The organism is Samsonia erythrinae (genome assembly GCF_004342665.1).
Lineage (GTDB): Bacteria > Pseudomonadota > Gammaproteobacteria > Enterobacterales > Enterobacteriaceae > Samsonia > Samsonia erythrinae.
Genome location: NZ_SMBY01000001.1, coordinates 346,030 through 461,372 on the forward strand (window position 1 = coordinate 346,030; position 115,343 = coordinate 461,372).

Here is a 115,343-nt window from a genome sequence, read left to right on the forward strand (position 1 = left end):
GGCGATTTCAGTGACCAGAAAACCTTCAGCAAACAGACGCAGCACTTCGCTTTCCTTCGGCGACAGGCGCTTATCGCCATAACCGCTGGCGCTGATTTTTTCCAGCACTTTGGAAACGCTGTCCGGGGTGAATTTTTTCCCTTTTTGCAGGGCGACCAGTGCCTTCGGTAAGTCGGTCGGCGCGCCCTGTTTCAGGACAATGCCTTCGATATCCAAATCCAGCACCGCGCTCAGAATCGCCGGATTATTGTTCATGGTGAGAACGATGATAGAAAGATGAGGAAAATGGCGCTTAATGTATTTAATCAGGGTAATGCCATCGCCGTATTTATCGCCCGGCATGGACAAATCGGTGATTAAAACGTTGGCATCCAGTTTAGGCAGGTTATTGATCAGCGCTGTGGAATCTTCAAATTCACCCACGACATTGACCCACTCAATCTGTTCAAGCGATTTTTTGATGCCAAAAAGGACAATAGGATGATCGTCGGCAATAATTACGTTTAGATTACTCATCGTTTGGGTTACTCATCTTGTTGGCTACCTTGCTGCCCTTTAGGTTCAATTGGGGATAGTAATGCACTCACAAACCTTGTGATGGCCTGAAGGTTGTTTTCTATTTGTACACTATCATGCGCGGTAATATGTTGTTCAAGCTGTTCACATAGCTGTTTGCCTGGATGCAGGTTCAGCATAGCAAACACGCCTTTCAGCCGGTGCGCCGTCTGCGAAAGTGACGAAAAATCGTCTGCTTCCGCTTCAGTATACAGTCTCTTTAAATCACCCGGTACTGTGTCTACGAACAGAGAATAGTAGTCGCTTGACGCCAACTGCGAGGCGTAAAACGCATTGTCGCCCCGTTCCTCTGCCTGTGTGGTATCGGACGATGTTTCCAGTTGTAGCTCAATCAGCTTTAGTAATGCCTCCAGCAAAAGGTGGCTGATATTATAATTCACCCGCAAACGGCGCGGACCCAAAGGAATGAGCGCATCATCGTCATGACTCAGTAACAGCGTGTAGTCTGCATGTTTCTCCGGATCGTCCGTGATAAGGAGATCGATCTCCTGACTAATCTGGCGCTCATCGCTGAGCAGATAGTTCGCGCCCCAGCCGGTTAACAAATGGCTGACGATGTGCCGGACTTCATCCGCTGTCACATCGAGCAGAACCGTCATGCCATCCAGCAGTTTTTCTTCCTCAACGGGAAGCGCTTCCGGCTCCAGTTTTAACGTCAGAATATAATGTGTCCCTAACCCCGATTTACTGTTGATGGTTAATGTTCCGCCCAGTTTATTACAGAGTTGATGACACAAAAATAAGGTCAATCCTGAATTTTGCCCAAAATGATCGGAAGCGGCAGGATGCAGGAAAGGGTGCTGAATATTTTCCTGTTCTTTGCCGGAAACGTTCGAACCTGTATCGCTTATCTGAATAATCAGCGTATCCGGTTCATTATTTTTACTCTTCACCGAAACCGTGATTTTGCCGTAATCCGTATTGGTCGTTGCATAATTCAGCAGCAGCGACAGCGTTTTTTTCAACAAGTCAGGGTCGCCACGATAGGTTTGATTAATATCCAGATTGTAATGATGGAATAGGCTTAACCCTTTTTGATTCACGCGCGGCAATAATTCAAGGAGTACGTCGTCGAGTAAGGCCAGCGGAGAAAAGTGCTCATGCGCGATGATCCATTCCTGCGACTCCAGTTTTTCATGCAGAGCAATATTTTCCAGTAGTTCAATAGCGATATAGGTATCAGCGGTCAGTTGATCCAGCGCTTGCGGCTGTACTGTTGTGGTATCGCTGTGGCGTATGGCGTAAATATGCTGCTGTAACGCGCTCAGCGGCTGTTTAAATTCGCTGAGCAGATTGCGAAATAAGCGTTTTCTGGCGTGAACATTCTTTTCATATTCGCGCTGCGCCAGCTGTAGTTTCCGCTGAACCAGAATTTCTTTGTCCTGTTCACGCAGCAGAAAAAGGCAGTAGTCCGGTGAATACTGGCTGCGGATTTGGCGGATTTCATACATTTCATTATTAATGGTGACCTGGATGATCCCCTGATGCTCATCCGCCATATTGGTGATTTTTTGCAGGCTCAGGTGCGGCAGCAGATGTCCCGCACGCTCATTTTGAATGATCACCCTGTTGCTATTGAAATCATAAACCAGCACCCCCATCGGGATCCTGCCCATCGTCTCACGATAGATATTCAGGTTCTTCTCTAACTGATACGTGCGCTCTTCATCGGGGTATGAATATTTGCGGCGGAACAGATAAAAACCGGTGATGGACAAGAGCAGCAGAACCAGATTCAGCAACAGAGGCCAGATGTTATTACGCAGAGCATCAACCGCCAGCGTTTTAACCGGTACCTGAAAAACGACTTTCACCGGCGCGTTGACCAGCGTGGAAGAGACCTCAAGGTTAGCGCCATGAAGCTGTATATCCGTAGAGTCTGCATTACTATCGCTACTTTCCACACCGCTGAGCAACGGGGTGTCCGGCTTCAGCAGCAGATTTTCTCGCGGAATCTTTTCCGGAATGAGATCGTTAATCGGCAGGTCGAATGCGAGAATCGTGGCCAGATGGCCCGGTTGGTTGAATGTGGTGCGCAGCGTAAAATAATAGTCGTTGTGGAAACGCAATTTGCGCAGCGGGGAAAAGCTTTCACGCTCGTCTAATATATTGGCCTGTTGCAGCATCTCTTTCTGACGCGCTTCGGCAATGACGGTAATATAATTGCCCCGGAATTGTGAAGAGATATCTTTCAGCGTTTGCGTGGAAATCATCGTCAGACTGCTATCTATTCCGTTCAGGTAATACATGGAATAGATATTATTTTCCGCGCCCCAGAGAATATCGAGATAGCGTGATATCTGACGCGCCGATATCAGCGTTTTAGGATCGTGCTGCCCGAAAATCAGCGCGTCTGTTTTCTGCCCGTTTTTTTCTACGTAAAACACATTTGGCATCAGACTAATGGCATTAACATTGGTATCACTCGCGGGCGGTTCGCTGTTCAGGCTGCCGTAAATCTGATACGTGAAAAAGCGATAGGTATCGATACGTTTCTGTATGCCCTGAGCGATATCCGTCAGCGCATATTTTTTGTCCGTCATCCAGTTGCTGATGTAGTTATAGCCGACCATTGCGGTAATCAGCAGCGACAGCAGCGTAAGGAGTGAAAAATAACGCAGGATTATGGCTGGCATCGGTTAACGCTCCTGATTAGCGGATAATGGCGCGCGCGCTGGCGCTGACGCCCAGCAGCAACAGCGCGACAAACCCAAATGCCGTCGACAGGTTGCTGAACTGCGCAATGAAACCGAGGAGCGTCGGGCCGACCAGAATACCCGCGTAACCCACGGTTGTTATCGAGGCGATAGCCAGATTCGGCGGCATACTTTTTTGATTTCCTGCGACACTGAAAAGAATGGGGATCACATTGGATGCGCCAAGCCCTACCATGATGAACCCAAAAAGGGTGGTGAACGGGTTATCGATGCTGATGGTTAATAGCAAGCCCAGCGCGGCGCAGAGGCTGCCGCCCGCCAGAATCGCGTAGCGCCCGAGCGCATACACGATACGATCGCCGTTCAGCCTGCCCAGCGTCATCGCAACGGAAAACGCTGCATAGCCTATTCCCGCCTGTGCGCCGCTCAGGCGGCGTTCAACCGTTAAAAAGAGGGCGCTCCAGTCGAGTATGGCGCCTTCGGCCAGGAACATGATGAAACACAACAAGCCGATGAACATGACCCACCCACGCGGAATGACGAATAGCGGGGCGGTTTTATCCTGACTGATGGTGCGCAGGAGGTGTTTGCTTGCCACCATCATTAACGTCAGCATCAGTGCAACAATCGCCAGTATGGCCATCAGGGGCGAGAGGCCAAACCACAGCAGCGCACTGACGCCCCCGGCGCCAACAATGCCCCCGATACTGAAAAAACCGTGAAAACCGGACATCATCGCCCGGCCGCTGGCGCGTTCCACAATGACGGCCTGAATATTCATCGCGACATCTATCATGCCGATGGAAGCCCCAAAAAAGAACAACGTGATTGCCATCAACGGCAGCGTTCCCGCCTGCGTCAAGGCGGGAAGCACCAGACAAAGCAGCGCGCTTGCCAGCAAAATCACGCGGCGACATCCCAGCTTGCTGGTGAGGAAACCGGTGAGCGGCATGGCTAACAGTGACCCAATGCCCAGAGAAAGCAACAACACGCCCAGAGAAGCGTCTCCGATAGCCAGCCGCGTTTTTACAAACGGCACCAGCGGCGCCCAGGAGGCCATAGCAAAGCCTGCGACAAAGAAGACGATGCGCGTGGCCGCCTGCATCTTTTTGCCCGGCGGATGCGGATTAATGTATAACGGGGCGGAATTTTTTATCGTACTCATCCTGAACAAGGCTATCCGGTAGACGTCATCAGGGCCTCTTTTTACCATAATTAATCATCCGAATGGAAAGAATCCTGGTATCCGGTGAAGAGACAACGATGAGTAAGGGGCTGAGGCGGAGAACGCCAAAAAAAAGCCGATTAGACAATCGGCAAAAAATAGGTCAAATGAAGCAATAATAATGATGATGGAACATGATCTTAGTGCGATGTTTATGTGCCGTTTTACCGTTTGGTGCGGTTTTTGCTTAACATGGGACGGTCAATCCATTCTGGAGTGAGGGCGTGCGGCGATACTCTCCTGTGAACTCTGCTTGATTGTCTTGCACAACCTTCCTCCCACGACCGGTTTTTTCCCGTATAATCCCTTACTTTGTGTTAGGTCTCCGGGGGGACGGTGGAACAACTTTCTGGCTTGCTGCGACAAATGCAGCAGGATTTGCGTGCGCCGCAGCCTGAACACGCGGGTTTCAAACAAATAACGCATTCAGTAACCCTCAGCGAAGCGTCTGAGCTATTACCGTGGTTGGCAACCCAACCGGTGTACCCGCAATTTTATTGGCAGCACCGTCAGGACAGTGAAGAGGCCGCGGTTTGCGGCAAGGTGTGTGGTTTTCATCATCTTCAGGATGCCGAAGCCTTCCTGCTGCGGCAGTCGTGCGATCGCCACGTGCGTATCTGGGGATTGAATGCGTTTAATCCCATAACAGAGCAGGCCGCGTTACCGCCCGGCTATCTGTTTTTGCCCCGAGTGGAATTATTGCGTCAGGCGAATACGCTCACTTTGCGTGTTAATCTGTTCAGTGATACCTCGTTACAACAGGATGCCGACGAAGCCGCGGCGTTTATTACGCTGCTCTTGCCGGCGGCGCGTCAGCCTCTTCTACAGGCGGATGTGCAGTCCGTTGCGCATCACCCGGATCGTCAGGGGTGGATTCATTTGCTCCAGCGAGCGCTGGGTGACATCAAGGCTGGCCTGATGGAGAAAGTTGTGCTGGCGCGTGCGACGACGCTGACGCTGGCGCAACCGCTTCAGGCGACGACATTGATGGCGGCCAGCCGGGCGGCGAATCACCACTGTTTCCATTTTATGTTGGCGCACGATGCCAGACAGGCGTTTCTCGGCTCCAGCCCGGAGCGGCTGTATCGGCGGCGGGACACGGAACTGGAAACCGAAGCGCTGGCAGGGACGGTGGCAAACGCTCGCGAGGCGGATAAGGCTGACGAATTGGCCGACTGGTTAATGAAAGACGTCAAAAACCAATGTGAGAATATGCTGGTGGTGGATGATATCTGCCAGCGGCTACAGCAGTCAGCGTTGTCGCTGGATGTCATGCCGCCGGAAATTGTGCGTCTGCGTAAGGTGCAGCACTTGCGGCGAGGCATTCATGCCACGCTGCGAACCGCTTCTGACAGCGCGTGTCTGGATGCATTACAACCCACGGCGGCGGTGGCGGGGTTGCCGCGGCAGGACGCTCGCCGTTTTATTGCCGCGCATGAGCCGTTCGAGCGCGGATGGTATGCGGGCTCCGCGGGCTATCTTTCTCGTCAGCAGTCCGAATTCAGCGTGGCGCTGCGCTCGGCTGAAATTCGCGATCATGTTTTAACGCTTTATGCCGGCGCCGGTATTGTGGCGGACTCTGATCCGGAACAAGAATGGCAGGAACTGGAAAATAAAGCCGCCGGGCTGAGGTCCCTGTTAGAAGGGGATATGGCATAGTCTTGTTTTGAGTCTGTTGTATCAGGCACTGGTTTATATCAAAGTCGGCGCGGCAAAAAAAATATAATAAGCGCGGTGACGATGTTCGTTGCATGGCGAGCAGGCCATCAACGGTTTGATCATTATTGTTTTTATACCTAATCACTTTCTGTGTGCTGGCAACCAGCTGCGTGAAAGAGGGCAATAACCTGCAACCTGAGTTGTTGAGTACATCATGTCGACAAGTGTATTTAATCGCCGCTGGGCCACATTACTGCTGGAGTCGCTGACGCGCCACGGCGTTCGTCACATCTGCATCGCGCCCGGGTCGCGTTCAACACCGCTGACGCTGTCTGCGGCGGACAACCGCGCGCTGATTTGCCACACGCATTTCGACGAACGCGGTCTGGGGCATCTGGCGCTGGGGATGGCAAAAGCCTTGCGTGAGCCGATCGCGATCGTCGTGACGTCCGGCACTGCCGCCGCGAATCTTTATCCGGCGATCATTGAAGCGGGGCTGACCGGTGAGCGTCTGGTGGTACTGACGGCCGATCGTCCGCCGGAGCTGATTGACTGCGGGGCGAATCAGGCGATTCGTCAGCATGCGCTGTATGCTTCTCACCCTACGCTGGCGCTGGATTTACCGCGCCCTACGCCAGCGATTCCGGCTAGCTGGCTGGTTTCCTCGGTCGATAGCGCAATGGCGCGCTTGACGCACGGGGCGTTGCACATTAATTGTCCTTTTGCTGAACCGCTGTATGGGGACGATGACGGCAACGCTTATCAGGATTGGCTGCTGGCGCTGGGGGATTGGTGGAATACGCGCGATCCCTGGTTACGGGAAATGCAGCAGCGCACGCTGGCGGTGCAGCCGGATTGGGCGCAGTGGCGTCAGAAACGGGGCGTGGTGCTCGCCGGACGCATGACCCCAGAGCAGGGGAAGCAGGTCGCTGCGTGGGCGCATGAACTGGGCTGGCCGTTGATTGGCGATGTGTTGTCGCAAAGCGGGCAGCCCTTGCCCTGCGCGGACATTTGGCTGGCGCATCCTGACGCGGTGAGGTGCTTACAGCAGGCGGAGATCGTCGTACAGTTTGGCGGTAGCCTGACCAGCAAGCGGCTGTTGCAATGGCAAACGCAGTGTCAGCCGCAGGAGTTCTGGTTGGTGGATGAACTGCCGGGGCGGCTGGATCCCGCCCATCACCGCGGACGTCGTTTGGTTGCAGAGATTAGCGAGTGGCTGACGGCGCATCCGGTGTACAGGCAGGCACCGTGGGCAGATCTACTGCTGGACATTGCTGACAAAACGCAGCGGCAGGTCGGCACGCAGCTGGCTTCCCGATTTGGCGAAGCGCAACTGGCGCGGCGTATTCCGGAACTGTTGCCGCCGGGCGGTCAACTGTTTGTCGGCAATAGCCTCGTCGTGCGTTTAATTAACGCGCTGGCCCGGCTTCCTCAAGGGTATCCGGTGTATGGCAATCGCGGCGCCAGCGGTATTGATGGCCTCATCTCGACGCTGGCCGGTGTGCAGCGTGCGACGGCGAAACCGACGTTGGGCATCGTGGGCGATCTCTCCGCACTATACGATCTGAATGCGCTGGCGCTGCTGCGTCAGGCGCCTGCGCCGTTGGTATTGATTGTTGTGAACAACAACGGCGGCCAGATTTTCTCCCTGCTGCCGACCCCGGCTGCGCAGCGGGAAGCGTTTTACTGTATGCCGCAAAACGTGGAATTCGGGCACGCCGCCGCCATGTTTGGTCTGAATTATGTGCGTGCCGAGCACTGGGAGCAGGTGGCGGATGCGGTGAGGGACTGCTGGACACAAGGCGGCGTCACGCTGCTTGAGGTAGTGGTGGATCCCAAAGCCGGGGCGGAAACGCTTAATGCACTGGTCGCGCAGGTGGCGACGTGGGCACGCTGAGCTGCCGGAAAGTGGCGCACGGCGCGGTTGCGCCGACACAGCCGTGGCTGGTGTGTCTGCATGGTTTATTGGGCAGCCATGAAGACTGGCTGCCAGTACTGCCGTTTTGTCGCGACTGGCCCGTGCTGCTGGTGGATTTGCCCGGACACGGCGGGTCGCAAACGGAAAGCGTGGCCGGCTTCGCCGAGATGAGCCAACGGCTCACGGCGACGCTGCTGGCGCAGGGTATCAAACGTTATTGGCTGTTGGGTTATTCGCTTGGCGGACGCATCGCGATGTATCACGCCTGTGAGGGGCAGACTGACGGTATGCAGGGGTTGCTGATCGAAGGCGGGCACCCCGGTCTGGCAACGTCCGCAGAGCGCGACGAACGCGTGGCGCATGACGCGCGCTGGGCTGAGCGTTTTCGTCAGGAGCCGCTGGCGGCGGTGTTGCAGGATTGGTATCAGCAAGCGGTCTTTGCCGATATTGAGCCAGCACAGCGTGAACGACTGATCGCACGCCGTCGCCACAATCACGGCGCGTTTGTGGCGGCGATGCTGGAGGCCACCTCGCTGGGGAGACAGCCTTTTTTGGCGACGCGTCTCAGGCACCTGAACATTCCTTTTGTTTACTTATGCGGCGCCCGTGATACAAAATTTCACGCGCTGGCGACGCAATATTGCCTGCCGTTATTAAGCGTGGCTCAGGCGGGGCACAATGCTCATCAGGCGAATCCCGCGGCGTATGCCGAACGGGTTCGCACTTTTCTTTCGCACCTCGTTAAGGATTGATAACTATGCTTTACCCGAGTGAAGAACTGCTTTACGCACCGATAGAATGGCACGATTGCAGTGGCGATTTCGCCGATATCCTCTATCACAAATCCACCGATGGTATTGCCAAAATTACCATTAACCGTCCTCAGGTGCGTAATGCGTTTCGTCCGCAAACGGTCAAAGAGATGATTCAGGCGCTCGACAATGCCCGTCACGACGACGGAATCGGAACGATTATTTTAACGGGGGCGGGCGACAAGGCATTCTGCTCCGGCGGCGATCAAAAAGTTCGCGGCGACTACGGCGGCTATCAGGATGACAGCGGCGTGCATCACCTGAACGTGCTGGATTTCCAACGCCAGATCCGTACCTGCCCGAAACCGGTCGTGGCGATGGTGGCGGGATATTCTATCGGCGGCGGACACGTTCTGCACATGATGTGCGATCTCACCATTGCGGCGGACAATGCCATCTTCGGTCAGACCGGGCCACGTGTGGGCTCCTTTGACGGGGGATGGGGCGCATCCTACATGGCGCGCATCGTCGGTCAGAAAAAGGCGCGTGAAATCTGGTTCCTGTGCCGTCAGTATGACGCCGCGCAGGCGCTGGAAATGGGGCTGGTGAACACGGTCGTGCCTCTGGCCGAGCTGGAAAAAGAGACGGTGCGCTGGTGTCGCGAAATGCTGCAAAACAGCCCGATGGCGCTGCGCTGCCTGAAAGCGGCGTTGAACGCGGACTGTGATGGTCAGGCGGGGTTGCAGGAACTGGCAGGTAACGCCACCATGCTGTTCTATATGACGGACGAAGGGCAGGAAGGGCGTAACGCTTTCAATGAAAAACGCCAGCCAGACTTCAGCAAATTTAAACGGAATCCATAATGCGCCGGGTTATGCTCTATCGTTATCGTGTGCCAATGGAAGCCGGCGTGGTGCTGCGCAACCAGCGCCTGAAAACCCGCGATGGGCTTATCGTTCGTCTGCAAGAAGATGAGCGGTTGGGCTGGGGGGAGATCGCCCCGCTGCCGGAGTTCAGCGTGGAAACGCTGGCGGAGGCGGAAGCCGTCGCGCTTACCGCGTTGCAGACGTGGGTGACAGGGGGGGCGGTGCCCGATGCGCTGCCGCCGTCTGTCGCGTTTGGCCTGAGCTGTGCGCAGGCCGAGCTGGAGCAGCGCTTGCCAGCGGCGGCGGACTATCGCAAAGCGCCGTTGTGCAGCGGCGATCCCGATGAACTGTTCGCGATGCTGCAAGCGATGCCGGGCGAGAAGGTGGCAAAGATCAAAGTCGGCCTGTACGAGGCGGTGCGTGACGGCATGATCGTTAACGTACTACTGGAAGCGTTGCCGGATTTGAAACTTCGTCTGGATGCCAACCGCAGTTGGACGCGTGCCAAAGCGGACGGCTTCGCCCGCTATGTCCCACCGGCGCTGCGCTCGCGCATTGCCTTTCTTGAAGAACCTTGCAAAACCCGTGAGGAATCCCGGCTGTTTGCGCAGGAAACGGGCATCAACATTGCCTGGGATGAAAGCGTGCGTGAAGCGGATTTTCGCGTGGAAGCCGAACCGGGCGTGAGTGCGATCGTAATCAAACCGACGCTGGTCGGCAGCCTGACGCGCTGTCGGCAATTGGTGCAGGAAGCGCATCAGGCTGGGTTAACGGCGGTGATCAGTTCCAGCATTGAATCCAGTCTGGGGTTAACGCAGCTGGCGCGTTTGGCGCATGAGCTGACGCCGGAGACGATCCCCGGGTTGGATACGCTGGATCTGATGCAGGCGCAGGTGATTCAACGCTGGCCGGACAGTCCGTTACCGCTTCTGACGGCAGAACAACTGGATGTGGTATGGCAATCCTGACCGACTGGCCGTGGCAATACTGGGCCAGCCAAACGCCGGACGCCTTAGCGCTGGTTGAGGATGACACCCACTGGGACTGGCAGGGACTCGCCCGGCGGGTGGATGCGCTGGCGGCCAAGTTTACCCGACAGGGCGTCACCGCCGACGAGACGGTCGCGCTGCGCGGAAAAAACAGCGGACAGATGCTGTGCTGCTATCTGGCGTTGCTACAGTGCGGCGCACGCGTGCTGCCGCTCAATCCACAGTTGCCGGAGGCGCTCACCGCGACGCTTCTCCCCGCACTGGATGTCGCGCATGGTCTGTGTCTTCATGGCGATGCATTACCTGCGGCGCGGCACACACTTTCTTTCACAACGGATCCCGATGCGCCTGTCACGCAGATCCGGCCCGACCGATTGCGCTGGCAGGCCGAGCGGCTGGCGACGCTGACGCTGACATCCGGCTCCAGCGGCACGCCAAAAGCCGCGGCCCACACGTTCGCAGCGCATCTGTCCAGCGCGCAGGGCGTGGTGCAGATGATGGCGTTTTCCGCCGGCGATCGCTGGCTGCTGTCTCTGCCGCTATTTCATGTTTCCGGGCAGGGGATCGTCTGGCGTTGGTTGAGCGCTGGGGCAACGCTGGTTGTCCGTCCGCATCAGCCGTTGGCGGCGGCGCTGCGTGACTGTACGCATGCTTCTCTGGTGCCGACCCAATTGTGGCGACTGCTGTCGGAAAAGACGCTGCCGACGACGTTGAAGGCGGTGTTGCTTGGCGGCGCGACAATCCCGCAGGCGTTGACGCAACAGGCGGAAGCGCTCGGCGTAAGCTGCTGGTGCGGCTATGGTCTGACGGAGCTGGCCTCCACGGTATGCGCCAAGCGCGCCGATGGGCGTCCGGGGGTCGGAGTGCCGCTGCAAGGGCGAGAGATTCGGCTGGCGGGGGACGAGATTCTGCTCCGCGGCAGTACGCTGGCGGCGGGCTACTGGCGCGATGGAAAACTGCATTCACTGATTGATGACGATGGCTGGTTTCATACGCGAGATCGTGGGCAGTTCGCCGCGGGAGAGTGGTCTATTCTCGGGCGTCTGGATAATCAGTTTTTCAGCGGTGGAGAGGGCGTTCAGCCCGAGAATATCGAGGCCGTACTGCTGAGACATCCGGCGATTCAGCAGGCGTGCGTTGTGCCGGTTGAGGACGTGGAATTTGGTCATCGTCCGGTGGCGGTATTGGAAATGACGCAGGCGACGACGCTTGATGAGGTTCGTGACTGGCTTCATCCTCAGCTGGCTGGGTTTCAGCGCCCGGTTGCTTATTACTTACTGCCTGCCGAATTAAAGAATGGCGGGATTAAACTTTCCCGCCAGCAGGTTAAACGTTGGGTCAGTCAGGTCTATCGCCGCAAACCGGCGTAAGACGCTATTTTCCCAGCGCTTTCGCGACGCCTGCGCCATAGGCAGGATCGACGCGGTTAAACAACGCTATTTGCCGATCCTGAATAGCTTCCGGCACTTGCGATAACTCCTCTGCGATGCGCTTGAACATGCGTTGATGCTCTTCAGCGCTGAGCAGATTAAACAACGCGCGTGGTTGCGTGTAATAATCCTCATCCTCGCGGTGGTTCCAATGGTCGGCGCTCCCGGCTAACGTCAGCGGCGGTTCACTGAAGTCGGGCTGTTCCTGAAATACGCCAAAGCTGTTCGGTTCATAAGTCGCGCCATTGCCGCTGTTGCCATCCACGCGCATTGCGCCATCGCGGTGATAATTATGGAACGGGCATTTGGGCGTATTCACCGGTATTTGATGGTGGTTAACCCCCAGGCGGTAGCGAGCGGCATCGCCGTAGGAGAACAGGCGACCTTGCAACATTTTGTCGGGCGAAAAGCCAATACCGGGGACCACATGCGCGGGGTTGAAAGCAACCTGCTCCACTTCAGAGAAGTAGTTCTCCGGGTTGCGGTTCAGTTCAATGTAGCCGACGTCGATCAGGGGGTAGTCCCCGTGCGGCCACACTTTTGTCAGGTCGAACGGGTTGTAGGGAACGGTTGATGCCTCCGCTTCCGGCATGATTTGTACCTTCAGGTTCCAGCGCGGGTAGTCCCCGTTTTCGATGGCGTCAAACAAATCACGCTGTGAACTTTCCCGATCTTTACCCACTAACGCTTCCGCTTCCTCGTCCATCAGGTTTTTAATGCCTTGCTGGCACTGAAAATGGAATTTCACCCAGAACCGTTCATTGGCGTCGTTTATGAAGCTGAACGTGTGACTGCCGAAGCCGTGAATATGGCGATATGACGCGGGCAGGCCGCGATCGCTGAAATCGATGGTCAACTGGTGCAAGGATTCAGGTTGTTGGGAAAAAAAGTCCCATTTGTAGGTGGGATTGCGCAGGTTGGTATGCGGATCGCGCTTAACGACGTGGTTGAGATCCGGAAATTTCAGCGGATCGCGCAGATAAAAGACCGGCGTGTTGTTACCAACCAGATCCCAGTTGCCTTCTTCCGTGTAAAACCTCATCGCGAAACCGCGAATATCACGTTCGGCATCCGCTGCGCCGCGCTCCCCGGCAACGGTAGAGAAGCGGATGAACATGTCGGTTTTCTTTCCTATTGAGGAAAAAACCTTTGCGCGGGTATAACGCGAAATGTCATGGGTGACGGTAAAAGTGCCGTATGCGCCGGAGCCTTTGGCATGCATACGACGCTCAGGAATCACTTCACGGTCAAAATGCGCCAGTTTTTCCAGAAACCAGACATCTTGCAAGAGCATAGGGCCGCGTGGCCCGGCGGTGATTACGTTATTATTATCTACAACGGGCGCACCCGCTACGGTTGTCAGTTTTTTCTTGTCCATCATTGCTTCCTTATCTCTGCTCACGAAATTTCCGTATTAATACTATTGTTCATTACAGGGTTTTTGGTCAAATTGACAGCACTTATTTCTTGTTATTGGTAACCCGTCTTAATGGCTTTGTTTCCCTCATGATATTTCAGGCCGACGCCACTTAAAGAGGGATGTATGGCGCGGTGTGACGCGCTGGCATGGTGTCTTGCCAGACGAACGGTTTAACAAATTTGATTATTAAGGCGAAAATCCCGATATGGGGCGATTTCATGCTGGAGTGATGTGGGGTTTGGAGTAAAATCGGCGGCGATGCCATTTTATCTTTGCATGTGCGTTTAATGACTGTTTGAAGGATATTGAAAATGAAAAAGTTTGTCGTTGCCTGTGCGGGAGTCCTACTGCTTGCCAGTGCTTCTGTACATGCGATTAGTCTTTCCGGGGAAGCGGGTCGTGATTATGCCGGCGCCAATGCGGGTTTCGGTCTGGGCATTCCGGGCCTTTCCGGTAGTGTCAGCTATGCTCACGGCGATAACAGCAATGACGTATACGGTTTGGGTTTGGGCTATACCCTGCCTTTCGGCGTGCTAAAGCTGACGGTCGGAGGCAAGGCGCTGTATTTTAATCAGGATCATGGCGACGATGGTTACGGCGTGGCGCTGGGCGGTGGTGTGCAGTGGCCGCTTAGCCGTCAGTTTTCGCTGTATGGCGAAGGGTATTATTCACCAGATGCCTTCTCCAGCCATGTTGATCATTACATCGAAGGGAAAGCCGGCGTTCGTTGGCAGGTTATTGCGCCGCTGAGCGTGGATGTGGGCTATCGCTACATCAATATGGCGCGAGAAAACGGACCGGATAACAAACTGGCCGATTCTGCCTATGTCGGCGTGGGGTTGAGTTTCTAATCGCTTCTCGTCCTTCAGGCGCAGTGCGCTGACGTTCGGTTGTTTAGGAATGGAAAAAAGAAAAGAGCGTAACCATCATCAGTTACGCTCTTTTTTTGCCAGGTTCCATCGCCAGTTAATTGATTGAAGGCAGCCAGCCCGCCACCATCGCGCACTGAATCAGGATAATGCCTACGCCGCTGGCGAAAACCAGCGCCAGCGCCGCCGCGCCGCCGCGAGCCCCACGTGTTTGCGGATGTTGTTTGTGCACCTGCCAGCTCAGAAGAGCGGGGACGAGCAAAGCCAGCACGGCCAGCGCGATCGCCGCATAGCCCAACGCCATGACAAAGCCTTGCGGATAAAACAGTGCGAACACCAGCGGCGGAATAAAGGTTAACAGGCCCGTCTGCGCACGCCCGACGGCGCTATTCTTACGTTTGAACAGGTCGGCTAAATAATCAAATAGTCCCAGCGCCACGCCGAGAAAAGAGGTCGCCAGCGCCAGATCGGCGAACAGGTGAACGGCCAGTTCAACATGCGGGGAAGCGACCAGCGTGCGAATCGCATGCATCAGCCCGTTTAATCCCGCCTGATCGACCACAATGGCATTAAACGTTGAAGAGCTCAGGCTGCCTAAGGTGGCTAACTGCCAGAAAAGATAGGCAATCAGCGGTATCACGCTGCCGATAATGAATATTCGGCGCAGTTTTTGGCTGTCTCCGCCCATATAGTGCACGATACTGGGGATGCTGCCATGAAAGCCAAATGAGGTCAGCACCACGGGCAGGGCAGAAAGCGCCAGCCCCTGTTGCAGCGGCAGCGTTAAGAGGTTGGTTTGCTCAACGTGCGGGAGCATGACGGTCAGCATGATGATGAGCATAAGCACTTTACCGCTGAACAAAAGACGGTTAAACCAATCGACGGAGGCGGTGCCGATACAGACGACGCCGCCGGCAACCAGCGTGAAGAGCAGGATGCCAGTGGACAACGGAAGGTCGTAGCCACTCCATTGATGGATGCTATTGGCCAGCAGTTCGCCGGCGCCGCTGATATAGGCCGCCGTGAGCGCATACATCAGAAAGAGCATACTGAAACCGGTGATCCATTGCCCCCAGCGGCCAAGGTAAATCTTTGCCAGCGTGCCCAGCCCGGTGTGCGATGGCTGATGTTGATACACGTCAACCAGCAACAAGGCGCTGTAACACATCAGTGCCCACAGACCGATTAATATCATCAGCGTGGTACCAAATCCGACGCCGGCGGTGGCCAGCGGCATCGCCAGCATTCCTGCTCCGATTGTGGTGCCGGCAACGATAAAAACACTGCCAAGAGTACGATTTTTCACCTATTCCTCTATGTATAGTCAGGCTATCCCGATATTTTGGGCAGCAGGGTAGAGGATTCAGTCATGTCTGTCAAAACGCTGTTACGAAAGGTGTAATGATATCTTTACGATTTCGCGAGCGTGTGCCGAGCGCCGGTGTTACCGGGCTGACGGAAAGAAAGATTGTGTTTGTACATCCGACTTTTTAAAGTGGTTTCAGGAACGTTATCAGGAGTGAAAAAATGCTTAGGGTCGAGATGTTATGTACCGGCGATGAAGTGCTGCACGGGCAGATTATTGATACCAATGCTGCCTGGCTGGCAGATTATTTGTTTGGACAAGGGTTACCCATGGCCAGCCGGATGACGGTCGGCGACGACCTCGATGCATTGGTGAGCGCTATTACGCAGCGTAGCCAGATAGCCGATATCCTGATTGTGAATGGCGGCCTGGGACCGACCAGCGACGATCTAAGCGCACTGGCGGCGGCGACGGCGGCAGGTGAAGAGCTGGTGGAGCACGCGGAGTGGCTGGTGCGTATAGAAGCCTTTTTTGCCGAACGTGGTCGCGTGATGGCTCCCAGCAATCGTAAACAGGCGCAAATCCCTGCCAGCGCGGAAATGGTGGACAATCCGGTGGGCACCGCCTGTGGCTTTGCGCTGCAATTGAACCGATGCCTGATGTTTTTTACGCCGGGTGTTCCGTCCGAATTTAAGGTGATGGTGGATCAGCAGATTATGCCGCGTCTGCGTGAGCGTTTTGCGATTGCCGATGCGCCGCTGTGTCTTCGTCTGACCACGTTTGGCCGTTCCGAGAGCGATCTGGCGAGTCAGTTGGATGGGCTGGCGTTACCGCCGGGCGTGGTGCTGGGTTACCGCTCTTCTATGCCGATCATCGAGCTGAAACTGACCGGCCCGTCGGCACAAAAAGACAAGATGGCACAACTGTGGGAAACGGTGCGCGCCGTCGCGGGTGAAAATACCCTCTTTGAAGGAACGGAAGGGCTGCCTGCGCAGTTGGCTCGACGTCTCGCTGAACGTGATATGACACTGGCGGTGGGTGAACACTTCACGGCAGGTTTACTCAACTGGCAGCTCCAGTCGGCCGCAGTGCCGCTGGCTGGCGGCGAATTGCTGGCGCAGATGCACGATGCCACGCTGTCCAAGGTCGCGGAATATGCATACCATTTGGCGGAGCGTCAGGGGGCGTCGTTGGCGCTGGTCGTGGGAAGGCGAAACGATGCTGAACTGTCACTGGCGCTGCATACGCCCGACGGCACTTTTGCGCAAACGATACAGTTCAACGTCGCGCGTTACAGCCTGAAAACTCATCAGGAAGTGGTTGCGATGCTGGCGATGAACATGCTGCGCCGCTGGCTGAATGGGTGGTCAGTATACGGTGGACACGGCTGGATCTCGGTATTGAGAACGTTATAGAGTAAAAATGTAATAATATTAAACTCATAAAAAATTATGTATGTTCTCTGATTTTTCTGTTTTTCATTTTCTGGCGTTAAACGCTGTGCTGAGGTGGGCGTGACCGTCGGATGAGCCGCATGGACGCGGCGAAAGCCAGTGCCGCGTCGGACAAAAACGTCAGAGACGTTTTTGAACAGCACTTGTGCTGGCCCGAAGGGCGAGTCCCATTCATGGGGCGAGTAAACGCGTCACTGGCGGTCCGAATAACGGGCACGAACGCCGAAGGTACCGCGAAGCGGCACAGCGCCCGCCAAAATAGCCAGAGGTCAAGGAGCTGAGGCGACTGAGCGCTCCTTGTCGGGCGAGTGATGAAATGACAGAAAAGTAGGGGGGTTAGCACGCCCGAAACCATCACATCAATCTAGCATAAGCCTATAAGCCGATGGCTATGCTTACCTGCAAATAAGAAGGCCAGAATCAACGTTCTGGCCTTTTTCACAAGAGAATCAATACAGCAACGAGTAGAGCTGTCGGCGGTAGCGGGCGGCAAGGGCGTCGCTGGTGCCAAGCGCGGCCATGATGTCCATCAGCGTCTTACGCGCATTGCCGTTAGCCGCGGTCAGATCTTTTCTGAGGAACCCCATCAGTAGCTCAAGCGCTTCTTCATTTCGACCGACCTGATGCAGTTGCAGCGCCAACTGTACCGCGAGCTCCGCGTTAGTCGGGTCGGCATCCAATTGCTGCTGTAGCTGCTGAATTTCCGGGGTGTTTGCCGCCTGTTTAAGCAGTTCGATCTGGGCGACCAGACTGTGATAACGGGTATCCTGATCTTGCAAAGGCACGGTGGCCAAGACGGCTTCGGCATCTTCACTGCGGTTGAGTTGAATTTGCACTTCCGCAAGCATCAGGCCGATGTCGCTACGCTGTTGGCTCAACTGCCAGGCCTCCTTCAGCAGTTGCATGGCTTCCGGCAGTTTGTCTTCCTGAATCAGCTGTTGCGCTTGAGCAACTTTCAGATCCTCTTCTTTCGGCAGGGCGCGCTTCAACAATTCACGAATCGCGTCCGCCGGCTGCGGACCCTGAAAACCATCCAGCGGCTGTCCGTCTTTAAACAGATAAACGGTTGGAATTGAACGCAGGCCGAACTGCGCGGCGACGCGCTGCTCGGCATCACAATCAACCTTTGCCAGTATAAATTGTCCGGCGTATTCCTGCGCCAACTGATCCAACACCGGTTCCAGTTCCAGACAATGCTGACTGCGCGCCGACCAGAAGTAAAACAGGACCGGCAGTGTTGTCGAATTTTCCAGGACCTGATGCAGGTTGGATTCGTTGACGTCGATGATGGTGGCTTGTTGTTCTAACATGCGTATTCTCTCTTACTTCATGAATTCGGTTGATTCTTAGATGGGGCCTGTTGGTGTTACTTGCAAGCCTCGTTCAGAGACATCAGCTTCTGCCGTTCCGACCGCGTAATACCTTATCCAGCACGCGCCCCGGCAACAGACGGCGCAGCCAGGTGATGGCGTGAGCCAGCAACGTAACGGGATAGCGCAGTTTGGGCCGCGTGCTTTCCAGCGCATGATGGAGCTTCGGCAGGATCGCTTCCGGCGGCAGCGTAAAGCGTTGGGCGATGCCGGGGTTGGTCACGGGGCTATGCGTTTGCGTCTGTGTCACGTTGTCGGTAAAGCGTGTACCGATCGGACCGGGCTCGATGAGGCTAACGTGCAGGCCGCTACCGGCGAGTTCCATACGTAGCGCATCCGACCACGCCTCCAGCGCATATTTGCTGGCCGCATAGGCGCCGCGCCCCGGTGTGGACACCAGCCCCAGCACGGAGCTGGTCTGGATGATGCGACCTTCACCGTGCGGCAACATCGCCGGGAGCAGCAGCTGTGTGAGCTGGTGCGTGCCGAACAGGTTACTGGAAAATTGTTGCTCAAGCTGCTGGCGTGAAATGGTATTCAACGGCCCGTACAGCCCGTACCCGGCATTATTAAACAAGCCATACAGACGGTTACCGGTCAGTCGGATCACCTCTGCGGCGGCCTGCTCCACGCTGGCGCTGTCATCCAGATCGAGCGTGATGGCCTCCAGTCCTTGCGCGGTTAGACGCGCGACATCCTCGGTGCGACGGCAGGCGGCAATCACACGGTAGCCGCGTTGTTGCAGATCCTGCGCGCTGATGAGGCCAATTCCGCTGGAGCAACCGGTAATGAAAACCGTTTTTTGCATAACTTTACCTAATTCAAAAGCCTATTTATCAAGACTCATGGTTAACTAAGGGTTCCAGCTGCTTCGCCATCCAGTCTGCGATAAACGGTTGGGCATCCCGGGTTGGGTGGATGCCATCTTCTCTCATCCATTCCGGCTTAAGATACACCTGCTCCATAAAGAAAGGCAGCAGAGGAAGCGCAAATTGCTCCGCCAGTTTGGGGTAGATATTGCTGAATGATTCGGTGTAGCGGCGGCCATAGTTCGTCGGCAGGTGGATCTGCATCAGCAGCGGCTGTGCGTTTGCCTGTTTGACCAGCGTGATGATTTTCGCCAGATCCTGCTCGATATTCGGCGCAGGGAATCCACGAAGTCCATCATTGCCGCCCAGTTCAATCAATACCCAACGCGGCTGATGTTGCTTCAACAGCGCGGGAAGGCGAGCGAGCCCCTGCGAAGCGGTATCGCCGCTGATACTGGCATTAACGACGGCGATGCCCTTTTTCTGCGTCTGCCATTGTGTGTTCAGAAGCGCCGGCCATGCGTTAGCGGCCGGCATTTGGTAGCCTGCACTGAGGCTATCCCCTAAAACTAATAAGGCGTCAGCAGCAAAAGCGCGCGCGCTGCATAACCCCAGAAGTAAAAGGACAAAAACATGTTTGCGAAGACCCGCCCAGCGAGCGTCGCGCCGGCGAATACGGCGCTCGTAGAAAACATTCTTGAAGTTCATCATCTTAGTAAGCACGTTGGTCAAGGAGAAAATCGGCTTTCCATCCTTACCGGAGTTGAGCTCATTGTCAAACCTGCGCAGACAATTGCCCTGATTGGGGAGTCGGGCTCTGGAAAATCGACCTTACTGGGGATCCTGGCCGGGCTGGATGATGGCACGGAAGGGAACGTCAGCCTGATGGGCGAATCCCTGAGCGCGCTGGATGAGGAAGGCCGGGCAGCGCTGCGCGCGCGGGATGTCGGCTTCGTTTTTCAGTCCTTCATGCTGGTGCCGACGCTGAACGCGTTGGAGAATGTGCAGTTACCGGCATTGCTGCGTGGTGAAAGCGACGGCCACAGCCGTGCACAGGCGGAACTGCTGTTACAGCAGCTGGGACTGGGCGCACGCCTGCATCATCTGCCCGCCCAGCTTTCCGGCGGCGAGCAGCAGCGTGTGGCGCTGGCGCGCGCGTTCAGCGGTCGTCCGAAAGTGCTGTTTGCCGATGAGCCGACCGGGAATCTGGATCGTAAAACCGGCGAGCGCATCGTCGATCTGCTGTTCTCCCTCAATCGGGATTACGCTACCACGCTGATTCTGGTGACGCACGATGAGCAGCTGGCGGCACGCTGCGAGCGGCGCTTGCGGCTGGTCGACGGCAAGCTGCGGGAGGACGCATGATCTGGCGGTGGTTCTGGCGCGAGTGGCGCTCTCCTTCCTTACTGATTGTCTGGCTGGCTTTAACGCTGGCGGTGGCCTGCGTGCTGGCGTTGGGCACCATCAGCGACCGCATGGAGAAAGGACTCAGCCAGCAGAGCCGTGATTTTCTGGCGGGCGACCGCGTGCTGCGTGCGTCGCGGCCTGTGGCGGAAGCCTGGCTTCAGGAAGCCCAGCAGCGCGGGCTGACGCTCAGCCGTCAGATCTCCTTTATGACCATGACGTTCGCGGGCGATACGCCCCAGCTGGCGCAGGTCAAAGCCACCGATCAGCGCTACCCGTTGTACGGTGATTTGCAGACGCGACCGGAAGGGCTGCATGCGGAGCCGGGATCGGTGCTGGTGGCGCCGCGGCTGCTGGCGCTGCTGGGACTGAATGTCGGCGATAGTCTGGACGTCGGCGATACCTCGCTGCGTATCAGCGGCGAGCTGATTCAGGAGCCGGACGCCGGGTTTAATCCGTTTGAAACCGCGCCGCGGATCCTGATGAATCTGGACGATGTTGAAAAAACGGGGGCGATCCAACCGGGGGGCCGCATCACCTGGCGCTACATGTTTTCCGGCAGTGAGAAGCAAATTAGCGATTTCGGCGACTTCATTAAGCCGCAGCTCAAGCCCGATCAGCGTTGGTACGGCATGGAAGATTCTGAAGGCGCGCTGAGCCAGTCGTTGAAGCGATCGCAACAGTTCCTGCTGCTGTCGGCGCTGTTGACGCTGTTGTTGTCCATCGCCGCGGTGGCGGTGGCAATGGGGCACTACTGCCGTACCCGCTACGATTTGGTCGCCATCCTGAAAACGCTGGGGGCGGGCAGGCAAGCGCTGAGACGATTAATCATCGGGCAGTGGCTGTCCGTGATCGCTCTGGCGGCCGTGTGCGGTGGCCTGCTTGGTCTGGGGTTTGAGGCGTTATTGATGAAGATGCTGGCGCCGGTGCTGCCCGTTTCACTGCCTGCTTCCGGGTTATGGCCATGGGGATGGGCGCTGGGGTCGCTGGTACTGATCTCGCTTTTGGTTGGGCTGCGTCCGTATCGATTGCTGCTGGCGACGCAACCGCTGCGCGTTTTACGTCAGGATGTGGTGGCGAATATATGGCCGCTGCAATACTACCTGCCGATTGTTCTGTTGATTGTCGTGGGGTTGCTGGCGGTGTTGTCCGGCGGCGGTGTGCTGTTATGGGCGCTGCTCGGCGGTATGGCGGTGCTGTCGCTGTTGCTGGGCGTCATCGGCTGGGGCGGTCTGCTGTTGCTCCGGCGCCTGACGCTCAAACAGCTGGCGCTGCGACTGGCGATTAATCGCCTGCTGCGTCAGCCGTGGTCGACGCTCAGTCAACTGGCGGCCTTTTCGTTGTCCTTCATGCTGTTGGCGTTGCTGCTGGTGATGCGTGGTGATTTGCTGGAGCGCTGGCAGCAGCAGCTACCGCCGGGCAGTCCGAACTATTTTCTGCTGAATATCACTGCGGAGCAGGTGCCGCAGGTAAAAGACTTCCTTGACCGACATGGAATAAGGCAGGAACAGTTCTATCCGATTATTCGCGCGCGGCTGACGGAGATTAACCAGCAGGTTGCGACAGAAGTCATTCATGAGGACGATCCGGGGAGTAATACGGTGAACCGTGAACTGAACCTGACCTGGATGAACGGTATTCCGCCGCACAATGTGCTGGTGAAAGGCGAAGCGCCGCAGGCGGGCGAAGTCTCGATGGAAGAGAAAGAAGCCAGGGAGATGGGGATCAATATTGGCGACACGCTAACGTTTACTGGCGATACGCAGCCGTTCAGCGCGACGGTGACCAGCTTCCGTCAGGTGGACTGGGAGAGCCTGCGTCCGAATTTCTTCTTCATTTTCCCGGTAGGCGCGCTGGATAACCAGCCGCAATCGTGGCTGACCAGTTTCCGTCACGATGGCGATGAGAAGCTGATTACGCAGTTGAATCGCCAGTTCCCGACGGTGAGCGTGCTGGATATCGGCAGTATTCTGCGTCAGGTTGGGCAGGTTTTGCAGCAGGTGAGTCGTGCGCTGGAAATTATGGTGGTTCTGGTGCTGTTCTGCGGCATCCTGCTGCTGCTGGCTCAGATTCAGGTTGGCATGCGACAGCGGCGGCAGGAATTGATGGTCTATCGCACGCTGGGCGCGGGGCTACGTTTGTTACGTACCACGCTGTGGTGTGAGTTTGCGGCGCTGGGATTAGTGGCGGGAACGGCGGCGGCGATTGGCGCGGAGTCGGCTCTGTGGCTGTTGCAGCGCAAGGTCTTTAACTTTGCCTGGGAACCGAATATCACACTGTGGATAACGCTTCCGCTCATCGCGGCGTTCCTCCTCTCGCTCTGCGGCGGCTGGCTGGGCCTGCGCCTGTTGCGAGGTAAAGCGCTGTTCCGGCAGTTCGCCGGGTAATATTTATTGACTGAGTGAGCCGCCCTGTGTCGGGCGCGTGTTACGAGGTTGCATGAAATAACAGAATTGTTGCGCACGAAACTGCCTCTAAGCCTACATAAAACGAACTTAAGAGGCAGGGCTAAAGGGGAAATAAATCGCTTTAGGCCAGCTTAGCTGGCCTTTTTACCTTACTGACTGAGGGAACTTCCCGACGCTTCGCCGCCGGTTCCCGTCGCGGTTTTGTGCTTTGCCAGATATTGATGCTGGAAAATACACATGCGGATCGTGTTGCGGTATTCGCCGTTGATGAAAAACTCGTGGATCAGTTCGCCTTCTACCTCGAACCCCAGCTTGCCGTAGATGTGGATCGCTTTCTGGTTTTCCTTATCCACAATCAAATACAGCTTGTAGAGGTTCAATACCGAGAAACCGTAATCCATCGCCAGCTTGGCCGCCGCGCTGGCATAGCCGCGGCCTTGATAGGCCGGATCGATGATAATCTGAAATTCTGCGCGGCGGTGGATATGGTTAATCTCCACCAGCTCAACCAGACCGACTTTGGTTTGCTCGTGCTCAATAATAAAGCGCCGTTCACTCTGGTCATGAATATGCTTGTCGTACAGATCGCTGAGTTCGACAAAGGCTTCATAAGGCTCCTCAAACCAATAACGCATCACGCTGGCATTGTTATCCAACTGATGAACAAACGTAAGGTCGTCCCGTTCCAGCGGTCGTAGCCGAACGGAATTGCTCGTACCGGACATAGTGAATCCTTTTGATTACAGGGGCGTTAGCCGTTGTTGTCAGGGTCACGCGCCAATGCGTCTGTCAATGTTAGCCTATCGCCGGGCAGTCGGGGAGCCTGAATACACAATGTAGAATGAAAAGCCCGGTATTGACGACGACGTGGCGATCCCGGCCGCCATATCGCGAACCGGGCAAACGTTTCTGCCCATTTTACCGCAGGGGAAGGGGGGCGATTACGCTTCTTTGGTTCGCCGATCGAAGGTGGCGCGGGCCTGTTCGATGGTATCGAGGTTCTTCTGAGCCCATATCCAAACGCCACAAAATGCGGCTCCCAGTCCCAGACCGAGGTCCGTCAGGCGGTATTCTACTTTCGGCGGGACAACGGGATGCACCGTGCGGATCACCAACCCTTCGCGCTCCATCCCACGCAGGGTCTGAGTCAACATTTTCTGGCTGATGCCCGGTACTTGTTTCGCCAACTGGGTGAAGCGTAATTCTCCTTGTTCGGCCAACACATCAAGGATAATCATCGTCCACTTATCGGCAATCCGGGCAATCACCTCATTGACCAGCGTTTCGACGCGCGGATCCAATTTTTCTGCTTCGGAGAGCTTTTTCTGTATCTCCGTATGGTTAGCGAGATTTATGGGCATTCATCACTCTCTTTTGGGTAAGTATCTTGGCTCTGGTGCCTTTCTTTCCCTTAGTGTGTGCTTCGCGTTGTTGGGGGTCAAGTGGCCTTATCACGGTATGCCATCACTCTCTAATCACTTACTAAAAGGTATGTATAAAACTTTAAAGTGCCTTCTTCCCAAAAGTTTGTAACGTACTTATTCTCTGTTTCTCACTAGACGAAGGAGAGCAGAATCATGCAATTGACAGGCAATACGATCATTATTACCGGCGGCGGTGCCGGCATCGGACGCGAGCTTGCATGGCGTTTCAATGACCTCGGCAACACCGTTATAGTGACGGGCCGCCGGTTGGCTCCTTTACAGGAAACTATCGCTGGCCGGGAAAATATGCACGCGCTGGCGCTGGATATCGATGATCGAACAGCGATCGATACCGCGGTGCAGCAACTTGTCGCCGAGCACCCGAACCTGAATATCCTGATCAATAATGCCGGCATCATGCGCTACGAAGATCTCCGTACTCAGCGTGGATTAGATGATGCAGAGGCACAGATCGTGACCAATCTGCTTGGCCCCATCCGGTTGACGAATGCATTGATCGATCATCTCAGGCGCCGTCCAAACGCGGCGGTGGTCAATGTTTCCTCCGGTCTGGCGTTTGTGCCGCGCGCGGATGCGGCGGTTTACAGTGCGACCAAAGCGGCCATCCATTCTTATACGATATCTTTACGCCATCAGTTGGAGGGGCAGGTCGAAGTCATCGAACTGGTTCCCCCAGCCGTTCAAACCGAGCTTACCCCGGGACAGTCGACTCGCGAGGGCTACATGCCTCTTGATGCATTTATTGACGAAGTGATGGCCTTGTTCCATGAGAAGCCCACGCCAAACGAAATCGTCGTGGAGCGCGCCCAAGTTCAGCGTCTGGCGGAACAGACGTTTCGCTTCGAACAGGTATTCGAGCGTATTAACCCCCGCTCCGCCTGAACGTAACACGTCGCCCCATCGTGTGTGGGAGGTGGAAACCATCATCTCCCGCGGCTAGTTGGCTGGCTGGAGGACGTTTACACATCAGGCGGGGCGGGAGAGTGTGGTCAGGCCCTGCGACAGAGCCTGATGAAGGGGATAAGCGGACAGACTTACTCGGCGGCGTAACCCTGCGGGGGAATACGCACGCTGTCCAGCCAGGCTTGATTATCACGCATGATGAGCCTGCCGTTCAGGAACCAGTTAATGACCATCGGGTAAATCGTGTGCTCCTGCGTTTTCACGCGTTCGCTCAACGTCTCTTCCGTGTCATCACTGAACACCGGCACCTTCGCTTGCAGAATCAAGGGGCCGCCATCCAGTTCATCCGTAACAAAATGCACCGATGTGCCGTGTTCCCGATCGCCATTTTCCAGCGCCTTGCGGTGCGTATGCAAGCCGGGGTAGTTGGGCAACAGGGAAGGGTGAATGTTAAGCATCTTGCCTGTAAACTGCGCGACGAATTCCGGGCTGAGGATCCGCATATAACCGGCTAACACCACCAGCGACGGTTTATACTGTTCAATCTCGTTTGCCAACGCGGCATCAAATGTGGCGCGGTCGGCAAAATCTTCCGGGTTCAGAACGCATGTGGGGATCCCGGCCTCCTGCGCGCGCGTTATCCCGTAGGCTGCCGCATTATTGCTGAATACGGCGGCGATATTCCCTTTAACGCGTCCATTTTTGCAGGCGTCGATCAACGCCTGCAAGTTGCTGCCATGACCTGATATCAGAACAACGATGTTTTTCATCAGTTAATAACCACTGAGTCTCCGGCATCGGTTTGAGTAATGACGCCGATTTTCCATGCACTTTCACCGCTGCGGTTAAGGAGTGCAACGGCCTCGTCTGCCTGTTTGGCGGGCAGTACGATGATCATACCAACACCGCAGTTGAAAGTGCGATACATTTCGTGGCGACTGATATTGCCGGCCTGTTGCAGCCAGTTAAAGACGGCTGGCCATTGCCAGCTGGATTCGTCAATGGTTGCCTGCATGCCTTCCGGCAGCACGCGTGGAATGTTTTCCCAGAAGCCGCCGCCGGTCAGGTGAGAAATCGCGTGCACATCGACTTTTTCAATCAGCGACAGTACCGATTTTACGTAGATTTTGGTCGGCGCCAGCAGGTGATCGGCCAGCGGCTTGCCTTCCAACTGGAACTGTTCCGGATCGGTATTGCTGACGTCAAGCACTTTGCGTACCAGTGAATAACCGTTTGAATGTGGGCCGCTGGAGGCGAGAGCAACCAGAACATCGCCGTGCTGCACGCGACTGCCGTCGATGATGTCTGATTTTTCGACCACGCCGACGCAAAAACCGGCAACGTCGTAGTCTTCGCCGTGGTACATCCCCGGCATCTCAGCGGTTTCGCCGCCGACCAGCGCACAGCCTGATTGTTTACAGCCTTCCGCGATACCGGTAATTACGCTGGCAGCGGTATCGACATCCAGTTTGCCGGTGGCGTAATAGTCGAGGAAGAACAGCGGTTCCGCGCCCTGAACGACCAGGTCGTTCACGCACATCGCAACCAGATCGACGCCAATCGTATCGTGGCGTTTCAGATCCATCGCCAGACGCAGTTTGGTGCCGACGCCATCAGTGCCGGAAACCAGAATCGGTTCGCGGTATTTTTGCGGCAAAGCGCACAAGGCGCCGAAACCACCCAGCCCACCCATAACTTCCGGACGACGAGTCTGTTTCACTACACCTTTGATACGGTCTACTAATGCGTTGCCTGCATCAATATCCACGCCTGCGTCTTTATAGCTGAGAGAGGTTTTGTCGGTCACTGCGGAGTCCCCACGAAGGTTACGGTTTGTATTCAAAACAGACTTTAGATTTCAGAAAACACGCGGCGGTTAACATCGCGCGCGCTGATTCTAACAGTGTAGGCAATCGTTTGCGAGCGATGCGTCGCTGGCTGGCGATTTTTCGCCATTGGCGGCAATTTCCCTTATCGGTTGATCTGGATCAGGCTTAATCATGTGGCGCTAAGTAAAAAAAGCGGTATAATCCGGCGATTTTTTTTACGACGGGCTTCCATGCCCGCCGCCCTGCGGGCCGCCGCAAGCGGTGTTTAAAAAACGCGTTTGGCGTTTTTGTCCGTCCACTAGCCGATGGGGAGATAATGATGAAGATCGTCGAGGTGAAACACCCGCTCGTCAAACATAAACTGGGTTTGATGCGTGAGAACGATATCAGCACCAAGCGTTTTCGTGAACTGGCTTCCGAGGTGGGGAGTTTGTTGACTTATGAAGCCACCGCCGATCTGGCCACCGAGAAAGTCACCATTGATGGTTGGTGTGGTCCGGTTGAAGTCGATCAGATCAAAGGCAAAAAAATTACCGTTGTGCCGATCCTGCGGGCAGGGTTGGGGATGATGGAGGGCGTGCTGGAAAACGTCCCCAGCGCGCGTATCAGCGTCGTTGGTATTTACCGTAACGAAGAGACGCTGGAGCCAGTGCCTTATTTTCAGAAACTGGTTTCCAATATTGAAGAGCGTATGGCGCTGGTGGTTGATCCCATGCTGGCGACCGGCGGTTCAATGATTGCGACGATAGATCTGCTAAAAAAAGCCGGCTGCCACAGTATTAAAGTGCTGGTATTGGTCGCTGCGCCGGAAGGGATTGCCGCGCTGGAAAAAGCGCACCCGGATGTTGAACTGTATACGGCGTCGATTGATAACGGTCTCAACGAACAGGGCTACATCATGCCGGGCCTGGGCGATGCGGGCGATAAAATATTTGGTACCAAATAACCGGTAAGCCGACTTGATAGTCGGCTTTTTTTTGGCGTGAGCCCGTTCCCGTCAGACTCAGGCCGCGTGCGCGTTGGTTGCACAGGGTTCGAATAGAGCGGGATAGCTACAGCCGCGGATTTGCTCCCCGCATTTACCACCGCACGCGGTTTTTAGGATATCCCCGGTCAGACGCTATGGCGTCGTGCATCCGGGTGCCATAACCGGTGCGGGAAGATCAGCACAACAAATAGCAACATTACAGAGGATATGAAGATGACTCGTCGCGCCATCGGCGTCAGTGAACGGCCCCCTTTGCTACAGACCATCCCGTTGAGCTTCCAACATCTGTTCGCGATGTTTGGCGCTACCGTTCTGGTGCCCATCCTGTTCAAGATTAATCCGGCGACCGTACTGTTGTTCAACGGTATCGGCACGCTGCTCTACCTGATTATTTGCAAGGGAAAAATCCCGGCTTATTTAGGGTCGAGCTTTGCGTTTATTTCTCCCGTCTTATTACTGTTGCCTTTGGGCTATGAGGTCGCGCTGGGTGGCTTCATTATGTGCGGCGTGCTGTTTTGTCTGGTCGCGCTGCTCGTGAAAAAAGCAGGGACTGGCTGGCTGAATGTCCTGTTTCCTCCGGCTGCCATGGGGGCGATTGTCGCCGTTATCGGCCTTGAACTGGCAGGCGTGGCGGCGGGTATGGCGGGGTTGCTGCCCGCCGATGGCGCATCTGTCGATACCACGGCGGTAACGATTTCACTGGCGACGCTGGCGGTGACGATTTTGGGTTCCGTGCTGTTTCGCGGGTTTCTGGCGATTATCCCCATTTTGATCGGCGTACTGGCTGGCTATGCGCTGTCGTTTGCGCTGGGCGTGGTGGATCTGACGCCGATTCGCGAGGCGCACTGGTTCGCGTTGCCGACATTTTATACGCCGCGTTTCGAGTGGTTCGCCATTCTGACGATCCTGCCGGCCGCGCTGGTGGTGATTGCGGAACACGTCGGGCATCTGGTGGTGACGGCGAATATTGTCAAGAAAGATCTGATGCGTGAACCGGGTCTGCACCGCTCCATGTTCGCCAATGGCATTTCTACCGTGCTGTCCGGTTTCTTTGGCTCCACGCCGAACACGACCTACGGCGAAAATATCGGCGTACTGGCGATCACCAAAGTGTATAGCACCTGGGTTATCGGCGGCGCGGCGATCCTCGCGATTCTGCTTTCCTGCGTCGGGAAATTGGCGGCGGCGATTCAGGCGGTGCCGGTTCCGGTGATGGGGGGCGTTTCTCTGTTGTTGTACGGCGTGATTGGCGCATCGGGCATCCGCGTGCTGATCGAATCTAAAGTGGATTACAACAAAGCGCAGAACCTGATTCTGACCTCGGTGATCCTGATCATCGGCGTGAGCGGGGCGAAAGTACATCTGGGGGCGACGGAACTGAAAGGGATGGCGCTGGCGACGGTGGTCGGCATCGGCATGAGTCTGGTGTTTAAAGTCATCAGTCTGATGCGCAAAGAGGAAGAAATCCTCGATGCGCCGGAAGAGAACGACGCGCGTTCCTGATGGCACGCCGCCGTTTCCCTGTTGAGGACTGCGGATCGCGCCCTCAACAGGGCCGGGTTTCTGTGATAGACTCAACCTGTTTTCCTGCCCGTTTTGCTTGAGGTGATTCTGAACACGCCGGCACAGCTTTCATTGCCACTCTATTTACCGGATGACGAAACGTTTGCCAGTTTCTATCCGGGTGAAAACGCGTCGCTTCTTGCCGCTATCAATAATGCTTTGTATCAGGAGCATGGCAGCTACATCTATTTTTGGTCACGCGAAGGCGGCGGGCGCAGTCATTTACTGCACGCGGCGTGCGCCGAACTGTCGCGTCAGGAACGGGCGGTCGGCTATGTACCGCTGGATAAACGCGCCTATTTTGTGCCGGACGTGCTGGAAGGCATGGAGCAACTGGCGCTGGTGTGTATCGATAACATCGAATCCATCGCGGGCGACGAAGAGTGGGAAATGGCGGTCTTTAATCTGTATAACCGCATTCAGGAAACGGGGCGCGCCCGTTTGTTGATCACCGGCGATCGTCCTCCACGCCAGTTGAACCTGCACTTGCCCGATCTGGCTTCTCGCCTCGACTGGGGACAAATTTATAAGCTGCAACCCTTGTCGGATGAAGAGAAAGGCGAGGCGCTGCAACTGCGAGCCAGACTACGCGGGTTTGAATTACCGGAAGACGTGAGCCGTTTTCTGCTAAAGCGTCTGGATCGGGAAATGCGCACGCTATTTATGACGCTCGATCAGCTTGACCATGCTTCCATCACCGCACAGCGCAAGCTGACCATCCCGTTCGTGAAAGAGATCCTCGGGCTATAACCGAGGATCGAATCGGCTACAGAATGTCCAGCACCTGTTCCGGCGGACGCCCGATCCTTGCCCGGTCCTTTACCACCACGATGGGACGCTCAATCAGCTTCGGATTTTCGATCATCGCCTGAATCAACTGCGCCTCAGTCAGCGTCGGCTCGGACAGGTTCAACTGCTGATAGATCTCTTCTTTGGTTCGCATCAGCTCGCGCGCGCTGTTAAAGCCAAGTTTTCGGATTAACTGCACCAGCGTGGCGGCATCGGGCGGCGTATCGAGATAAAGCACGACGTCGGGCGTAATGTTATGTTCCTGCAACAGCGCCAGCGTTTCACGGCTCTTGGAACAGCGCGGGTTATGGTAAATCGTCACGGACGGGTGCGCGGAAGACGTTGTCATGGTGATGCTCCTTATCAGGATTTCTGGTATTGGCGGAAACGTTGTTGCAACTGGCGTAGCTGGTCGATGCGGGCGTCGTAGCGCGCCTGTTCCAGACTGCCCAATTTGACCAGCGAGCTGGCGTTGCTCAATAACTGGATCGCCTGATCGAGCTGACCGCTCAGCGCCAGACTCTCTGCGCGTGCGGCCAGTTCTTCCGCTCGCAGCCCACGTGCGGCGGCGGCCTGCGCCAGCAGTTCCCAACCATTGGGATCGTCTGGGTGCGAGTAGGTGTAGCGATACAGGATCTTGCTGGCTTCCGCGGGCTGTTTTCCTTCCACATAGGCATTCGCCAGATTAAGCTGGAGTACCGGGTTAGTCTGTATCCCTGAGACGTTTTGTAGACGGCTAATCGCCTGCGCGGCGCGATTTTGTCCCAGATCGATATCGGTCATCATATCCAGAAACCACGGGTTTGTCGGTGCGCTGGCGAGCAGCGGTTGCAGCCTGTTGCGCGCCTCATCGTACTTTTTCGCCTGATAAAACTGAATAACGCGACCATACTTCGCGGCCAGCTGTTCTCTCACGTTCCCCTTTTCCCATTGCTCCAGCAGATCGTCGCTCAGTGGACGATCCGGCGAACCATACATGCCAAATGTGCGTATTTTGGCGAACAAGAAATCCTGAGAAGACTGAACGGGCGTTGAGCGCATCTGGTTGGCGCGGTTGCGTGCGTCGGACAGGCGGCTTTCCGGTAAGGGGTGAGTCAGCAGCATTTCCGGCGGTTTTGACGCATAGCGCGACTGGTCTGCCAGTTTTTGCAGGAAATTCGGCATCGCCTGCGGATCGAACCCGGCGCGCTGCAACACCTGAATACCGATACGGTCAGCCTCTTGCTCATTTGCCTGGGTAAAGGTAATCATCCCTTGTTGCGCCCCCGCCAGCGTGCCGCTGAGCGCCGCCATCCCCAACTGCGGATTGGCCATCGCCAGCAGGATGGAACCGAGCGCGCCGACCCAGGTGAGCGGGGCGCTGCGCTGCTGTGATTCCATGCTGCGAGCCAGATGTCGCTGGGTAACATGAGAGATTTCATGTGCCAGCACGGAGGCGAGCTCGCTTTCGCTATCGGCATAGCGAAACAGCGCGGAATGCAGTACCACGTTGCCGCCGAAGAAGGCGAAGGCATTAATCTCATCATTACGGATGAGGTAAAAGTGGAACGGCGTACGCACCGAATCAGCCCGTTTGACCAGTCGGTTGCCGAGTTGATTAATGTAATTGGAGAGCAGCGGATCGTTGATAAGCGGCGCGCCGGCCCGCAGTTGACGGACGTAGAAATCGCCCATCGCCAGTTCCTGATTGATACTGAGCGTACTGCCCGCGGTGGTGCCGATGTCCGGCAGCCGATCCTGCGAATCGGCCTGTGCGGGAAGGTTGCCAGCCAGTAACGCCCCAAACAGAACGGACATGACCGTTTTTCTTAACCGAATAGACATAACGGAAGATAACCTTATCAACAGCTAACGAGAAAGGGTTCTTCCACTATCTTAGCCAGCGGCGTCAGACAAAGAAATGCCTGCGTGGGAAAAACGTGGCGAAGAGGGAATATGTCAGAGAAAACCGGCACGTATGATGGTGCCGGTAGACGTTGGAAAAATGCGAATCAGGCGTTTTTTAAATAATCGAGTACGATGTCGTGATGGTTGCTGGTTTTGAAGTCGTCAAAGACCTTTTCCACCTTGCCGTTTTCATCCAGCAGAAAGCTGATGCGATGAATGCCGTCATAGGTTTTCCCCATGAAGGTTTTTTCTCCCCAAACCCCAAAGCCTTCCGCAACTTGATGATCTTCATCAGACAGCAAAGTGAAGTTTAAAAGCTCTTTTTCGGCAAAGCGGGACAGCTTTTCGGGTTTATCCGTGCTGATACCCAGCACTTCAACGCCATATTTTTTCAAATCATCCATGTTATCGCGCAGGCCGCAGGCTTGAACCGTGCACCCTGGCGTCATGGCTTTAGGGTAGAAATACACCAACACTTTCTGTCCCTGGAAGTCGGTTAAATTTATTGGTTCGCCATCCTGGTCGGGCAAACTAAATTTCGGTGCAATATCACCGGCTTTCAGTGTGTTCATCACGACTCTCCGTCTTTTTCTATCATGCTGTGGATATACCCATAATCTGGCAACGTGCGCTACTGGGCATAGTTAACGACGCTAATACTGCCTTGTGCGTGCAATTCTGTACATAGCTGATGAAAGGCTGGCTCAATAATTGAACCATTGAGCAGTACAGGGCTGTGTGCGGTAATCTGAATATACAGCTGCGGCGGTTTATCGCCCTCCGCCGGCTGCGTTTTGGAGACCAGCTCGGCAATATTCAACTGGTGCGAATCAAGCAGGTTAGTAAAGCGTTCAATAATGTGGGGGGAGTCGATGACATCGACCTTCACCCATACTGTCGAAGGCATCGGCTGGCTGGCCTGCGACTCGGTGCGCTTCATCACGATCAGCAAATCCATTTCCGCGCCTTTGAGCGGCAGAGTGGACTCAATCAACGTTATCGCGTTCCAACTGCCGGAAAGCAGCATAATAAAGGTGAACTCTTTGCCCAGGATGGCAAGACGGCTATCTTCGATATTGCAGCCGCAGCTACTCACGTGACGGGTAATCGCGTTGACAATCCCGTGGCGATCGACGCCCAGCGCGGTAATAACCAGATAGTGTTCTTGTGAACTTGGCAACATATGCTTCCTGTCTTTTTTCCCATTAATCACATGGTAAACATAAAAAATTGCCGGGAGCAATTTTTAACGCCGCTTGCGGCGGCCCGCAGGGCGGCGGACAGGGAGAGTCCGCCGTAAAAAGTCGGGAGCAATTTTTAACGCCGCTTGTCGGTTCTTTTTCGCCAAAACCTCAGAAGCATTTTTAATTTCGTCTGGCCCATCATAAAAAAAGCAGCGTCAGGTGGCGACAACGCCCTTGTCCGCTTGCTTTTGCATAGAAGTCAAAAGTACCATGAAGTACTTGTTTGTGGAGGGGATGGCCAATGTTTACGGGAAGTATTGTTGCGCTGGTTACGCCGATGGACGCCAAAGGCGCCGTCGACCGGGCGAGCTTGAAAAAACTGATTGATTATCATGTCGCTAGCGGTACATCGGCGATTGTCTCTGTCGGCACGACGGGGGAATCCGCTACGCTGAGCCATGACGAGCATGGTGATGTCGTCATGCTGACGCTGGAGCTGAGTGACGGACGCATTCCGGTTATCGCGGGTACGGGCGCTAACGCCACGGCGGAAGCCATTTCGCTGACCAAACGTTTCCATAACACGGGCGTCGTTGGCTGTCTGACGGTCACCCCGTACTACAATAAACCGACGCAGGAAGGCTTGTTCCAGCACTTCAACGCGATCGCCGAACATACCGATCTGCCGCAAATCCTGTATAACGTACCTTCCCGTACCGGTTGCGATATGCTGCCGGAAACCGTCGCCCGCTTGTCCGAAGTAAAAAATATTGTTGCGATTAAAGAAGCGACGGGGAACTTAAGTCGGGTAAGTCAGATCCAAGCGTTGGTGAGTGAAGACTTCATTTTGCTGAGCGGCGATGACGCCAGCGGGTTAGACTTCATGCAGCTTGGCGGTAAAGGCGTGATTTCCGTGACGGCGAATATCGCTGCGCGTGAAATGGCGGAGCTTTGCAAGCTGGCGGCGCAGGGCAATTTTGTCGAGGCGCGCCGTCTAAATCAGCGCCTGATGCCGTTGCATCATAAATTATTTGTTGAACCCAATCCTATCCCGGTGAAATGGGCATGTAAGGCATTGGGACTTGTGGCGAACGATACGCTGCGCCTGCCAATGACGCCGTTGACCGATAAGGGTCAGTCGGTCATGACGCAGGCATTAAAGCAAGCGGGTTTGCTGTAATCGTTAGGGAGATTGAATGACGTATTCATTACAGAAGTCGATGGTGGCAAAGGTCGTTGGCATGTCATTAGTGATGGTGTTGGCGGCGTGCTCCAGCGATCAGCGCTATAAGCGTCAGGTCAGTGGTGATGAATCTTATCTGGAAACACCGGCACCGCATGCGCTGAATACGCCTGCCGGCATGATTTTACCGGTACAGAATGGTAATTATGATATTCCTCCTGCAACCTCGAATGGACCTGTTGGCAAAGCGCTGGATATTCGCCCTCCGGTGCAGCCGTTGTCGCTGTTGAATGGTTCCCGTACCCAGATCGCCGGGAATACGGCAACGCTGCTGTTAGAAAACAGCGCACAGAACAGCCAGCTTTGGCCTCAGATTATCCGCGTCTTGCAAGATAAATCGTTCGCTATCGCCAGCCGGCAGGATGCCAGCCAAACGCTGACGACTGATTGGATCTCATGGCCGCGTGAAGATGAGGAAGTGCCGTATCAGGGGCGTTATCAGGTTTCAGTACAACAGCAGGGCTATCAGATCGCCCTGATCGTGAAGCTGCTGGAGCTACAGTTGAACACGACGCCCGTGACCGATACCGCTCAAACGCAGCGTTATACCGGGCTGATGCTGAATACGCTCAGCGAAGGGTTGGATACGCAGGCCGCCGCACGCGAGAACGCACTGGCTAACCGCACCAGCGGTACGTTGGATGTGCAAAGCGGGGCGGATGATACCGGTCTGCCGCTGCTGATTGTGCGTGGTTCGTATGCTGCGGTGTGGGATCGTTTGCCTGCGGCGTTGGACAAGATCGGCATGAAGGTGAACGATCGCAGCCGTCCGCAGGGATCGATCTCCCTGACGTATAAAGCGCCGGGCAGCGGCACCTGGGAAGACTTAGGTGCGAAAAATCCTGAACTGCCTAACGGTGATTACAAATTGCAGGTCGGGGATTTAGATAACCGTAGCAGCCTGCAATTTATCGATTCCAAAGGGCACACGCTAACGCAGTCGCAAAATGATGCGCTGGTGGCCGTATTCCAGGCGGCGTTCAGCCAATAACGCATAAACCAAGGGTCGGATTATCCGGCCCTTCTTCATTCAATCATTTCTATCCGAATTGACGGACGCCGTTGGCGGCAGTTCGGGAAAGCGTTAAATATACGGGCTGTTTTTTGGGGCCCTCACTGTGTGGAGTAATTAAAGATGCAAAAGCTAGCTGAGTTGTATCGTGGAAAGGCGAAAACCGTCTACACCACCGAAGATCCCGATCTCCTGGTGCTTGAATTTCGCAATGATACGTCAGCAGGAGACGGTGCGCGCATTGAACAGTTCGAGCGTAAGGGAATGGTGAATAACAAGTTCAACCATTTCATTATGAGCAAGCTGGAAGAAGCCGGCATTCCAACGCAAATGGTGAGACTGCTGTCTGACAATGAAGTGCTGGTGAAAAAGCTGGAGATGGTGCCGGTTGAATGTGTCGTGCGTAACCGGGCGGCTGGGTCGCTGGTTAAACGTCTGGGTATTGAAGAGGGAATTGAGCTGAACCCGCCGCTGTTCGATCTGTTCCTGAAAAACGATGCGATGCATGATCCGATGGTGAACGAATCGTATTGCAAGACGTTTGGTTGGGTGAGCGAGGCGCATCTGGCACGCATGAAAGAACTGAGCTACAAGGCGAACGAGGTGCTGAGTAAGCTGTTTGGCGATGCCGGGCTGATTCTGGTTGATTTCAAGCTGGAGTTCGGTCTGTTCAAGGGCGAAGTCGTACTGGGCGATGAATTCTCGCCAGACGGTAGCCGCCTGTGGGACAAGGAAACGCTGAATAAAATGGATAAAGACCGTTTCCGTCAGAGTCTGGGTGGGTTGATTGAAGCGTATGAAGAAGTTGCGCAGCGTATCGGCGTAAAATTAGACTAACTGCGCAATCGTTTACGTTCAGGTCGCGGCTTGCTGACGACTTGAACGTTTTCCAGCTATCGCGCGCGAGCTTTTTATCCCGGTTCTCCCGCCGCATGGCCTGTTGGCCTGCCCCCGACGCTGAATAGTGTTATCATCGCGGTTTTTCAACACTCCTAACCTGATTACTTTCGGCAGACAGATGGCTTATTTCGATCCAACATTGTTAATTCTGCTCGTGCTGGCGGGGCTGGGTATCATCAGCCACAACATGACGGTCACGCTGGCGATACTGGTTCTGCTGGCCGTGCGCATCACGCCGCTGAACAACTACTTCCCGTGGGTGGAAAAATACGGCCTGAGCATCGGCATCGTGATTCTGACGATTGGCGTGATGGCGCCGATTGCCAGCGGAAAAATTACCGCCAGCGAAGTCATGCACTCCTTCCTGCATTGGAAATCCCTGCTGGCGATCCTTATCGGCGTCGTGGTGTCCTGGCTTGGCGGACGCGGCGTGTCGCTGATGAGCCATCAACCTTCTGTCGTCGCAGGGCTGCTGGTGGGTACGGTCATGGGCGTGGCGTTATTTCGTGGCGTCCCCGTTGGGCCGCTGATCGCCGCCGGGCTGCTTTCATTGCTGATTGGCAAAACCTGAATACCACGACAGGTGTAAAGATGTCGCGTGATTTTCTCCACAGCCTGCGCCAGCAACAGCGTTATGGCGTGCGTCGTTTGCTGGTGCTGAGCGGTGAGGCGGACTGGTGTGAAGAACAGGCGCTGGCGCTCAGCCGTTTGTCGGCGGGTGATTGGCTGTGGATCAGCGAGCATGCGCCTGATTTCGCGATCTCGCTGCCTGCCGGTCGCGTGCGAACGCTGCTGGGACGCGAGTTTCAGCATGCGATTTTTGATGCCCGCAGAGGCGTGGATGTCGAGGCGCTGGCGATGCTGTCTGGCACGCTGCGGGCCGGGAGCTGGCTGATCTTACTGGCCCCGCCGTGGCAGACATGGCCGACGTTGCCGGATGAAGACAGCCTGCGATGGTGTGAACATCGGCAGCCGATATCGACTCCGCGTTTTATTGAGCATTTTCAGCGCCATCTGCAGGCAGACGAAGAGGTGGTTATCTGGCGGCAAGGGCGGGAACGGGCGATTCGGCCGCTGGCCGAGAGATCCGACTGGCAGCCCGTTCAGGGTGAGCCTACCGCGCGACAGCAGGGCATTCTGGACGAGCTGGATGCGGCGGCGTCTGGCGTATTTGTGATTACCGCACCGCGCGGAAGGGGGAAGTCGACGCTGGCGGGGATGTTAACGCAGCGTCGCCACGGTGCCTGCTGGATCGTTGCGCCATCCCGTTCTGCGACAGCGGTTCTGCACCAGCACGCGCGTGCCGACGCGCAGTTTTGGGCGCCGGATGCGCTACTGGCGCACTGCCGTCTGCATGGTGCCCCTGATATCGACTGGCTGCTGGTTGATGAGGCGGCGGCACTCCCGTCCTCCTTGCTCACCTCGCTGCTGCCGTATTTTCCCCGGGTTCTGCTGACGACGACGGTACAAGGCTATGAAGGTACGGGGCGGGGGTTCTTGTTGAAGTTCTGCGCCGCGTTGCCGCAGTGTCGCGTCTTTACGCTGGACGATCCTCTGCGCTGGGCGGTTAACGATCCGCTGGAGCGGGTGCTGGATCAGGTGCTGCTGTTTAACGACCCCATCGCGCTATCTTCCCCATCGGATCGCGCGGACGATGAACCGACGCCCGCCGACTGGGACATTCGCACTGAATGTGCCGACGACTGGCTGACATATCCCGAACGTTTAACCTGGTGTTATGCGCTACTGTGCAGCGCACATTACCGTACCTCTCCGCTGGATTTACGTCGCCTGATGGATGCGCCGGGAATGCATCTTGCCAGCGTCCGGATCGCGGGGGAGATACGCGGCGTCGTGTGGCTGGTGGAAGAGGGAGGGCTGCCAGCCTCGTTGGCGCACGAAATCTGGGCCGGGCGTCGGCGCCCGCGCGGTAATCTGGTGGCGCAATCGCTGGCGGCGCATGCCGGGTTGTGGCACGCACCGACGCTGCGCGCTCGCCGTGTGAGTCGTATTGCCATCGCATCATCCTGCCGTCGGCTTGGGATCGGTAAGGCGTTGATCGCCCATCAACGGCAAGAAGCGCAGCAGCAGGCGCTGGATTATCTGTCGGTCAGCTTTGGCTATCAGCCCGATTTGTGGGCATTTTGGCAGTCGTGCGGTTTTCAACTGGTTCGCATCGGTAGTCATCTGGAAGCCAGCAGTGGCTGTTATAGCGCCATGGCGGTATTGCCGCTGAGTGAAGCAGGGCGCCGTCTGGCGGAGCAGGGAAGCCGGCAACTGGCGCGTGACTGGCCTTGGTTGCAACGCCTGATCCCGCTGGCGCTTGCGTTGCCGCAGACGGAAGATGCCGGGCTGGATGATGACGACTGGCGCGCGCTGGCGGGATTTGCCTTTGCGCAGCGCCCGATGGAGGCCAGCTTTGCCGCGCTTTGTCGCTTGCTGGAGCGCCTCCCGTTGCGGCTGCCAGCGTTGCGTCTGCTGGCGGAAAAACCGGATGACATCGAGCGGATAGCCGTCACGCTGGGACTGGCCGGCAAGAAGGCGCTTGTGAAACGCTGGCGGGAGGAAACCGCCGGCGCGCTGTTCGCTCTTGATGCGCAACGGTGTGAGCGCTGGCGCGAGTGGGCACTGCCGGCCTCATCGGTGGGCGAGGTGCCGGACGGCGACTCTTCCGTAACGGCGGATTAGCGCGGAAAACCGGGCGAGATCGTTCCTGTGAGTGCCAATATCACGGTCAGAGATATCCTATCCGACCGCGATGAAGGATGGCGATCAGACGCGTTCGACGATCATGGCGATACCTTGCCCGCCGCCGATGCACAGCGTCGCCAATCCCAGCGTTTTGTTATAGCTGTGCAGCGCATGTATCAGCGTGACGAGAATACGCGCGCCGCTCGCGCCGATAGGGTGGCCTAACGCAATCGCGCCGCCGTTGACGTTCACTTTTTCCGGATCGAGCTGGAGATCGCGCTGGACAGCCAGAAACTGCGCAGCGAAGGCTTCGTTAGCTTCAATCAGGTCGATATCGCCGATCGTGAGCCCGGCTTTGAGCAGCGCCTTCTGCGTTGCCGGAATCGGCCCCAACCCCATGACGTCGCTTGGTACACCGGCTGATGCCCAGCTACGGATGCGCGCCAGCGGTTTGATACCCTGCTTTTTCGCCTCGGATTCGCTCATAAGCACCAGCGTCGCGGCGGCATCGTTAATGCCGGAAGCATTGCCTGCGGTGACGGTGCCGTGTGCGGAAAACGCTGGACGTAACGCCGCCAGCGACGACAGTGTAGTATCTGCCCGCGGGTACTCGTCCCGATCGAAAATCCGCGTCTCTTTTTTGCCGCGCAGCGACAGCGGCGTGATTTCCGCGTTGAAACGGCCACTTTCGATGGCGGCGACGGCTTTCTGCTGCGACGCCAGCGCGACCCGATCCTGCTCTTCACGTGTAAGCTGATAACGTTCGGCGATATTCTCCGCTGTCGTCCCCATATGATAGTCGTTAAAGGCGCACCACAGACCGTCGTTAATCATGATGTCAACGAGCTTGCCGTTGCCCATCCGATAGCCATGACGCGCTTTTTCCAGCAGATAAGGGGCTGCGCTCATGTTTTCCATCCCACCGGTGACGCAAACCTGATTATCCCCAGCCAAAATAGACTGCGCGCCCAGTACAACCGCTTTCAGGCCGGAGCCACAGACCTTGCTGACGGTCAAGGACGGGGTTGAAAAGGCGATACCGGCAGCCTGGCTGGCCTGATGCGCCGGGTTTTGCCCCAGACCCGCTTGCAGCACGTTGCCGAGAATCACCTCGTCAATCGCCAGCGTTTCCGGCAGCGTCGACAGGCAGTCGCGAATGGTCGCGGACGCCATCTCAATGGCGGAGGTATTGGCCAGACTGCCTGCGAATTTACCAATCGCGGTGCGTTTGGCGCTAACAATAACTACGGAATTATTCATGGTGGTCTCAGTTAATGAAGGCTAAAGGGTTTTAAGTCGGCGGATACGGTAAAGTTCGCTTCGGTTTTCTGGCGCAACGCGTCCACGGTGATGTCGGGGCTGATCTCGGTCAGCACCATTTGCCGGTCGATAAACTGGAAGACGGCGAGCTCGGTGACGACCATGCTGACTTTATTGGCGGCGGTCAGCGGGTAGGTGCACTGGTGCAATAGCTTCGCATCGCCATTTTTGGCGCAGTGTTCAAGCGCGATGATCACTTTCTTCGCACCGACGACCAGATCCATCGCGCCGCCCATACCGGGTACCATTTTCCCCGGCACCATCCAGTTGGCCAGGTTGCCCTGTTCATCTACCTGCAACCCTCCAAGCACGCAGACATCAACGTGGCCGCCGCGGATGAGCGCAAAAGAAAAGGCGCTATCGAACATCGACGCGCCGGGCACCATGCCGCACGGCTGGCCGCCTGCGTTCACCAGGTTGCCGTCGGGTTCGGTAACTGCGCCAAGACCGAGGAAGCCGTTCTCTGACTGGAACGTCACTTCAATGCCCTGCGGTACGTAATTCGCCACTTTGGTCGGCAGACCAATGCCCAAATTCACCACGTCGCCATTTTTCAGCTCCAGCGCGACGCGGCGGGCAATTAATTCTTTTGCATCCATTATTTTTCTCCCAAATAAAGGTGATCGACTAATGCCGCTGGGGTGACAATACATTCCGGTGCCAGTTGACCGACGGGAATAACCTGTTCACATTGTGCAATTACCTTTTCTGCGGCCAGCGCAATTAATGGGTTAAAATTACGTGCGGTGAGGTGATAAATAAGGTTTCCACGGGTGTCGGCAATACTGGCCTGTAATATGGCGAGATCTGCCTTAATCGGCAGTTCTAATAAATAAGTAATACCGTTAATCGTTATTTTCTGTTTATTCTTTTCGACGACGGTGCCGACGCCGGTTGGCGTCAAAAAACCGCCCAGACCCGCGCCGCCGCTGCGGATGCGTTCTGCCAGCGTCCCTTGTGGAACCAGCTCTACGTCTAATTCGCCGGCGAGCATGCGACGTCCGGTTTCCGGATTGGTGCCAATGTGTGAGGTAATCAGTTTTTTTACCTGACCACTGGCAATTAATGGCCCGATTCCGGTATCGACAAAGCCGGTGTCATTTCCTATCAGGGTTAAATCAGAGACGCCGGATTTAATGATTTCATCTACCAATAATTTCGGTGTTCCGATGCCCATAAAACCACCGAACAGGATTGTCATTCCGTTATATAAATAAGAACGGAATTGGCTGGCATCAATGATTTTATTTTTCATTGTACTATTACTCTGAAATATGGCCGCAAGCCGACCCCACAGATAAATAAATACCTGTTAATGTCAGAGAGGGTTGCGGCGAGTGTTAATGGCGAGACGGAGGGTAGGAGGAAATAGTCCTACCCTTTATTTTCATCGCCAGATTAAATATCGATATCCAGTATGGCTGAGCTTAACCCTTTACCATGCATATCCAACGCCAGCGAACGCGTAACCCCGCCGCCCAGCGCGCCGTACATGACGAAATTCAACGCGCCGATGGCGGGCAGCTCGTAGCGGATGACTTCCCCCGTGACGATATCGGCAAACCAGGCTTTCACCTTTTCAGGGGTTATTTTTTCTTTCAGTAATGCATAATCTTCCGCGCGGTAAGCAATCAGCGAAATATTAGAGGTATTTCCTTTGTCGCCGGTACGGGAGTGAGCAATTTCACGCAGTTTCATTAGTTAATCTCCAGATAATCAACGGCAGGGGTGACGCAGACGCGAGGCAGTAGGGTGGAATCCATCGCCAGTATTTCTTTTACCGCTTTGCTGACGCCGCCGCCGCCTGCCGGACCGTTGGTATAAAGGGTTTCGACTTCGTTACCGACTTTGACTGCCTGCGCTCTGGATGTGCAGCGTGCCGCGACGCGTGCGCGAACTTCATAAGGTTCATAGCCTTGAGAACGCTGTGCGCCGTGCAGCGCATCAATGCCAATCAGGTCATAGCGTATTTCCTGTGAATCAAACCGGCATAGCGCGAAGCGACCTTTGACGATGTCCAGCGCCAGACGGCCACGGGCCACGGCACCGGGGCCGGCGTAAGAAATTTCGCCTTCCCCGATGAACCCATCCTGATAACCGACGGATACTTTCAGCGTGTCGGTTTTTGCCCGTCCGATCGCCCCTTGCACGCGCACGCGGTTCTCACCGTCCTGCGTAAACGTGACGTGGCTAAAATCGGCAATGACGTCCGGTGTGATGTAACTGTCTGGACGATGAATTTCGTACAGCAGCTGTTCTTTGCAGGTATCGACGCAGACGCAACCGCCGGAACCTTCAACTTTGGTAATGACCGCGCAGCCATCTTCGGTGATTTCCGCAATCGGGAATCCCAGACGATCGAGGTTGGGAATGTCTTTAAAACCGGGATCGGCATAATAACCGCCGGTGATTTGGCCTGCGCACTCCAGAAGATGACCAATACAGGTGCCTTTGCCCAGATGTTCCCAGTCATCGGCAGCCCAGTTGAATTCGTACATCATGGCGGACAGGAACAGGGACGGATCGGATACGCGACCAGCAATGATCACGTCTGCGCCCTGACGCAGCGCTTCAACCAGCGCGTCTGCCCCCAGATAAGCATTGGCGGAAATGATGTCTTTACCGCAGCGTGATACGGGGTGACCCATCTCATCCAGCTTGGAATCCTGTGCAATCAGCACTGAGTGCACATCATCACCAGTCACGACGGCGATTTTCAGCTTGTCTGCACCAATCTCTTTGGCGATTTCCAGCACGCGCTGGCCGGCGGCGACAGGATTCGCCGACCCCATGTTGGTGATAATCTTGATCCCTTTCTCCAGACAAATCGGCAGTACGGCGTGCATGCGGTCGGCCAGCAGCTCGTTGTAGCCTTTTTCCGGGTTCTGCTGCTTCTGTTTTTGGCCGATGGCGATAGTGCGTTCCGCCAGACATTCAAAAACCAGATACTGAATGTCGCCTTTTTGAGCCAGTTCTACTGCCGGTTCGATGCGATCGCCAGCATAGCCGGCGCCAGAACCAATACGAATTGTCTTCATAAAATTACCTTTATCAATGAAATGTGTCTGTTGGCGTTATCAATGGGAAACGGTGTTTTCCTATAAAGGGAAGACCCCGAAGATGACGCAGGCGAACGTCATGATGACGCTGGCGGCCCAGAGCACAGGAATAGAGAACTTCTGGTGGTCGGCGAGATCGACACCCGCCAGGCTGACCAGCAGGAAGGTGGCCGGCGTCAGCGGGCTGACCGGGAAGCCTGTGGTCATCTGTCCTAATACGGAAGCCTGTGCGACCTGAATCGGCGGTACGCCCAGCATATCCACGGTATGGGCAATGACTGGCATGATGCCGAAGTAGTATGAATCAGGGTCGAATACCAGACTCAGCGGCATGGCGATCAGGCCGACGATAAATGGAATGTGGGAGGCAAAAGACTCCGGTACAAAGCTGACCGCCGAGAGCGACATGGCTTTTAGCATACCGGTGCCGCTCATGATGCCGGTGAACGCACCCGCGGCAAACAGGATGCTGGCCATCATCAGCGCGGCTTTGGCATGGGCATTAATACGTTCTTTCTGCATTTCAACGTTGGGGTAGTTAAACATCAGCGCCAGCGTCAGGGCGATCATGAAGGCGACCGTCGGCGAGATCTTGGTAAATACCATGGTGCCGATAACGGCAAGCACCAGCGCAATGTTGATCCAGAACATTTTCGGGCGACGCAGCGCTTTTTCCGCATCGGTCAACTCTTTCACGTGGTCTTCAGCCGTGATGGATGACGTGCCGCCGGCCAGCGGGTTACCGGATGCCAGCCCAAGACGTTTTTCTTCTTTCTTACCCCAGTAGTAGCCCATGAGCACCATAAAGGCCAGGCCGCAAAGCTGCGCCGGGATAAGTGGAATAAACAGATCATGTGTGGTGGTATTTAACGCAGCGGCGGCGCGGATCATCGGTCCGGTCCACGGCAGGAAGTTAACCCCGGCGCTGAGTGCGGTAATGCCAACCAGAATACGCTTATCCATGCCGAGCTTGTTAAACAGCGGCAGCATCGCGGGAATGGTGATCAGGAACGTCACGGCGCCGTTACCGTCCAGATGCGCAATCAGCGCCAGTACGCCCGTACCAATAATGATTTTAACCGGGCTGGTGCCGACCATGCGTAAGATGCCTTTGATGATAGGATCAAACATGCCGGCATCGGTGACGACACCGAAGAAGGCAATGGCAAACACAAACATCGCCGCCATCGGCGCCAGTTTGGTAATGCCATCGACGACGTATTTTGCGGTATCCGTGCCGCTGCCTGCAACGAGCGCGCCAAGAACGGGGATAACGATCAGCGCCACTAAAGGCGACATTCGTTTTGTCATGATGAAAAATAGCAGGGTGGCTATCGTGAGCACCCCAATGAGAGCTAGCATAAACGTTCCTCTTTAATAATATATTTGTCTGTTGTCTATCCGTTTTATTTACAATAAATTAAACAACTCAATAACAATCCATGTGATTATTAACAAAAGAAATCAGCTCTTTCCCCAGAGTCATTTGATTTTTTGTCTGCGCTAGTTTTATCACCCTCAAGCCTGCTTATACTAACTCGTAATTGAAATGGTTTTATTTGTAAATCTGATGGGTTTGTTTTATTTGTTAATGATATTAATTGTTTTGAATTTTTTATTGTTGTATAACGTGTTGATTTTTAATGAATGATAAGGTGGTTTATTCTGGTTGTTTTTTAAAGTTTGTGATTTATATCCAGAATGTCATATTTTATTTCTGATGGGTTTTTGGTGGGGGTAATTAAATAAATGCGGGGGTGATCATAAAAACTGTATTTGCTTTTTTTTTCTGTTGAATTTATTTCCTGCTTGCCGGAAACTTCATTTTATTTATATAAAAACACTATGAACTTATCGATAAAGCAATTACGGGCCTTTATCGCGCTGACTGAAACCGATAATTTCACTCGCGCCGCCCAAAAAATAAATCTCTCTCAGCCTGCATTTAGCTCATTAATTGCCGGATTAGAGGAAGAGGTCGGCTATCGGTTATTTGACCGTGATACGCGTAAAGTGCAGCTCAATGCCGATGGCCTCCATTTCATTGATATTGCCCGTCGGCTAGTGCAAACCCACGATGATGCCGTCGGCGAGATCAAGTCTTATGCCACGGGGTATAAAGGGAAGATTGTGCTGGCCGTGCTGCCGTCGATGGCCGTGGAGTGGTTGCCTCAGGTACTGGCGCAGTACCACCGCGCTTACCCCAAAATTAAGGTAGAACTGCTGGATACGCAGTGGGATCGCTGTCTGAAAGCGGTGCTGGACGGGCGCGCCGATCTGGCGCTAACGGCAGGGCAGCCATCGTCCGGAACGTTCAGTTCCCGCATGCTGTTTGCCGACAGTTTTTATCTGATCTGTCATCACGCGCACCCGCTGGCGCAGCGTGACAGCGTTGATGTGGCCGATGTCGCGCAATATCCGTTTGTCGGGTTCTGCAAAGGCACCAGCATCCGGCAGTACACCGATCGGCTCATTGAGCCGCATGGCTTTAACTATGTGCTGGAAGTGCGTCAGTTGACCACGATGATGGGGCTGGTGGCGGCAAATTACGGCGTCAGCATTGTGACGGGGCTGACGTTGTTCCAGTTCCAGCACAAAGACATTGCGATTATCCCATTTCGCGACTTATCGTTGCAGCGAGGTATTTATCTGGTGACGGACAGGGAGCGCCAGCTTTCGGTGTGTGCGAAAGAGTTTTATGACTTTCTTCTGGAACGGGCGGAAAGTTTTGTTCCCGCCGCGTAGAATCCAAACCGACAGCCGCGTGAGGCTTAGCTCGTCAGCGGGCGGTTCGGTAATGATAGGCGTCAGGGTTTTTTCTTCGGCCAGTCGTCGTCTTCGTCATCCCACTTATCGTTGTTATCGCGATGCGGGGGCAATTTCGGTTTATTGAGCAAAAAACGGGTATGGTCAATGTTGCGTAATTCTTTGATGCCATTAATCAACATGCCTATCAGGATAATCAGTATTACCCACCAGTAATCAGCCAGCCATGCCATATTATGCCTCATCAACATTATGAATGTAGCGGGTAAACAACTGCGGCAGATGCTGGCAAAGCCAGCGATAGCCAGCGATATCCTCACCTTGCCAGGCGGCAAGAATGAGTTCCGGTGTCAGCTGTTCCTCCGCATACTGTGCTAATGGATAATAGCTGATATGCCAGGGTTCGACTGCGACACCGCCGAGATCGTGCGCAAAAGGGCGATAAAAGCCGTATTCATGCATGTGCGCGCTCAGCCACGCATTCAGGGCGGCAAAATAACCGCCTTCTTCATATTCCCACGGCTCCAACTGAAGTTTTTTCCCTTCCGGCAACCGATCCGGGTCATAGATATCCAGATCGCAACCCCAGTGGTGGCGGCTGGTTCCCGGCAAGGCAGACCAGCGTAAGATAGCCTCACAGCATTCGCCTTCGCTTAACGCAGAGACGTCCAACGGCTGGCTGTGGGTATCCAGTACGGGGCGCTCTCCGCGAAATTTGCCATTCCAGATCTGCTTCTGGCGCTCGAAATCACGAAACGTACTGGCAGGCTGTAAATTAAAGCCCGCCGCTTTTGCCGCCTCTTGTAATGCCTTAAAGGCAGTGACGGCTTCCGGCTGGAGACGATGGTGGCCGCTCAGGGCGACCAGATGCTGGTCGCTTTTGCCGGTTAACATAGCGGGCGTCATCATGCGATAAGTTGCTCCATGACGCGTTGGTACATTCTGCTCAGTAATTGCAGATCCGCGGCGCTGACGCATTCATCCACTTTATGGATCGTGGCGTTTACCGGGCCGAGTTCCACCACCTGAGCCCCCATCCGGGCAATGAAACGACCATCGGAGGTCCCTCCGTTGGTCAATAGCGCTGGCGTGACCTCATTATAATGTTTGACGGCGTTCACCACCGCGTCGACCAACTCGCCGCGTGCCGTCAGGAATGGCTGGCCGGAGAGCTTCCAGTCGATGGTGTAATTCAACTGGTGGCGATCCAATAATTCCGCTACGCGCTGCTGGATTAATGCATCCGTTAATTCGGTGCTGAAACGGAAATTGAACTGCACAAACAGCTCGCCGGGAATGACGTTGTTGCTCCCCGTGCCTGCCTGAATATTGGCGATTTGCATGGTGGTCGGCGGGAAGAAGTCGTTGCCCCGATCCCACTCGGTGGCGATCAGTTCGTTGAGCGCCGGAGCGGCGCGATGCACGGGGTTGTCCGCCAGATGCGGATAGGCGACGTGCCCTTGTACACCGTGTATGTACAGGTTTGCCGTGATAGAGCCGCGGCGGCCATTTTTGACCACATCGCCCACGACGTGCGTACTGGACGGCTCGCCGACCAGACAGTAGTCCAGTCGCTCGTTGCGTGCCATCAACGCATCAACCACTTTTACCGTGCCATTCACGGCGCTGGCCTCTTCATCGGAGGTAATCAGGAACGCCAGACGCCCTTGATGGTTAGGATGGGCAGCGACAAAGCGTTCGGCGGCAATGACCATCGCAGCCAGCGACCCTTTCATATCGGCCGCGCCGCGGCCATACAGCATGCCGTCACGAATGGTGGGTTCAAACGGCGGGTGCTGCCATTGGCTTTCATCCCCGCTGGGCACGACATCGGTGTGCCCGGCGAAAGCTAACGTTGTTCCCGTGCCGCGCCATGCCCAGAAATTTTGCGTATCGCTAAAATCCATCCTTTCGATGGTAAAGCCCATCGCCGTCAGGCGTTCAATCATGAGCGCCTGACAGCCTTCATCATTCGGGCTGAGGGAAGGACGCTTAATTAACTGTTGAGCAAGCTCAATAACCGGACAAGACACGTTATATGTTCTCCGCAATAAATTCCTGATAGCTACTGGTGCTGAAGCCGAGCAGCATACTTCCCTTATCACTCACCAGCAACGGGCGTTTAATCAGCGCAGGCTGTTCCAGCATGGCGGCTTTTGCCGCTTGTGCGCCGTCGGGCGTATTGCTTGTGATGAGTTCGCGCTGCGCGTCGCTGAGTTTACGCCAGGTGGTCCCACGGGTGTTGAGCAGGGCCTGAAACCCCAGTTGATCGATAAAGCGTTGTAGCTGCTGGTCGTCCAGACCGTCGGCGCGATAATCGTGGAAGCGATACGCCACCTGCTGTTCTTCCAGCCAGCGACGGGCTTTCTTTATCGTGTCACAATTCTTGATGCCGTACATGGTCAGCGCCATAGAGGTAAAATCCTTTCTGCTTATATAAGAGTGCATGATGATAGCAGTTATCGAACAGCAAGACGGGATGAACCCGATCGTGTGATAGTCCAAGCATGCCGAAAAAAAATGAGGATATCTACAGTGAACTGCGTGCCGGAAATCGGCGGGAGTACATTTTTTATACGTTTAAAGACTTTTTATGATTAAAAAATGTGCGTATAATGCGCCGCTGTTAATCGTCAAGAGGTCCACATGATTGAAGTAGAAGTGAGTACTTGGAAAGATTTTATTGAAGCAATGTTGCGCAAATAAGAATAAGACGTTTTGGCCGTTATTGTTTATCAGGAATAAAATCATACAAATAAGCAGTATTGAGGCGCTCAATACTGCTTTTTTTCTGCAAAAAGGGGAAACCTGAGCGAATAAAAGAGGGTATTATTAAGTTTGCGGATGAGTTCCCTTTTATTCAATTAATTCATGTGGATGATTGGTTAAGTGCAAATTTTGCTGCGGCAATTGCATGTAGCTTGCTGGTATCAAAAAGAGGTACTGTCGCATCCTGGTCACCGATCAGTAACGGAATTTCTGTACAACCCAAGATGATGCCTTCTGCGCCTTGCTGTTCAAGCTGCTGGATAATGTCCCGATAGGCCTGCCGTGAGGCGTCGTTAATGTTTCCCAGACAGAGTTCGTCGTAAATGATGCGGTTAACGATCTCTTTCCCCTCATGGTCGGGAACCACTACCTCCACACCAAATCGTTCCTGAATGCGCTGGCGGTAAAAATCCTGCTCCATGGTATAGCGGGTTCCAAGCAGGCCAACTTTCTTCAGCCCGTGTTGTTTCAGGCTTACGCCGGTGGCGTCGGCAATGTGCAAAAGAGGAAGCTGGCAGGTGCGTTCAACGTCATCGGCCACTTTATGCATGGTGTTGGTACAAATGACGATAGCATCCGCGCCGGCATGACGTAATCCGACCGCGATAGCACTGAGTATCGCCGCCGCCTGTTGCCAGTCATCTCGCGCCTGTAACTGTTCGATTTCGTGAAAATCGACGCTGTGCAGGATGATTTTAGCGGAGTGCAGACCGCCAAGTTGGCTTTTCACATACTCGTTGATGATACGGTAATACGGAATAGTGGATTCCCAACTCATTCCCCCGATCAAACCCAGTGTTTTGCTTACCATGCGCCCCTCCTTCGATATCATAAAAAGTGATGAATTGACCAGAACTGAACTCTCTGTCTTCTGCATCGGGTTAAAATAGGGCTTCGGGTTCGTCCGGTATACATTTTTAGCGATTTTTATCACTTTTTATCCAACTTCAACTGGACAAAAGGCCAATCTATTGTTGTACTGTGTGTGACACAGATTTTGTGTCTTTCATTCATGTTAAAGGTAAGTTTGATGTCTAAGATTAAAGGTAGCGTTAAGTGGTTTAATGAGTCCAAAGGATTCGGTTTCATTACTCCTGAAGATGGTAGCAAAGATGTGTTTGTACACTTCTCAGCCATCCAGAGCAACGGTTTCAAAACTCTGGCTGAAGGTCAGCGCGTAGAGTTCGAAATCACTGATGGCGCAAAAGGTCCTTCTGCTGCTAACGTTATCGCTATTTAATTATACCGATTTCTTGAAAAACCCGCCTCGTGGCGGGTTTTTTTTTCGTTGCGAGATGGCGTCAGTGTGTTGTTATCCAGGTGACCAGGGCAAAAGCCAGTGCGGTCATAAGTAACGATCCCGCCAGATTCAACAAGAGGTGTAGCCCTGCCGCGGCCAGTTGCCCGCTTTGCAGAAAGATGACCACTTCCGCCGAAAACGTCGAAAACGTCGTTAATCCACCGCACAGTCCGGTGGTAATCAAAATTTTCCAGTCCTGATCGAGATGAGGGTAGCGCAGGAAAAAAGCCAGCGCGCCGCCAATAACAAAAGCGCCGATCAGGTTGGCGAACAGGGTGCCCAGCGGCAACGTGGGATAAAGATGGTTAAACTTCACGCCTAACTGCCAGCGCGCCACGCTGCCGACTCCGCCACCAATAAATACCGCGAGTAATGTACTAAACATAGAAACCTTGTCTTGGATTGTTTTGACGATCTCGGAGAGCGTTGAGCAGGATGCTACGCCCTCTGTGCGAGGTGGACGTAGACATCATTAGCCGAGTGGCGGTTGCACCCTATATTTCAGGCTGCCAGCGTTTTGGCGGCGTCAGGGGCGGGAGGAATGTCATCTCCGCTTTCGTAAGCGAAGTTTACGCCTTCACAAGGGATTTTTGTAGTAAAGGGGAGGGAAAGATGTAACGCGTGCTGAATGCCTTCGCCATGCGTCTTACTTTGTTACAGATGCGCATTGTATCGTGCTGCGTAAGGTTTTATAGAGAAGACAAGTAAAACATGCACGTGGTTTGCGACAACGTTATTTTCGCTCGCTGGCGTTTCCAGCATCATAAATCAGGTAGGTTTGTATGGAAGGTATCAGTATTGCCAAACTGTTGGTGATTGGCGCACTCATTATTTTGCTGTTTGGGACCAATAAACTCCGTAGTTTAGGCGGGGATTTGGGCGCAGCGATTAAAGGCTTCAAGAAAGCGATGAATGACGATCGGTCTGTAAAGACGGATGACGCTACCGGGCTGGGCGACTCGTCGCATAAAGAGTCCTGAGCGCAATAACATAAGAAAATGGACAGCAATTGCCGTCCATTTAATCCCACACAAAAAATGTGTAAAAAGATATGAGCGCTTATTTTACTTCAATGCCTTTGGCCTGTAAGTCGGCGTGATAAGACGAGCGAACAAATGGGCCGCAGGCCGCGTGGGTGAAGCCCATCGCCATTGCTTCGGCTTTCATCTCATCAAACTCATCCGGGCTGACATAGCGCTGGACTGGCAGGTGGTGGCGGCTCGGCTGTAAATATTGCCCCAGCGTCAGCATCGTCACCCCGTGGCGACGCAGATCGCGCATCACGTCCACGATTTCAGCGTTAGTTTCTCCCAATCCAACCATCAGGCCAGACTTGGTTGGGATATCCGGGTGGGCGTTTTTGAAGTTTTCCAGTAGCTTCAGCGACCACTCATAGTTCGCGCCGGGGCGCACCTGACGATAAATGCGCGGTACGTTTTCCAAATTGTGGTTGAATACATCCGGCGGCGTGACGGTCAGGATCTCCAACGCGCGATCCATGCGGCCCCGAAAATCCGGCACCAGCGTTTCGATACGAATATGTGGGTTTTTCCGGCGGATGGCGCTAATGCAATCTGCGAAGTGCTGAGCACCGCCATCGCGCAGGTCATCGCGGTCAACCGAAGTGATCACCACATAGCGTAAGCCCATGTCATGGATCGTCTGCGCCAGTTTTTCCGGCTCATTGGCGTCCGGCGCGAGCGGGCGACCGTGGGCAACATCACAGAACGGACAACGACGCGTACAAATTGCGCCCAGAATCATGAAGGTTGCGGTGCCGTGATTAAAACACTCTGCCAGATTGGGGCAGGATGCCTCTTCGCAAACTGAGTGTAACCCGTTTTTGCGCATGGCCGCTTTGATACCCTGAATACGGCTCGAATCCGCCGGAAGCTTAATCTTCATCCATTCAGGTTTGCGCAGGAGCGCTTCACGCTCGGTAGCGACTGTCCGCACCGGGATTAGCGCCATCTTATCGGCATCGCGGTATTTCACACCGCGTTCGATCTGAATCGGTTTACTCATGTTTGCGTCAGTTCCAGTTCTGAATCATTTCTTTGAATTTGTTATTGAAATTCAAAAGACGATGTTTCTCATTAAACTTTTTTTTAAAAAACTATAAAAATTATATCATCATGCCTGACGACAATCAGCCTTTGTGCAATCAAAGTGAAGAATTTATGTGAATAAAATGTAACTCAACAAAAAAATATCATATAACTGATTGTTTTTTATGGTCATAGGTGTTACCCCATCGGCTCACCCTGACGTTCCAGATCCCACGTAATAAGTTCATGCCCGGAATAGCCCACGAGCTGCAAAAAAGTCTCGATCAGCACTGGCGCAATATCATTCAGTGTGACATCAGGCACCAGGTCGCTTACCTGCGTCATCACCATACCGGCATAACCACATGGATTGATACGTAGGAAAGGAGAGAGATCCATGTCGATATTCAGCGCCAGCCCGTGGAAGGAACAGCCTTTGCGAATACGCAGCCCCAGCGAGCAGATTTTACGTTCGCCCACATAAACGCCGGGAGCGTCCGCGCGCGCATGGGCTGCTATCTGGAAGTGCGCGAGTGTGCCAATTACGGTATTTTCGATTGCAGTGACGAGCTGACGCACGCCGAGTTTGCGGCGCTTCAGGTCAATCAATACGTACATGACCTGCTGTCCGGGGCCATGATAGGTCACCTGTCCCCCTCTATCGCTTTGAATCACCGGAATATCGCCGGGCATAAGCACATGCTCAGCTTTACCCGCCTGACCTTGTGTGAACACGCGTGGATGCTGAACCAGCCAGATCTCATCCGGGGTTTTCTCATCACGTCGGTCGGTGAAATGATGCATCGCCAGAGAGACGGGCTCATAGGGTTGTACGTTGAGTTGACGTACGATGATCTTATCCTGTAGCAACGGTGTCATCTTCAGGTTAAGGAAAGGTGGGGGGATTATAACGGCGGGAAGCCTCAGCGAACAGCACTCTGCCAATTTTCCCGCACGTTCTTCTTACAGCACCATACGCACGATGTCGATGCTGCCCAGTTCTTCGTACAGCGTCTCCACCTGCTCGATGTGCATCGCGGTGATGGTAATGGAAACGGAATGATAGTTGCCCTTACTGCTGGGTTTGATCTGCGGCGTATAGTCGCCAGGCGCATGGCGCTGCACCACTTCAACGACCAAATCGACCAGCTCCGGTTTAGCTTCACCCATGACTTTGTAAGTAAAAGTACAAGGGAATTCCAGCAGTTCGTTTAATTTGGTTTTCATTTTCGCTCCAGAGAAGGGAGTACCTTGCTACGTTGTACCGCATGCGTTGGTGTGGGCATTTGGTAAATAAGACGGATAAAAAATAACACTCCCGCGCGGCGCGCGGGAGTTAATGATAACTTCTATATGGGGGCGTTGTGCCCTAAAACAAGCGCGTTAGCCGAACCAGTGGTGGAACATCAGTTTGATGTAGTCGATCATACGGCCAAAGATCCCGCCTTCTTTTACTTCGTTCATCACCACTAACGGACGCTGCTCGATCGTTTTGCCATCCAGTTGGAAGTTAATGGCGCCCACCACCTGATTTTTCGCCAGCGGCGCATGCAGTTCGGTTTTATCCAGTACATAGCTGGCTTTCAGATCTTTCATGCGGCCGCGTGGGATGGTCAGATAAACGTCTTTTTCCACCCCCAGCGCCACGCGGTCGGCATCGCCAAACCAGACGGGCTCGGAAGCAAACTCTTTTCCGGTTTTCAGTGGCGCGACGGTTTCAAAGAAACGGAAACCCCAGGTTAGCAATTTTTTGCTTTCTGTTTCGCGTCCTTTGGCATTACGTCCGCCCAGTACCGCCGAGATCAGACGCATCTGGCCTTCTGTCGCTGAAGCAACCAGATTGTAACCTGCCGCCGAGGTATGGCCGGTTTTGATACCATCGACATTCAGGCTGGTATCCCACAGCAGGCCGTTGCGGTTCGGCTGGCGGATATTGTTGAAGGTGAAGTCTTTCTCTTTGTAGGTCGCGTATTCTTCCGGCACATCGCGGATTAAGGCTTGGCCGATCAGCGCCATATCGCGCGCAGAACTGAACTGTCCCGGTGCGTCCAGACCGTGTACGGTTTCGAAATGGGTATTTTGCAGCCCCAGCGCTTTAACGTAGCTGTTCATCAGGTTGACGAACGCATCCTGACTCCCGGCAACGTAGTCCGCCATGGCGACGCAGGCATCATTACCGGATTGCAGGATAATCCCCCGGTTTAACTGGGAGACGGGAACGCGATCCCCCGGTTTGAGGAACATCAGGGACGATCCCTGAAATACCGGGTTGCCGGTTGCCCAGGCGTCTTTCCCCACGGTGACGATATCGTTTGGGGTAATTTTCCCTGACTTGATCGCCTGCCCAATAACGTAGCTGGTCATCATTTTTGTCAGGCTGGCAGGATCGCGACGCGCGTCGGCGTTCATTTCGGCCAACACTTTCCCGGAGTTGTAATCAATCAGGATGTAGGATTCAGCATCGATTTGCGGAACACCGGGGATCATCGTTTTGAGATTGATATCTTCGGCGTGAGCAAAAGAGGAAGCGCTGATGACGAGCAGTGCGCTAAGCAGAGTAAACTTGGTAAAACGAGACGTGTTTGCAGTATTCATGATTGGAACAACAACATCCGTGGATATAAGTTAAAAAAACGAATCACACTATAGCAGATGGAAAATAGGCCGGCATCAGACATTACGTTACGTGATTTTGCGAAAAGGCGGAATGTTCAATGCCATAGCCGCCGTTCCGGGTCGTCAACCTGCCGATGATCTTGCTGCTACAGCGCATCGGGCGCCGCGGTAATAAACGACTGCTGCTGGGCTTCGACTGACAAACGTTGTTGAAGTTCAGCGGCTTGCTGGCGATTCTGGAATGGCCCCAGTTGGATGCGATACAGCCCATTGCTGCCGGTCACGTTACCGGTGACGTTAAAACGTTCGCTCAGGCTGCGTAGCCAGGTTTGCGCGCGTTGCCGATCGCTCAGCGCCCCGACCTGGACGACATAGCGCCCCGTGGCGGGTGCGCTGGATGCGGCGGGTGCAGACGACGGCGCGACAGCCGGCGAGGTGTCGGACTCAAGCACACCGGAACGCAGCGTGGAAGGCGCGCCCAAAAAGCCCCCGCTTTCCGGCGCGCCGACCTGCGGCTGCACGCCGTCAGAAGAAGGGGACTGACGAGGATTGCTGATGGGACGAACCGCATCATTGGGCGATGTCGGCGAGCTCTCCATCATCGGCGTCCCTAATCCGCTGGCGCCGAAATTCGGGCGTTCCGGCAGGGCAAAGCTTTGTTTGGCGACGGTGGTGCCGAGCGTTCCGGGGCCGGAGAGCGTGCCGTCCGATGCAACATGGATGAAATCGACTTTTACCTTGGTGTTATTCGAGATGTTCAGCCGCTCGCCTGCGGCTTTTGACAGATCGATAATTCTGCCCGGCGTATACGGCCCGCGATCGTTCACTCGCACCACCAGACGGCGACCATTGCTCAGGTTGGTCACGCGTACATAGCTGGGTAAAGGCAGTGTGGGGTGAGCGGCAGTTAATGCGTTAGGATCAAAGATTTCGCCGATGGATGTGCGGTTACCGCTGGCTTCTTCGCCATACCATGTCGCTAAACCGGTCTCGCTGAAATTTTGCGGGTTTGTAATAATTTTATAGCGCTTACCCTTGAGGCTGTAGTCTTGCAGCGTTCCCTGATTGTAGGGTTCATAACGCGGCTCTACGCCGCCAATTTCTTCCACGGGGCCGTTATAAACCTGGGCCGTGGGGGGCGCAGGCTGCCGCTGTTCTATTGTGGTACAGGCGGCAAGCGCCAGAGTTATTGCGCCAGCCCAAAGCCAATTCTTACGCATTGCTCACCTCGTGTTATAAATTTTTGGACAGCAGTTTACGGTGCGTATGTATCGACATGACGATACCGAATCCCGCCATTAAAACGACCAGCGCCGAACCGCCGTAGCTGACCAGCGGCAGCGGTACGCCAACGACGGGAAGTATACCGCTGACCATCCCGATATTGACGAAGACATAGAAAAACAGAATCAACATCAGTCCACCGACCATGACCCGGCCAAACGAGGTTTGCGCATTAGCGGCGATAACCAGACCGCGCATAATCATGAACAGATACATGGTGAGCAGGATCAGCACCCCGATTAATCCAAGCTCTTCTGATAGCACGGCAAAGATAAAGTCGGTGTGGCGTTCCGGGAGAAATTCGAGTTGAGACTGCGTCCCCTGAAGCCAGCCTTTTCCTGACAAACCGCCTGAACCTATCGCAATCTTAGACTGAATAATATGATACCCGGCACCGAGCGGATCGCTTTCCGGATCGAGCAACATCATGACCCTGGCACGCTGGTAGTCATGCATCAGGAAGAACCAAAGTATAGGAATAAACGCGGCTAATAACAGTACGGCGATGCCAATCAATCGCCAGCTCATGCCGGCCAGAAAAAGTACGAACAGCCCGGATAACGCAATCAGGATCGAGGTGCCTAAATCTGGCTGTGCAGCAACCAGCAGGGTAGGCACAAAGATCAGTATCAGGGCGATTGCCGTATTTTTTAGCGACGGGGGGCACATATCGCGGTTAATAAAGCGGGCCACCATGAGCGGGACGGCGATCTTGGCGATTTCCGACGGCTGGAAGCGAATGAAGCCTAAATCCAGCCAGCGCTGCGCGCCTTTACTGATTTGCCCAAAAATATCCACGACAAGCAGTAAGATCACACAGGCAATGTAGAGGTACGGGGCCCAGCCTTCATAAACGCGCGGGGGGATTTGCGCCATGACGACCATCACCGTCAGCCCCAACACGATCTGCACGACTTTGCGCTCCATCATGTCAATATCCTGCCCGCTGGCGCTCCACAGGACAAACAGGCTATAGCCCAGCAGCGCCAGGATGCAGAGAAGAAAAGAGAGGTCGATGTGGATTTTCGCCCAGAATGACCCTTTTTGTTGGCTATCCGTCATGACTGTCCGTTACTCACTTTCGCTGCCCGGCGGCGCAGGGGGCGCGCTGGGGAGAGCGGTATTGTTATCACCCAACAGAATATGATCGAGGATCTGACGGGTGATGGTGCCAACGGTCGGGCCAACCCCACCGTTTTCCAGAATAATCGATATCGCGACTTTGGGACTATTATACGGCGCAAAGGCGACCATCAGTTTATGGTCGCGCAGATGTTCTGCGATTTTATGCGCGTTATAGGTTTCATTTTCTTTCAGGCCGAAGACCTGCGCCGTACCGGATTTTGCCGCGATTTTATAGGGCGCATCTTCAAAACTTTTGCGCGCGGTGCCGTTAGGACGATTGGCGACGCCATACATACCGTCTTTCGCCACTTCCCAATAGCCTGAATGGATGTCGCCAATCTGCTGATGTTCCGCCTGACGGAAAGGAATGATCGTGCCATTTTCCCGTGAACTATAAAGCAGATGCGGCGTTTTGATCTGTCCGTCGTTGATCAACGTTACCAATGACTTATTCATCTGAATAGGCGTTGCGGTCCAGTAGCCCTGGCCAATACCGACCGGGATCGTATCCCCCTGATACCAGGGTTTTTTGAATCTTTTGAGCTTCCACTCTCGGGTGGGCATGTTACCTGCGCTCTCTTCTGAAATGTCGATGCCGGTTTTCACGCCGTAGCCAAATTTGGTCATCCACTCGGACAGGCGATCAATTCCCATGTCATAGGCGACCTGATAGAAGAAGGTATCTGCCGACTCTTCCAGCGATTTAGTGAGGTTGAGACGCCCATGCCCCCACTTTTTCCAGTCGCGGAAGCGTTTTTCAGAACCGGGTAACTGCCACCAGCCGGGGTCGAAGAGGCTGGTACTGGTCGTGATAACGCCGCTGGTGAGTGCAGAAACTGCAATATAAGGCTTCACGGTGGACGCCGGAGGGTATACGCCTTGCGTTGCGCGGTTAATCAGCGGACGATTGGTGTCATTGCGTAACTGATTGTAGTCTTTGGTGGAGATCCCATCGACGAACAGGTTGGGGTCGTAGCTGGGGGTGGAAACCATCGCCAGAATGCCGCCGTCGCGCGGGTCGCTCACAATCACGGCGGCGCGACTGCCTTCCAGAAGCTTTTCGATATAGATTTGCAGGCTCAGATCCAGCGTCAGATAAATATCGCGTCCGGCCTGCGGCGGCTGTTCATGCAACTGGCGGATGACTCGCCCACGGTTGTTGACTTCCACTTCTTCATAGCCGGGTTTGCCGTGCAGTAAATCTTCGTAATGGCGCTCTATCCCCAGTTTGCCGATGTCGCGCGTCGCGGCGTAATCGGCGATTTTTTCTTCTTTCGTCAGTCGCTCGACGTCTTTGTCGTTAATCTTGGAGACATAACCAATAACGTGGGTGAGCGCAGAGCCGTAGGGATAATAGCGCCGCTGGTAACCCTTCACTTCAACGCCGGGAAACCGGTATTGATTAACGGCGAAGCGAGCAACCTGAATATCGTCCAGCCCGGTTTTTACCGGAATGGAGGTAAAACGGCGTGAACGCTTACGCTCTTTTTCAAAATTTTCCAGATCGTCATCGGTCAGATCGACGATGGGACGCAACGCTTCCAGCGTATCTTTCAGGTTGTCGACTTTTTCGGGCACCAGCTCCAACTGATAAATGGTGCGATTCAACGCCAGCGGCGTACCGTTACGGTCGTAGATAATGCCGCGGCTGGGCGCGATAGGAACCAGTTTGATGCGATTTTCGTTAGAACGCGTGCGATAGTCATCAACACGCAAAATTTGCAGATGGTAAAGATTGGCGACTAATACACCGGAAAGCAGCAGAATGCCGAGAAACGCCACCAAAGCACGACGCACAAACAGGGCCGACTCAGCCGTATAATCACGAAAGGGTTTACGTTCTACTTTCATCCTGCGCTATTTCACGTGTTTCATCGTATCGCCTTACTCCCGGTGGTAAGGGTGGTTAGTCGTAATACTCCAGGCTCGATACAAGCTTTCCGCCACCAGTACGCGAACGAGCGGATGCGGCAGCGTTAAAGGCGAGAGTGACCAGCTTTGTTCCGCTGCGGCTTTACATTCCGGCGCCAACCCTTCGGGCCCGCCAATCAGCAGGCTGACATCGCGTCCATCCTGTTTCCAGCGCTCCAGTTGCTGCGCCAGATGCGGGGTTTCCCAGCGGGTGCCGGGGATATCCAGCGTAACAATACGGTTGCCTTTACTTACCGCAGCCAGCATCTGTTCGCCTTCACGTTCCAGAATGCGTTTGATGTCCGCATTTTTGCCGCGTTTCCCCGCCGGGATCTCGATCAGTTCAAAAGGCATGTCTTTTGGGAAACGCCGCAGATAATCAGTGAAACCAGTCTGCACCCAGTCGGGCATTTTGGTGCCAACGGCGACCAGTTGCAGTTTCATGCTAGCTCCACAACTTTTCTAATTCGTACAGCTGACGGCTCTCTTCCTGCATGACATGAACCATCACATCCCCCAGGTCAACGACCACCCACTCTGCCGAATGTTCACCTTCCACCCCAAGTGGGATAAGGCCCGCTGCGCGAGAAGCCTGCACAACGTGATCGGCAATAGAAACCACATGGCGCGTGGAAGTGCCGGTACAGATCACCATGTAATCGGTGATGCTGGATTTTCCCTGCACGTTAAGGGCCACGATATCCTGGCCTTTTAAATCATCGATCTTGTCAATAACGAAATCTTGGAGTGCCTGACCTTGCAAAGGTTCCTCCTCAATGGCGCTTCATCCATCACGGATAAACGCATCTGGCGCTGAATTGTTTAGAAAAAACGTTAATCACCGAATAATTGCCAAAATTTTTCGACCTTCCCGGTGATTGAAACTAGCCGCGCAGTATATCACGCACTTTTGCCGAGTGGTATAAAGCCCGTACGGATGGGCGGGAAAAGCGGCGTTATCGATACAGGTCATGTTCGTCGATGTAATGAATGACGGCGGGAGGCAGTAAATCGTGACAGTCCAACCCCTGACGTCGGCGCTGGCGAATCTCCGTCGCGGAAATGGTCACCAGCGGCGTATCGGCCAAAAAGATCCGCCCGTGCGGCTGCTGATGAAGATCGTCCGGTGAGTGCGTCAAATGGTTGTCCAGCCACCGCTGTAATTCAGGCGTTTCCAGCGTTGAACGATAGCCGGGGCGGGCGCACACCAGCAAATGACAGACACTCAGCAGATCCTGCCAGCGCTGCCAGTGGTGTAATGTCAGCAGCGAGTCCTGCCCGATAATAAAGCCCAGCGGGGCGTCATGGCCTTTTTCCGCTCGTAGCGCTTCCAGCGTCTCGATGGTGTAGGACGGCGTTTGACGTTGCAGCTCCCGATCGTCCACGGTAAATAACGCATTGCCTGCAACGGCCAGCTCAGCCATATGAAGCCGCTGGCGGGCGCTGGCTCCGGGTTGCTGTCGATGCGGCGGGACATTGTTGGGCATCAGGACGACCTGCGTCAGCCCGACGAGTTTTGCCAGCGCCGTTACCGGCTGAAGGTGACCGTAGTGAATCGGATCGAAGGTGCCGCCAAAAAACGCGGTCAACGAGGGCGCCGCGGGGAACGTATTCAGATGAATGTCTCCGGTAAGGCTTTGCCGCACAGAAGCATGGCAAGCGATTCAAGTTCAGGCCAAACGGACTGACCATAATCCTGCTTCAGGGTGATTTCTAGCTGCGTGAGCAAGCGGATTGCCTGCTGTAGCTGCTGTGGCGAGAGCCGCTGTAATGCCTGAGTCAGCAGTTCGCGTCGGTTTTGCCAGACTTTATGCTGGTCGAAGAGGGTGCGCAGCGGCGCGTGCTGCTGACGGCGTTTGAGCGTCAGCAGCAGCAACAGCTCGCGTTGCAACGTGCGCAGTAAAATGACGGGTTCGCAATCTTCCTGCTTTAGCTGCTGTAAGATGTGCCAGGCGCGTCGGCCTTTCCCCGCCAGCAGGGCATCAAGCCAATGGAACGGCGTGAAGTGGGCCGCGTCATTGACCGCATCTTCTACCCGCGGCAGCGTCAGTTTTCCATCGGGATAGAGCAGTGCAAGCCGCTCCAGCGCCTGAGACAGCGCCAGAAGGTTTCCTTCATAGCAATAGCACAGGAGTTGGGTCGCCTGCTCATCCAGCATCAGCTTCATGGTTTTAGCACGTTGGGCAACCCAGCGGGGGAGCTGAGCCTGTTCCGGCGTTAGACAATTGATATAGACGCTGTCTTGCGCGAGCGTTTTGAACCAGGGGCTGTTTTCCTGCGCTTTCGTCAGTTTGTGACCGCGCAGAATCAGCAAAATATCCGAATGCAGCAGGGCAGAGAGCTTGACCAGATTGTCGCTCATGGCCGCATTGGGGCCGTTTTCCGGCAAAATGAGTAACAGTGACTGGCGTGAGGCAAATAAACTGAGCGCCTGACAGGTGCCGAAAATGGCATCCCAGTCGGTATGGGCATCCAGCGTAAAGGTAAAATGTTCGCTGAATTCCTGCTGTTGGGCCGCCAGCCTGATGCTGTCGAGGCTTTCCTGCAACAGGAGCGGGTCGGAACCAAAAACCAGATAGCAACCGCGCAGCCCTTCATTCAGCTGCGCGGCGAGTTGTTCAGGATAGAGCCGAATCATGGACGCTTAGCGGTGGTAATCGACTCGGCGGTCTGCTGCCGATTCTTCACTTCCTGACTACCGTTGATGGTTAACAACTTACGCACCAACTGCTGCGCAGCTTGCTCACGCATTTCCTGATGGATGATCTCCTGCTCTGCATCCTTTGCCAGCGCGGCCAGCGGGTTGTCAAAGAACGTGCGGAACACCGTTACGCTGAGGGGATAAATATCTTCACCCGGTATCAGCACCTGAGCCTGCAACGTCAGCACCATCTGGTATTCAGCGGTTTTACCATCCTGAAAAATGGAAACCGTATCGCGCGTATTTTTTGAACCCAGCAGGCGCAGAGAGGGAATATCCTGCCGCGTCGCATCCTCAACGATTGTGACATCGTTGAGGCGAAGCTGCTCACGCACCGCGCGCGCCAGCGGGCCATACGGGTCGCTACTGTCGAGCACCAGTGTCTGTAGCTGCTCAGGCACCTGTGTGGTGCCGCGTAAGTGAAAACCGCAACCAGCGGTGATTAACACCGCCAGTCCCAGCAACAGCGTAAATAGACGATGTCGCACTGTTCCTCCTTGCCTTAACCGACAACCAGATTAAGCAGTTTGCCAGGGACATAAATCACTTTACGTACTGTGACGCCGTCCAGATATTTTGCCACCAGCGGTTCCTGAGCCGCACGCTCGCGAACTTGTTCTTCAAGCGCTGTCGCGGCAACGGTTATTTTACCACGAACTTTACCGTTTACCTGAACCACCACCAATTTGGAGTCTTCCACCATCGCGTTTTCATCCGCTACCGGCCACGGCGCGGTATCGATGTCGCCTTCGCCTTGCAACGACTGCCACAGTTTAAAGCAGATATGCGGCGTGAACGGATAGAGCATGCGCACCACGGCCAGCAGCGCTTCCTGCGTCAGCGCGCGATCCTGATCGCTTTCCTGCGGCGCTTTTGCCAGCTTGTTCATCAGTTCCATGATGGCGGCAATCGCGGTATTGAAGGTTTGGCGACGGCCGATATCGTCGGTCACTTTAGCGATGGTTTTGTGCAGATCGCGACGCAGGGATTTCTGATCTTCCGTCAGCGTCGCGATATCCAGCGCCGTTACCGCGCCTTTCTCGGTGTGCTCAAAGGCTTGTCTCCAGACGCGTTTCAGGAAGCGGTTGGCGCCTTCCACCCCGGATTCCTGCCATTCCAGCGTCATTTCCGCCGGAGAGGCAAACATCATGAACAGACGGACAGTATCCGCACCGTATTTTTCTACCATGACCTGCGGGTCGATGCCGTTGTTTTTAGACTTCGACATTTTGCTCATGCCTGCGTAGATCACGTCGCGACCTTCATTATCGACGGCTTTGACGATACGGCCTTTCTCATCACGCTCAACGGTCACGTCGCTCGGCGAAACCCAGATGCGCTCGCCGTTGCTGCCCTGATAATAGAAGGCATCCGCCAATACCATGCCCTGACACAGCAGGCGTTTGGCGGGTTCGTCAGAGTTCACCAGACCGGCATCGCGCATCAGTTTGTGGAAGAAGCGGAAGTACATCAGGTGCATGATGGCGTGTTCGATCCCGCCGACGTATTGGTCAACGGGCAGCCAGTAGTTGGCGGCAGCCGGATCCAGCATCCCCTGATCGTACTGCGGGCAGGTATAGCGCGCGTAGTACCAGGACGATTCCATAAAGGTATCGAACGTGTCGGTTTCACGCAGCGCAGGCTGACCGTTAACGGTAGTCTTCGCCCATTCCGGGTTAGATTTCAGCGGGCTGGTGATGCCATCCATCACGACGTCTTCCGGCAGAATGACCGGCAACTGATCTTCCGGCGTTGGGATGACGCTGCCGTCTTCCAGCGTCACCATCGGAATCGGCGCGCCCCAGTAGCGCTGACGAGATACGCCCCAGTCGCGCAGGCGGTAGTTGACTTTGCGCTCGCCAATGCCTTTTTCCACCAGTTTATCGGCAATCGCATTGAACGCGGCGTCGAAATCCAGTCCGTCAAACTCGCCGGAGTTGAACAGGCGGCCTTTTTCCGTCATCGCCTCGGCGGACAGGTCGGGCTCGCTGCCGTCGGCGTTAAGAATAACCGGCTTGATGGACAACGCATATTTCGTGGCGAACTCCCAGTCGCGCTGGTCGTGGCCCGGAACGGCCATCACCGCGCCCGTGCCGTATTCCATCAGGACGAAGTTGGCGACCCAGATAGCGACTTTCTCGCCGTTCAACGGGTGAATCGCATACAGGCCGGTGGCCATGCCTTTTTTCTCCATCGTCGCCATGTCGGCTTCGGCGACTTTGGTATTACGGCATTCGGCAATGAAATCGGCCAGGGCAGGATTGGTTGCGGCAGCCTGAGCGGCGAGAGGGTGGCCAGCGGCAACGGCAACGTAGGTCACGCCCATGAAGGTATCCGGACGCGTGGTGTAAACGGTCAGTTTCTCTTCGCTGTCCGCCACGTCAAAGGTGATTTCCACGCCTTCGGAACGACCGATCCAGTTACGCTGCATGGTTTTGACCTGCTCAGGCCAGCTTTCCAGCGTATCCAAATCGTTCAGCAGTTGGTCTGCATACGCGGTGATTTTGATAAACCACTGCGGAATTTCTTTGCGCTCGACTTTGCTGTCGCACCGCCAGCAGCAGCCGTCGATAACCTGCTCGTTCGCCAGCACGGTCTGGTCGTTCGGACACCAGTTAACGGCAGAGGTTTTTTTATACACCAGACCTTTTTCGTACAATTTGGTGAAGAACCACTGCTCCCAACGATAATAGTCAGGTTTACAGGTCGCAACTTCGCGATCCCAGTCATAGCCAAAGCCCAGCAGTTTGAGCTGGTTTTTCATATAGTCGATGTTGGCGTATGTCCAGGGGGCGGGGGCGGTGTTGTTTTTGACCGCTGCGCCTTCGGCTGGCAGGCCGAAGGCATCCCAACCGATCGGTTGCAGGACATTTTTGCCCAACATGCGCTGATAGCGCGAGATCACATCGCCGATGGTGTAGTTACGGACGTGCCCCATGTGTAGTCGGCCAGAAGGGTAAGGCAACATGGAAAGACAGTAGTATTTTTCCTTGCCGGGCTGTTCGGTGACTTTAAATGTCTGCTTCTCTTGCCAGTGAAGCTGGACGTCCGCTTCTATCTCTTCTGGGCGGTATTGCTCTTGCATGGCTGCCAGGGGTCCTGTTTAGTGAAGAATCGCTACCTTAAGTAGCCTGTTCTGATTCATAACAAAAGATCCGCATAGCATAGCCGTAAGCGACGCGGGCAACAACACCCAGTGCCCGGCAGAAAAATATTTCTGATCTGTGAGCGATACCCGGTGACAGGTTGCGCAAATTCGCGACAATTCATCAGGCAGAGGAAAAAATAATCTAAAATAGAGAGAGATAGGCGACGTACCGGTTTTTTGCATGACAGGGCGGACGAGGTGTGTGCGTTCTTTATCCCCTTCAACCTGCTTATTCAGGAGGAAGCATGAATAAACTAGCCCGTTATTACCGCGAGTTAATGGCTTCTGTGACGGATCGGCTGAACAACGGTGAGCGCGATGTCGATCGTCTGGTGCAGAACGCTCGTGCTACTTTGCAGGAAAGTTCGGCGCTGACGCAGAAAGAAATTGAGCAGGTGATTCAGGCGGTACAGCGCGACCTGGAGGAGTTTGCCCGTAGTTATCATGAAAGTCAGGACGAATTTACCGACGGCGTTTTTATGCGGGTCATTAAGGAAAGTCTGTGGCAGGAATTAGCGGATATTACGGATAAAACGCAGTTGGAATGGCGTGAGATCTTTAAAGATGTGAATCATCACGGGGTGTACCACAGCGGCGAGGTGGTGGGGTTGGGGAATCTGGTGTGTGAAAACTGCCTTCACCACATTGCGTTTTACACGCCGGAGGTATTGCCGCTGTGTCCGAAATGTGGTCATGAGCAATTCCAGCGCCGCCCCTTCGGGCCCTAGCCTTTTACGACATATCGACGGGGATTGGGCGGCATCAGCCCGCTTTTATTAAAGAGGGCAACCATTAGTCCGGGCGGATTTAGCGCTGTTTTGGCTGGGTGCGGGCGAGATTGATGGCTCACAAAAGGCCTCAGGAATGACCGATATAACGTTTTTTCCGGTATATCGGTCAGGGCAATCGCGTTGCACCAATTAGTGCAGAATTTTCGCCAGAAAGTCCTTCGCGCGTTCGGACTGGGGATGATTGAAGAAATCCTCCTTGCGGGTGTCTTCAATGATCTTCCCTTCATCCATAAAGATCACGCGGTGCGCAACTTTGCGGGCAAACCCCATTTCGTGTGTGACGACCATCATGGTCATGCCTTCCTGCGCCAGCTCCACCATCACATCCAGCACTTCGTTGATCATCTCGGGATCGAGTGCGGATGTCGGCTCATCGAACAGCATGGCGACAGGATCCATGCATAGCGCGCGGGCAATGGCCACACGCTGCTGCTGACCGCCGGAAAGCTGTCCGGGATACTTATTGGCATGCGCCGCCAACCCCACGCGATCGAGCAGTTTCTGCGCTTTGGCTTTGGCTTCCTCGCGATTACGTTTGAGCACCTTTACCTGCGCCAGCGTCAGGTTCTCAATAATCGACAGGTGCGGGAACAGTTCAAAATGCTGGAACACCATCCCGACTTTAGAACGCAGCTGGGCCAGATTGGTTTTTTTATCATTAACCGCAATCCCATTGACGGTAATTTCACCCTGTTGGATGGGCTCCAGGCCGTTCACCGTTTTGATCAGGGTTGACTTACCGGAGCCGGAAGGCCCGCAGACCACCACTACTTCACCTTTTTTGACTTCTGTGGAGCAGTCGGTTAACACCTGAAAGTGACCATACCATTTAGAAATATTTTTCAGGGAAATCATCAAACCGTCCTTTTTTTCAGGTAACTGACCAGCATTGAGGCTGTAATGCTGAAGATAAAATAAATAAATCCGGCAAACAGGATCATTTCAACTTGGGTGCCGTCGCGCTCGCCGATGGTGGAGGCGGTGCGGAAGAAATCGGCGAGACTGAGCACATAAACCAGCGAAGTATCCTGGAATAGCACAATCCCCTGTGTCAGTAACAGCGGCACCATGGCGCGAAAGGCCTGTGGCAGAATAACCAGCTTCATGGATTGCCAGTGTGTCATCCCTAATGCTAACGCCGCGGAAGATTGGCCGCGCGCGACACTGAGGATGCCCGCACGAATGATTTCAGAATAATAGGCTGCCTCGAACAACGAGAAGGCTACCATAGCGGAGATCAGCCGAATATCGGTTTTCGGCGACAGCCCAAGCACATTTTGTAATAAGCTAGGAACGACCAGATAGAACCATAACAGCACCATGACCAGTGGAACGGAGCGAAACAGGTTAACGTAGAGTTTGGCGAACCAACTGATAGGCTTGATGGAGGACAGACGCATTACCGCCAGAATGGTGCCCCAGACAATCCCGAAGACGACGGCTGTCAGCGTAATTTTAAGCGTGACGATCATCCCCTGGAACAGGTAGGGCAGGCTCGGACCAATCGAGCTCCAGTCAAATTCATACATCATTTATTTGCTCCCCATATAGCCCGGCAAGCGGGTTTTACGCTCCACCGCCTGCATGATCAGCATAATGATGGCATTGATACCAATGTACGCCAGCGTGATCGCCGTAAAAGATTCATACGCGTGGGCGGAATAATCGAGCAGCTTCCCGGCTTGTGCGGCCATGTCGACCAGACCGATGGTAGAGGCGATGGCCGAGTTTTTTACCAGATTCAGCATCTCAGACGTCAGCGGCGGAACAATCACCCGATAGGCATTGGGCAATAGCACGTAGCGGTAAGTCTGCGGCAACGTCAGCCCCATCGCCAGCCCGGCAAATTTCTGTCCACGTGGTAAAGACTGGATCCCGGCGCGAACCTGCTCACACACGCGAGCGGCGGTAAACAGCCCGAGGCAAACCATTGATGACAGGAAAAACTGAATATTGGGGTCCAGTTCGGCTTTAAACCACATGCCAATGCCGACAGGGAGAAGTTCAGGAACCACCAGATACCAGGCAAAGAATTGAACAATAAGCGGCACGTTACGAAACAGTTCAACGTAACAGGTACCAATAGCGGCAATGAAACGATTCGGGACGGTGCGCAAGATGCCAAATAAAGAGCCGATGATAAATGCGATGATCCAGGCGCAGATAGATAACGTCACGGTGACTTGCAGACCGGACAGGATCCACCCGAGATAGGTTGTATTGCCAAAAGGGGCGGCTTGCAGAAATATGCCCCAGTTCCAATCTATTGACATAACGAACTCCGGTAAAAAAGGGTAGCGACGCTACCCCGAAGATTGATGTGCGGCCATATCCCGGTCATCTTTGAGTAACAGGCACACTGTCTTCCTGTTGCCCGAAATCAATCGGGGCTGCATGTGATAGGGAACGACCACCACATGCCTGTCTGTCCTGCCACATATCAACAATCATAGGGCTGATAATCTGCCCTTATTCTCATTATTAATTAGTTTAACGCTTTGTCGTTTGGCGCTTTGAACAGGGTTTTCATTTCATCAGACAGATCAAAGTTCAGGTTAAGATTTTTGGGTGGAATGGGCTGTTTAAACCAGCGATCGAACCATTTTTCGGCTTCGCCGGTGGTTTGTACTTCAGCGATCGTGTCGTCAACCAACTTTTTGAATTGCGGATCGTCTTTACGCAGCATACAGCCGTAGGCTTCTTCAGACTGAGCGGTGCCGACGATATCCCATTGTGCGGCGTTTCTGGCTTTTGCTCGTTCACCAGCCAGCAATGCATCATCCATCATAAAGGCCACTGCGCGGCCACTTTCCAGCGTTCGGAAGGAGTCACCGTGATCTTTCGCGCTGATAATCCGCATTTTCATTTTTTTCTCGTCGTTCAACTTATTCAGCAGGACTTCAGAAGTGGTCCCGGACGTGACGACGACCGTTTTGCCAGCCAAATCCGGGAAATCTTTCACGCCGGAGTCCTTTTTCGTCAGCAGGCGTGTGCCGACGACAAAAATGGTGTTAGAGAATGCGGCTTGCTTCTGGCGTTCCAAATTATTGGTTGTCGAACCGCACTCCAGATCAAATGTTCCGTTCTGTAGTAAAGGGATACGGTTTTGCGAGGTGATAGGAAGTAATTTGACTTGCAGATTAGGCGCATCCAGTTTTTTCTTAACGGCTTCAACAATTTTGTCTGAGTAGGCTTGAGAATAGCCAACCACTTTCTGCGTGTTGTCATAGTAAGAAAAAGGGACGGATGATTCACGGTGGCCGATAACGATCACGCCATTATCTTTGACCTTTTTCAATGTCCCGGTCAACTCTTCCGCCTGAGCGACGCTGGCAGCGGTGCCTAGCAGAAGTAACGATAATGCCAGTTTACGCATTTGCATGTTCTAACTCCTTTTGCTGTCGTTATAGTGCAATAGTGGTAGCGCTGTGATTCATAACCGTATGGAAAATGTCCCCGTCATCTTCAAGCTAATGCTGTGTCGCTGCTATGACGTTTTGTCACTTCCCGATTGATGAACGCTGCACCGTTAAAGCGCGAAGTCACGAGGTATACAGTTAAAAAATAGCTGATTGTAAATGGATTGAAATGGAAATGTTTGTTTTTTGCGATATTCGCCGCACCAAATAGCAGCAACGTCAGAGGATTGCACGAAACTGGTGCGTTATTTGCCCCGGAAAGGGGCCTTGTACTGACGTAATACCTAAAACATCACAGAACCGACCATTTACAAGGTAATAAAAGGCAAATTCCGTGCCACAAATAAAAAAGCATGCCAGAGCATGCTTTTAGGCGTAGAGGGGAATGTCGGTTACCGGCGGCGCAAACGGAAGAAAATGGCCGAGAGGCCGCCTAACAACGTCATCACCCAGAGTGGTGAGGAGCCGAAACGCGCATAAGGGGTCATTCCGGTGGCAGGGACAACCTGCGTATCCAGCACCGCTCGTGTAAACTGCGGCAGGCTGGCGCTGACGTCGCCGTCTGGCGCAATCACCGCCGTGACGCCGTTATTGGTACTGCGAACCAAAGGACGTCCCAGCTCAAGCGAGCGCATTCGCGCCATCTGGAAGTGTTGCCAGGGGCCTATCGAGTGACCGAACCAGGCGTCGTTTGACAGGGTCAGGAGTATATCCGTGTCGGGTCGGAAGTTATCACGCAGCTGCTGGCCCAAAATGATTTCATAGCAAATAGCGGCGTTGAGCTTGAAGCCGTGGACCGAAAGCGGTGGCTGGATAACGTCCCCGCGGCTGAACGATGACATCGGCAGATCGAAGAAGGGAGCCAGCGGGCGCAATAGCGTTTCCAATGGGACAAACTCGCCGAAAGGCACCAGATGGTTTTTGTTATAACGATTTACCGTCGGGTAGTGATAGGGGGCTTTATCGCCAAGTACAATAACCGAGTTATAAAAACGAGCGAGATCGCCATCATGACGGATATCGACAATACCGGTAATCAGGCTGCTATTGCGGCTACGCAGGAGGTCGTCGATCTGTTTCAGGTAAGCCCCCTGACGGCTTTCAATATCAGGGATAGCCGTTTCTGGCCAGACAATGATCGGCGCCTTGTCTAGATAGGGCAGGCTGCTATCCAGATAGATCCGCAGCGTGTTCAGCAGCTCATCCTGCTCCCACTTCATGGATTGGGGAATGTCTCCCTGTACCAGCGCCACGTTCACGGCACGCTCGGGCTGCAAGGTGTACCACTGCACAGAGCGTAGCGGCCATAATAAAACCAGAACGCCGATGGCGATGGCAGCCGGAGCCACTTTACGTTGGTTGATGGCAAAAACCAGCAGCCCGCTGAGGCTCATCAACAGGAACGTGATGGCGTCGACACCCAGAATCGGCGCGATGCCTTTTAACGGCCCGTCGATCTGACTATAGCCAAATTGCAGCCAGGGAAAACCGGTAAGCACCCAGCCGCGCAGGTATTCCGTCAATTGCCAAAGCACCGGGGCAGCAAGCGCCAGACGGCACAACGTTGTCTGCGCCCACAGGCGTGAAAGCAGGGCAGAAAAGAGCAGAGGATAAAGCGACAAATAGGCCGCGAGCAGGATGACCAGTGCGACATTCACAAACCCCGGCATACCGCCAAACTGGGCAATGCTGACGTAGACCCAGTTAATCCCGCTGCCAAACAAGCCAAGCCCCCAGCAAAACCCAATCCAGGCTGACTGGCGGGCGGTGCGGTTCAACGTCAGGGCCTGTAACCCCATCAGCGAGACAAACGCCGCGGGCCAGAGATTAAAAGGAGAAAATGCCAGCGTGCCACAGGCACCAAATAAGAGCGCCAGCAGGGCTTTAACCTGCTGGCGTTGAAGAAAAGAAGCGACAACCATTGCCAAATTATTCTTCCAGTTTTGGTTGAGGGGCGTCGTCAGGGATCCTGACATGAACCTGAATAATACGGCGGCTGTCCGCCATCGCAACTTTAAACAGGTAACCTTCTATGTCAATGGTCTCGCCACGCGCAGGGAGATGCCCAAACGACTGCATGATCAGCCCGCCGATGGTGTCCACTTCATCATCGCTGAACCGCGTGCCGAAAGCTTCATTAAAATCTTCTATATCGGTTAACGCACGAACGGTATAAGTCTGGCGATTAAGCTGACGGATATCTCTGTCTTCTTCATCGTCGTATTCATCTTCAATTTCGCCGACGATCAATTCCAGAATATCTTCAATTGTCACCAGCCCGGACACGCCGCCGAATTCATCAATGACGATAGCCATGTGGTAGCGCAGGGAGCGGAACTCGTTCAGCATCCTGTCGACGCGCTTGCTTTCCGGCACAACCACGGCGGAGCGCAGGACTTTATCCATACTGAAGGGTTCGGAATCACTGCGCATAAACGGCAGTAAATCCTTGGCCATCAGGATGCCTTCGATGTGATCTTTGTCTTCGCTGATGACAGGGAAACGGGAGTGGGCGGATTCGATAATCACGTCCAGACACTCTTCCAGCGTTTGGTCGCGTTTTAGCGTGATCATCTGCGAGCGGGGGATCATGATATCGCGCACGCGTTGATCGGCAATATCCATTACGCCTTCGAGCATATCTCGCGTTTCAGGATCGATCAGTTCATTTTGTTCGGAATCACGGATCAGCGTCAGTAAATCATTACGATCTTTTGGCTCGCCGTGAAAAAGCTGGTTGAGGATAAGAGAAAAGAAGCCCTTTTTGGGACTGGGGGCATCGCTGTTTTGAGAATGGTCGTCGCTCATGCGTTTTAATTAACAACACTCTTGTTAAGGGATTATTGCCAGCAGCTGGAAGCGGCACAGCCGGCTGACGCGGGGTACATCACTGCCCGGTCTCTTCCCGATCCCAGGCGAAATAGCAGTATTTCCAGATTATTCGGTGAGGCCACCTTTCTCTGCAAGGTAGGGATCAGCATAGCCCATACTCTGCATAATCTCCGTTTCCAGCGCTTCCATTTCCTCGGCTTCGCTGTCTTCAATGTGGTCATACCCTAGCAGATGCAGGCTACCATGGACAACCATGTGCGCCCAATGCTCTTCCACGGTTTTTTCCTGTTCGCTGGCTTCCTGTTCGACGACCTGACGGCAGATGATTAAATCACCCAGCAGGGGCAGTTCGACTTCAGGCGGAGCCTCAAAGGGGAAAGACAGCACGTTGGTCGGCTTATCCTTACCGCGATAGGTGTGGTTCAGATGGCGGCTCTCGGCTTCATCCACGATGCGGACAGTGACCTCGGCAAGCGCCTGAAATTGAGGCAGAACGCCTTCCAGCCAGCGCTGGAAATCTTTCTCTGTCGGTATCCCCTGCGCTTGCTCGCTGGCGATTTGTAAATCCAGAATCACCTGACTCATTTTTTCTCCTGATCTGAGGCTGCCGCTTGCGCCTCACGCTTACGCTGTTCCGCCAGTGCATCTTTGCGTTTCTGTTCCGCATTTTCCCACGCCTCGTAGGCATTCACAATCTGTGCGACGACAGGGTGGCGCACCACGTCCTCACTGTGGAAAAAGTTAAAACTGATCTCTTCTACGTCGGCCAGCACTTCAATGGCATGGCGTAAGCCGGATTTTTGGTTTCTGGGCAGGTCGATCTGTGTGACATCGCCAGTGATGACGGCTTTTGAATTGAAACCGATGCGCGTCAGGAACATCTTCATCTGTTCGATGGTGGTGTTTTGGCTTTCATCCAGGATGATAAAGGCATCGTTCAGCGTTCGACCACGCATATAAGCCAGAGGCGCGACTTCAATCACGTTGCGTTCAATGAGCTTTTCGACGCGCTCAAAGCCCAGCATTTCAAACAGGGCATCATAAAGCGGGCGCAGGTAAGGATCGACTTTCTGACTCAGATCGCCGGGCAGGAAGCCCAGCTTTTCACCGGCTTCGACCGCGGGGCGCGTCAGTAAAATACGACGAATGTCCTGGCGCTCCAGCGCATCCACTGCGGCGGCGACGGCCAGATAGGTTTTCCCCGTTCCTGCCGGACCAACGCCGAACGTAATGTCGTGATCGAGAATGTGGGCGATATATTGGGCCTGATTCGGCGTGCGGGGCTTTATCACGCCTCGCTTAGTGCGAATGTTAACCGCTTTGCCATAATCAGGAACGTGCTCTGCGGACTGCTCAAGAACGCGAGACTCCTTGATGGCGAGATGAATGTGTTCGGGTTCAATATCACCGATGACGCCGCGTACCGGCGCGGTATCGACGTACAAACGTTGCAGGATATCGGCCGCGGTTTGCGTCAGCAAGGGGGCGCCGACCAGCTTGAACTGATTGTCCCGGCGATTGATCTCGATGCCTAAACGGCGCTCCAGTTGTTTAATATTGTCATCAAACGGACCGCAAAGACTGAGCAGGCGTTGGTTATCTGCGGGTTCAAGGGCAATCTCTTGTGTCGTGACGTTCAAATTATTCCTCTTAGGCATGACTGTGTCGGCTCCATCTTGCCAGCACAAAGCGAATGGCGATTGGGCGGCATGCAGTGTCCGCCATCGTTCTGAATTATTCATCGTGACGGCCTGATGGTGCAAGCCCCAATAATCATATTGGGACGCCGCCTCGCAAAAGCAAATGTAAGCATGCTGAAATTGAAAAGGATGATTGAAGTTAAAGACGATGCGTCATAAAAACGCAGATGCGGCTTTCAATGTTTGGCGTAACGGCCCAAACCGGGCCGTCCGAGGTTAACCTTGCCAGACAAAACGGGGGCAACGCCCCCTGCGTACCGGCTTGCCGGAAGAATGGATTACGGCTGGTAGAACCCGACGCCGATTTCGTTCTCTTTACGGGTGCGGGCAATCACGGAAGAGGGCGATTCATGCACGCGCAGATCCATTTGATCTTCGGTACGTACCACAATGCCGCGCAGCGAGTTGGTATACACATCAACGATTTCGACATCGACGAATTTACCGATCATATCCGGCGTGCCTTCAAAGTTGACGACGCGATTATTTTCCGTGCGGCCAGACAGTTCCATCACGTTCTTACGGGAGGTGCCTTCCACCAAAATACGCTGGATAGTGCCCAACATCTGGCGGCTGAAACGCATGGCCTGCTGAGTGATGCGCTCCTGAAGAATGTACAGTCGCTGTTTTTTCTCTTCTTCGGACACGTCATCGACCATGTCCGCAGCCGGCGTTCCGGGACGAGCCGAGTAGACAAAGCTGTAACTCATATCGAAATCCACATCGGCAATCAGTTTCATTGTCTGTTCAAAGTCTGCCTGCGTTTCGCCAGGGAAGCCGACGATAAAATCGGAACTGACCTGAATCCCCGGACGCGCATTGCGCAGCTTGCGGATAATGGCTTTGTATTCCAGCGCGGTATGGCGACGCTTCATTAACGTCAGCACACGGTCAGAACCGCTCTGTACCGGTAAGTGCAGGAAGCTGACCAGTTCCGGCGTATCTTCATAAACGCGGATAATGTCGTCGGTGAATTCAATCGGGTGGCTGGTGGTAAAGCGGATACGGTCAATCCCGTCAATGGCGGCGACCAGACGGAGCAGTTCGGCAAAAGAGCAAATTTCACCATCAAAGGTTTCGCCACGATAGGCGTTGACGTTTTGCCCCAGCAGATTGACTTCCCGCACGCCTTGCGCGGCTAATTGAGCGATTTCAAACAGCACGTCATCACAAGGACGGCTGACTTCTTCACCGCGGGTATAGGGCACAACGCAGAATGTGCAATATTTATTGCAACCTTCCATGATGGAGACGAATGCCGTTGGGCCTTCGGCTCGTGGCTCTGGCAGACGGTCAAATTTTTCAATTTCCGGGAAACTGATATCCACGACAGGGCTGCGGGTTCCCTGCACGTGGTTAATCATTTCCGGCAGGCGGTGTAAGGTTTGCGGACCAAAAATCACGTCAACATAGTGAGCGCGTTCCCGAATGTGCGCGCCTTCCTGTGACGCAACGCAGCCGCCGACGCCAATAATCAGGTTGGGGTTGAGATCTTTCAGCGCTTTCCAGCGACCAAGTTGATGGAAGACCTTTTCCTGCGCTTTTTCACGGATAGAACAGGTATTGAGCAGCAGAACATCGGCTTCTTCTGCGATTTCGGTTAGCTCATAGCCGTGCGTACTTCCTAGTAGATCGGCCATCTTTGATGAATCGTATTCATTCATCTGACAGCCCCAGGTTTTAATATGCAGTTTTTTTGTCATCGACTTGCCATTACTCAGTGCGAATAAGAAAGATTTACCTCTCCCGTCATACTTCAGGCTACAGGTGTCTTGGCTTGCCTCAAAACATCGGCCGTTGCGGCGTTAGCCGCTTGCTGACCTAAGCTTCTGGAGGGGCGTTGCCTCGCAGCTTCTTGTAACCGGAGCTATTTAGGGGATATTGGGGCGACATTGTAATCGTTCGCCGACGTTGTGACCAGCACCGGAAACCGGGGTGATTGGGTCACGTTTTACTTGCTGTCAAAATGCGGCTTTCCTAAAAAAGTCCCCGCAAATCCAGTACACTGTTTTCATGCATGTTTACTGGTGTAAATACACCAGAGCCAGAGAGGATAAGCCAATATGCACCACGATGTGATTGTCGTTGGCGGTGGAATGGTCGGCGCCGCTGCGGCGCTTGGATTGGCCCGGCAAGGGTTTCAGGTTGCCGTGATTGAGCAGAGTGCGCCGCCGCCCTTTGAGGCTGATAGCCCGCCGGACTTACGCATTTCGGCGATTGGCTATGCGTCAGTCGCCTTGCTGAAGCAATTGGGGGCGTGGCAGAAAGTACAACAGATGCGCAGTGCGCCTTATCGTCGTCTTGAGACCTGGGAATGGGAGAATGCCCGGGTTGTGTTCGATGCCGCCGATATTCATCTGCCTGAGCTGGGGTTTATGGTGGAAAACCGCGTGCTGCAACTGGCGCTGTGGGAGCGTCTGCAAGAAGAGGCGCGCTGCCACTGTTATTGCCCGGCGATGCCCCACAGTCTGCAACGGACGGAGCAGCACTGGTGTTTGCAGCTTGCTGATGGTCAGCGACTGACGACGTCATTGGTCATTGGCGCCGACGGTGCAAACTCACAGGTTCGTCAGTGGGCGGGGATTGGCATCAGCGGCTGGCAGTATCGCCAGTCCTGCATGTTGATCGGCGTTGAGACGATGCAGCCCCAACAGGATGTGACCTGGCAACAGTTTACGCCGAGCGGTCCGCGTGCATTTTTGCCGCTGTTTGATCGCTGGGCGTCGCTGGTGTGGTATGACAACCCGCAGCGTATCCGCCAGCTTCAGTCAATGCCGCTTGCCCAGTTGGATAATGAAATTGCCGCGGCGTTTCCTCAACGGCTAGGTGCCGTGAAGGCGCTCTCCGCGGGGTCGTTTCCATTGGTGAGACGCCATGCGCAAAGCTATATTAAACCCGGTCTGGTACTGCTGGGCGATGCGGCGCATACCATCAATCCGCTGGCGGGGCAGGGAGTTAATCTGGGGTATCGGGATGTCGAGGTGCTATTGGACGTATTGAATAGCGCGCGTAATGCGGGGGAAGAATGGGCTTCCGAATGTGTTCTGCGTCGTTATCAGTGTCGCCGCAAGCCGGATAACCTGTTGATGCAAAGCGGGATGGACGTGTTTTACAACGCGTTCAGTAATTCGCTACCGCCGATCGGTTTGGCACGTAATCTGGCATTAATGGTTGCCCAGCGTGCGGGTGCGTTAAAAACCCGGGCATTAAAATATGCGATTGGCGTCTGACTGACGAGGACGCCGTCCGCTACAGTACAAAAACGACAGTGGTGATAACCGCTGTCGCCACTTTGCCGCCATTCATAAGAAAACGGGGCGACGTCTTTCGACTGTCGCCCCGTATCTGGCTGTTTTATCAGCTTTATTTGGCTGGGGTACGAGGATTCGAACCTCGGAATGCCGGAATCAGAATCCGGTGCCTTACCGCTTGGCGATACCCCAAAAATGTGGTGGCTACGACGGGAATCGAACCTGTGACCCCAGCATTATGAGTGCTGTGCTCTAACCAGCTGAGCTACGTAGCCAAATATACTGCTATTACCGCTTCACTTCAATAACATCATCTATATCAAATAGATGGCTGGGGTACCTGGATTCGAACCAGGGAATGCTGGTATCAAAAACCAGTGCCTTACCGCTTGGCGATACCCCAACAGGACAACGAATCTTTCAGCGTGCGCGCTGTGGATGGCTGGGGTACCTGGATTCGAACCAGGGAATGCCGGTATCAAAAACCGGTGCCTTACCGCTTGGCGATACCCCAATCACTACAACACTTGTAAGCTTCGAAAAGCGCCGTCAAACCGAGAAGATAATGGTGCGGGAGGCGAGACTTGAACTCGCACACCTTGCGGCGCCAGAACCTAAATCTGGTGCGTCTACCAATTTCGCCACTCCCGCAAAAAGATGGTGGCTACGACGGGAATCGAACCTGTGACCCCAGCATTATGAGTGCTGTGCTCTAACCAGCTGAGCTACGTAGCCATCTTTTCCGCGTCACCTTCATCGGCGTTGCGGGGCGCATTATGCGTAGTTGGTCTAATTGCGTCAACTAGTTTTTTCCCGAAAAGTGCCCTTGATGTATCGTTTGTCTGGGTTGTGAACAGTATGGTGAGAAAAACGTCAAAAAGCACACTTTGCCAGCCAATTAAGCAGAAAAACGGGCCAGTTAGCGGCCCGTCAGCGGAGGAAAACGATCGGGTGATTATTGGTAGGCAGACTGGTGCACGCCAACCGCGCGACCTGACGGATCGTCCATTTTCTTGAAAGATTCGTCCCATTCTATGGCTTTGGCTGAAGAACAGGCGACTGACGGGCCGCCCGGCACACATTCTGCCGCGCTGGGGACCGGGAAGAGCTCTTCAAAGATTTCACGGTACAGATAGCCTTCTTTAGACGCCGGCGTGTTGTACGGGAAGCGGAAGTGCGCCGTTTCCAGTTGTTGATCGGTAACCTGTTTGGCAGCCACTTCTTTTAACGTGTCAATCCAGCTGTAGCCTACACCGTCGGAGAATTGTTCTTTCTGGCGCCATGCCACGCTATGGGGCAGGTAGGATTCAAAGCATTCGCGCAGAATGTGTTTTTCCATCTTGCCGTTGCCGCACATTTTGTCGCGCGGGTTGATGCGCATGGCGACGTCGAGGAAGTTTTTGTCCAGAAAAGGTACGCGCGCTTCGACTCCCCAGGCCGACATCGCTTTGTTGGCGCGGGCGCAGTCATACTGGTGCAGCGCCAGCAGTTTACGCACGGTTTCTTCATGCAGTTCTTTGGCGTTTGGCGCTTTGTGGAAATAGAGATAGCCGCCGAACACTTCGTCAGAGCCTTCGCCTGATAGCACCATCTTGATGCCCATGGCTTTGATTTTACGCGACATCAGGTACATTGGCGTTGAAGCGCGGATCGTGGTGACGTCGTAGGTTTCGATGTGATAGATCACGTCGCGGATCGCATCCAGTCCTTCCTGCACGGTGAAGTGAATTTCATGGTGCACGGTGCCTAAATGGTCGGCCACTTCCTGCGCGGCTTTTAAATCCGGCGCGCCTTCCAGACCCACGGCGAAAGAGTGCAGTTGCGGCCACCAGGCTTCGCTGCGTTCGTCATCTTCAACGCGACGCGCGGCATACTTTTTAGTGATGGCAGAGATAATGGATGAGTCCAATCCACCGGAGAGCAGCACGCCATAAGGCACGTCAGACATCAGATGGCTTTTCACCGCTTCTTCCAGCGCATCGCGCAGCGCTTCTTTATCCGTTTCATTATCTTTGACGGCATCGTAATCAAACCAGTCGCGATGATAATACTCGCGAATTTCACCGTCTTTGCTCCACAGATAACTGCCCGCCGGGAATTCTTTGATGGTGCGGCAAACTGGCACCAGCGCCTTCATTTCTGACGCGATGTAGAAGTTGCCGTGCTCATCGTAACCCATATAGAGCGGGATGATGCCGAGGTGGTCACGGCCGATCAGGTAGGCGTCTTTTTCGCTGTCATATAGTGCAAAAGCGAACATGCCGCGCAGTTCATCCAGGAATGCCGGGCCCTTCTCCTGATACAAGGCAAGGATAACCTCGCAGTCGGAACCTGTTTGAAACGCGTAACGGTCGCCGTATTGCTGGCGTAGTGCCTGATGGTTATAAATCTCACCGTTAACGGCCAGAATGTGGGTGCGCTCGGCGTTATAAAGCGGTTGCGCGCCCGTATTCACATCAACGATAGACAGACGTTCATGCGCCAGAATCGCTTTGTCGCTGGCATAAACGCCGGACCAGTCCGGCCCGCGGTGACGCATTAAGCGCGATAATTCCAGCGCTTTTTTACGTAGTTCGACAGGATCGGTTTTCAGATCAAGCACACCGAAAATAGAACACATAGAGGACTCCCAATGATGACAAATACGGCTTCAGTGCCTTTGATTTAGCATCAAATCGCCATATAAATTCAATATTGTTTAATGAAAAAAGTCATCCTGATGGTTTTTGTTTAATTTAATCCGTTTTTCATTGAGAATTCGATAAATTTAAAGCGGGGGGAAGCCGGATTTTTAGTGATTACACAATCCGGTTTTACCGGTCGGATAGACAATCAGCTGTGTTCGAGTATCTGCTGTAGCAGTACGCCGTTCAGCATTGCCCGTTTAACCAACGCAAACGCGCTGATGGCGGAAAGGGGGTTGAGCGTTGAAATCTCAATAGGTAGGTTATGGCGAAACGCTTTCAGCACCTGCGTATTAATACAGCGCTGAATGGCCGGAAGCAGCGTTGTTTCTGCCGCGGTGATTTCACCGGCAATGACGATTTTCTGCGGGTTAAACAGGTTGATGGCGATGGAAAGCGCTTTACCGAGATAAAGACCAGCCTGCTCGATAACGTCATGGGCAAGGGCATCGCCCCGGTTTGCCGCTTTACAGATCGCCGAAATCGAACAGTTTTCCGCAGAGAGTTTGCTGGGGTAGCCCTGGCGCAGCAAATGCTGTACCCGCTGTTCTATTGCTGCATTAGAGACCACCGTCTCCAGACAGCCGAAATTGCCGCAGTGGCAGCGTTCACCGAGCGGATCGATCTGGATATGACCGATTTCACCCACGTTGCCATTCTTACCAAGAAAGATTTGACCATTAACGAGGATACCCGCGCCGGTTCCGCGGTGAACGCGCACCAGAATAGAGTCCAGTGAGTCATGGGTGACGCCAAAATAGTGTTCGGCTAGCGCCAGACTGCGGATATCGTGGCCGACAAAACTGGTGACGCCAAAGCGGCGTTGCAGGTTTTTAACCAGCGGCCAGTTGTCTACGCTGATGTGGGGCATATAGCGGATGATACCCCCAACCGGGTCAACCAGCCCTGGCAGCACCACAGAAATGGCGACGAGTTCACGAATGCGGCGCTGGTGGTTGGCGATAAAGCCGCCGATAGCCAGAAAGAGCGCGTTTTCCAGCGTTTCCTGCGTGTTTTCCGGTAGCGCATAATGCGCTTCTTCTAACGCCTTGCCCTGCAAGTCGTATAGCGCGATGGTGGCGTCGTTGCGGCCAAGGCGTACAGCGATGGTATGGAAAGGGCGATTTTCTGTGATAATGGAAATGGCGCGTCTGCCGCCCGTGGAGGCTTGCTGATCGACTTCTTTGATTAATCCGCGTTCCAGCAGTTGGCGGGTGATTTTTGTAACGCTGGCGGGGGCAAGCTGGCTCTGTTCTGCTATCTGAATACGTGAAATGGGGCCTTGCTGGTCAATCAGGCGATATACCACCGCGCTATTCAATTGCTTAACCAGATCGATATTTCCTATCTGCGCTTGTCCGCTTGTTGTCATGAAAAGATTACTCGCTTAGGGTTAACGCACGATATGCATCAACGCCGGATAAGCCTGAAGGGGCTTATCGCAACGCTTTTACGCTTTACCTCAAGATATTTTTGCCTTATCCCCAGACGGGGCTGCCGTTCACAAACGTCTTGAGAATCTGATAATCACGGTTAAAGACGGTCAGGTTTGCCACTTTACCGCTCTCGATGCTGCCTAATTGCTTGTCGACGCCGATGGCGCGCGCAGGATACAGCGTTGCCATGCGAATGGCTTCATCCAGTGCGATACCGGCATATTCCACGCTGTTACGCACGGCTTCGATCATCGTCAGTGCGGAACCGCTCAGCGTACCTTGATCATCGACACAAACACCATCGCGATAATAGATGGTTTTACCGGCAAAAGTGAACTGATCAATATCCGCGCCCGCCGGTGCCGTCGCGTCGGTGACCAGCACCAGTTTATCGCCTTTGATGCGTTTGCTGTTGCGAATGTTCGCCCAGTCCACGTGGCGGCCATCGGCGATAATACCGCAATAGACTTCCGGCGCGTCGTAAATCGCGCCAACCAGCCCGGGTTCGCGACCGGTGAGCGACGGCATCGCGTTAAACAAGTGGGTGGCGAAGCGAATGCCGGCGGCAAAGCCTTGCTTGGCTTGCTCCCAGCTCGCGTTGGAATGCCCGGCGGATACAACGATACCGGCCGCCGTTAACTGACGGATGACGGCGGGTTCGACTTCTTCCGGGGCCAGTGTGATTTTCGTAATGGTGTCCGCATTGGCGCACAGAAAGTCGACGAGTTCCTGCGTCGGTTGGCGAATATAGGCCGCGTCATGCGTGCCTTTTTTTATCACGTTCAGCCAGGGGCCTTCAAGATGGAGCCCAAGCGCCTGATGCTTATTCCGTGCCAGCCAGTCCCGCATGACGTTGACGCTATGCATGATAAACGCATCACTGGAGGTAATCAGCGTGGGTAAAAAACTGGTACAGCCTGAACGCTGGTTCGCCTGCTGCATGGTCTCCAGCGTCTTGACGGAGATCGTATCCAGCGAGTCGTTGAATTGCACGCCGCCGCAGCCGTTCAACTGGAGATCGATAAAACCCGGGGTAAGAAATGCGCCGCCCAGATCAAATTGCTCAACATCCTCAGGGAGATCGGCGAGCGGGCAGATACGCTCAATCAGTCCATCCGCAATGACAACGGCGTGATGATTCAGAATCTGGTGGCCGGTGAAAATTCGGCTATGGGTTAACGCGTACATCATCAACTCCCGCGATTGATTAGAGATTTTTCATACTTTCCGTTTCTAACTCACGGAAATATTTAACGGTTTTCACCTTCAATTCCATCGTTGACGGCTCGTCGCAAACGATGATGGCTTTAGCATGCAGCTGTAGACAACTGATCGTCCACATATGGTTAACGTTGCCTTCTACCGCGGCCTGTAGCGCCAGCGCTTTGTTGCGACCGGTCGCCAGAATCATGACCTCTTCGGCATCCAGTAATGTACCAACGCCCACGGTCAGGGCAAATTTCGGCACCTGACTGACGTCCCCGCCGAAGAAACGGGAATTCGCCGTTCGGGTTTCTTCCGTCAGCGTTTTGATACGGGTGCGGGACGCCAGAGAAGACGCGGGTTCATTGAAAGCAATATGCCCGTCGTTGCCTACGCCGCCCATGAAAAGATGGATCTTGCCGTAAGACTTTATTTTCTCTTCATAGCGACGACATTCTGCTGTGGTGTCTTCTGCGTTGCCATTTAGCAGGTTAATATTTTCACGCGGAATATCAACGTGATTGAAAAAATTCTGATGCATGAAGGTATGATAGCTTTCCGGGTGATCGGTTGGCAGGCCGACATATTCATCCATATTGAAGGTCACAACGTGTTTGAAACTCACTAAGCCCGCCTTGTGCATGGCGACCAGCGACTTGTAAGCTTCCAGCGGTGAACTGCCTGTCGGCAACCCCAGAATAAAAGGGCGATCTGCGCTGGGCTTGAAAGCGTTAATTCTTTCTGCGATGTGTCGGGCTGCCCATCTGCCGACATCGGCGGCGGTGGCTAGGGGAATGAGTCTCATCAGCGCTCTCCTGATTTTTTGGTGGAATTAAAATGTATCACCGCGCCAGTCGCGCGTTTGTTATGCATTAAAATTAGTCTACTCTGTTTTTTTTAATCTTGAAATAAGTTGGGATTTTATTCAGGTTTAAACTTTACACATGCAGTTTTTTGGTGATTTTTATCACATAATTACGGGATTTAATTTGTGAGGCGAATTATTTTTCTTACACTCCCCTGAGAATTACCGCTGGCCACGATTTTTAACAATGGTTTTTTCGACAATGAAGTTTTTTGGCAGTGAGATTTACCGGCAGGTTTGTTTGCCCCACAACATTTCATTTACCTTGTAAAGGTAAGAGAGGGAAACGTGAGTACTCTGAGCTATTTACAAAAAGTTGGCCGGGCATTGATGGTGCCTGTCGCAACGCTGCCTGCTGCCGCTATCCTGATGGGGATAGGTTACTGGATTGATCCGGTTGGCTGGGGAAGCGAGAACGCATTAGCGGCGCTCCTGATCAAATCGGGTGATGCGATTATCGGACATATGGCGGTGTTGTTTGCGGTCGGTGTCGCTTACGGCATGTCGAGAGATAAAGATGGCGCGGCGGCATTGACCGGCTTTGTGGGCTTTCTGGTGCTGACCACGCTGTGTTCGCCGGCCGTTGTCGCCATGATCCAACGGATCCCGGTTGAGCAAGTGCCTGTCGCGTTTGACAAGATTGAAAATCAGTTTATCGGGATTTTGGTCGGTGTGATTTCCGCCGAGCTATATAACCGCTACAGTCAGGTCGCATTGCCGAAAGCGCTGTCGTTCTTCAGCGGACGCCGCTTAGTGCCGATTCTGGTTTCTTTTCTGATGATCCTGGTCGCGTTTATTTTAATGTACGTGTGGCCGGTGATTTACAATGCGCTGGTGTCGTTCGGTGAGCATATTCAGCAACTGGGGTCGGCTGGCGCTGGGGTTTATGCCTTCTTTAACCGGTTACTGATCCCCGTTGGGTTACACCATGCTCTGAACTCCGTGTTCTGGTTCGACGTCGCGGGCATCAACGATATTCCTAACTTCCTGGCTGGCCAACAGTCTATCGATTCCGGTAAAGCCGTGGTAGGGATCACCGGGCGTTATCAGGCGGGTTTCTTCCCGATAATGATGTTCGGCCTGCCCGGAGCCGCGCTGGCGATTTATCACTGCGCACGTCCTGAAAACAAAAGTAAAGTCGCCGGGATTATGCTGGCGGCGGCGTTTGCTTCCTTCTTCACCGGCATTACCGAGCCGCTGGAGTTCTCATTCATGTTTGTCGCTCCGGCGCTGTATTTCCTGCACGCGCTGTTGACCGGGGTTTCCGTGTTTATCGCGGCCAGTATGCACTGGATCTCCGGTTTTGGTTTTAGTGCAGGTCTGGTGGACATGGCGCTGTCTTCGCGCAACCCGCTGGCAACCCAGTGGTACATGCTGATCGCGCAGGGCTTAGCGTTCTTTGTCATTTATTATGTGGTGTTCCGTTTTACCATTACCCGCTTCAATCTGTTAACACCGGGGCGTGAGCTGGCCGTAAGCGGTAGCGAAGCGGATGGCTATGACGTGAGCACGGCGTCGGCGGGCGAGAAATCAAGTGACGAACAAGCATTGGCGCGGGGCTACCTACAGGCGCTGGGAGGGAAAGCTAATCTGATCGCTATTGATGCCTGCATTACCCGCCTGCGTTTGAACGTGGCGGATGCCTCTTTGGTTGATGATGCGCAGGCGAGACGTCTTGGTGCCGCGGGGGTTATTCGTCTGAATAAGCAAAGCGTACAGATTGTTGTGGGCACTCAGGCGGAATCGATCGCGAACGCGCTGAAAGTGGAGCGCGATAAGGCATAAATGACGGCGCTGCCGCATTTAGCGCGGCCTGATGCCGAGGGGATTGATAAGGCGAGATGGCTATCTCGCCTTTTTTTTCGTTATGAAGAATTAAATGAAACTAACGGTTGTTTCCCGGCGTAGCTTGTTGGATCATTAGCGGTTATACGTCGTTTTAGCATTGAGGACTGAAGAATGAGTGAGGCTGAAGCCCGCCCAACCAACTTTATCCGTCAGATTATTGATGAAGATCTGGCGTCCGGTAAGCATGACCATATTCAGACGCGTTTCCCGCCAGAGCCGAACGGCTATCTGCATATCGGGCACGCAAAGTCTATCTGCCTGAATTTCGGTATCGCGCGTGATTATCAGGGGCAATGCAACCTGCGTTTTGACGACACCAACCCGGTAAAAGAAGATATCGAATATGTCGAATCGATCAAACGTGACGTTCAGTGGCTGGGTTTTTCATGGAGCGGTGACGTTCGCTATTCTTCTGATTACTTCGATCAGCTGCACGCCTATGCGGTTGAGCTGATCGGTAAAGGGCTGGCTTATGTTGATGAGCTGACGCCCGAGCAAATCCGTGAATATCGGGGGACATTGACAGCGCCGGGCAAGAACAGCCCATATCGCGATCGTTCCGTTCAGGAAAATCTGGCGCTGTTTGAAAAAATGCGTAACGGCGGATTTGCAGAAGGTACGGCCTGTCTGCGCGCAAAAATCGATATGGCGTCGTCTTTTATTGTCATGCGCGACCCGGTCCTGTACCGCATTAAATTTGCCGATCACCACCAGACGGGCAACAAGTGGTGCATCTACCCGATGTATGACTTTACCCACTGCATTTCCGATGCGCTGGAAGGGGTGACGCATTCGCTTTGCACGCTTGAATTTCAGGATAACCGCCGTCTGTACGACTGGGTTCTGGATAACATCACGATCTCTTGTCGCCCGCGCCAGTACGAATTTTCCCGTCTGAATCTTGAATACGCCATTATGTCCAAGCGCAAGCTGAATCAACTGGTGTCGGAAAAGATTGTTGAAGGGTGGGACGATCCGCGCATGCCGACGATTTCGGGTCTGCGTCGTCGCGGCTATAGCGCTGCTGCTATCCGCGAATTCTGTTTGCGTATTGGCGTAACGAAGCAGGACAACAACGTGGAGATGGCTGCGCTTGAATCCTGCATTCGCGACGATTTGAATGAAAACGCGCCGCGTGCGATGGCGGTATTGGATCCGGTCAAAGTGGTGATCGAGAACCTGCCGGCTGATCACGAAGAGTTCGTTATGATGCCAAATCATCCGAACAAACCGGAAATGGGGTCACGTCAGGTGGCATTCAGTCGTGAAATTTATATCGATCGCGCTGACTTCCGGGAAGAAGCCAATAAACAGTACAAGCGTCTGGTATTGGGCAAAGAAGTCCGTTTGCGTAATGCCTACGTGATCAAAGCGGAACGCATTGAGAAAGATGAGCAGGGCGTCATTACGACAATTTTCTGTCGCTATGATGCGGATACTCTGAGCAAGGATCCGGCTGACGGTCGCAAGGTTAAAGGCGTGATCCACTGGGTCTCTGCGGCGCATGCGCTGCCGGCGGAATTCCGTTTATACGATCGCCTGTTTAGCGTGGCAAACCCTGGCGCGGCGGATGATTTTCTGTCGACGATAAACCCGGACTCACTGAAAATCACGCAGGGTTTTGTGGAAGCGAGTCTGGCGCAAGCGGAAGCAGAGAAAGCGTACCAGTTTGAACGCGAAGGCTACTTCTGCGCCGATCGCGTTTATTCCAGCGCAGAACATCTGGTGTTTAACCGCACCGTTGGCCTGCGTGATACTTGGGCTGGTTGAATCGCCGGATAATCGATAAAAATAAAACCGCCTCGGCGGTTTTATTTTTTTATGCGTTTGTTTTATTTCGCGGGGTCATCATGCAGGGTTTCGTCTTCGCGGCAATCCCCTTCACTGCAATGTCCGTATAGATATAAACTGTGGTTTGTCAGTTTGATACCGTGTCTTTTTGAGATCTCGCGCTGACGTGCTTCGATAGACTCATCACGGAATTCAATGACTTTGCCGCAGTCGAGGCAAATGAGGTGGTCGTGATGATGCTGCTGCGTCAGCTCGAAGACAGATTTACCGCCTTCAAAGTTGTGACGTGTGACGATACCGGCATCATCAAACTGGTTGAGTACGCGATAGACCGTGGCGAGGCCAATCTCTTCACCCATATCAATCAGTTTCTTGTATAAATCTTCCGCACTGACGTGATGGCACTCAGGATCCTGTAACACTTCCAGAATTTTCAATCTGGGAAGCGTAACTTTCAGGCCGGCCTTCTTTAATGCGGTATTGTTGTCAGTCATGCGGGTTTAGTCCTGTTGCTTACTTAATCAATGGAGGCTGCCTAGCCTATGACATCGGTCGGCTCAAAAAATGTGATGACGTCTCAATTATAGAACCGTGCATACAAAATGAAAACAAAGGAATGTTAACAACATTGTCCCCACTCACACTACAGGTATACAGTGCCGTCTGGTATGAGTAAATGGAGAAAACGGTAATGCACGTATAAAACCGATGGGATTATTGTACAGGTTTACGGGCGGAAGTTAAAAAAATGTATCAATTATTATGAAAGGTTTTACCTATCAATTCTATTTTGGCTCTGATAGGAATGACTATCAGAGCCAAACCGTCTCAGCCAATCAATTCTTTCAGGTTCAGCTCTTCGCTGATTTGTTTCACCCAGGTGCTCACACGTTCACTGGTCAGTTCGGGCTGACGGTCTTCATCAATGGCCAGACCCACGAAGTGATTATCGTCGGCTAACCCTTTTGAAGCTTCAAAGTAGTAGCCTTCTGTCGGCCAGTGGCCGACAATTGTCGCACCGCGTGGCTCAATGATGTCGCGGATAGTCCCCATGGCATCACAGAAGTATTCCGCGTAGTCTTCCTGATCGCCACAACCAAACAGTGCAACCAGTTTTCCTGTAAAATCAATTTCTTCCAGTGATGGGAAAAAATCATCCCAATCACATTGGGCTTCACCGTAATACCAGGTTGGAATACCCAGCAGCAGAATATCGAAACCTTCGAGGTCTTCTTTGCTGCTTTTTGCGATGTCGTGAACCTCTGCCACGTGGGTGCCTAACTGCTGCTGGATGGTTTTGGCGATGTTTTCCGTGTTGCCAGTGTCACTGCCAAAAAATATTCCGATGAGTGCCATGAATTAAATAACCTCTTGATTCATAATGGTATGGTGTGATTTTTCACCCACTTATTCGCTAATAATAACAGACACTCACATCAGGAGAAACTCGTATCGGTACAGGATGTGTAAATCCAGCGCTTGTAAAATGCGAGACAGGAAAAAGTATGAAAAATGTTCTGTTTCAACAATCAAAACGATCATGATAAAAACGCATTTCTCCACCGTCTGCGATTAAAAGCACATTTCCTGAACAAGATGGGAATTACCTATTCCGCCGATGTTTCATTTTTCATAAATCAACATTTCATTTTTATCACATTGTTTAGTCTGTAATTAAAAGCAGACTAGGGTATGCAGAAAATAAACGTGTTGCAGCAATCTGCTACGGCTCTGCTATGAAAATCATCGCCAAAGAAATAAAAACATACACAAAAGATAATGTTTTCATTGCATTGAGCTTTTTAACATTTGCTGGGAATATTCCTAATCAAATCAAGTAGAAATAGTAATCATTTATATACACCAACGCGTCGGGAATAAAAGGTGATTTTATTTCATTGATATATAAAGAAAAAATTAACACCTGCTTCGGGTGATGTAAACGGATTGAGGGGATGTTGCATCTTTATATTCAGAAAGGATGGCTGTGCAGCCCTCACATTCTTCTCTGGTATGCCTATAAGGAAGCGATTTTATTATCAGTGGGAAAATTGTATTAAGAAATATAGCAAGAATGCTAAATATTCTCCGAATTTGGCCGATGAGTTAACGTGATTTTTGTTTTTTCAACTCAGAGAAATTTGAACGCTAGGGAGAAGTGGCCTGTTTCGTTGTGTGATTTGTGATTCATACATGTTGATTAGCGATAAAAATCTATTCGAACATTTTCCTGATTTGGAGTGAGCTATGAAATTTATAAAAAACATTGCCATCAGAACAGCTATGCTGTGGGTACTGGGCTGTTTTTGCGTCCTTTGGGGAGGGGTGTCGGCATATACTCTGTTTTCATTTAAAGAGATGACGACAACCTCAAAAACCAGCACCTTGCTCGTTCAGAACATGAACTTCATCAACCAGGGTAATGATCAATACTTCCGTATGGTAACCCGTTTGGCGCGCGCGGTTGATGCGCGGCGCAATGGCGATAATGCAACGGCGGACAAAGAGCAGGCTTCATCATTAGCGGCGCTGGATAAACTGAAAGCCGATCTGGTCGCCTTTAACGCGATCCATCACGCCAGTCTGGATGATGCGTTAGTTCAGGCAGTGAGTCGCGACTGGAATAATCTGATCGTACAGGGCGTGGAGCCGTTATATCAAAAGGCTGCCGCCAATGCGTTGGATGACTACCAGAATCAGGCCAAAGAGGTTGTACCGCCGCTGAGCCGCCAGTTCGGCGCGTCGCTGTCGGCCTTTAGTAAGGCGAGTGCGGAAAAGTTCGATGCGGCAGGCGCACGGTTTGAACATATTACGGTGATTGGACAGAATATTCTGCTGGGGGGACTGGCTATCGGTCTGATCATGCTGTTTCTGACCGATCGTTACCTGGTGATTAATCTGGTGCGTCCGCTGAACACCCTGCGCGACCACTTTAGCGTCATTGCGTCCGGTAATCTGGGTAAACCGATTCTGGATTTTGGTAAAAACTGTGTTGGCCGTTTGTTCCCGCTTCTGCGAGATATGCAGGGCAGTTTGGCGAATACCGTCAGCACGATCAGAAACAGCACCGACTCCATCTATCAGGGCGCGTCTGAGATTGCCGCTGGCAACAACGATTTGTCATCACGCACCGAAGAGCAGGCTTCCGCGCTGGAAGAGACCGCAGCCAGCATGGAACAACTGACGGCAACGGTGAAGCAGAACGCCGAAAATGCGAATCATGCCAGCCAACTGGCATTACAGGCCTCCACGACGGCGAAGAAAGGCGGCGAGATCGTTGAGAATGTGGTGAAAACCATGGCGGAAATTTCCGGCAGCTCAAGAAAAATCGCAGAGATTACCACCGTCATTAACGGGATTGCATTCCAGACCAACATTCTGGCGCTGAACGCTGCGGTAGAAGCGGCGCGCGCGGGTGAGCAAGGCCGTGGTTTTGCGGTTGTGGCAGGCGAAGTTCGTAGTCTGGCGCAGCGCAGCGCTCAGGCGGCAAAAGAGATTGAAGGGTTGATTTCTGAATCGGTGCGCTGTGTCGATACCGGTTCCAATCTGGTGAGCGATGCTGGTAGTACCATGCAAGATATCGTTCGTGCGGTCACTAACGTAACGGACATCATGGGTGAGATTGCCTCGGCATCGGAAGAACAGAGCAAAGGTATTGCACAGGTTGGTCAGGCTGTCGCGGAAATGGACAGCGTCACGCAGCAAAACGCCGCATTGGTTGAACAGGCCTCTTCGGCAGCGCTGTCGCTGGAAGAACAGGCGGCGCTGTTGAATCAGGCCGTGTCGCTGTTCCAGCTGTCTGAGCAGCAGTCAAAACTGCAAGTGGCGGCAAAACCTGCGCAAAAAACACAGGTGATCGCCCCGCGAGCAGGTAAAGCGCTGCCTGCGAGCAATGATAACTGGGAAAAATTCTGATTGAGAACTCAGGCTGGGGCATCCTGGAAAACGTGGTGTATCCAGAATAAAGACTCAGGCGGCGTCAGAAATGGCGCCGCACAAGAAGTAAAAACCATTCGGTGTCGGTCAGGATTGCTGTTTGGCCAGCTGCGCCAGCAGCATTTGCTCGATCAATTCACTGCGGCTAATGTTCCGCGCTTCAGCCAGGCCATTGAGGATGTCAACGGCGTCGCTGTTAATCTTTAATTCAATCCGACGTAACCCGCGCACTTTGTCGCGGCGCAGCTGATTACGTTTATTAATTCTCAGTTGTTCGTCACGCGTGAGCGGATTGGTTTTGGGACGGCCCGGACGACGTTCATCTGCGAACAGATCCAGCGTCGTGCGATCCGTTTGTTCTTTTGCCATAAGTAATGATGCTGCAAGGTATTCGGACCAAAACACACGGCGTTGCCGCGACCTGCTACACGGATAAACCGATGCCTGATTTCATCCTGCAACAGGATGGCCAGATCGCGTTTTCCTTGATGTAAAACATGCCGGGAAGTCAGGCGTGTATTTTGATGATGTCGTTAATATGCCGGGCTAAATTAGCCGTCCTTCTACTGCGGACGCCATCATACCCTAGCCGTGCTGGCAGCGACAACGGTTAAACTGCCCCGTCGCCGTGAATCCGCCAGTGTGGGCGCCTTCTGGTTACTCCGCATCCAAAAAACGGTGGATGGCGCGTAACACCGCCTCTGGTTTTTCTGAGTGAACCCAATGGCCCGCGCCGCTGACGACGTGTGCGCGCGCCGCAGGGAACTGGCGTAGCAGCGAAGCGCGATATTGGTCGTCCAGATAAGGGGAGTCGCCGCCGCGTATAAACAGAATAGGCCCGTCCCAGGCAGGGACGTCTTGCCAGCCAACGATGTGTTCGTATTCTTCCCATAGCACCGAAACGTTAAAACGCCACTCGCCCTGTTGGAAGGATTTCAGCAAAAACTGAATGACGCCTTCTTCACTTATATACTGGCGCATTAATGCCGCAGCTTCCGCGCGTGACGTCAGACCTGCGTTTGTGACTGCGCGTAACGCGGCGAAAATGGTGTCATGGCGGCGTACCTGATAATCCACCGGGGCAATATCGATTGCCACCAGTTTGTCCAGTCGTTCGGGGATCAGCGCGCTAAGCGCCATCGCGACTTTCCCCCCCATCGAGTGGCCGATAATAATAGCGCGTTCGATGCTGAGCTCGTCCAGCAGTGTCAGCACGTCCTGCGCCATCGCCGGATAGTTCATCTGCGGTGAACGCGGTGACAGACCGTGGTTGCGTAGATCGATTTGCAGGATGTCATGGGTATTTTGCAAATCCCGCCCGAGTACGCCAAGGTTATCTAATGTGCCAAACAGGCCGTGGATCAGGACGATGGGACGTTTGCCTGTGGGCTGATGCGCATAAAGCCTGCGATGATTCAATTTCATGGTGAAGTTCATTCAAGGAGACATGCGCTTAGGGTATCATGACTTTAGAATCGATGTGGTCGCAGAAGGAACAAGGCCTGATACTTAAAGAGAAACTATCACCTAATGGATGCGAAAGGCATTGGGGCATAGTCTGAGTTTTGGTATTGTCCCGTTATGTCGCTGTTCGAGACTGTTTGAACGCCTGTATAATCCTTTTGATTTGAGTCATCTACCCTGATGTCAGGTTGCAGAAGGAAAACGTCTTCGCAATTTGCACTAGAGTGGGTAAAAACAGCACTGGATAAAGATGAAAACTATTGAAGTCGACGAAGAACTTTATCGTTATATTGCCAGCCACACGCAGCATATCGGCGAGAGCGCATCGGATATTTTACGTCGTATGCTGAAATTTACCGCCGGTCAGTCTGCACCAACGCGACAGGCAGAGACGACTGCAACGGTTCAACCAGCGGCCGCGCCGACTGCGCGCGATCGGGTACGCACCCTGCGTGAGCTGCTGTTGTCGGATGAATATGCTGAACAGAATAAGGCGATTAATCGCTTTATGCTGGTTCTGTCCACGCTGTATGTTTTATCGCCACAGGAATTCGCGGCGGCGACGGAATCACTTCATGGCCGCACTCGGGTCTATTTCGCAGGCGATCAGCAAACGTTAATTCAGCATGGCACCCATACCAAGCCGAAACATATTCCAGGCACGCCATACTGGGTGATTACCAATACCAATACCGGTCGTAAACGCAGCATGATCGAGCACATTATGCAGACTATGCAGTTTCCGTCAGAACTGACAGAAAAAGTGTGTGGCACCATCTAATCCATTATCGTTACCCTGAATACGTCGAGCGGCATGACGCCAAGACATACGCTCCGAAGTCGGATGGGTATCACACGATTTACTAATCTAACAACAGCGTTAGGGAGAAGCGCCAATGGCTAATCACCCCAGAGCAGGGCAACCGGCCCGGCAGAGCGATTTGATCAATGTGGCACAGTTGACGTCACAATATTATGTGTTGCGTCCGGAAGTCGGTAACGCCGCGCATGCGGTGAAATTCGGTACGTCCGGTCACCGTGGCAGCGCGGGACGCCATAGCTTCAATGAGGCGCACATTCTGGCGATTGCACAGGCAATCGCGGAAGAGCGTAAGGCTCAGGGCATCAGCGGGCCGTGCTACGTGGGGAAAGATACCCACGCCCTTTCTGAACCTGCGTTTATTTCCGTGCTGGAAGTATTGGCTGCCAACGGTGTGGATGTGATCGTGCAGTTGGATAACGGTTTTACCCCAACGCCGGCGGTGTCTAACGCGATTCTGGTTCACAATCGTCAGGGCGGGGCGCTGGCGGACGGCATCGTGATCACGCCGTCCCACAATCCGCCGGAAGATGGCGGGATCAAATATAATCCGCCGAACGGCGGCCCGGCGGACACCAATCTCACCAGCGTGATAGAGAAGCGCGCCAATGAGCTGCTGGCGGACGATCTCCGTGACGTGAAGCGGATGACGCTGGATCAGGCGTGGCAAAGTGGCTACGTCCACGAACAGGATCTGGTTCAGCCGTATGTCGAAGGGCTGGCTAGCGTGGTGGATATGGCGGCGATTCAGCGTGCCGGCCTGAAACTGGGCGTCGATCCGCTCGGCGGCTCCGGTATCGCCTACTGGCAGCGCATCGCAGAGCACTATAAATTGGATCTGACGCTGGTTAATGATGCGATCGACCAGACGTTCCGCTTTATGTCGCTTGATCACGACGGCGCGATCCGCATGGATTGCTCATCAGAATCGGCGATGGCCGGGCTGCTGGCGCTGCGTGACAAATTCGATCTGGCGTTTGCCAACGATCCTGATTATGACCGTCACGGTATTGTCACGCCGGCGGGTCTGATGAATCCGAACCACTATCTGGCGGTGGCGATCAACTATCTGTTCCAGCATCGCCCGCAGTGGGGGCAGTCTGTCGCCGTCGGTAAAACTCTGGTATCCAGTGCGATGATCGATCGCGTCGTGGCGGATTTGGGGCGTAAGCTGGTGGAAGTTCCCGTCGGCTTTAAATGGTTTGTTGACGGCCTGTATGACGGTAGTTTCGGTTTCGGTGGCGAAGAAAGCGCGGGGGCCTCTTTCCTGCGCTTTGACGGTACGCCATGGTCGACGGATAAGGACGGTATCATCCTGTGTCTGCTGGCGGCGGAAATCACCGCTGTGACGGGGAAAAACCCGCAGCAGCATTATGATGAGCTGGCACAACGCTTCGGCGCGCCGAGCTACAACCGTATTCAGGCTCCCGCGACGCATGCGCAAAAAGCGGTGTTGTCCAAACTGTCGCCTGAGCAGGTAGCGGCCAGTACGCTGGCGGGCGACCCGATCACGGCACGTCTGACCGCTGCGCCGGGCAACGGCGCTTCGATTGGCGGCCTGAAAGTGATGACGGAGAACGGCTGGTTTGCCGCGCGTCCTTCCGGTACGGAAGAAGCCTACAAGATCTACTGTGAAAGTTTCCTCGGGGCAGAACACCGCGAGCGCATCGAGAAAGAAGCGGTAGAGATTGTCAGTGCGGTACTGGCAACGGCGAAATAAGTGAAAAGGCGCTGCATGCAGCGCCTTTTTTAATCGCGTATAGCCAGAAAATGCAAAATGCAGTTATCCCAACGCAACAAGGAGCGCCCCTGCGGAAATCAGCGCAACACCGGCTCCTGCCATCAGCGAAATTTTTTCTCCCAGCAGGATCACCGCCAGCACGACAGCAAATACCACGCTGAGCTTATCGATCGGAGCGACCTGTGCGACGTTGCCGTTCTTCAATGCGACAAAGTAAAACAGCCATGACAGCGCCCCCGCGACGCCGCTGAGAACAATGAACAACAGCGCTTTCTTATTAGCAATAATCTCTCCGACCAGTACCAGCTTGCCTTGTGCGACCACAACGCCTACCAGAAAAAGTGCCATAATGACGGCACGAATTGCGGTCGCCGTATTGGCGTCCAAATTTTGCAGGCCTATCTTGCCAAATATCGCGACCAGTGCGGCGCATACTGCGGACAGCAAGGCGTAAATTAACCAACTACTCATGACGGCGTATTCCTGAAGAAAAGGCAGGCGCGTACTGTGGGAAACCTACTCTGCGGACGTCACCTGATACAGAAGGATAATTTTACGGCATAAAACGATAACCGATAGCTGTTTCTGTCAAGAGATGGCGCGGTCTTGCCGGATCCCATACCTCCAGAGCGAAATAGACAGCGTCAGGGGAGGGAAATTCAGGAAAAAACGCACATTTCCCGTCTGCGGGCGTAAAAAAGTATAGAAATGAGATGAGAAGTAGGCGGTGGATGCGGTGGTAACGTCACTGTGTTAACAACATCGTATGTGATGTGGCGAGAAAGCGGAAGCAAGGTGGTCCAATTTCAAAACCATAAATTAACTTGTGCTATGATTGTTTTTAACCTTTATGTAACCTTATGATGTGCCAGCTAAAAAACGCGCAATTATTTCTTTTTTATCTGGTCCGATGAGTAGTAAAGCTTCAGGAAAAGCGGTGAAATTTTAACCAATACCACCATTCTGATTTTATCGTTATATCGGGCGCCGCTGAGTAAGGGCGCTGATCCCTGAGGAGGCTCGCTATGTCGCTATATACTGCTTATCCCTTGTACCGTATTCTTCTGCGACGCGCCGCCGTAGTGGTTGTCGGCGTGCTGGCGTTACCGGTGATGCTGTTTCGCCGCGATAGGGCACGTTTTTATAGCTACTTACACCGTATCTGGCTGAAAACCAGCGATAAACCGGTCTGGCTGGCGCAGTCCGAAGCCGCTGTCGGTGATTTCTACTAATCGCTAGTCTACATTTAGAAAAATGGGCCGGAAATTACCCGGCCATTTTTAAATAAATTATTATTCTATTATTTTTAAAAAATTTTTTAGGTTAAAGGATACCCTCGGTTAATCTGGCGAGGATAAGTTTAAATATTTAACCTTTACTTTATTACGCTCGTTTTGTGATTTTTGCTAGAAATATAAAAGGCAGTTGTTTTCTGACTAGTTAAAACAGAAGTTGATATTTTTTGCATTGTCTGATTCTGGCGTACTGGTATCGTCTAGCCAGTCATCCCAACTTTTTGCGAATTTATTAGCTAGCTTTTCAGCAGCATCTTTCGTCCAGATGTTTCCTTGAAAAGTTAATTCTAATACTTTAACGCTGATTTCTGTCTTATATTTGTCTTTAGGCGCTCCTTTTCCTGAAGAATGGCTGCGCTCCATCATCATAAATGTTTGTTGTAATTGGACAACAATGTTTTTGTTATAAGCATTCAATGTGTTTTGAACAAAAAGCGTTTTTGTGTTTTGTGTGTTGACCCGACTCGTGCATGCTTTTGCCAGGTTCACAATGCTGCTCTTTATTTTTGATTTGTCTCTTTCTTCTACTCCGTCATATAAATCAACGACTTTATTAATTAGAGAGTCATAGTTTTCTTCTTCATAGTGCACTGTCGTGCTCTCTGCCTGTGTTGTGTTAAAATAAGGCACTTTTAATAGGCTTTCAATGAATAGAGTAAAACCTTTTTCATTGCTTTCTTTATCTGGTTCTAATGGATTCCAACCAGAGCGGCTTTGGGACAACCCTAAAATACTGGAAACAGCATTACCTGTAGAGCTTGCCAGGACTTTTGCAATGTCGTTTTTATCCCCACGAGCTATTGCATCATCAAGAATTTTCCCTTGTTCCGATTCCTGAGGTGCCAGTGTGCCGGTTGAGATAGTGTTTTGACCTGATACGCTACTATCTCCTTCTTCTGATAATACAAATAGACGGTGTGTTTTCATTGATGATTCACTTAATTTAAGCTGTTTATCATCATCAAGCCAGGAGCTAAATAGAGTTAATGTGTTATCATGTTGAATATCAGACATAAAACCCTCTCTTGATAAAAAGAATAAAGATTGATGAAGTGATATCGATTCAGGCAAGATTGATCAAGCCTGATAAAAGAGTAGGTTCTTTTATTAAATTGGCAAGTTTTTTATAAGACGCTGGATAATATAATTACATTGGGAATGATATGTTGCGTATTGATTTTATTTGATCGGTAAATGTCATTGGGCTGTAATATTCATTTAATGTTTTTGTTCTTTTCTTCTGTTTCTCTCTTTCTTGATTTGTTTTCATATTTTTAAATCAATAAATTAAAGTGAGGTTAATGAGGAGAGTAACGTATACCTCGGATCCCAGAGAAAGCTTACGTCAAATTTCCGTTTCTCTGTACTTTGTTTTTGATTTTCTAATTACTTAAGGAAATATTTTCAGATCGGTGGAGTCAATCACCTGATGTATGACCTTCGCCACCGCAACTGGATCTCAGACTCCAATAGATTATGAAATTACAATATAATCAGGTGGGGATAACATCAGAATAGATCATTTTTTCTCTCCCCCCCTTTCCAATCTCATGATTTATTCCTTTATTCTTGCTTCGGCGGCACAGCATGGCGGTGAAATCCGCTATGCTGGTCAGAGAGTCTGTAAAATGCCATTCAGATAAACTTGACGCGCTAAGGACAAATCATGACGCTCGAACTTATCCCTGTTGGTATCAGTGCCTGTCTGCTGGGCAACCCCGTGCGGTTTGATGGCGGACACAAGCGTTTGACGTTTGCCGTTGAAGAATTGGCGCCTTATCTTCGCTTTGAACTTGTCAGTCCCGAAATGGCGGTGGGTTTACCGGTGCCACGTCCGGCGCTCAGGCTGGTGCGAGAGGGGGAAAACCACATCACGCTGCGCGCCAGTAATGGTTCACCGCTGGAGGTCACACAGCAAATGACGGTATTTTCCGCTGACAAAGTCAGCCAGCTTCAGCACTTATGCGGGTATATCGTCTGCGTGAAATCGCCAAGCTGCGGTATGGAACGAGTGAAGGTTTACGATGAAGTACAAAAGAGCGCGCGCAAAAGCGGAATAGGCCTGTTTACGCAAGAGCTGATGCGGCAAATGCCCTGGTTACCGGTTGAAGAAGATGTGCGTCTGAACGATCCCGATTTGCGTGAAAATTTCATTGAGCGCGTTTATGCGCTGCATGAACTGAATCAGCTATGGCAAAACGGACTGAGTCGCGGCGCGCTGATTGCCTTTCACAGCCGCTACAAATTGCTGCTGTTGGCGCATTCTCAGCCGGAATACCGCAAACTGGGGCCGTTTGTGGCGGGAATCGACAAATGGGCCTCGCTGGAAGACTATATTGTTGAATATCGGACGCGGCTGATGAGGCTGCTGTCAAAACCGGCGACGCGGCGCAATCACACCAATGTGCTGATGCATGTCCAGGGCTATTTCCGTCAGCAGCTTACTTCTCAGCAGCGACAGGAGCTGGCTCAGCTGATTGATCGCTATCGTCAGGGGTTGCAGCCGTTGCTGGCTCCCATCACATTACTCAAACATTACATGGCGCAATACCCGGATGCCTATCTGGCTCAGCAGCGTTATTTCGAGCCATACCCGGAAGCATTGCGCCAGCGTTATGGACACTCGTTTTCCGCCTGAGGAATCTCATGAGCACGCATGTAGTCTGGCTGCGCAACGATCTGCGCGTCACCGATAATCTGGCGCTTCACGCCGCCTGTCAGGATCCCGATGCGACCGTGCTGGCGCTCTTTATCGCGACGCCTGCGCAGTGGGAAAAACACGCGATGGCGCCGCGTCAGGCCGCCTTTCTGCTTGATAACCTGCGGGTGGTGCAGCATGCGCTGGCCGAAAAAGGTATCCCGTTGCATTACCACGAATGCCCTGACTTCGCGGCATCGGTTGACTGGCTGGTGCAATTTTGCGCGCGGCGACAGGTTACCGATCTCTTCTATAATTATCAGTATGAAATCAATGAGCGCCTGCGTGATAAGCAGGTGAAGACGCGTCTGGCCGGCAGTGTAAACTGCCACGGTTATCATGATAGCCTGTTGCTGCCGCCGGGCAGCGTGCTTAACGGCAGCGGTGAGATGTATAAAGTGTTTACGCCGTTTCGTCAGGCTTTTATCAAGCGTCTGCTGGCTGCCGATACCGCCTGCGCACCGGCGCCGGACGTGCGCGGTGAACCCATCAGCGATATGGCGGCGCTGTCGCCGTTTAGCTATCCGCGACGCGAGGTGGACAGCGACGATTTCCCTCCCGGCGAGCGTGCGGCGCTACAGTCATTGCGGCGTTTTTGTCGTGAACAGGCGCAGGATTACGACAAACGGCGGGATTTCCCGGCGTTGCCCGGCACCAGTAAACTCTCTCCGTATCTGGCGCTAGGGATACTGTCGCCGCGTCAGTGTGTTAGCCGCCTGCTCGCCGAGAACCCGGAGATGCTGGAACGACGTGAAGGTGGAGCATTTATCTGGTTTAACGAGCTGGTCTGGCGTGAATTTTATCGCCACCTGATTGTGTTCTGGCCGGCATTATGTAAACACCGTCCGTTCACCGCGTGGACGCAATGGGTGAAATGGCGAGTGTCGCCGGAAGCGTTATCGGCATGGCAGCAGGGCAAAACCGGCTACCCGATTGTGGATGCGGCGATGCGCCAACTGAATGAAACGGGGTGGATACACAACCGCCTGCGTATGATTTGCGCCAGCTTTCTCGTCAAAGATTTACTGATCGACTGGCGTGAGGGCGAACGCTATTTTATGTCGCAGCTGTTAGATGGCGATCTGGCTGCGAATAACGGCGGCTGGCAGTGGGCGGCCTCGACCGGTACTGACGCTGTACCTTATTTTCGTATTTTCAACCCGACGACGCAGGGTGAGCGTTTCGATCCCGACGGTCGGTTTATTCGTCACTGGCTGCCCGAACTGGCCGCCGTGCCGGATAACGATATTCATCAGCCCCATCGCTGGGCTGACAAACAGCAGCATCAGTTGAACTACCCGCAGCCAATCGTCGATCATAAGAAAGCCCGTCAGGAGACGCTGGCGGCGTTTGAGGCGGCGAAAAACGCTGGCATGGCGGATAACGAGCAAGAAGAGAGAAGTCAGTATGCGTAATGTGGATCTGGAACGATTAATTAACGAGAAACTGAACACGGAGGCATTTCAGGATTACGGGCCGAACGGTTTACAGGTTGAGGGGCGTGCAGACGTAAAACGTATTGTGACTGGCGTAACGGCCTCACAGGCGCTGCTGGACGCCGCGGTAGAGGAACAGGCCGATGCGATTCTGGTGCACCACGGCTACTTCTGGAAAAACGAACCGCAGATTGTCTGCGGCATGAAGCGTAATCGTCTTAAGACGTTGTTGATGAATGACATTAACCTGTACGGCTATCATCTGCCGCTGGATGCGCACCCGGAATTGGGCAACAACGCACAGCTGGCCGCCTTGCTGGATATTGACGTGCAGGGATTAATTGAACCGTTGGTGCCGTATGGTGCACTGGCGCAGCCGATGACGGCGGATGCCTTTTGCCGCCGGGTGGAAAAACGGCTGGGGCGTACCGTGCTGCATTGTGGGGATAATGCACCACCGCAGATACAGCGTGTCGCCTGGTGTACCGGTGGCGGTCAGGGCTTTATTGAACTGGCGGCCCGCTTCGGAGTCGATGCGTTTATTACCGGAGAAGTCTCCGAGCAAACCATTCATATCGCGCGCGAAATGGGATTGCACTTCTTTGCAGCAGGACACCATGCCACCGAGCGCGGCGGTATTCAGGCGCTGGGCAAGTGGCTGGCGGCGCAGCATGGTTTCGAGGTGACATTTATTGATATTCCCAATCCGGCCTGATGACGGGCAACGTGCGTATCGTACCTGTCGACGCTTGCATCTTGGCATTATTGTTGCTTAATCGCTGAGATGACAACCTATCGGTGAGCGCTGCGAATCATTAGGTCATGTTCAGCATGATGAATAAAATGCTATTCAGGAGGAAAGGTTGCAACGAGCACGATGTTATCTTCTGGGCGAGAGGGCCGTCGTTCTGGCGCTGGAATCGCCAGTGTCGCTGGAGAGCCAGCAGCGGATATGGGGACTTACCGAGCGTCTGAACCGCCATGAAGACGTACTGGAAGTGATTCCGGGCATGAACAATCTGACGGTGCTGTTGGCGCATCCCCATCCGGCGGTGGAGACGATTGAACGGTTGCAGCGTTGGTGGGAAGAAAGCGAATCGCTGGTGTTTGACCCACGGGACATCGATATCCCTGTCATCTATGGCGGCGATGCCGGACCGGATCTGGAGGAGGTCGCGCATCACAGCGGGTTGACGCCGCGTCAGGTTGTGGATGCGCACGCTGCCGGGCAGTACGTGGTCTACTTCCTGGGATTTCAGCCGGGGTTTGCCTACCTTGGCGGGCTGAGCGCGCAGTTGCATATGCCGCGTCGCGCTGAACCTCGCCTGCGAGTGCCGGCGGGGTCGGTTGGGATCGGCGGGGCGCAGACGGGAATCTATCCGCTAGATACACCCGGAGGGTGGCAATTGATTGGTCGTACATCGGTGATGCTGTTCAACCCGCAAACGATGCCGCCAACGCTATTGCGACCCGGAGATAATGTCCGGTTTCTGCCGCAGAAGGAGGGCGTATGCTGAAAGTGATTCAAGCCGGACTGCATACCTCGGTGCAGGACACGGGGCGCATCGGTTTCCGCCGTCTGGGGATCAGCCAGTCAGGCGCGCTCGATCTCCCTGCGTTGAAAATGGCTAACCTATTGGTCGGCAACGAAGAGGGCGCCGCGGCGCTGGAAGTGACGCTGGGCAGGTTTAGTGCCACATTCACCTCTGCCCGCTGGATCGCGCTGACCGGGGCGGATTGCCATGCGGATCTGGATGGGAAACCGCTCTGGACGGGCTGGCGTTTTGCGGTGAAACCGGGACAAACGTTGAAAATGCGCCTGCCGCGTAACGGAATGCGCAGCTATCTGGCGCTGTCCGGCGGTGTGGATGTGCCGGAAGCGCTCGGCTCACGCAGTACCGATTTAAAAGCCGGGTTCGGTGGTTTTGACGGACGTTTGTTGCGAGATGGCGATGAGTTGCCGTTGGGGACGCCGACGCGTGAACCGAAACGGGAAGCAGGAATTAAACAGCTACTGTTTGGTAACCGCGTGCGTGCCCTGCCGGGACCGGAGTATGAGACGTTCAGTGAAGAGATACAGGAGCTGTTTTGGCGCACGTCATGGCAATTGAGTCCACAGAGTAACCGCATGGGCTACCGACTGCTGGGCGCCGAGCTACAGCGCGCCACCTTGTCGGGCAGCAATCCGGGCGAGCTGCGGTCGCATGGGCTGCTGCCGGGCGTCGTGCAGGTTCCTCACAATGGCCACCCGATTGTGCTGCTGGCCGACGCGCAAACGACGGGCGGTTATCCGCGTATTGCGACGGTCATTGAAGCGGATTTATTCCATCTGGCGCAAATCCGGCTCGGTGAGCCGATACATTTTATTCGCTGTACGCGAGCTCATGCGCAAAAAGCCCTGGAAGAGCAGCGTCGTTATCTCGAACAACTCGCATGGAGGCTGCATGGTGATTGATCTGAATGCCGATTTGGGGGAAGGGGGGGAGTATGACGAAGCGTTACTGAAGCTGGTGACCTCTGCAAACATTGCCTGTGGCTTTCATGCGGGCGATGCTCAAACCATGCGGCAGTCGGTACGTTGGGGGATCGGTTATGGCGTAGCGCTCGGCGCGCATCCGGGTTTTCCCGATCGTGAAAATTTTGGCCGTAAAGCGATGCAGTTTCCTGCGGACATCGTGTTTGCGCAGATCGTGTATCAGCTCGGCGCACTGAGTGCGATTGCTGCTGCCGAAGGGGGCGCGCTGTCGCACGTGAAGCCTCATGGTATGTTGTACAATCAGGCGGCGAGCGATCCTGAACTGGCGGATGCGGTAGCCAGCGCGGTAAAGCGCGTGAACCCGACTTTGCGTCTGGTTGGATTGGCGGGAAGTGAGTTAATTCGCGCGGGGCGGCGGTTGGGGTTGGCGACGCGTCAGGAGGTGTTTGCCGATCGCAGCTACCAGTCCGACGGTTCGCTGGTGCCCCGTACTCAGGCCGGTGCGCTGATTAACAGCGACGAACTGGCGCTGGCGCAGACGCTGGAAATGATTCAACGCCAGCGGGTCAGGGCGATCGACGGCTCCTGGGTTAATGTGCAGGCGGATACCGTATGTATCCACGGTGACGGGCAACATGCGCTGCTGTTTGCCCGCAAACTGCGTAATTGCTTTATCCAGCATCAGATAACGATAGCGGCGACCTGATTATTTTTGACGGAAGCGGGGAGAGAAAACGCGCGCTTGTTACGACATCCACGTTTGCAGGAGGATACGATTGGCGCGTAGGCTGATGCGTGTCCTGCGGGGGCGCACGGTATTAATCGAGTGTGTCGGGAAAAGGCAGCATGTTTGATTTTCAGGGAGTTGAGTATGCCGGAAGGACCGGAAATTCGCCGGGCGGCCGATAAGCTGGTTGATGCGGTGGTCGGAAAGACGTTGACGCGCGTCTGGTTTGCGTTTCCGGGACTGAAGCGGTACGAAACAGAATTGCTCGGGCAGCAGATCAGGCAAATTGAAACGCGCGGCAAGGCGCTGCTGACCTACTTTAGCAATGGCCGGGTGCTGTATAGCCATAATCAGCTTTACGGCGTCTGGCGAGTCGTGAATGCCGGGGAATCACCGGAAACGAAGCGGGATTTGCGTATCCGGCTGGAGACGCAGGATCGCGCAATCCTGCTTTATAGCGCGTCAGATATTGAAATGCTGACGGTGGATTCACTCGGGGAGCATCCTTTTCTGCAACGCATTGGCCCTGATGTGCTGGATCTTTCGCTCACGCCGGAACAGGTACGCGAGCGTTTATTACTACCGCGTTTTCGCCGTCGTCGGTTGAGTGGGCTGCTGCTGGATCAGGCTTTCCTCGCGGGGCTGGGGAATTACCTGCGCGTCGAGATCCTCTGGCAGGCGCAGATCGCGCCGCAACACACGGCAGCAGAGTTGAATGAGGAACAGTTGCAGAGATTGAGTCGGGCGTTGCTGGAGATCCCCCGATTGTCCTACACCACGCGCGGCGCCGTTGATGAAAACCGACACCATGGGGCGATTTTTTCGTTCAAGGTTTTTCATCGTGACGGGGAAAGCTGCGAGCGTTGCGGTGGAACCATTGAAAGAACGGTGCTGTCATCTCGCCCGTTTTACTGGTGCCCGCACTGCCAGGGTTCGCTGGCACACCCTTCTGAAAGCGCAAAGGCCGGGTAGTGATGTCTTAATGTCGATGTTTCGGGATTGAGATACCGGGGGCTGCCACGGTGCGGGGCATTCCCACACCGTGTTTCCCCCCCAATCCATATATGAGATCGTCATGCCCGGACTTTTGATTCGCGCCGGGGAGATTAATCCTGTTTCAGATTGGATGCAAAATCACGTTTGTCGTAGCCGGTATACAGCTGGCGCGGACGAGCAATCTTGATGCCATCGTCGTGCATTTCGTTCCAGTGTGCAATCCAGCCGACGGTGCGCGCCATCGCGAAGATCACGGTGAACATTGAAGACGGAATACCCATCGCTTTCAGGATGATGCCGGAGTAGAAATCCACGTTCGGATAGAGCTTCTTCTCAATGAAGTACGGGTCGTTCAGCGCGATATTTTCCAACTCCATCGCCACTTCCAGCAGGTCGTCTTTTCTGCCCAGTTCTCTCAGCACTTCGTGGCAGGTTTCACGCATAACCTTGGCGCGCGGGTCATGGTTTTTATACACGCGGTGGCCAAAGCCCATCAGACGGAAGGAGTCATTTTTGTCTTTCGCGCGTTCGATAAACGCCGGGATGTGCTCAACGCTGCTGATTTCTTCCAACATACGCAGGCAGGCTTCGTTCGCGCCGCCGTGCGCCGGTCCCCACAGCGAGGCGATCCCCGCGGCGATACAGGCAAAGGGGTTGGCGCCGGAAGAGCCTGCGGTACGCACGGTCGATGTCGAGGCGTTCTGCTCGTGATCGGCATGCAGGATCAGAATGCGATCCATCGCGCGTTCCAGCACGGGATTCACCACGTATTCTTCACATGGCGTAGAGAACATCATATGCAGGAAATTGCCCGCGTAGGACAGGTTGTTTTTGGGATAAACAAACGGCTGGCCCAGTGAATATTTGTAGCACATCGCCGCGACGGTCGGCATTTTGGACAGCAGGCGATACGCCGCGATTTCGCGGTGGCGCTCGATGCTGATGTCCAGCGAATCATGATAAAACGCCGCCAGCGCGCCTGTGACGCCGCACAGAACGGCCATTGGGTGTGAATCGCGGCGGAAACCGTGGAACAGACGGGTAATCTGCTCATGAATCATGGTGTGGCGGGTAACGGTCGTTTTGAAGGTTTCAAACTGCGATGGTGTTGGTGCTTCTCCGAACAGCAGGATGTAACACACTTCAAGATAATTTGATTTTTCAGCGAGCTGATCGATCGGATAGCCGCGGTGCAACAGAACGCCTTCATCACCGTCGATATAAGTAATCTTGGATTCGCAAGATGCCGTGGACGTAAAGCCGGGATCAAATGTGAAGTAACCTTTAGAACCAAGGGGACGAATATCGATTTCATCATTCCCGAGCGTACCAGACAGGACATTTAGCTCAATCGGATCTTTACCTTCTACGGTAAGCGTTGCTTTTTTATCAGCCATTTACAGTCTCCTTAGCGCTTAAATTTTAAAAATCTTCACTGAAGAAATACCGTCATGCCTGCGCACCGGACAAAGGGTATGTCCGGTGAAACTCTGCTGTAACACAGTTGCCGAATAGGGAACAGAGTAAGGCGGATCGCCGCTTTCAGGATGAAAAATTGTTCTCCAGATAATTAACAATACACAGAATTAGATTGTCGTCATTACCAATGATTTTTACGTGGATTTTTCCCACTGTTACATAAGTTGCGTCAGTGTGGAAGCATCGCCGTCGAGCTTTAATTCATCATAAGGAATTTAATCCTCTATTTGTAATTTAAATGTTGAACTTTTGTCAAATCAGATAATTAATTTTATATAAATTGTGAAGTTCGTGATCTAAATCACTGTTCAGGGCAAATGTCACCAAACAGTTTGTAGGGTAATTGTAATAAGAATGTGAAGGACCTATACTGCCGACAGGTCTCCGGAATTACCCTGCAGTAGGAGCACCCAGTATGAAAGGATCATGCGTTGTTTAGACACCGGAATGTCGATGTTTGGGCGCGTATCGTACACCCGTTTCAGGGTCGCCAACTTTCATGCTGTCTGTCCTCACATCAGGTCCGGAGGAAGAAACAATAATAAAAGCTGTGTGGGCAAATCCGTGAAAAAACAAAGACCTGTCAATCTGGAATTGCAGACGATTCAGTTTCCCGTTACTGCGATAGCCTCTATTCTTCACCGCGTCTCTGGCGTTATCACCTTTGTTGCTGTCGGTATTTTACTGTGGTTGTTAGGCACCTCTCTTTCTTCAGAGGAAGGCTTCCTGCGCGCCGCAGAAATAATGGACAGCTTCATCGTCAAATTTATCGTTTGGGGCATTCTCGTGGCGTTGGCCTATCACATTGTGGGGGGGATTCGTCACCTTCTGATGGATTTTGGCTATATAGAAGAAGACCTGGCTACAGGTAAGCGTTCTGCAAATCTCTCCTTTATTATCACTGTCGTGCTTTCAATTCTGGCTGGAGTCCTCGTATGGTAAGCAATGCTTCTGCGTTAGGACGCAATGGCGTACACGATTGGTTGCTTATTCGCGCTTCCGCCATCGTCATCGTACTGTATGTTATTTATATCGTCGCCTTTATCGCTATGGCAGGCGACATCACTTATGAAATCTGGCGTGGCTTCTTTGCCATGGCCCTCACGAAAGTCTTCACACTGCTGACGTTATTTTCCATTCTAGTTCATGCCTGGATAGGGATGTGGCAAGTGCTGACCGACTACATCAAACCGCTGGCCTTACGCCTGATTTTGCAGTTGGCGATTGTGGTTGCGCTGTTGGTGTACGTCATTTATGGAACTATTGTGGTGTGGGGTGCGTAATGAATTTGCCAGTCAGAGAGTTTGATGCCGTTGTTGTTGGCGCGGGTGGCGCAGGTATGCGTGCCGCGCTGCAAATCTCCCAAATGGGCCTGTCCTGCGCCCTGTTATCGAAAGTTTTTCCAACCCGTTCTCATACCGTGTCCGCGCAGGGGGGAATTACCGTTGCGCTGGGAAACACCCATGAGGATAACTGGGAATGGCACATGTATGACACCGTCAAAGGGTCGGACTACATTGGCGATCAGGACGCCATTGAGTATATGTGTAAAACCGGGCCGGAAGCGATTCTGGAACTGGAGCACATGGGATTACCGTTCTCCCGTCTGGACGATGGCCGTATTTATCAGCGCCCGTTTGGCGGTCAGTCCAAGAACTTTGGCGGCGAGCAGGCCGCGCGCACCGCAGCTGCGGCTGACCGTACCGGCCACGCGCTGCTTCACACGCTGTATCAGCAAAACCTGAAAAATCACACCACGATCTTCTCCGAGTGGTACGCCCTCGATCTGGTGAAGAATCAGGACGGCGCCGTGGTCGGCTGTACGGCAATTTGTATCGAAACCGGCGAAGTGGTTTATTTCAAAGCGAAAGCGACCGTGTTGGCGACCGGCGGCGCGGGCCGTATCTACCAGTCAACGACCAATGCGCACATTAATACCGGTGACGGTGTCGGCATGGCATTGCGTGCCGGCGTGCCGCTACAGGATATGGAAATGTGGCAGTTCCACCCGACGGGGATTGCCGGCGCAGGGGTTCTGGTGACCGAAGGCTGCCGCGGTGAAGGCGGTTATCTGCTGAACAAGCACGGCGAGCGTTTCATGGAACGCTATGCGCCGAACGCGAAAGATCTGGCGGGCCGTGACGTCGTTGCCCGTTCCATCATGATCGAAATTCGCGAAGGCCGCGGCTGTGATGGCCCGTGGGGGCCACACGCCAAACTGAAGCTCGACCATCTGGGTAAAGACGTTCTGGAATCTCGTCTGCCGGGAATTCTTGAGCTGTCCCGTACCTTTGCTCACGTCGATCCGGTAAAAGAGCCGATCCCGGTCATCCCCACCTGCCACTACATGATGGGCGGTATTCCGACCAAAGTGAGCGGTCAGGCGTTGACGGTCAATGAGAAAGGCGAAGATGTCGTGATCCCCGGCCTGTTTGCCGTGGGCGAAATTGCCTGCGTATCGGTACATGGCGCAAACCGTCTTGGCGGTAACTCGCTGCTCGATCTGGTGGTGTTTGGTCGTTCGGCGGGCATTCACCTGCAAGAATCTCTGGAAGAGCAGGGGACAAGCCGTGATGCCAGCGACTCCGATATTGAGGCTTCGCTCGATCGCCTGAACCGTTGGAACAACACCCGTTCTGGGGAAGATCCGGTCGAAATCCGCAAGGCGCTGCAATCCTGTATGCAGAACAACTTCTCGGTCTTCCGTGAAGGGGATGCAATGGCGAAGGGGCTTGAAGAGCTGAAAACGATCCGCGAACGCCTGAAAAATGCGCGTCTGGATGACACGTCAAGCGAATTCAACACGCAACGCATCGAATGTCTGGAGCTGGATAACCTGATGGAGACCGCCTATGCGACGGCGGTGTCTGCCAACTTCCGTACCGAAAGCCGTGGCGCGCATAGTCGCTTCGACTACCCGGAGCGTGACGATGAGAATTGGCTGTGCCATTCGTTGTATCTGCCGCAAACCGACAGCATGACGCGCCGCGAGGTGAACATGCAGCCTAAACTGCGTCCGGCGTTCCCGCCGAAAGTACGTACTTATTAATTGCGGAGATCAGACGATGAAACTCGAATTTTCTATTTATCGTTATAACCCGGATGTTGATGACGCCCCGCGGATGCAGGACTATCAGCTGGAAGCCGATGAAGGCCGCGATATGATGCTGTTGGATGCGTTGATGCTGCTCAAAGAGCAGGATCCGACGCTTTCCTTCCGTCGTTCCTGTCGTGAAGGGGTCTGCGGCTCTGACGGCGTCAACATGAACGGTAAAAACGGACTGGCTTGTATCACGCCCATTTCAGCGTTACGCCGCGGAAGCAAAAAAATTGTTGTCCGTCCTCTACCGGGATTGCCGGTTGTACGCGATTTGGTAGTGGACATGGGACAGTTCTATGCCCAATATGAGAAAATAAAACCTTACCTGTTGAATAATGGGAAGAATCCTCCGGCGCGTGAGCATCTGCAATCGCCTGAACAACGTGCCAAGCTGGATGGGTTGTATGAATGTATCATGTGTGCCTGTTGCTCGACGTCTTGCCCGTCATTCTGGTGGAATCCGGACAAGTTTGTCGGTCCGGCAGGGCTGCTGGCCGCGTACCGTTTCCTGATCGATAGCCGCGATACGGAAACCAAGCCCAGATTGGACAATCTGGACGATGCGTTCAGTGTTTTCCGCTGCCACGGTATCATGAACTGCGTCAACGTCTGCCCGAAAGGACTGAACCCGACCAAAGCGATTGGTCATATTAAATCGATGTTGTTACATCGCAGCGCGTAACGCGTGATTGCATAAGTAAGTAGTAAAACAGGTATCTCCCTCTGAAGTTGCTATTCTTCAGGGGGAGCACAGGAAACCTTTAAAAACCGGCTTACGCGCCAGAACCGGTTTTTAAAGGTTCCTTAGAGGGAATGGATCCCCTGCTCGTACTGAATACGACAAGTGAACCGTTTGTATGACAACCGATTACGGGCATGAATGACATGTTAACCACGGCGAAAACTGAAGCTTATTAGCTTAAGGGATCATAATGCAGAACGGCGCAATGAAGGCCTGGCTGGATTCCTCCTATCTGGCGGGCGCGAACCAGTCCTACATAGAGCAACTCTATGAAGATTTTTTAACCGATCCAGACTCGATCGAACACAGCTGGCGCTCAATTTTCCAGCAATTGCCGACGAGTGGGGTCAAACCGGATCAACTCCATTCCAAAACGCGTGAATATTTCCGTCGCTTGGCGAAAGATGCCTCACGTTTTACTTCATCTGTCACCGATCCCGATATTGATGCCAAGCAGGTCAAGGTCTTGCAGTTGATCAATGCGTTCCGCTTTCGCGGGCATCAACAGGCTAACCTAGATCCGATCTTCCTGCGCCCTCAGGAACCCGTCGCAGAACTGGATCTGGATTACCATAATCTGACGCAGAATGACTTAGAAGAATCCTTCAACGTGGGGTCTTTTGCCATTGGCAAAGACACCATGAAGCTGAAAGATTTGTATGAGGCACTGAAGCGCACCTATTGCGGCGCTATCGGTGCGGAATACATGCACATCACCAGCACGGAAGAGAAGCGTTGGATCCAGCAGCGTATTGAATCAGTCATGGGGCAGCCGTCGTTTACGGCGGAAGAAAAGCGCCGTTTCCTGAAAGAGTTGACCGCCGCGGAAGGGCTGGAGCGTTATCTGGGGGCCAAGTATCCCGGCGCCAAGCGTTTCTCGTTGGAGGGCGGCGACGCATTAGTGCCGATGCTGAAAGAGTTGATACGCCATGCGGGGGCGAATGGCACTCGTGAAGTGGTGTTAGGGATGGCGCACCGTGGTCGTCTCAACGTTCTGGTTAACGTTTTGGGTAAGAAACCCCAGGATCTGTTCGATGAATTCGCCGGCAAGCATAAGGAGCACCTTGGCACGGGGGATGTGAAGTACCATCAGGGCTTCTCTTCCGATTTCGATACCGAGGGCGGTCTGGTGCATCTGGCGCTGGCATTCAACCCTTCTCATCTGGAAATTGTCAGCCCGGTGGTCACGGGATCTGTGCGCGCGCGTCTCGATCGCTTAAATAGCCAAAGCGGACCGCGTGTCCTGCCCATCACGATTCACGGCGACGCGGCGATTAGCGGTCAGGGCGTGGTGCAGGAACTGTTGAACATGTCGACCGTGCGCGGTTACGAAGTCGGCGGCACGCTGCGTATCGTGATCAATAACCGTATCGGTTTTACGACGTCGAACCCGCTGGATATCCGCTCAACCGAATACTGTACCGATATTGGCAAAATGGTGCAGGCGCCGATTTTCCACGTTAACGCGGACGACCCGGAAGCGGTGGCCTTCGTGACGCGTCTGGCGCTGGATTTCCGTAACGCATTCAAACGCGATGTGTTCATCGATCTGATTTGCTATCGCCGTCATGGCCATAACGAAGCGGACGAGCCCAGCGCCACGCAGCCGATGATGTACCAGAAAATTAAAAAGCATCCGACGCCGCGTAAGGTTTATGCCGATCGTCTGGAGCAGGAAAACGCCATCAAGCTGGAAGATGCCACGGAGATGGTCAATCTGTATCGCGATGCGCTGGATGCCGGTGAATGCGTAGTGGAAGAGTGGCGTCAGATGGATATGCAATCCTTTACCTGGACGCCTTATCTGAACCATGAGTGGGACGATCCCTATCCGCACGCGACGGAGATGAAACGCTTACAGGAACTGGCGAAGCGTATCAGCGAAGTTCCGGAAGGCATCGAGATTCATCCTCGCGTTGCCAAAGTGTATGCCGACCGCGCTGAGATGGCGAACGGCAACAAACCGTTCGACTGGGGGGCCGCCGAAACGTTGGCCTATGCGACGCTGGTCGATGAAGGGATCCCGATTCGCCTGTCCGGCGAAGACAGTGGGCGCGGTACCTTCTTCCATCGCCATGCGGTGGTGCACAACCAGAAAAATGGATCCAGCTATACGCCGTTGAGCCACGTGCATAACGGACAGGGCGAATTTAATGTCTGGGACTCCGTTTTGTCCGAAGAAGCGGTATTGGCCTTTGAATATGGTTATGCGACGGCTGAACCGAAAACGCTGACCATTTGGGAAGCGCAGTTTGGTGACTTTGCCAACGGCGCTCAGGTCGTCATCGATCAGTTCATCAGTTCGGGTGAGCAAAAGTGGGGCCGGATGTGCGGCCTGGTGATGCTGCTGCCGCACGGCTATGAAGGGCAGGGGCCGGAACACTCCTCCGCCAGACTGGAGCGCTATCTGCAATTGTGCGCAGAGCAGAACATGCAGGTCTGCATTCCGTCAACGCCGGCGCAGGTGTACCACATGCTCCGCCGTCAGGCGCTGCGCGGTATGCGTCGTCCGCTGGTGGTGATGTCGCCGAAATCATTGCTGCGCCATCCGTTGGCGATCTCTTCTCTGGATGAACTGGCGAATGGCGCCTTCCAGCCGGCGATCGGTGAGGTGGAAGCGCTGGATCCGACCGCTGTGAAGCGCGTCGTGCTTTGCTCCGGTAAGGTCTACTATGATTTACTGGAGCAGCGCCGTAAGAACGAACAAAAAGATGTGGCGATTGTACGTATCGAACAGCTTTATCCGTTCCCACATCAGGCTGTTCAGACTGCTCTGGAGCCTTTTGCTCATGTTCATGATTTCGTGTGGTGTCAGGAAGAACCGCTGAATCAGGGAGCCTGGTATTGCAGTCAGCACCATTTCCGTGAAGTGATTCCATTTGGGGCTTCTTTACGTTACGCAGGACGCCCGGCGTCTGCCTCACCCGCCGTTGGCTATATGTCCGTACACCAGAAGCAGCAGCAAGATCTGGTTGATGACGCGCTGAACGTTGATTAAATAAAAGGATAGATAATGAGTAGCGTAGATATTCTTGTACCTGACCTGCCTGAATCGGTCGCCGATGCCACTGTTGCGACCTGGCATAAAAAGCCGGGCGACAGCGTCGAGCGTGACGAGGTATTGGTTGAAATTGAAACTGATAAAGTCGTGTTGGAAGTGCCAGCCTCTGAAGCGGGCGTGTTGGATGCCGTGCTGGAAGACGAGGGCGCGACGGTAACGTCTCGCCAGTTATTGGGCCGCATTCGCCGTGGCGACAGCTCCGGAAAAGCAACCAGCGAAAAATCGCAGAGCAAAGAATCGACCCCGGCGCAGCGCCATACGGCAGGGCTGGAAGAAGAAAATAATGAAGCACTGAGTCCGGCTATCCGTCGCCTGATTGCTGAACACGATCTGGATGCCTCGGCCATCAAAGGCAGCGGCGTTGGCGGGCGTATTACCCGTGAAGACGTGGAGAAACATCTGGCTGCGCAGACGAAGGATTCCGCTACCGCCGCGAAGCCTGAAGCGGCGGCCTCTCCGGCTCCGACGTTGGGTGGGCGCAGTGAAAAACGCGTTCCTATGACGCGCCTGCGCAAACGTGTTGCCGAGCGTCTGCTGGAAGCGAAAAACAGCACTGCCATGCTGACAACCTTCAATGAAATCAACATGCAGCCGATCATGGATCTGCGCAAGCAGTATGGAGAAGCGTTTGAGAAGCGTCATGGCGTGCGTCTGGGCTTTATGTCTTTTTACATCAAAGCCGTGGTGGAAGCGTTGAAGCGTTATCCTGAAGTCAACGCCTCCATTGATGGCGAGGACGTGGTTTACCACAACTATTTCGATGTCAGCATTGCGGTATCGACGCCGCGCGGTCTGGTTACGCCGGTGCTGCGCGATGTCGATGCGCTGGGTATGGCGGACATCGAAAAGCGCATCAAAGAGCTGGCGGTGAAAGGCCGCGACGGCAAGTTGACGGTTGAAGAGCTGATGGGTGGTAACTTCACGATTACCAATGGCGGCGTCTTCGGTTCACTGATGTCTACGCCGATCATCAACCCGCCGCAGAGTGCGATTCTGGGGATGCACGCCATTAAAGATCGCCCGATGGCGGTGAATGGTCAGGTGGTTATCCTGCCGATGATGTATCTGGCGCTGTCTTACGATCACCGTTTGATCGACGGTCGTGAATCCGTTGGCTTCCTGGTGACGGTGAAAGAGATGCTGGAAGATCCGACGCGTCTGCTGTTAGACGTTTAGGACGACAGTTAACCTTGTTCTGGCGGCGAGCCTTGATGCCAGCCGCCAGCCGCCAGCGACGAGACGCGACACAACACAATATGCTATGCAGGCCGCTTTCCAGCGGCATTATCCAAATATCAGAGTGTTAACGGAGTGTTTGTGCTGAATGATTCAGCCATAAAACATTGTCTGCTGACTAATCTCAAAACCTAAATGGATAGAACATCATGAATTTACACGAGTATCAGGCAAAACAACTCTTTGCTCGATATGGTTTACCGGCGCCGACCGGCTATGCCTGTACCACACCGCGTGAAGCGGAAGAAGCCGCTTCCAAGATTGGTGCGGGTCCGTGGGTCGTCAAATGTCAGGTGCATGCCGGTGGCCGTGGTAAAGCCGGCGGCGTTAAAGTGGTCAGCAATAAAGAAGATATCCGCGCTTTTGCTGAAAACTGGCTGGGTAAAAAGCTTGTCACTTATCAAACGGATGCGCAAGGCCAGCCGGTACACCAAATTCTGGTCGAGGCTGCTACGGATATCGACAAAGAGCTTTATCTGGGGGCGGTGGTTGACCGCGGTACCCGTCGCGTGGTGTTCATGGCATCCACGGAAGGCGGTGTAGAAATTGAAAAGGTGGCGGAAGAAACGCCGGAACTGATCCATAAAGCCGCTATCGACCCGCTGACGGGGCCGCAGCCTTATCAGGGGCGCGAGCTGGCCTTTAAGCTGGGACTGAGCGGTAAGCAAGTCGCGCAGTTCACCAAGATTTTCATGGGACTGGCGACCCTGTTTCTGGAGCGCG

The 115,343-nt window shown here is 53.8% G+C and carries 106 protein-coding genes, 6 tRNA genes and 1 riboswitch (2 of these 113 only partly in view); of the genes, 45 read left to right on the forward strand and 67 right to left on the reverse strand.

Features of this window, described 5'->3' with window-relative positions:
- The 3 genes in view from rcsB to EDC54_RS01510 are tightly spaced (at most 16 nt apart) and all read right to left on the reverse strand, a layout consistent with a single transcriptional unit that may run on beyond the window.
- Positions 1-516 carry the 5' portion of a response regulator transcription factor RcsB gene (gene rcsB / locus EDC54_RS01500; protein WP_132452554.1) on the reverse strand. Its footprint begins 135 nt before the window's first position, so only the first 516 of its 651 coding nucleotides appear in the window; its start codon is at positions 514-516; its stop codon lies beyond the left edge, outside the window.
- A gap of 8 nt (positions 517-524) precedes the next feature.
- A complete protein-coding gene (rcsD, locus tag EDC54_RS01505) occupies positions 525-3,212 on the reverse strand; it encodes a phosphotransferase RcsD (RefSeq protein WP_132452556.1) in 2,688 nt (895 codons plus the stop codon).
- 16 nt (positions 3,213-3,228) lie between these two features.
- Positions 3,229-4,398: an MFS transporter gene (locus EDC54_RS01510; RefSeq protein WP_132453598.1), complete on the reverse strand. Its 1,170-nt coding sequence runs from the start codon at positions 4,396-4,398 to the stop codon at positions 3,229-3,231.
- 396 nt (positions 4,399-4,794) lie between these two features.
- Between EDC54_RS01510 and menF the strand changes: the two genes are divergently transcribed.
- From menF to menE, 6 genes are all read left to right on the forward strand, one after another.
- On the forward strand, positions 4,795-6,117 hold the full coding sequence (menF, locus tag EDC54_RS01515; protein ID WP_132452558.1) for an isochorismate synthase MenF: 1,323 nt from the start codon (positions 4,795-4,797) through the stop codon (positions 6,115-6,117).
- 214 nt (positions 6,118-6,331) lie between these two features.
- Positions 6,332-8,014, forward strand: coding sequence for a 2-succinyl-5-enolpyruvyl-6-hydroxy-3-cyclohexene-1-carboxylic-acid synthase (gene menD, locus EDC54_RS01520; RefSeq protein ID WP_132452560.1), 1,683 nt, complete (start codon positions 6,332-6,334; stop codon positions 8,012-8,014).
- Positions 8,002-8,787: a 2-succinyl-6-hydroxy-2,4-cyclohexadiene-1-carboxylate synthase gene (gene menH / locus EDC54_RS01525; protein WP_380895371.1), complete on the forward strand. Its 786-nt coding sequence runs from the start codon at positions 8,002-8,004 to the stop codon at positions 8,785-8,787. The genes menD and menH overlap by 13 nt, the downstream gene beginning before the upstream one ends.
- Positions 8,788-8,792: 5 nt before the next feature.
- Complete coding sequence (gene menB, locus EDC54_RS01530; RefSeq protein WP_132452562.1) at positions 8,793-9,650, forward strand: 1,4-dihydroxy-2-naphthoyl-CoA synthase; 858 nt, start codon at positions 8,793-8,795, stop codon at positions 9,648-9,650.
- Entirely contained in the window at positions 9,650-10,621 is a 972-nt protein-coding gene (menC, locus tag EDC54_RS01535) for an o-succinylbenzoate synthase (protein WP_132452564.1), read from the forward strand. The genes menB and menC overlap by 1 nt, the downstream gene beginning before the upstream one ends.
- Entirely contained in the window at positions 10,609-12,012 is a 1,404-nt protein-coding gene (gene menE, locus EDC54_RS01540) for an o-succinylbenzoate--CoA ligase (RefSeq protein ID WP_132452566.1), read from the forward strand. Before menC ends, menE begins: the two co-directional genes overlap by 13 nt.
- A gap of 4 nt (positions 12,013-12,016) precedes the next feature.
- Here the strand turns inward: menE and EDC54_RS01545 are convergent, their stop codons facing one another.
- Positions 12,017-13,453, reverse strand: coding sequence for a catalase (locus EDC54_RS01545; RefSeq protein ID WP_132453602.1), 1,437 nt, complete (start codon positions 13,451-13,453; stop codon positions 12,017-12,019).
- Positions 13,454-13,803: 350 nt separating this feature from the next.
- Between EDC54_RS01545 and EDC54_RS01550 the strand changes: the two genes are divergently transcribed.
- Positions 13,804-14,343 carry a YfaZ family outer membrane protein gene (locus tag EDC54_RS01550; RefSeq protein WP_132452568.1) on the forward strand — a complete coding sequence of 180 codons (540 nt, stop codon included), beginning with the start codon at positions 13,804-13,806 and terminating at the stop codon, positions 14,341-14,343.
- A gap of 115 nt (positions 14,344-14,458) precedes the next feature.
- Here EDC54_RS01550 and tyrP read toward each other — a convergent pair whose 3' ends face one another.
- Positions 14,459-15,667, reverse strand: coding sequence for a tyrosine transporter TyrP (gene tyrP / locus EDC54_RS01555; protein ID WP_132452570.1), 1,209 nt, complete (start codon positions 15,665-15,667; stop codon positions 14,459-14,461).
- Positions 15,668-15,888: 221 nt separating this feature from the next.
- Between tyrP and EDC54_RS01560 the strand changes: the two genes are divergently transcribed.
- A complete protein-coding gene (locus EDC54_RS01560) occupies positions 15,889-17,082 on the forward strand; it encodes a nicotinamide mononucleotide deamidase-related protein YfaY (protein ID WP_132452572.1) in 1,194 nt (397 codons plus the stop codon).
- Between the two features lie 488 nt (positions 17,083-17,570).
- Here EDC54_RS01560 and EDC54_RS01570 read toward each other — a convergent pair whose 3' ends face one another.
- From EDC54_RS01570 to tesA, 3 genes are all read right to left on the reverse strand, one after another.
- Positions 17,571-18,431 (reverse strand): co-chaperone YbbN, encoded by an 861-nt coding sequence (locus EDC54_RS01570; protein WP_132452574.1) that lies wholly within the window; start codon positions 18,429-18,431, stop codon positions 17,571-17,573.
- Positions 18,432-18,513: 82 nt separating this feature from the next.
- Positions 18,514-19,299, reverse strand: coding sequence for an SDR family oxidoreductase (locus EDC54_RS01575; RefSeq protein ID WP_132452576.1), 786 nt, complete (start codon positions 19,297-19,299; stop codon positions 18,514-18,516).
- A gap of 28 nt (positions 19,300-19,327) precedes the next feature.
- On the reverse strand, positions 19,328-20,008 hold the full coding sequence (gene tesA, locus EDC54_RS01580; RefSeq protein ID WP_196238433.1) for a multifunctional acyl-CoA thioesterase I/protease I/lysophospholipase L1: 681 nt from the start codon (positions 20,006-20,008) through the stop codon (positions 19,328-19,330).
- On the opposite strand from tesA, the gene ybbA reads away from it, so the two are divergent.
- Positions 19,934-20,665, forward strand: coding sequence for a putative ABC transporter ATP-binding protein YbbA (ybbA, locus tag EDC54_RS01585; RefSeq protein WP_132452580.1), 732 nt, complete (start codon positions 19,934-19,936; stop codon positions 20,663-20,665). The genes tesA and ybbA overlap by 75 nt on opposite strands.
- Positions 20,662-23,091, forward strand: coding sequence for a putative ABC transporter permease subunit YbbP (gene ybbP / locus EDC54_RS01590; protein WP_132452582.1), 2,430 nt, complete (start codon positions 20,662-20,664; stop codon positions 23,089-23,091). Before ybbA ends, ybbP begins: the two co-directional genes overlap by 4 nt.
- A gap of 170 nt (positions 23,092-23,261) precedes the next feature.
- On the opposite strand, the gene speG is transcribed toward ybbP, so the two are convergent.
- Both speG and EDC54_RS01600 read right to left on the reverse strand, forming a co-directional pair.
- On the reverse strand, positions 23,262-23,837 hold the full coding sequence (speG, locus tag EDC54_RS01595; protein ID WP_132452584.1) for a spermidine N1-acetyltransferase: 576 nt from the start codon (positions 23,835-23,837) through the stop codon (positions 23,262-23,264).
- Positions 23,838-24,053: 216 nt separating this feature from the next.
- A complete protein-coding gene (locus EDC54_RS01600) occupies positions 24,054-24,473 on the reverse strand; it encodes a winged helix-turn-helix transcriptional regulator (RefSeq protein WP_132452586.1) in 420 nt (139 codons plus the stop codon).
- A gap of 216 nt (positions 24,474-24,689) precedes the next feature.
- Between EDC54_RS01600 and EDC54_RS01605 the strand changes: the two genes are divergently transcribed.
- Positions 24,690-25,439 carry an SDR family oxidoreductase gene (locus EDC54_RS01605; RefSeq protein WP_132452588.1) on the forward strand — a complete coding sequence of 250 codons (750 nt, stop codon included), beginning with the start codon at positions 24,690-24,692 and terminating at the stop codon, positions 25,437-25,439.
- A 152-nt stretch (positions 25,440-25,591) separates the two neighbouring features.
- Here the strand turns inward: EDC54_RS01605 and purN are convergent, their stop codons facing one another.
- The gene (purN, locus tag EDC54_RS01610; protein ID WP_132452590.1) at positions 25,592-26,230 is read right to left on the reverse strand and encodes a phosphoribosylglycinamide formyltransferase; all 639 of its coding nucleotides are present in this window, start codon (positions 26,228-26,230) and stop codon (positions 25,592-25,594) included.
- Complete coding sequence (gene purM, locus EDC54_RS01615; protein ID WP_132452592.1) at positions 26,230-27,267, reverse strand: phosphoribosylformylglycinamidine cyclo-ligase; 1,038 nt, start codon at positions 27,265-27,267, stop codon at positions 26,230-26,232. The genes purN and purM overlap by 1 nt, the downstream gene beginning before the upstream one ends.
- A gap of 341 nt (positions 27,268-27,608) precedes the next feature.
- Between purM and upp the strand changes: the two genes are divergently transcribed.
- The 3 genes from upp (at position 27,609) to hda (ending at position 30,590) form a co-directional block, all read left to right on the forward strand.
- The gene (gene upp / locus EDC54_RS01620; protein ID WP_132453606.1) at positions 27,609-28,235 is read left to right on the forward strand and encodes a uracil phosphoribosyltransferase; all 627 of its coding nucleotides are present in this window, start codon (positions 27,609-27,611) and stop codon (positions 28,233-28,235) included.
- 255 nt (positions 28,236-28,490) lie between these two features.
- Complete coding sequence (uraA, locus tag EDC54_RS01625) at positions 28,491-29,780, forward strand: uracil permease (RefSeq protein WP_132452594.1); 1,290 nt, start codon at positions 28,491-28,493, stop codon at positions 29,778-29,780.
- A gap of 102 nt (positions 29,781-29,882) precedes the next feature.
- Positions 29,883-30,590 carry a DnaA inactivator Hda gene (gene hda, locus EDC54_RS01630; protein WP_132452596.1) on the forward strand — a complete coding sequence of 236 codons (708 nt, stop codon included), beginning with the start codon at positions 29,883-29,885 and terminating at the stop codon, positions 30,588-30,590.
- Positions 30,591-30,606: 16 nt separating this feature from the next.
- On the opposite strand, the gene arsC is transcribed toward hda, so the two are convergent.
- The 4 genes from arsC to EDC54_RS01650 all read right to left on the reverse strand — a co-directional run bounded on the left by arsC (position 30,607) and on the right by EDC54_RS01650 (position 33,699).
- The gene (gene arsC / locus EDC54_RS01635) at positions 30,607-30,978 is read right to left on the reverse strand and encodes an arsenate reductase (glutaredoxin) (protein WP_132452598.1); all 372 of its coding nucleotides are present in this window, start codon (positions 30,976-30,978) and stop codon (positions 30,607-30,609) included.
- A 14-nt stretch (positions 30,979-30,992) separates the two neighbouring features.
- Positions 30,993-32,453: a beta-barrel assembly-enhancing protease gene (bepA, locus tag EDC54_RS01640; RefSeq protein ID WP_132452600.1), complete on the reverse strand. Its 1,461-nt coding sequence runs from the start codon at positions 32,451-32,453 to the stop codon at positions 30,993-30,995.
- A 167-nt stretch (positions 32,454-32,620) separates the two neighbouring features.
- On the reverse strand, positions 32,621-33,088 hold the full coding sequence (bcp, locus tag EDC54_RS01645; RefSeq protein ID WP_132452602.1) for a thioredoxin-dependent thiol peroxidase: 468 nt from the start codon (positions 33,086-33,088) through the stop codon (positions 32,621-32,623).
- 59 nt (positions 33,089-33,147) lie between these two features.
- Positions 33,148-33,699: a glycine cleavage system transcriptional repressor gene (locus EDC54_RS01650; RefSeq protein ID WP_196238426.1), complete on the reverse strand. Its 552-nt coding sequence runs from the start codon at positions 33,697-33,699 to the stop codon at positions 33,148-33,150.
- Between the two features lie 302 nt (positions 33,700-34,001).
- Between EDC54_RS01650 and dapA the strand changes: the two genes are divergently transcribed.
- From dapA to EDC54_RS01675, 5 genes are all read left to right on the forward strand, one after another.
- Positions 34,002-34,880, forward strand: a complete 879-nt coding sequence (gene dapA, locus EDC54_RS01655; RefSeq protein ID WP_132452604.1) for a 4-hydroxy-tetrahydrodipicolinate synthase — start codon at positions 34,002-34,004, stop codon at positions 34,878-34,880.
- Positions 34,881-34,896: 16 nt separating this feature from the next.
- Positions 34,897-35,934: an outer membrane protein assembly factor BamC gene (gene bamC, locus EDC54_RS01660; RefSeq protein WP_132452606.1), complete on the forward strand. Its 1,038-nt coding sequence runs from the start codon at positions 34,897-34,899 to the stop codon at positions 35,932-35,934.
- Positions 35,935-36,078: 144 nt separating this feature from the next.
- Positions 36,079-36,792, forward strand: coding sequence for a phosphoribosylaminoimidazolesuccinocarboxamide synthase (gene purC, locus EDC54_RS01665; RefSeq protein ID WP_132452608.1), 714 nt, complete (start codon positions 36,079-36,081; stop codon positions 36,790-36,792).
- A gap of 181 nt (positions 36,793-36,973) precedes the next feature.
- A complete protein-coding gene (locus EDC54_RS01670; RefSeq protein ID WP_132452610.1) occupies positions 36,974-37,426 on the forward strand; it encodes a DUF441 domain-containing protein in 453 nt (150 codons plus the stop codon).
- A 20-nt stretch (positions 37,427-37,446) separates the two neighbouring features.
- Positions 37,447-39,543 (forward strand): tRNA(Met) cytidine acetyltransferase TmcA, encoded by a 2,097-nt coding sequence (locus tag EDC54_RS01675; RefSeq protein WP_132452612.1) that lies wholly within the window; start codon positions 37,447-37,449, stop codon positions 39,541-39,543.
- Between the two features lie 84 nt (positions 39,544-39,627).
- Here EDC54_RS01675 and EDC54_RS01680 read toward each other — a convergent pair whose 3' ends face one another.
- The 6 genes from EDC54_RS01680 to EDC54_RS01705 form a co-directional block, all read right to left on the reverse strand.
- Positions 39,628-40,806 carry an acetyl-CoA C-acetyltransferase gene (locus tag EDC54_RS01680; protein WP_132452614.1) on the reverse strand — a complete coding sequence of 393 codons (1,179 nt, stop codon included), beginning with the start codon at positions 40,804-40,806 and terminating at the stop codon, positions 39,628-39,630.
- 11 nt (positions 40,807-40,817) lie between these two features.
- Positions 40,818-41,465, reverse strand: a complete 648-nt coding sequence (locus tag EDC54_RS01685) for a 3-oxoacid CoA-transferase subunit B (RefSeq protein WP_132452616.1) — start codon at positions 41,463-41,465, stop codon at positions 40,818-40,820.
- Positions 41,465-42,121 carry an acetate CoA-transferase subunit alpha gene (atoD, locus tag EDC54_RS01690; protein WP_132452618.1) on the reverse strand — a complete coding sequence of 219 codons (657 nt, stop codon included), beginning with the start codon at positions 42,119-42,121 and terminating at the stop codon, positions 41,465-41,467. Before atoD ends, EDC54_RS01685 begins: the two co-directional genes overlap by 1 nt.
- Positions 42,122-42,264: 143 nt before the next feature.
- Positions 42,265-42,564: an AtuA-related protein gene (locus tag EDC54_RS01695; RefSeq protein WP_132452620.1), complete on the reverse strand. Its 300-nt coding sequence runs from the start codon at positions 42,562-42,564 to the stop codon at positions 42,265-42,267.
- Positions 42,564-43,904, reverse strand: coding sequence for an acyclic terpene utilization AtuA family protein (locus tag EDC54_RS01700; RefSeq protein WP_132452622.1), 1,341 nt, complete (start codon positions 43,902-43,904; stop codon positions 42,564-42,566). The genes EDC54_RS01695 and EDC54_RS01700 overlap by 1 nt, the downstream gene beginning before the upstream one ends.
- Positions 43,905-43,964: 60 nt before the next feature.
- Positions 43,965-45,287 carry a CitMHS family transporter gene (locus tag EDC54_RS01705; protein ID WP_132452624.1) on the reverse strand — a complete coding sequence of 441 codons (1,323 nt, stop codon included), beginning with the start codon at positions 45,285-45,287 and terminating at the stop codon, positions 43,965-43,967.
- Between the two features lie 483 nt (positions 45,288-45,770).
- On the opposite strand from EDC54_RS01705, the gene EDC54_RS01710 reads away from it, so the two are divergent.
- Positions 45,771-46,670 carry a LysR family transcriptional regulator gene (locus EDC54_RS01710; RefSeq protein ID WP_132452626.1) on the forward strand — a complete coding sequence of 300 codons (900 nt, stop codon included), beginning with the start codon at positions 45,771-45,773 and terminating at the stop codon, positions 46,668-46,670.
- Positions 46,671-46,732: 62 nt separating this feature from the next.
- Here EDC54_RS01710 and EDC54_RS01715 read toward each other — a convergent pair whose 3' ends face one another.
- Genes EDC54_RS01715 through EDC54_RS01730 form a run of 4 tightly spaced genes read right to left on the reverse strand, consistent with a single transcriptional unit; the run spans position 46,733 to position 49,103 of the window.
- Positions 46,733-46,924 (reverse strand): YpfN family protein, encoded by a 192-nt coding sequence (locus tag EDC54_RS01715; RefSeq protein ID WP_132452628.1) that lies wholly within the window; start codon positions 46,922-46,924, stop codon positions 46,733-46,735.
- 1 nt (position 46,925) lies between these two features.
- Positions 46,926-47,600, reverse strand: coding sequence for a M15 family metallopeptidase (locus tag EDC54_RS01720; RefSeq protein ID WP_132452630.1), 675 nt, complete (start codon positions 47,598-47,600; stop codon positions 46,926-46,928).
- On the reverse strand, positions 47,597-48,724 hold the full coding sequence (gene dapE / locus EDC54_RS01725; protein ID WP_132452632.1) for a succinyl-diaminopimelate desuccinylase: 1,128 nt from the start codon (positions 48,722-48,724) through the stop codon (positions 47,597-47,599). Before dapE ends, EDC54_RS01720 begins: the two co-directional genes overlap by 4 nt.
- 1 nt (position 48,725) lies before the next feature.
- Entirely contained in the window at positions 48,726-49,103 is a 378-nt protein-coding gene (locus EDC54_RS01730) for an ArsC family reductase (protein WP_132452634.1), read from the reverse strand.
- 234 nt (positions 49,104-49,337) lie between these two features.
- On the opposite strand from EDC54_RS01730, the gene ypfM reads away from it, so the two are divergent.
- Positions 49,338-49,397, forward strand: coding sequence for a protein YpfM (ypfM, locus tag EDC54_RS18210; RefSeq protein WP_165904266.1), 60 nt, complete (start codon positions 49,338-49,340; stop codon positions 49,395-49,397).
- Between the two features lie 163 nt (positions 49,398-49,560).
- Here the strand turns inward: ypfM and EDC54_RS01735 are convergent, their stop codons facing one another.
- Positions 49,561-50,271, reverse strand: coding sequence for an aspartate/glutamate racemase family protein (locus EDC54_RS01735; protein WP_132452636.1), 711 nt, complete (start codon positions 50,269-50,271; stop codon positions 49,561-49,563).
- Positions 50,272-50,490: 219 nt separating this feature from the next.
- Here EDC54_RS01735 and cspE point away from each other — a divergent pair, with 219 nt between their 5' ends.
- Positions 50,491-50,700: a transcription antiterminator/RNA stability regulator CspE gene (cspE, locus tag EDC54_RS01740; protein WP_132452638.1), complete on the forward strand. Its 210-nt coding sequence runs from the start codon at positions 50,491-50,493 to the stop codon at positions 50,698-50,700.
- 61 nt (positions 50,701-50,761) lie between these two features.
- Here cspE and crcB read toward each other — a convergent pair whose 3' ends face one another.
- Entirely contained in the window at positions 50,762-51,145 is a 384-nt protein-coding gene (gene crcB, locus EDC54_RS01745) for a fluoride efflux transporter CrcB (RefSeq protein ID WP_132452640.1), read from the reverse strand.
- A 71-nt stretch (positions 51,146-51,216) separates the two neighbouring features.
- Positions 51,217-51,321, reverse strand: a riboswitch (Fluoride riboswitch).
- 221 nt (positions 51,322-51,542) lie between these two features.
- Here crcB and tatA point away from each other — a divergent pair.
- Positions 51,543-51,740 carry a Sec-independent protein translocase subunit TatA gene (tatA, locus tag EDC54_RS01750; RefSeq protein ID WP_132452642.1) on the forward strand — a complete coding sequence of 66 codons (198 nt, stop codon included), beginning with the start codon at positions 51,543-51,545 and terminating at the stop codon, positions 51,738-51,740.
- A gap of 79 nt (positions 51,741-51,819) precedes the next feature.
- Here the strand turns inward: tatA and lipA are convergent, their stop codons facing one another.
- The 13 genes from lipA to leuS form a co-directional block, all read right to left on the reverse strand.
- Positions 51,820-52,785 (reverse strand): lipoyl synthase, encoded by a 966-nt coding sequence (gene lipA, locus EDC54_RS01755; protein WP_132452644.1) that lies wholly within the window; start codon positions 52,783-52,785, stop codon positions 51,820-51,822.
- Positions 52,786-53,006: 221 nt separating this feature from the next.
- The gene (gene lipB / locus EDC54_RS01760; protein ID WP_196238427.1) at positions 53,007-53,687 is read right to left on the reverse strand and encodes a lipoyl(octanoyl) transferase LipB; all 681 of its coding nucleotides are present in this window, start codon (positions 53,685-53,687) and stop codon (positions 53,007-53,009) included.
- Positions 53,688-53,771: 84 nt separating this feature from the next.
- Entirely contained in the window at positions 53,772-54,035 is a 264-nt protein-coding gene (gene ybeD, locus EDC54_RS01765; RefSeq protein WP_132452646.1) for a DUF493 family protein YbeD, read from the reverse strand.
- A gap of 156 nt (positions 54,036-54,191) precedes the next feature.
- Positions 54,192-55,403 carry a D-alanyl-D-alanine carboxypeptidase DacA gene (gene dacA, locus EDC54_RS01770; RefSeq protein ID WP_132452648.1) on the reverse strand — a complete coding sequence of 404 codons (1,212 nt, stop codon included), beginning with the start codon at positions 55,401-55,403 and terminating at the stop codon, positions 54,192-54,194.
- 167 nt (positions 55,404-55,570) lie between these two features.
- Positions 55,571-56,644 carry an endolytic peptidoglycan transglycosylase RlpA gene (gene rlpA, locus EDC54_RS01775; RefSeq protein WP_132452650.1) on the reverse strand — a complete coding sequence of 358 codons (1,074 nt, stop codon included), beginning with the start codon at positions 56,642-56,644 and terminating at the stop codon, positions 55,571-55,573.
- Positions 56,645-56,657: 13 nt separating this feature from the next.
- Entirely contained in the window at positions 56,658-57,770 is a 1,113-nt protein-coding gene (mrdB, locus tag EDC54_RS01780; protein WP_132452652.1) for a peptidoglycan glycosyltransferase MrdB, read from the reverse strand.
- Between the two features lie 9 nt (positions 57,771-57,779).
- On the reverse strand, positions 57,780-59,684 hold the full coding sequence (gene mrdA / locus EDC54_RS01785) for a peptidoglycan DD-transpeptidase MrdA (RefSeq protein WP_132452654.1): 1,905 nt from the start codon (positions 59,682-59,684) through the stop codon (positions 57,780-57,782).
- A gap of 33 nt (positions 59,685-59,717) precedes the next feature.
- Positions 59,718-60,188 (reverse strand): 23S rRNA (pseudouridine(1915)-N(3))-methyltransferase RlmH, encoded by a 471-nt coding sequence (gene rlmH, locus EDC54_RS01790; protein ID WP_132452656.1) that lies wholly within the window; start codon positions 60,186-60,188, stop codon positions 59,718-59,720.
- Position 60,189: 1 nt separating this feature from the next.
- Positions 60,190-60,507 carry a ribosome silencing factor gene (gene rsfS / locus EDC54_RS01795; protein ID WP_132452658.1) on the reverse strand — a complete coding sequence of 106 codons (318 nt, stop codon included), beginning with the start codon at positions 60,505-60,507 and terminating at the stop codon, positions 60,190-60,192.
- Positions 60,508-60,700: 193 nt separating this feature from the next.
- Complete coding sequence (gene nadD, locus EDC54_RS01800; RefSeq protein WP_132452660.1) at positions 60,701-61,390, reverse strand: nicotinate-nucleotide adenylyltransferase; 690 nt, start codon at positions 61,388-61,390, stop codon at positions 60,701-60,703.
- A complete protein-coding gene (holA, locus tag EDC54_RS01805; RefSeq protein WP_132452662.1) occupies positions 61,357-62,382 on the reverse strand; it encodes a DNA polymerase III subunit delta in 1,026 nt (341 codons plus the stop codon). The genes nadD and holA overlap by 34 nt, the downstream gene beginning before the upstream one ends.
- On the reverse strand, positions 62,379-62,933 hold the full coding sequence (lptE, locus tag EDC54_RS01810) for an LPS assembly lipoprotein LptE (protein WP_132452664.1): 555 nt from the start codon (positions 62,931-62,933) through the stop codon (positions 62,379-62,381). The genes holA and lptE overlap by 4 nt, the downstream gene beginning before the upstream one ends.
- Before the next feature lie 14 nt (positions 62,934-62,947).
- A complete protein-coding gene (gene leuS / locus EDC54_RS01815; RefSeq protein WP_132452666.1) occupies positions 62,948-65,530 on the reverse strand; it encodes a leucine--tRNA ligase in 2,583 nt (860 codons plus the stop codon).
- A gap of 308 nt (positions 65,531-65,838) precedes the next feature.
- On the opposite strand from leuS, the gene EDC54_RS01820 reads away from it, so the two are divergent.
- On the forward strand, positions 65,839-66,321 hold the full coding sequence (locus EDC54_RS01820; protein ID WP_132452668.1) for a zinc ribbon-containing protein: 483 nt from the start codon (positions 65,839-65,841) through the stop codon (positions 66,319-66,321).
- Positions 66,322-66,513: 192 nt separating this feature from the next.
- Here EDC54_RS01820 and EDC54_RS01825 read toward each other — a convergent pair whose 3' ends face one another.
- From EDC54_RS01825 to miaB, 9 genes are all read right to left on the reverse strand, one after another.
- Complete coding sequence (locus EDC54_RS01825) at positions 66,514-67,239, reverse strand: amino acid ABC transporter ATP-binding protein (protein WP_132452670.1); 726 nt, start codon at positions 67,237-67,239, stop codon at positions 66,514-66,516.
- On the reverse strand, positions 67,239-67,913 hold the full coding sequence (gene gltK, locus EDC54_RS01830; protein ID WP_132453612.1) for a glutamate/aspartate ABC transporter permease GltK: 675 nt from the start codon (positions 67,911-67,913) through the stop codon (positions 67,239-67,241). Before gltK ends, EDC54_RS01825 begins: the two co-directional genes overlap by 1 nt.
- A 3-nt stretch (positions 67,914-67,916) precedes the next feature.
- Positions 67,917-68,657 carry an amino acid ABC transporter permease gene (locus EDC54_RS01835; protein WP_132452672.1) on the reverse strand — a complete coding sequence of 247 codons (741 nt, stop codon included), beginning with the start codon at positions 68,655-68,657 and terminating at the stop codon, positions 67,917-67,919.
- Positions 68,658-68,869: 212 nt separating this feature from the next.
- Entirely contained in the window at positions 68,870-69,766 is an 897-nt protein-coding gene (locus EDC54_RS01840; RefSeq protein WP_132452674.1) for an amino acid ABC transporter substrate-binding protein, read from the reverse strand.
- A gap of 429 nt (positions 69,767-70,195) precedes the next feature.
- On the reverse strand, positions 70,196-71,725 hold the full coding sequence (gene lnt / locus EDC54_RS01845) for an apolipoprotein N-acyltransferase (RefSeq protein WP_132453614.1): 1,530 nt from the start codon (positions 71,723-71,725) through the stop codon (positions 70,196-70,198).
- Positions 71,726-71,732: 7 nt separating this feature from the next.
- Positions 71,733-72,611 carry a CNNM family magnesium/cobalt transport protein CorC gene (corC, locus tag EDC54_RS01850; RefSeq protein ID WP_132452676.1) on the reverse strand — a complete coding sequence of 293 codons (879 nt, stop codon included), beginning with the start codon at positions 72,609-72,611 and terminating at the stop codon, positions 71,733-71,735.
- Between the two features lie 129 nt (positions 72,612-72,740).
- Positions 72,741-73,220, reverse strand: a complete 480-nt coding sequence (ybeY, locus tag EDC54_RS01855) for an rRNA maturation RNase YbeY (RefSeq protein WP_132452678.1) — start codon at positions 73,218-73,220, stop codon at positions 72,741-72,743.
- Positions 73,217-74,275 carry a PhoH family protein gene (locus EDC54_RS01860; protein WP_167550665.1) on the reverse strand — a complete coding sequence of 353 codons (1,059 nt, stop codon included), beginning with the start codon at positions 74,273-74,275 and terminating at the stop codon, positions 73,217-73,219. The genes ybeY and EDC54_RS01860 overlap by 4 nt, the downstream gene beginning before the upstream one ends.
- A 338-nt stretch (positions 74,276-74,613) precedes the next feature.
- Positions 74,614-76,038, reverse strand: coding sequence for a tRNA (N6-isopentenyl adenosine(37)-C2)-methylthiotransferase MiaB (miaB, locus tag EDC54_RS01865; RefSeq protein WP_132452682.1), 1,425 nt, complete (start codon positions 76,036-76,038; stop codon positions 74,614-74,616).
- 360 nt (positions 76,039-76,398) lie between these two features.
- On the opposite strand from miaB, the gene ubiF reads away from it, so the two are divergent.
- Positions 76,399-77,565, forward strand: a complete 1,167-nt coding sequence (gene ubiF, locus EDC54_RS01870; protein WP_132452684.1) for a 3-demethoxyubiquinol 3-hydroxylase — start codon at positions 76,399-76,401, stop codon at positions 77,563-77,565.
- 138 nt (positions 77,566-77,703) lie between these two features.
- Here ubiF and EDC54_RS01875 read toward each other — a convergent pair.
- The 10 genes from EDC54_RS01875 to nagB all read right to left on the reverse strand — a co-directional run bounded on the left by EDC54_RS01875 (position 77,704) and on the right by nagB (position 83,714).
- Positions 77,704-77,778: transfer RNA gene (locus EDC54_RS01875), tRNA-Gln, on the reverse strand.
- A gap of 6 nt (positions 77,779-77,784) precedes the next feature.
- A tRNA-Met gene (locus tag EDC54_RS01880) sits at positions 77,785-77,861 on the reverse strand.
- Between the two features lie 53 nt (positions 77,862-77,914).
- Positions 77,915-77,989, reverse strand: a tRNA-Gln gene (locus EDC54_RS01885).
- Between the two features lie 36 nt (positions 77,990-78,025).
- Positions 78,026-78,100 (reverse strand) — tRNA-Gln (locus EDC54_RS01890).
- 52 nt (positions 78,101-78,152) lie between these two features.
- Positions 78,153-78,237: transfer RNA gene (locus EDC54_RS01895), tRNA-Leu, on the reverse strand.
- 7 nt (positions 78,238-78,244) lie between these two features.
- Positions 78,245-78,321: transfer RNA gene (locus EDC54_RS01900), tRNA-Met, on the reverse strand.
- Between the two features lie 220 nt (positions 78,322-78,541).
- A complete protein-coding gene (asnB, locus tag EDC54_RS01910; RefSeq protein WP_132452688.1) occupies positions 78,542-80,206 on the reverse strand; it encodes an asparagine synthase B in 1,665 nt (554 codons plus the stop codon).
- A 212-nt stretch (positions 80,207-80,418) separates the two neighbouring features.
- On the reverse strand, positions 80,419-81,642 hold the full coding sequence (gene nagC / locus EDC54_RS01915; RefSeq protein ID WP_132452690.1) for a DNA-binding transcriptional regulator NagC: 1,224 nt from the start codon (positions 81,640-81,642) through the stop codon (positions 80,419-80,421).
- Positions 81,643-81,748: 106 nt separating this feature from the next.
- The gene (nagA, locus tag EDC54_RS01920; protein ID WP_132453616.1) at positions 81,749-82,894 is read right to left on the reverse strand and encodes an N-acetylglucosamine-6-phosphate deacetylase; all 1,146 of its coding nucleotides are present in this window, start codon (positions 82,892-82,894) and stop codon (positions 81,749-81,751) included.
- Between the two features lie 19 nt (positions 82,895-82,913).
- Positions 82,914-83,714: a glucosamine-6-phosphate deaminase gene (gene nagB / locus EDC54_RS01925; RefSeq protein ID WP_132452692.1), complete on the reverse strand. Its 801-nt coding sequence runs from the start codon at positions 83,712-83,714 to the stop codon at positions 82,914-82,916.
- A gap of 348 nt (positions 83,715-84,062) precedes the next feature.
- Here nagB and nagE point away from each other — a divergent pair, with 348 nt between their 5' ends.
- Together nagE and glnS are read left to right on the forward strand one after the other, a co-directional pair.
- Complete coding sequence (nagE, locus tag EDC54_RS01930; RefSeq protein ID WP_132452694.1) at positions 84,063-85,559, forward strand: N-acetylglucosamine-specific PTS transporter subunit IIBC; 1,497 nt, start codon at positions 84,063-84,065, stop codon at positions 85,557-85,559.
- A 174-nt stretch (positions 85,560-85,733) separates the two neighbouring features.
- Positions 85,734-87,392, forward strand: a complete 1,659-nt coding sequence (gene glnS, locus EDC54_RS01935) for a glutamine--tRNA ligase (RefSeq protein WP_132452696.1) — start codon at positions 85,734-85,736, stop codon at positions 87,390-87,392.
- A 62-nt stretch (positions 87,393-87,454) separates the two neighbouring features.
- Here glnS and fur read toward each other — a convergent pair whose 3' ends face one another.
- Both fur and fldA read right to left on the reverse strand, forming a co-directional pair.
- Positions 87,455-87,907, reverse strand: coding sequence for a ferric iron uptake transcriptional regulator (gene fur / locus EDC54_RS01940; protein WP_132452698.1), 453 nt, complete (start codon positions 87,905-87,907; stop codon positions 87,455-87,457).
- A gap of 334 nt (positions 87,908-88,241) precedes the next feature.
- Positions 88,242-88,769: a flavodoxin FldA gene (gene fldA, locus EDC54_RS01945; protein WP_132452700.1), complete on the reverse strand. Its 528-nt coding sequence runs from the start codon at positions 88,767-88,769 to the stop codon at positions 88,242-88,244.
- An 891-nt stretch (positions 88,770-89,660) separates the two neighbouring features.
- Here fldA and EDC54_RS01950 point away from each other — a divergent pair.
- Positions 89,661-91,328, forward strand: coding sequence for a methyl-accepting chemotaxis protein (locus EDC54_RS01950; RefSeq protein ID WP_132452702.1), 1,668 nt, complete (start codon positions 89,661-89,663; stop codon positions 91,326-91,328).
- Between the two features lie 108 nt (positions 91,329-91,436).
- Here EDC54_RS01950 and ybfE read toward each other — a convergent pair whose 3' ends face one another.
- A complete protein-coding gene (gene ybfE, locus EDC54_RS01955) occupies positions 91,437-91,718 on the reverse strand; it encodes a LexA regulated protein (protein ID WP_132452704.1) in 282 nt (93 codons plus the stop codon).
- A gap of 288 nt (positions 91,719-92,006) precedes the next feature.
- Positions 92,007-92,774: an esterase gene (gene ybfF, locus EDC54_RS01960; RefSeq protein WP_132452706.1), complete on the reverse strand. Its 768-nt coding sequence runs from the start codon at positions 92,772-92,774 to the stop codon at positions 92,007-92,009.
- Between the two features lie 289 nt (positions 92,775-93,063).
- On the opposite strand from ybfF, the gene seqA reads away from it, so the two are divergent.
- Both seqA and pgm read left to right on the forward strand, forming a co-directional pair.
- Entirely contained in the window at positions 93,064-93,594 is a 531-nt protein-coding gene (gene seqA, locus EDC54_RS01965; protein WP_132452708.1) for a replication initiation negative regulator SeqA, read from the forward strand.
- 115 nt (positions 93,595-93,709) lie between these two features.
- A complete protein-coding gene (pgm, locus tag EDC54_RS01970) occupies positions 93,710-95,353 on the forward strand; it encodes a phosphoglucomutase (alpha-D-glucose-1,6-bisphosphate-dependent) (RefSeq protein ID WP_132452710.1) in 1,644 nt (547 codons plus the stop codon).
- Positions 95,354-95,416: 63 nt separating this feature from the next.
- On the opposite strand, the gene EDC54_RS01975 is transcribed toward pgm, so the two are convergent.
- Entirely contained in the window at positions 95,417-95,845 is a 429-nt protein-coding gene (locus EDC54_RS01975) for an EamA family transporter (RefSeq protein WP_132452712.1), read from the reverse strand.
- Between the two features lie 554 nt (positions 95,846-96,399).
- Here EDC54_RS01975 and EDC54_RS01980 point away from each other — a divergent pair.
- The gene (locus EDC54_RS01980; protein ID WP_132452714.1) at positions 96,400-96,606 is read left to right on the forward strand and encodes a DUF2517 family protein; all 207 of its coding nucleotides are present in this window, start codon (positions 96,400-96,402) and stop codon (positions 96,604-96,606) included.
- A 204-nt stretch (positions 96,607-96,810) separates the two neighbouring features.
- On the opposite strand, the gene EDC54_RS01985 is transcribed toward EDC54_RS01980, so the two are convergent.
- Positions 96,811-97,683, reverse strand: coding sequence for a hypothetical protein (locus EDC54_RS01985; protein WP_132452716.1), 873 nt, complete (start codon positions 97,681-97,683; stop codon positions 96,811-96,813).
- Positions 97,684-98,335: 652 nt separating this feature from the next.
- On the opposite strand from EDC54_RS01985, the gene EDC54_RS01990 reads away from it, so the two are divergent.
- The 7 genes from EDC54_RS01990 (at position 98,336) to nei (ending at position 104,978) form a co-directional block, all read left to right on the forward strand.
- Positions 98,336-99,307 carry a YbgA family protein gene (locus EDC54_RS01990; RefSeq protein ID WP_132452718.1) on the forward strand — a complete coding sequence of 324 codons (972 nt, stop codon included), beginning with the start codon at positions 98,336-98,338 and terminating at the stop codon, positions 99,305-99,307.
- 8 nt (positions 99,308-99,315) lie between these two features.
- Positions 99,316-100,782: a deoxyribodipyrimidine photo-lyase gene (gene phrB, locus EDC54_RS01995; protein WP_132452720.1), complete on the forward strand. Its 1,467-nt coding sequence runs from the start codon at positions 99,316-99,318 to the stop codon at positions 100,780-100,782.
- Positions 100,775-101,518: a type 2 GTP cyclohydrolase I gene (locus EDC54_RS02000; RefSeq protein ID WP_132452722.1), complete on the forward strand. Its 744-nt coding sequence runs from the start codon at positions 100,775-100,777 to the stop codon at positions 101,516-101,518. Before phrB ends, EDC54_RS02000 begins: the two co-directional genes overlap by 8 nt.
- 148 nt (positions 101,519-101,666) lie before the next feature.
- A complete protein-coding gene (gene pxpB, locus EDC54_RS02005; RefSeq protein ID WP_132452724.1) occupies positions 101,667-102,320 on the forward strand; it encodes a 5-oxoprolinase subunit PxpB in 654 nt (217 codons plus the stop codon).
- Positions 102,314-103,258 (forward strand): 5-oxoprolinase subunit PxpC, encoded by a 945-nt coding sequence (pxpC, locus tag EDC54_RS02010; protein ID WP_132452726.1) that lies wholly within the window; start codon positions 102,314-102,316, stop codon positions 103,256-103,258. Before pxpB ends, pxpC begins: the two co-directional genes overlap by 7 nt.
- Entirely contained in the window at positions 103,248-103,985 is a 738-nt protein-coding gene (pxpA, locus tag EDC54_RS02015) for a 5-oxoprolinase subunit PxpA (protein ID WP_132452728.1), read from the forward strand. Before pxpC ends, pxpA begins: the two co-directional genes overlap by 11 nt.
- Before the next feature lie 165 nt (positions 103,986-104,150).
- The gene (gene nei, locus EDC54_RS02020) at positions 104,151-104,978 is read left to right on the forward strand and encodes an endonuclease VIII (protein WP_132452730.1); all 828 of its coding nucleotides are present in this window, start codon (positions 104,151-104,153) and stop codon (positions 104,976-104,978) included.
- A 134-nt stretch (positions 104,979-105,112) separates the two neighbouring features.
- Here the strand turns inward: nei and EDC54_RS02025 are convergent, their stop codons facing one another.
- A complete protein-coding gene (locus EDC54_RS02025; protein WP_132452732.1) occupies positions 105,113-106,399 on the reverse strand; it encodes a citrate synthase in 1,287 nt (428 codons plus the stop codon).
- 634 nt (positions 106,400-107,033) lie between these two features.
- Between EDC54_RS02025 and sdhC the strand changes: the two genes are divergently transcribed.
- The 7 genes from sdhC to sucC all read left to right on the forward strand — a co-directional run.
- Positions 107,034-107,423, forward strand: a complete 390-nt coding sequence (sdhC, locus tag EDC54_RS02030; RefSeq protein WP_132453618.1) for a succinate dehydrogenase cytochrome b556 subunit — start codon at positions 107,034-107,036, stop codon at positions 107,421-107,423.
- Entirely contained in the window at positions 107,417-107,764 is a 348-nt protein-coding gene (gene sdhD / locus EDC54_RS02035; protein ID WP_132452734.1) for a succinate dehydrogenase membrane anchor subunit, read from the forward strand. The genes sdhC and sdhD overlap by 7 nt, the downstream gene beginning before the upstream one ends.
- Positions 107,764-109,530: a succinate dehydrogenase flavoprotein subunit gene (gene sdhA, locus EDC54_RS02040; RefSeq protein WP_132452735.1), complete on the forward strand. Its 1,767-nt coding sequence runs from the start codon at positions 107,764-107,766 to the stop codon at positions 109,528-109,530. Before sdhD ends, sdhA begins: the two co-directional genes overlap by 1 nt.
- A 16-nt stretch (positions 109,531-109,546) precedes the next feature.
- Positions 109,547-110,263, forward strand: coding sequence for a succinate dehydrogenase iron-sulfur subunit (locus EDC54_RS02045; protein WP_132452737.1), 717 nt, complete (start codon positions 109,547-109,549; stop codon positions 110,261-110,263).
- A 250-nt stretch (positions 110,264-110,513) separates the two neighbouring features.
- Positions 110,514-113,321: a 2-oxoglutarate dehydrogenase E1 component gene (gene sucA, locus EDC54_RS02050; RefSeq protein WP_132452739.1), complete on the forward strand. Its 2,808-nt coding sequence runs from the start codon at positions 110,514-110,516 to the stop codon at positions 113,319-113,321.
- A gap of 15 nt (positions 113,322-113,336) precedes the next feature.
- Complete coding sequence (gene odhB / locus EDC54_RS02055; RefSeq protein WP_132452741.1) at positions 113,337-114,560, forward strand: 2-oxoglutarate dehydrogenase complex dihydrolipoyllysine-residue succinyltransferase; 1,224 nt, start codon at positions 113,337-113,339, stop codon at positions 114,558-114,560.
- Positions 114,561-114,769: 209 nt separating this feature from the next.
- Positions 114,770-115,343, forward strand: the 5' end (the start) of a protein-coding gene (gene sucC / locus EDC54_RS02060; RefSeq protein WP_132452743.1) for an ADP-forming succinate--CoA ligase subunit beta. It continues 593 nt past the right edge of the window; only the first 574 of its 1,167 coding nucleotides appear in the window; it begins with the start codon at positions 114,770-114,772; its stop codon lies off the right edge, out of view.

What these genes read in the sequence shown, in the direction of transcription:
- atoD (WP_132452618.1), bottom strand. Translation starts at nt 42,121, where the DNA reads ATGAAAAATAAAATCATTGATGCCAGCCAATTCCGTTCTTATTTATAT.
- EDC54_RS01670 (WP_132452610.1), top strand. Translation starts at nt 36,974, where the DNA reads ATGGCTTATTTCGATCCAACATTGTTAATTCTGCTCGTGCTGGCGGGG.
- EDC54_RS01570 (WP_132452574.1), bottom strand. Translation starts at nt 18,431, where the DNA reads ATGTTAGAACAACAAGCCACCATCATCGACGTCAACGAATCCAACCTG.
- nagA (WP_132453616.1), bottom strand. Translation starts at nt 82,894, where the DNA reads ATGTACGCGTTAACCCATAGCCGAATTTTCACCGGCCACCAGATTCTG.
- arsC (WP_132452598.1), bottom strand. Translation starts at nt 30,978, where the DNA reads ATGACAACGTCTTCCGCGCACCCGTCCGTGACGATTTACCATAACCCG.
- phrB (WP_132452720.1), top strand. Translation starts at nt 99,316, where the DNA reads ATGAGCACGCATGTAGTCTGGCTGCGCAACGATCTGCGCGTCACCGAT.
- lnt (WP_132453614.1), bottom strand. Translation starts at nt 71,725, where the DNA reads ATGGTTGTCGCTTCTTTTCTTCAACGCCAGCAGGTTAAAGCCCTGCTG.
- EDC54_RS01510 (WP_132453598.1), bottom strand. Translation starts at nt 4,398, where the DNA reads ATGAGTACGATAAAAAATTCCGCCCCGTTATACATTAATCCGCATCCG.
- mrdB (WP_132452652.1), bottom strand. Translation starts at nt 57,770, where the DNA reads ATGACGGATAGCCAACAAAAAGGGTCATTCTGGGCGAAAATCCACATC.
- lipB (WP_196238427.1), bottom strand. Translation starts at nt 53,687, where the DNA reads ATGACACCGTTGCTACAGGATAAGATCATCGTACGTCAACTCAACGTA.
- fldA (WP_132452700.1), bottom strand. Translation starts at nt 88,769, where the DNA reads ATGGCACTCATCGGAATATTTTTTGGCAGTGACACTGGCAACACGGAA.
- purC (WP_132452608.1), top strand. Translation starts at nt 36,079, where the DNA reads ATGCAAAAGCTAGCTGAGTTGTATCGTGGAAAGGCGAAAACCGTCTAC.
- sucA (WP_132452739.1), top strand. Translation starts at nt 110,514, where the DNA reads ATGCAGAACGGCGCAATGAAGGCCTGGCTGGATTCCTCCTATCTGGCG.
- ubiF (WP_132452684.1), top strand. Translation starts at nt 76,399, where the DNA reads ATGCACCACGATGTGATTGTCGTTGGCGGTGGAATGGTCGGCGCCGCT.
- nagC (WP_132452690.1), bottom strand. Translation starts at nt 81,642, where the DNA reads ATGACAACAAGCGGACAAGCGCAGATAGGAAATATCGATCTGGTTAAG.
- EDC54_RS01560 (WP_132452572.1), top strand. Translation starts at nt 15,889, where the DNA reads ATGCTTAGGGTCGAGATGTTATGTACCGGCGATGAAGTGCTGCACGGG.
- tatA (WP_132452642.1), top strand. Translation starts at nt 51,543, where the DNA reads ATGGAAGGTATCAGTATTGCCAAACTGTTGGTGATTGGCGCACTCATT.
- EDC54_RS01545 (WP_132453602.1), bottom strand. Translation starts at nt 13,453, where the DNA reads ATGATGGACAAGAAAAAACTGACAACCGTAGCGGGTGCGCCCGTTGTA.
- EDC54_RS01575 (WP_132452576.1), bottom strand. Translation starts at nt 19,299, where the DNA reads ATGCAAAAAACGGTTTTCATTACCGGTTGCTCCAGCGGAATTGGCCTC.
- nagB (WP_132452692.1), bottom strand. Translation starts at nt 83,714, where the DNA reads ATGAGACTCATTCCCCTAGCCACCGCCGCCGATGTCGGCAGATGGGCA.
- gltK (WP_132453612.1), bottom strand. Translation starts at nt 67,913, where the DNA reads ATGTATGAATTTGACTGGAGCTCGATTGGTCCGAGCCTGCCCTACCTG.
- EDC54_RS01950 (WP_132452702.1), top strand. Translation starts at nt 89,661, where the DNA reads ATGAAATTTATAAAAAACATTGCCATCAGAACAGCTATGCTGTGGGTA.
- pxpA (WP_132452728.1), top strand. Translation starts at nt 103,248, where the DNA reads ATGGTGATTGATCTGAATGCCGATTTGGGGGAAGGGGGGGAGTATGAC.
- dacA (WP_132452648.1), bottom strand. Translation starts at nt 55,403, where the DNA reads ATGAATACTGCAAACACGTCTCGTTTTACCAAGTTTACTCTGCTTAGC.
- rlmH (WP_132452656.1), bottom strand. Translation starts at nt 60,188, where the DNA reads ATGAAACTGCAACTGGTCGCCGTTGGCACCAAAATGCCCGACTGGGTG.
- pgm (WP_132452710.1), top strand. Translation starts at nt 93,710, where the DNA reads ATGGCTAATCACCCCAGAGCAGGGCAACCGGCCCGGCAGAGCGATTTG.
- EDC54_RS02025 (WP_132452732.1), bottom strand. Translation starts at nt 106,399, where the DNA reads ATGGCTGATAAAAAAGCAACGCTTACCGTAGAAGGTAAAGATCCGATT.
- bepA (WP_132452600.1), bottom strand. Translation starts at nt 32,453, where the DNA reads ATGTCTATTCGGTTAAGAAAAACGGTCATGTCCGTTCTGTTTGGGGCG.
- corC (WP_132452676.1), bottom strand. Translation starts at nt 72,611, where the DNA reads ATGAGCGACGACCATTCTCAAAACAGCGATGCCCCCAGTCCCAAAAAG.
- speG (WP_132452584.1), bottom strand. Translation starts at nt 23,837, where the DNA reads ATGTCCGGTACGAGCAATTCCGTTCGGCTACGACCGCTGGAACGGGAC.
- EDC54_RS01695 (WP_132452620.1), bottom strand. Translation starts at nt 42,564, where the DNA reads ATGAAACTGCGTGAAATTGCTCACTCCCGTACCGGCGACAAAGGAAAT.
- uraA (WP_132452594.1), top strand. Translation starts at nt 28,491, where the DNA reads ATGACTCGTCGCGCCATCGGCGTCAGTGAACGGCCCCCTTTGCTACAG.
- leuS (WP_132452666.1), bottom strand. Translation starts at nt 65,530, where the DNA reads ATGCAAGAGCAATACCGCCCAGAAGAGATAGAAGCGGACGTCCAGCTT.
- EDC54_RS01835 (WP_132452672.1), bottom strand. Translation starts at nt 68,657, where the DNA reads ATGTCAATAGATTGGAACTGGGGCATATTTCTGCAAGCCGCCCCTTTT.
- EDC54_RS01710 (WP_132452626.1), top strand. Translation starts at nt 45,771, where the DNA reads ATGAACTTATCGATAAAGCAATTACGGGCCTTTATCGCGCTGACTGAA.
- crcB (WP_132452640.1), bottom strand. Translation starts at nt 51,145, where the DNA reads ATGTTTAGTACATTACTCGCGGTATTTATTGGTGGCGGAGTCGGCAGC.
- EDC54_RS01675 (WP_132452612.1), top strand. Translation starts at nt 37,447, where the DNA reads ATGTCGCGTGATTTTCTCCACAGCCTGCGCCAGCAACAGCGTTATGGC.
- bamC (WP_132452606.1), top strand. Translation starts at nt 34,897, where the DNA reads ATGACGTATTCATTACAGAAGTCGATGGTGGCAAAGGTCGTTGGCATG.
- EDC54_RS01720 (WP_132452630.1), bottom strand. Translation starts at nt 47,600, where the DNA reads ATGATGACGCCCGCTATGTTAACCGGCAAAAGCGACCAGCATCTGGTC.
- ybeY (WP_132452678.1), bottom strand. Translation starts at nt 73,220, where the DNA reads ATGAGTCAGGTGATTCTGGATTTACAAATCGCCAGCGAGCAAGCGCAG.
- menB (WP_132452562.1), top strand. Translation starts at nt 8,793, where the DNA reads ATGCTTTACCCGAGTGAAGAACTGCTTTACGCACCGATAGAATGGCAC.
- fur (WP_132452698.1), bottom strand. Translation starts at nt 87,907, where the DNA reads ATGACTGACAACAATACCGCATTAAAGAAGGCCGGCCTGAAAGTTACG.
- glnS (WP_132452696.1), top strand. Translation starts at nt 85,734, where the DNA reads ATGAGTGAGGCTGAAGCCCGCCCAACCAACTTTATCCGTCAGATTATT.
- ybfE (WP_132452704.1), bottom strand. Translation starts at nt 91,718, where the DNA reads ATGGCAAAAGAACAAACGGATCGCACGACGCTGGATCTGTTCGCAGAT.
- pxpC (WP_132452726.1), top strand. Translation starts at nt 102,314, where the DNA reads ATGCTGAAAGTGATTCAAGCCGGACTGCATACCTCGGTGCAGGACACG.
- sdhD (WP_132452734.1), top strand. Translation starts at nt 107,417, where the DNA reads ATGGTAAGCAATGCTTCTGCGTTAGGACGCAATGGCGTACACGATTGG.
- EDC54_RS01715 (WP_132452628.1), bottom strand. Translation starts at nt 46,924, where the DNA reads ATGGCATGGCTGGCTGATTACTGGTGGGTAATACTGATTATCCTGATA.
- mrdA (WP_132452654.1), bottom strand. Translation starts at nt 59,684, where the DNA reads ATGAAAGTAGAACGTAAACCCTTTCGTGATTATACGGCTGAGTCGGCC.
- rcsD (WP_132452556.1), bottom strand. Translation starts at nt 3,212, where the DNA reads ATGCCAGCCATAATCCTGCGTTATTTTTCACTCCTTACGCTGCTGTCG.
- holA (WP_132452662.1), bottom strand. Translation starts at nt 62,382, where the DNA reads ATGATTCGGCTCTATCCTGAACAACTCGCCGCGCAGCTGAATGAAGGG.
- bcp (WP_132452602.1), bottom strand. Translation starts at nt 33,088, where the DNA reads ATGAACACACTGAAAGCCGGTGATATTGCACCGAAATTTAGTTTGCCC.
- dapA (WP_132452604.1), top strand. Translation starts at nt 34,002, where the DNA reads ATGTTTACGGGAAGTATTGTTGCGCTGGTTACGCCGATGGACGCCAAA.
- EDC54_RS01600 (WP_132452586.1), bottom strand. Translation starts at nt 24,473, where the DNA reads ATGCCCATAAATCTCGCTAACCATACGGAGATACAGAAAAAGCTCTCC.
- EDC54_RS01705 (WP_132452624.1), bottom strand. Translation starts at nt 45,287, where the DNA reads ATGCTAGCTCTCATTGGGGTGCTCACGATAGCCACCCTGCTATTTTTC.
- ybbP (WP_132452582.1), top strand. Translation starts at nt 20,662, where the DNA reads ATGATCTGGCGGTGGTTCTGGCGCGAGTGGCGCTCTCCTTCCTTACTG.
- EDC54_RS02045 (WP_132452737.1), top strand. Translation starts at nt 109,547, where the DNA reads ATGAAACTCGAATTTTCTATTTATCGTTATAACCCGGATGTTGATGAC.
- asnB (WP_132452688.1), bottom strand. Translation starts at nt 80,206, where the DNA reads ATGTGTTCTATTTTCGGTGTGCTTGATCTGAAAACCGATCCTGTCGAA.
- EDC54_RS02000 (WP_132452722.1), top strand. Translation starts at nt 100,775, where the DNA reads ATGCGTAATGTGGATCTGGAACGATTAATTAACGAGAAACTGAACACG.
- purN (WP_132452590.1), bottom strand. Translation starts at nt 26,230, where the DNA reads ATGAAAAACATCGTTGTTCTGATATCAGGTCATGGCAGCAACTTGCAG.
- EDC54_RS01820 (WP_132452668.1), top strand. Translation starts at nt 65,839, where the DNA reads ATGAATAAACTAGCCCGTTATTACCGCGAGTTAATGGCTTCTGTGACG.
- EDC54_RS01680 (WP_132452614.1), bottom strand. Translation starts at nt 40,806, where the DNA reads ATGAATAATTCCGTAGTTATTGTTAGCGCCAAACGCACCGCGATTGGT.
- lipA (WP_132452644.1), bottom strand. Translation starts at nt 52,785, where the DNA reads ATGAGTAAACCGATTCAGATCGAACGCGGTGTGAAATACCGCGATGCC.
- rlpA (WP_132452650.1), bottom strand. Translation starts at nt 56,644, where the DNA reads ATGCGTAAGAATTGGCTTTGGGCTGGCGCAATAACTCTGGCGCTTGCC.
- EDC54_RS01735 (WP_132452636.1), bottom strand. Translation starts at nt 50,271, where the DNA reads ATGGTAAGCAAAACACTGGGTTTGATCGGGGGAATGAGTTGGGAATCC.
- EDC54_RS01825 (WP_132452670.1), bottom strand. Translation starts at nt 67,239, where the DNA reads ATGATTTCCCTGAAAAATATTTCTAAATGGTATGGTCACTTTCAGGTG.
- EDC54_RS01650 (WP_196238426.1), bottom strand. Translation starts at nt 33,699, where the DNA reads ATGTTGCCAAGTTCACAAGAACACTATCTGGTTATTACCGCGCTGGGC.
- EDC54_RS01840 (WP_132452674.1), bottom strand. Translation starts at nt 69,766, where the DNA reads ATGCAAATGCGTAAACTGGCATTATCGTTACTTCTGCTAGGCACCGCT.
- tesA (WP_196238433.1), bottom strand. Translation starts at nt 20,008, where the DNA reads ATGAACTTCAAGAATGTTTTCTACGAGCGCCGTATTCGCCGGCGCGAC.
- EDC54_RS01980 (WP_132452714.1), top strand. Translation starts at nt 96,400, where the DNA reads ATGTCGCTATATACTGCTTATCCCTTGTACCGTATTCTTCTGCGACGC.
- EDC54_RS01685 (WP_132452616.1), bottom strand. Translation starts at nt 41,465, where the DNA reads ATGGATGCAAAAGAATTAATTGCCCGCCGCGTCGCGCTGGAGCTGAAA.
- cspE (WP_132452638.1), top strand. Translation starts at nt 50,491, where the DNA reads ATGTCTAAGATTAAAGGTAGCGTTAAGTGGTTTAATGAGTCCAAAGGA.
- miaB (WP_132452682.1), bottom strand. Translation starts at nt 76,038, where the DNA reads ATGACAAAAAAACTGCATATTAAAACCTGGGGCTGTCAGATGAATGAA.
- EDC54_RS01550 (WP_132452568.1), top strand. Translation starts at nt 13,804, where the DNA reads ATGAAAAAGTTTGTCGTTGCCTGTGCGGGAGTCCTACTGCTTGCCAGT.
- EDC54_RS01730 (WP_132452634.1), bottom strand. Translation starts at nt 49,103, where the DNA reads ATGGCGCTGACCATGTACGGCATCAAGAATTGTGACACGATAAAGAAA.
- ybeD (WP_132452646.1), bottom strand. Translation starts at nt 54,035, where the DNA reads ATGAAAACCAAATTAAACGAACTGCTGGAATTCCCTTGTACTTTTACT.
- menE (WP_132452566.1), top strand. Translation starts at nt 10,609, where the DNA reads ATGGCAATCCTGACCGACTGGCCGTGGCAATACTGGGCCAGCCAAACG.
- ybfF (WP_132452706.1), bottom strand. Translation starts at nt 92,774, where the DNA reads ATGAAATTGAATCATCGCAGGCTTTATGCGCATCAGCCCACAGGCAAA.
- ybbA (WP_132452580.1), top strand. Translation starts at nt 19,934, where the DNA reads ATGTTTGCGAAGACCCGCCCAGCGAGCGTCGCGCCGGCGAATACGGCG.
- seqA (WP_132452708.1), top strand. Translation starts at nt 93,064, where the DNA reads ATGAAAACTATTGAAGTCGACGAAGAACTTTATCGTTATATTGCCAGC.
- menC (WP_132452564.1), top strand. Translation starts at nt 9,650, where the DNA reads ATGCGCCGGGTTATGCTCTATCGTTATCGTGTGCCAATGGAAGCCGGC.
- EDC54_RS01985 (WP_132452716.1), bottom strand. Translation starts at nt 97,683, where the DNA reads ATGTCTGATATTCAACATGATAACACATTAACTCTATTTAGCTCCTGG.
- EDC54_RS01700 (WP_132452622.1), bottom strand. Translation starts at nt 43,904, where the DNA reads ATGAAGACAATTCGTATTGGTTCTGGCGCCGGCTATGCTGGCGATCGC.
- menD (WP_132452560.1), top strand. Translation starts at nt 6,332, where the DNA reads ATGTCGACAAGTGTATTTAATCGCCGCTGGGCCACATTACTGCTGGAG.
- nei (WP_132452730.1), top strand. Translation starts at nt 104,151, where the DNA reads ATGCCGGAAGGACCGGAAATTCGCCGGGCGGCCGATAAGCTGGTTGAT.
- EDC54_RS01990 (WP_132452718.1), top strand. Translation starts at nt 98,336, where the DNA reads ATGACGCTCGAACTTATCCCTGTTGGTATCAGTGCCTGTCTGCTGGGC.
- sdhA (WP_132452735.1), top strand. Translation starts at nt 107,764, where the DNA reads ATGAATTTGCCAGTCAGAGAGTTTGATGCCGTTGTTGTTGGCGCGGGT.
- odhB (WP_132452741.1), top strand. Translation starts at nt 113,337, where the DNA reads ATGAGTAGCGTAGATATTCTTGTACCTGACCTGCCTGAATCGGTCGCC.
- EDC54_RS01975 (WP_132452712.1), bottom strand. Translation starts at nt 95,845, where the DNA reads ATGAGTAGTTGGTTAATTTACGCCTTGCTGTCCGCAGTATGCGCCGCA.
- upp (WP_132453606.1), top strand. Translation starts at nt 27,609, where the DNA reads ATGAAGATCGTCGAGGTGAAACACCCGCTCGTCAAACATAAACTGGGT.
- EDC54_RS01605 (WP_132452588.1), top strand. Translation starts at nt 24,690, where the DNA reads ATGCAATTGACAGGCAATACGATCATTATTACCGGCGGCGGTGCCGGC.